This is a genomic window from Sphingomonadaceae bacterium OTU29LAMAA1, assembly GCA_024072375.1.
Classification (GTDB): domain Bacteria; phylum Pseudomonadota; class Alphaproteobacteria; order Sphingomonadales; family Sphingomonadaceae; genus Sphingomonas.
In genome coordinates, this window is the sequence record CP099617.1 from 2082263 (window position 1) to 2194180 (window position 111918).

Sequence of the window (111918 nt, forward strand, 5' to 3'; positions counted from 1 at the left end):
GGACACCTGACGCCGTGAAATGCTGGTCACCGCGAAATTGCAGCAATTCGGGCAGCTCGCGGTTGGTGACGAGCGCACGCACCGCCAGTTCATCGATATGGTCGAGTCGGGTCGCATCGCCGGGCGCGGTGAGGCTAATCCACGTCTCCGTACCCGTGTACTCGCCACGCCGCCGCAGCCGCTGTTCGCGCGTCGACAGCCGTCGCGGTCGAAGCTGCGTCGTATAGAACAGTGCCTCGCTCCAATCGTACAGCAACGCGCCATAGGCATAGAGCGGCGCCACCGTCCGCGCATCGGTATTGTGCGCGGAGTAAGCCTGCACATCGAGCAGCCGGAACACCTCGAAATCGAGCGGCCGCGCGCGATCGGGGATGACATGATGCTCGTGTTCGAACTTGGACACGCGGACGCGGCCGAGTTGCTTCTCGAACAGGTTGATCGCCGGCGTCGCGAACAGCCGCAGGTTTGCTGGCTCCAGCGCCTTGTGCAGCACCGGTGCCGACCGGTCGAACAGCAACACGACGTCGCACGCCTGCGGACTGTCGCGAAACGCGCGGTCGAGCCCCGGCAGGTCGACGAACAGGAAGCGTTCGGGGCAGGCGAAATATTCGCTGAGCAGGCGATAGCCGCGAAACGAGCGCAGTTCCGCCGGCAGCAGCGCCTGATCGTCGTGGAAGCCGACCTGCTGCGGCAACGACAGCTTCTTCCAGCCTTCGGTCCCCGCCGCCGCATCCGCCGACCGCGCGATCACGGCCAGCGTCTCGCCGATCACCTGACGGTACAGTTCGGCCGGCACCGCCTCCGACCCGGCCAAATATATCGGCAGCGATTGCGGCAGTACCTGCGGCAGCGCCGCGCCGCCGGTCGCCTCGAACCGGATGCGCAAACCAGCTTCGGCACGCACGTTGGCCGCACTGGCGAACGAGGCAACGGCCGCGCGGCTGGCGAGATATTCGACCTGCGTGATCTTGAGCGGCCAGAGCGTGACGTCATGCCCGGTACGGAATTCGACCGGCACCCCCTCCTGCTCGGTTGCGATCGCCATCAGCGGTGTCGATCGCGGCACCTGATGCCCCTTGATCAGGATCGGCTCGCCCTCCTTTGGCTCGAACCCGACGACGCACATCGACGGCGTCGGCGCCAGATAATGCGGCTGCACCGCATGCAGCAGATGCTGGGTGAATTCGGGATATTGATCCGCGATCTTGAGCTGCACGCGCGCGCCGAGGTAGGCGACGCCCTCCAGCAACCGCTCGACATAGGGATCCGGGTCGGTCGGCGTCTTGAGACCCAGCCGCCCCGCCACCGCCTCATGCTCCTCGCCGAATGCACGTGCCTCTTCGCGCAGATAAGCGAGTTCGTCGTTGTAGAAGCGCAACAGGCGCGGATCGATGCCGGAACTCACGACAGGATCATTCGCGCACGTTCACAGTGGCGGTTTCCGCCTCAACCTCGGTACGGAATTTCACCGGCATGGTTTGCGCCGCCGACGTGATGTCGCCTTGGATCATGAACGTCAACGCGTGCGGATCGTCGTCGTCGTCGATCGGATCGACGGTCAGCCCCTCGCGCGACAGCCGCGGTTCGAACACGCGCACCGCGCGCCGAATCTCGCGCGCGCGCGCCAGCACCGCGCGCCGGTTGAGCGTCCGTCCGGCCAGATCGGTCAAACCGTAGTTGAGCACCGAGTCACGGACATGCGGATACGCCTCCAGATCGACGAGCGATTCCAGATTGGTCGTGTTGAGCAGCCAGGCGAGGTCGCGACGGATCGTCGCGCGCAACGCGGTTTCGTTGAACCGCTCCAGCCGCGGCACGGAATAATAACGGAATTTCTCGCGGCTGATCTCCGGCGCCTCGTCGCTCATATCGCGCAATCCAGAAATCTCGAGATCGGCGACCAGCTTGTCGTACAGGGTCGGGGTCAGGCGTTGTTTGACGGCCATGACGTCAGTCGAAACGCAGCGAACGGACCGACAGCAGCCCGCGATCCTCGCCGTCCGAGGTCGCCCACAGCCGCTGGCCGGAGCCTGTGCCGTCGTCCTGCCAGCTCGTCGCGCGGGCGAGTCGCTCCGCCGGATCGGTGGAGATGCCGGGGTAACGCGCCGGCAACAGCGCGGCGATCCGCGGCCCGGCCTTCAACGTGATCTCGACGGGATACCAGATCAGATCGCGCAGGTCGCGCGGCCCTTCACTGGTCAGTTCAGCGATCGCATCGAACGGCAGCAGGCCATAGCGCCCGCCGATGATCGCCTCGATCGTCGGGCCGAAGCGTTGGTCGGCATCGGCGATCCAGTCGAAGCGGACGCCGTCTATCTCTCCGGGTGTGTCGGGGGCCGCGTCGAACGCGGCCTCGCGCAACGCATCGGCATCCTCGCTGCGCCCCTGTGCGGTGGCCTCGATCGCCTCGGCGATCGGCCATGCCCAATCGGAAGCCGCGTCGGAGCCACCATGAATATCGGCGCGCAACGTGCCGGCGAACACCGCCTCGCGCTGCCGCTCGGCATCGACCGCCTGACCGTAGACGACCGACAGCATCTGCGCCTCGGGTGACAATTGCGCCAATGTCGCGAGTTGTGCCCTCGCCTTGTCCCATTCGCTCGCGACGCCAAGAAGCTGAAACAGGAACAGCCGGGTCGGCACGTCGCCCGGTTTGCTCCGAACCACCTCAACGAGTGCGCGTCGCGCACCGTCGAGGTCGCCCGATTGGATAAGGTCGTCCGCCCGTTGCATATACCGCTCCTGCGGACGACCTGAGGGGATCAACCCGCTTCGTTCTGGCGGATGTCGTAGTAAGCGGTGACGATGCCGCCGTCCTTGCCACCCTGCGCGTTCTGCGCCTGATAGTCGAAGGTCACCTTCGCGCAGTTGAACGTCACCGACTCCATAATCGAATCACCACCGGACGAGCCGTTGTTGTGAATGTCGGAGACGATGATATCTTCCAGCTTGATCTTGTAATAAGTCAGTGGCGCCGAGCCATCACCAGCCTTCTGCGAATAGATGATCGCTTCCTTGATGTGCTTGCCGGAGGCGCAGGCCTTGAACAGCAGCGGCGATGCCTTGTCGACTTCCTTCTGGATGCGGATGTCGGAGATTTCGGCCTTGCCTGAGCCACCGCCGGCACCGCCCGTATGGAATGATCCATGCTGAACCGCACCGAAGTCGAACGAGATGATATCAATCTCGCCCTGATGGTTCTTCTTGTTCGATTCGCCTTGGATGCTATCGATTTTGAGGAAAAGATCGACTGCCATGAGTTTCTCCTGTTTCCGTTACTTCTGGGGGGGTAGGACGGCGGATCAGCCCGACGTCTTCGGTAATCGCGAGACCATGCTGAGCGCCACGTCCATGCCTTCCAGCTGATAGTGCGGCACGAACATGAACTTGCCCTTGTAGTAACCCGGGTTCTCCTCGTCAGGGATCACCTCGATCTTGGCCTGCTTCAACGGCAGGCGCGCCTTGGTTTCCTCGTTCGATGTCGTCGGTGACCCGTCGACATATTGGAGGACCCAATTGTTGAGGTCGCGTTCGAGCTGTTCCGACTCTCGTGAGCCGCCCACCCAGTCGCGGACCATGCATTTCAGATAATGCGCGAAGCGGCAGCTCGCAAAGATGTACGGCAGGCGTGCCGACAGGTTCGCGTTCGCAGTCGCTTCCTTCTTGTCGTAATTCGCCGGGCGATGCACCGTCTGCGCGCCGATGAAGGTGGCCTGATCGGTGTTCTTGCGATGCACCAGCGCCATCAGACCGGCCGTCGACAGCTCCGCCTCGCGCCGGTCGCTGATGGCGATCTCCGTTGGGCATTTGAGGTCGATGCCGCCCTCATCCGTCGGGAAGGTCGCGGTCGGTAGCTCCTCGACCGTACCACCCGATTCTACGCCGCGGATGCGAGTCGTCCAGCCATAGGTATTGAACGCCTCGGTGATGCGCGTGCCCATTGCATAGGCGGCGTTGAGCCACAGATGCTGGTCGTGCTCGCCGCCGGTATCCTCTTCGAAATCGAATTCGTCGACCGGCTCCGTCTTCGCGCCGTACAGCGGTCGGCCGAGGAAGCGCGGCAGCGCCAGCGCGAGGTAGCGGCTGTCCTCCGACTGGCGGAACGACCGCCATGCGGCATAATCGGTGGCGTCGAACAATTTGCCCAGATCGCGCGGGTTCGACAGCTCGGTCCAGCTCTCCATGCCGAGCAGCGATGGCCCCGCCGCGGCGATGAAGGGCGCGTGGCTGGCGGCACCGATCCGCGACAGGCCGCGCATGACCTCAAGGTCGGGGGCGCTGTGATCGAAGTAATAATCGCAGACGAACGCGCCATAGGGCTGGCCGCCGAGCTGGCCGAACTCGCTTTCGTACACCTTCTTGAATAGCGGGCTCTGGTCCCACGCAGCGTCGCGGTACTGGCGGAACATCCGCCGGCACTCCTCTTTGGACATGTTCATCACGCGGATTTTCATGTCCTTGCCCGTCGCGGTGTTCATGACGAGGTAGTTGAGCCCCCGCCATGCTGATTCAAGCTGCTGGAATTCCGGGTGATGGATGATCTGGTTGATCTGTTCCGTCAGCTTGCGATCGATCGCCGCGCGCATCGCATCCACCGTCGCGAACACGTCACCGCCGATGATCTTGGCGTCGCCCAGCGCCTGCTGCGCCAGCGTCTGCACGGCCTGCTCGATGCGGCTCTTGCGCTCGTCGTTCGCCGGGCGAAACTCCTTCTGCAGCAGCGCCTGGAAATCGGTAAGCTCGCCGTCGGTCGCCTGAGCCGTGTCGTTCGTCTGCCTGAGCGCGTCTTGCGCCATGTAACCGCTCCGATCCGTTATCGTGGGAAAGGCCCCTGTCGGGCCGCCGCTATCGCTCAGTCGCCGTTCTGATCGGCCGCGGACGCATCCGTGGGCTTGCGAGCTGCGGAAATCGCCTGAAGCAGCGCCGGATCCTGCAGCACCTTGTCGAGCAGGTCCTGCGCACCGTGCTTGCCATCCATATAAGACAGCAAATCCTCCAGCTGGGTGCGCGCCTCAAGAAGCTTCGAAAGCGGTTCGATCTTGCGCGCGATCTCGCCCGGCGAGAAGTCGTTCATTGAGTTGAACGTCATATCGACCGCGATCTTTCCGTCGCCGGCAAGCGTGTTATCGACGGCGAACGCGACCCGCGGCGCCACCGCCTCCATACGCTGGTCGAAATTGTCCATATCGACGTCGATGAACTCACGCGATTCCGCCGCCTTCTTGTCCTTCAGGCTCTTGCCCGACAGATCCGAGATGACACCCATCACGAACGGCAGTTCGACTTTCTGGCGCGCGCCATAGGTCTCCACCTCATATTCAATATGAACGCGGGGCTTCCTGTTTTCGCGAATGAACCGCTGACCGCTCTTGATCGCCATGTGTTCCGATCCCTGTTCTCTGCCTCTGCGGGCCTGTGCAGCTAAATGCGCAAGCCTGGGGAATTGCTCCACGATATCGATTCACATCATATCCGATGATCCCATCACGTCCACGCGCGCGCGCAGCACCGACGTCGCTTCGCCGACGCTGCCCGGGGCGATGTCCTCCAAGATCGACACGAAATCCATCGTGATCCAGCCCTTGATCCGCGCCAGTGCGACGGGGATCGGACTGGATGGTTCGACCCGGCAATAATATTCGATCACCGCATCGAGCGACCGCGCGACATCCTCACGCGACTGGATGCGCCCCGGCACGCCAACGCCCCCGGGGGCTAACGGCGCCGCTTCCTCCGCCGGAGCGACCGGTGCAGACTCGGCGCTCTGCCGGACGAAGGGTGTGATCGCGTGCACGATCGCCTCAATCGCCTCATAGGTCGGGCGGAAATTGGTCCCTGTCTGGCCGACCAGCCCGGCCTGCTCCGACAGCACCGTATCGGCGCGCTGCAACGCCGCCTCGATCCGACGGAAGCGGTCGGTGACCTCCGCCACCTGCTCGACCGGCGTATCGGCCAGCGCGGCGCGGAACTGGCCATAGCCTTCGGCCGCGGCGCCCTCGTCGAGGTAGCGCGCGAAGTCAGCACCGGTAAATCTGCCGAGGCGCGGATGCACGACCAGCGGCACGCGGCGCAGCGGCGCCAGGAATTCGCCGATCCGCACCAGCGATTCGCACGCGCCCTTGCGTCCCTCGACGCCATATTCCTCCAACGTCGGGTGCGCGGTGTCCCAGAAATTTTCGAACAGCCCGGCGAGCAGACCGGCCCCCGCCTCCACGACGGCAAGATCCCCAGCGCGTGCGCCAGCCCGCATCAGATAGACGGCGAGCCAGACGTCGCGGGTTTGTCGCGCCTGCGCCTCGATCATCGCGATCGCGCGGTCCCAGTCGGCGTCGTCGGACGGACATTCGAACGCCTGCTCGATCACCTGCCGGCCGGGATCGTACGACAAATCCGGCCCGGCGGGCGCGTCCGGTGCAACCGGCGTCAGGAACGTTGTGAGATCCATGTCAAAATCCCGACGCGAGTGTCAGGAAATCAACTCCGCCTCGACGCGGCGATTAGCCGGATCGCTTTTGGCCCGACCCGGCAGCGGTACGCTGGCCCCGTAACCGCGGGTTTGCAAACGACTGCCCTCGACACCCAAGACGATGAGATAATCCGCTACCGCACGGGCACGCGCCGCCGATAGCGGCGTGTTGACGCGTGCGCCACCGCGCAGGTCGGTATGCCCCTCGATCAGGAAGCGCTTGTCCTTCAATTCGGGCAGTAGCAGCGACCGCGCGAAGACCTGCGCCGCGCGAGTCCCTTCGGCAGACAATTGCGCAGAATTCAGCTCGAACCCGATCATCAGGTCGGCACGTGGGCGACGTGCGGTGGCATAATCAACCGCCGGGGTCGCCGCCGCACCAGCATAGGCCGGGCGACGCTGCGCCAGACCACGCCGCGAGCGCGCCGCGCTGCGTGCAGTTGCCTGACGCGACGGCGCGTTTGCCGCATCGCCCGCCGCGGACGGCCGCGCGAGGCGGAAGCCCTTCGTGTCAGGCGCATCCCGCGTCGCGACCGGCTGGATCGCGCCATCGCCGCATTTGCCTGCGAACGTGCAGAGATATTGTTCTACGCTGGGCTTGGAAGCGGACGACGCCGCATCCTGCGCATGGCCAGCGGCAGCGCAAGAAAGGATCGCCAGTGAAACTGTCAGCATCCGCAACGACATGTCGTACTCCCGTGCATGCACCCGGTGCTGATTGGTCTTAGGACGAGCCCGGATACGAAGCAACCCGTATGGCAGCACTACATGCGCAATACCGTACCAACCCTATGATCGGAACGTCATTCGGTCTGAAAAGGACGGAATACGTCGCGGACGACTTTTTCTTAACCATGACAATGTCGTGACGGAGACGGGAAACCTCGCCGGGCGGTACGGACGCAAGGGTAAAGCATTGTACGCTCTGCCAGGTGCCGGTAGGATCGGTGCCGTCGCGCGGTTCGGCGCAAGTGGCGGGAGTGCTTGGTGGCAGACACGACGCAGCGCCTGACGCAGATGGCGATCGACGTTGGCGACGAGCAGGTCGTCCTCGAACGGATTCAAAGTCACGAGAGTATCGGGATGCCGTTTGCGGTGCGGGCTGACATCATTTCACCACTGGAAATCGACCTTCAGCCTCATCTCGGAAAACCGGCCTCGCTCAGTGTGTTGGAGGATGGCGAATTACTCCGCCACTTTCACGGGCTGGTCACCGCGGGCGAATATACGAAGGAATCGCAGGCCGGGCATCATTACCGTCTGTCGATCCAGCCGTGGACCTTCTACCTCGACCAGAACCGTCAGATGGCGATCTATCAGGACAAGACGGTCGTGCAGATCATCAAGCAGGTGATCGAGGGCGCCGGCATCCAGGACGTCGACTATACCCGGCTGGTCCTGCCCCGCGTGCCGCGCGGCTACACGGTGCAATATCGCGAGAGCGACTTCGCCTTCATCTCGCGACTGATGGAAGAGGAAGGCATCTATTACTTCTTCCGCCACGACGCCGATCGCCACGTCATGGTGCTGTGCGAAGGCCCCGCGTCGCACCAGCCGGGCAAGCCCGCGCTGCTGAAATACAATGCCAACAGCGTTTCGGTCTTCACCACCGATTCGAAGTCGCGCTTCGGATCGCAGGGCGATTTCCTGCAAACCTGGGTGGAACGCGTCGCCTCCACCGGCGAAGCCCGCGTCACCACCCGCGATTTCGACTTCGAATCGCCCGACCAGCCGCTGACCGCGGAAGCCGCAAGCGAAGGCGCGCATCCACGCGACGACCGCGAGATCTTCGTCTACCCGGGCCGCTACACGCGCGAGAAGACGGGGCGCGGCGATCAGGAGAGCACCGGACGCGAACGGGGCCAGGCGCTGCTCGACGCGCAGCGCGCCGGTCGCCGCACCTTTTCCGGCACCTCGCAGTCCGCGGGCCTCACCACCGGTTATCGCGTCGACGTCACCGATCACCCGGCCGGGCGAATGAACGCATCCTATCTCATCACCGGCACCCACCATTCGATCGCGGCGGAAAGCTATCGTTCGGGCCAGCAGGACGACGAAGACGCCTTCAACGTCAAGTTCGACGCGATCCCCGCCGACACCGTCTTCCGTCCCCGCCCCGCGACGCCGCGTCCGCGCGTGCAGGGGCTGGAGTCGGCGATCGTCACCGGTCCGCCGGGCGAGACGATCTATACGGACGAATACGGCCGGGTGAAGGTCCGCTTCCACTGGGACCGCGCCGATACCCCGGGCGAGCGAGCGACCTGCTGGATCCGCGTGTCGCAGACCGGCGGCCTCGGCAACGTCATCCTGCCGCGCGTCGGCCACGAGGTGCTGGTCGATTTCCTCGACGGCGATCCCGACCGCCCGCTGATCGTCGGCCGCGTGTTCAACAAGGCACACATGCCGGTCTACGACCTGCCGGCCAACAAGACGCGTGCGGTGTGGCGCACCCTGACCTACGGCGCGTCCGGCAGCTACCCGCAGGCCGAAGCGCTCGACAGTGGCGCCAACCGCACCTCGAACGAGATCCGGTTCGAGGACAAGGGCGGGCAGGAAGAGATGTTCATCCACGCCGAGCGGGACATGAACAGCCGCGTCCGCTTCGACGAGAGCCGCCACGTCGGCCATAACCAGCAGCGTCGCGTCGGCCTCGATCGCAGCACCAACATCGGCCAGGACGACACGAAGACGATCGGCCGCGACCGCACGACGCACGTGATCGGCAAGGACGGCCTGCTCGTCGACGGTACGCTCAACATCGAATCGAAGACATCGATCACGCTGCGGGTCGGCAGTTCCGTCGTCGTGATCGGCCCGACCGGGATCGTCATCCAGTCGCCGCACGTGGAGGTGCAGGCGGGCGCCGAGGCGATCATCAACGCCGGTGCGCAGACGCGGATCAACGGGTCGGCGACGCTGTTGCTCAACGGCGGCACGACGCAGATCAACCCGGACGGCCTCGGCGCCGGCGCCTTCGGCAGCAGCATGGCGCTCGGCCCCGCCGCGGGCGAAGGCTGACCGGATGACCGATGCATGGACGGCAGTGCGGCTGACCGAGGCGCGGCAGGTCGCTGCGCTGATGGGGGTCGACCGCGACGACCAGCCGGCGCACGATGTCCCGGCCCGCCAGCATTTCGACGCCCTGCGCAGCAGCGGGCAACGGTCGGCCGCACTCGACTATCTGGGTCACGCCCTTCCCCGGCTCGAGGCGATCGCCTGGGCCGCGCGCATCGTCGGCGATGCCGCCGCGGCGGAACCACCACCGTCGCGCGCACGCCACGCGCTGGACGTGGCGTTGCGCTGGCTGGAGGAGCCGAGCGAGGCGCATCGTCGCGCGGCCGGTGAGGCTGCGGAGGCTATCAGCCGCCCCGTCGCCGAACGGCTGCTGGCCTCGGCCATATTCTATTCGGGCGGGTCGATCGCTGCCGTGGGCGCGGCGCCGATCGTGCCGCCGGAACACGTCGCCGCACGCTATGCCGTCGGTGCGATCCGTGCGGTTGCGCACCGCGGCGGCGACTCCGCCGCGGCGATCGAGCGCGCCTTGACGCTGGGCGAGCGAATCGCGGAGCGCGGCCTGACGGCGCTCGACCGATGACGCTTACCCTCGCCATCGAAGGGGGCCGACGCCTCGACAACGGATCGCCGTCCGAACTCGTCCTGCACCGCCGGGGCGCGATCGTCGGCCGGGCGACAACCTGCGACTGGGCGCTGCCCGATCCCACCCGCCATGTCTCGTCACGGCATTTCGAGGTGCGGTTCGATGGCGGGGACTATGTCCTGATCGATTGCAGCACCAACGGCACGATGCTCGCCGGCACCGGCGAACGGCTCGGCGCGCCGCACCGGATCGCCGACGGCGACCGCTTTCAGGTTGGCGGCTATGTCATCGCCGCCCGGCTGACGGGTGCCGCCCAGCCCCCCGCCGAGCCATCCGCCGCCGCAGCTCCGGTCTGGCGGGGATGGGACGACGGCCTGCCCGCCCCCTCTCCCGCGCCGGCGACGAGCGGGTGGGATGCGCCACCGCCGCAGGCACCCGGCGGATCGGCGTCGGCGGGCTGGGTGCCGCAGGTCGGTCCATCGCTTGCCCGCCCCGACGGGCATCGCGCCGCCGCCGGCTGGGAGGGTAGCGATCGGGACGGGCGGCCGGCGCAATCCGTGGCGGCGCCGCGTGGCGGCGGCTGGCGCCCCGATGCCGCTGCGGCGCTGCCGCCGGTCGCCTCCGCCTGGGAAGCGGCGACCCCGCCCCCGCCGCCCGCGTCGGCATGGTCGAGTGCGGCCCCGGCGCAGCCCGCTGCGGTGTCGCCGGACGACCTGTGGGGGCGTATCGCCGAGGGCAATGTCGTCGACTGGGCGCGCGGCGGCTTCGGCCAGCCGGTCGAGCCGGCGCGAGATCCGCTCGGGCTTTCGCCACCACCGGGCAGCGCGGCGCTGCCGGTCGAGCGTCCGCCAGTCCCCCAACCCGCACCGGCGCCCCTTATTGCCAACGGTGCGGCAGATGCGTTCGCGCGGGCGGCGGGACTCGATCCGGCGCAATCGGAAGGCGAACAATGGTTGCCACGCGCGGGCAGCCTGTTCCGGCGACTGATCGCCGGGCTGGTGGTGATGGTCGAGGCGCGTGCCCGCGCCAAGGCTCAGCTCGGGGCGGAGGCGACCGCGTTCAGTCCCGGCGGGCACAATCCACTGAAATTCGCACGCACGCCGGACGAGGCAGTGGCGATGCTGCTGGGTCCGCCGCAGGCCGGCTTCATGCCGGCGGAGCAGGCGATCGAAGACGCATTCCAGGATCTTCAGTCACATCAGGTTGCGACGCTGCGGGCGATGCAGGGCGCCCTGCGAACGACGCTGGAGCGTTTCTCTCCCACTGCGATCCGTGCGCGCGCCAATGCCGGGGGCATGATCGAACGGATTCTTCCCGCGGCACGCGATGCCGCCCTTTGGCAAGCATATGAACGTGAGTTCGGCGGGGTCGCGCAAGGCTCCGACGAGGCATTCCTCGATATGTTCGCCAAGGAATTCCGCGAAGCCTATAACGAACAATCCCGCCGGACGCGGCGCTGAACCTGGAGCAGGACGAACCGTGGCCAGCCACACCGATATCGCCGTAACCGCGCTGCGCCCGTCCGGCTGGGTCGACAAGACGATGATCGTCTATGCCGCGCCCGCCGACCCGGCGAAGACGATCGCCCCCAACATGGTCGTCGCCCGCGATGCGCTGGGCGCCAGCGAGACGTTCCGCGAATATTGCAACCGGCAGATCGACGGGTTCCGCGCCACCCTGCCCCACTTTCACCGTGAGGAGGAGGGACCGGGGCAGGTGCATGGCCATGACGCGTTCCAGATCCTGTTCAACTGGACGTCCGGCGCGGGGACGTTGCGGCAGCGCGTGTTTTTCATCTCGGCAGGTCATGGCGTCGTCGTCACCTTCACCGCTACCGCTGCGCTGGATGATTTCGCGGATCAGGAAGGCGTGTTCCAGCAGGGACTGGCAGGTCTGACGATCGGCCGGGTTTCGTAGCGGCAGCCCGGCGTGACCGATCTGCCCGCCGCGCGCGTCGGAGACGCCATCGCGCACAGCAACGCCGGGACCGGCATGCTGCTCGGCGTGCTTGCGGGCGTGGCGGTCGGTGCGGTGCTGGTCGCCGCGACCGTTGCGACGGGCGGGCTGGCGCTGGTCGCCGCCGCCGGTGCCGCGGCGGGCGCGGTATCGGCGGGCGGGCTCGGCGGCATGTACATCGGCGAGGCGTCGATGGGGCCGGCGTGCGGCACATTCGTCACCGGATCGCCCAACGTCTTCGTCAATTCGAAGCCCGCGACCTTCACCGCGGGATCGTTCGCCTCGTGCAGCAAGGACAGCGGCCCGATCCCCCTTGCCACCGGATCGGCATCGGTCATCATCAATTCCGGATATGCCGGTCGCCGGGACGAGACGCTGGGATGCAGCGCGAAATCGGTGCCGATGGTGTCGCCCAACGTCTTCATCGGCGGACCGAGCGCGCAGGACCCGCGCGTCTTCATTCAGCCGGAAGTGCCCGGCTGGGCCGTGACGGCGTTGCAGGTGCTGGGCGTCGCCGGCGCGATCGCCGCCCTGCCCTTCGCGATCGCCACCGTCGGGGTGGCGGCGACGATCGGCGGCGGGCTGCTCGGCTTCGCCGGCGCGCTGGGCGGTGGCGCCGGCGGCCGTGCGCTCGGCGAGGCGCTGGGGCTATCCGAAGCGGGCACGCGCGCGCTGGAAACGGCGGGCGGGTTCCTCGGCGGCATGGTGGGCGGCGCGGCGGGGGTGCGTGGCGGTCAGGCAGCGTCCGCCCGATATCAGGCGGCGGTCGTGGCATCGCGCCGGGCGACGGCACAGTCGTTCTACGCCGAGCAAAACTGGCCCCAGGCACGGATCGACTCGCATCTCAAAGGTATCGACTTCTCGAAACCCGTTCGTGTCGGCTCCATCCCCGCGAATTCGACCATGGGACAATGGCAGGTTCCCAATGGCCCCAAGGGTAATTATTTCGCTCCCGTCAGCGAAACGCCCGGACGATTGGGTATATCACCGGTAGGGCATGATCCCGCCGTCGGTGCCGTATCGAAGGTGCAGACGACCTATACCAACCCTGGTCCCGTTCGCGCCCTGCAGTCGCACGCCGCGAATATCGACGACAACTGGTCCAGTCCCTATGCCACCGCAGTCACTCCGGGCGGCGGCACGCAATACTTCGTTCCGGACCCAGGTTCCTTTCATTGAGGCCATGATGGATAGCTCGTTCGACGCCGCGGTTCAGATTACAGACAATCGTCTGCAAAGTTTTCCCGACAGCCATTTATTCTTGTACGCCCAAAAGGAGCTGAACAGGATCAACTCGTTCTGGGATGATCACAAATATTTCGACATGCCATTTTACGACAGCATAAACATCGGCGTCATGTGCGCGCGCGAGCTGGAAGCGGTAGATCCGAAATATTGCGATATCATCTATAACGCCCTCGAGGATATACGGCTGAAGGCATCCCGGCACGCATAGCGTCGTCCTGACAAGGTGATGCGACAGCTGTCTTCGGGACATCATACAGTCGCTCGTTCGTGATCCCGACACGATCGATCGAACCCCGTCACGCAGACCGCCGGAACAGCGCAGCCAGCGCCTTCCGCGGGTTGACCGGATGAGCAGCGAGGTCGACGCAGGGCGAATGGACGATCCGAGGGCCGTGACACTGTCTTTGCTCGCGTGCCGCGCATCGGGTGCGACGATCTGCCCGAGCGAGGTGGCGCGCGTGATCGCGCCGGACTGGCGCGGCGCGATGCCCGCAGTCCACGCCGCGATCGACGCGCTGGTTGGCGAAGGGCTGGTGCGGCTGAGCTGGAAAGGACGATCGCTGGCGACACGATCGGGACCCTACCGGATCGGCCGTCGCCACGAGGATTGACGCCAGGCCCTCTCCCACGGCCCCCGCCACTGCGCTATCGCATGGCGATGGCGAGGAAGAAGCGCTACCTGACCGCGACGATGGCCGATGGCTATGTGAAGACGATCGGCCCCACCGCGGCGCCGTTCACGCATTATTGGCGCATCGTCGCGCATCTTCACGACGGTAAAACCGAAGTATTCTGGGGCCATGCCACGTCCGTGAAGGATGCTGTCGGCAAGGAGGCACTGACGGCACAGGCGGCGAAACGCCACGGGTGGAAGCGCTTCGATTTCGAAGTCGTCGGGCTTACCGAACATTGACCTCTTGCACGCCACGGGCAGGTTGAAACAGCCGTTCGCTATCCCTTGGCTGCCGCGGCTGCGAGCTCCTCCAAGTCGAGGTCGTGTTCGAGGTCGTGCAGCGTCTCGTCATCGATACAGCCGGTGCGATGCAGGCGGACGAGCTCGGCACGACCGGCGGCGACCGCGTCGATGATGACGTTGAAATGGCTGGCTATCGCCGCGTGGCGCTCCTCCGCGGTGCCGTCGAACGCATCCGCTGCCGTTGCGCGGGTCCGGTAACGTCGCAACAGCTGCGGGTGGATGACGGTGCCATCGGCCGCCACCGCCTCTCGCTCCACGACGGCGAGCTGCGCGCGGAACAGCATCGTCTCGGCGGCGTGCAGGTCGAGCGGCGGTCGCGTGCTGTCATCTTCGGGCGGCTTCAGCCAGCGGATGACCCAGCCGAGCGAGGTGCCCTGCACCAGCACGGTGACGAGGATCACGACGAAGGCGGTGACGAGCATCAGGTCTCGCGCCGGCATCGTCTCGGGCAGCGAGAGCGCGACCGCCAGCGTCACGACGCCGCGCATCCCGGCCCAGCTCATCACCACCGCCGCCCGCGGTCCAAGCGGTTGCTGTCGCGTCCAGCCGATGCGACGAACCGCGGCGACACCGGCATCGACGCCGAAGATCCAGAGGAATCGCGCGACGACGACCGCCATGACGATGAGCAGCACGGGCTGCGCCATCGTGTCCACCACCATGCCGAGCCCGCCGACCCGGTCCAGCAGGCCGCGTAACGACAGGCCGATCAGCAGGAAGACGGCGGCTTCGAGCAGGAACACCAACACCTGCCAGAACGCCAGCGCGCGGATGCGTACGCGCGCGTTGAAGACGACGTGCTGATACCAGCCGCAGGTCAGGCCCGCCGTGACGACCGCGATGACGCCGGAAACGTGCAGCAGCTCGCCCGCGATATAGGCGCTCCAGCAGACCAGCACGGTCGCCGCGATCATCAGCGTATCGTCGCCGAGCCGACGAAGCAGGACCACCCACAACCCGCCGATGGCCGCTCCCACCGCAATACCGCCTGCCACCAGCAGGAAGAAGGTTCCCGTCGCCGCACCCAGATGGAAGCTGCCGGTCAGCACCGCCGCCACCGCAAAGCGGAACAGGACCAGCCCGGCGGCGTCGTTCAACAGGCTTTCACCTTCGAGCAGCGTGGTCAGCCGACGCGGCAGCCTGACCCGCTGCAACACGGCGCGCGCCGATACGGCGTCGGGCGGCGACAGGATTGCACCGAGCGCGACGCAGGCAGCCCAGGGCAATTGGGGCATCAGCAGCCTGGTCACGATCGCCACGACCGCCGTGGTGAAGAAGACCGCGCCGACCGCCAGCGACAGAATGCCGGCCATGTGGCGGCGGAACGGCGCGATGGCGGTGAACCACGCGCCGTCCATCAACAGAGGCGGGAGAAAAAGGACGAGGACCAGTTCCGGATCGATCGCGATACCCTGCACGCCCGGTACGAAGGCCACCGCGCACCCGCCGACGATCAGCGCGGCTGCGGGCGGCAGCGACAGGCGACGGGCCAGATAATGGAGCCCCAGCACCACCAGGAACATGCCGATGATCAGCTCGAAATTTGCTGCTGGATGCACGAAGCCGCCCTTTTCCCGCTCGTCCGACGTGCTGTGCAATCCGTCACCGACATCGTCAACGGAAGGGCCGAGCAAACCGGACGGCCCGGCGCACGTTCCTGCTCCCGACGCCGGATGCCCGGTCATATCCGAAAAAGACCGTTCCTACCGCCGTTCAGGCATCCGCACGTGCTGCCGCAACCTCTCGTTCGGCCTGGACGAAGCCATAGCCCGGAACGATCTCGCCCGAACGATCGACGATCTCGGACCACCGCGAGACGACCTGCTCACCGGCATCGGCAGCATGACCGACGTAGCGACCGTGGGTCAGCGTCACGTTGGCCGTGGCCACATGGCCCGCACCGGCGCACACGACCATCCGCGTCGGCGCATCGTCCGCGACCAGCGCCAGCAGGGCGGGTGAGACGCGATCCGGCGCCAGCATGGTCAGGCTCTCCGCATCGAGGACGCCTTCGGTCATCTGCGTCGCGGCGGTGGGCGCGAGGCAATTGACGCGGATGTCGTATTTCTCGCCCTCGATGGCCAGCGTTTGCATCAGGCCGACCAGCGCCATCTTGGCCGCGCCGTAATTGGCCTGGCCGAAGTTGCCGTACAGGCCGGACGAGGAGGTCGTCATGACGATCCGGCCGAAGCGCTGCGCGCGCATCGCCTCCCACACCGCTTTGGTGCAGATCGCCGCGCCGATCAGGTGAATGTCGACGACGGTACGGAAGTCGGCGATCGTCATCTTGGCGAAGCTCTTGTCGCGCAGGATGCCGGCGTTGTTGACGAGGATATCGACGCGGTCCCAGGCGGCGAGTACGGCTTCGACCATCGCACCGACCGCCGCCTCGTCGGTCACCGATCCGGCGACGGCGGTCGCGGTGCCGCCGTGCGCCGTGATCTCATGAGCGACCCGCTCGGCGGCGTCCGCCGACACATCGTTCACCGCCACCCGCACGCCGCGACCCGCCAAATACAGCGCGTGCGCCCGCCCGAGTCCGCCGCCTGCCCCGGTGATGATCGCGGTCCTGCCTTCCAACGCCAATGTCACTCTCCTGCTTTCGTTGGCTCCCATCATACGGAGCCGGACGCCAAGCACAATATTCATTCATACGTGAGTGTGCATTGACACGCCCGGTGAGGTGCAGCATCCTCCGCGGATAAGCCACGACACAGTGGGAGAGGTGATGACGGTCCTGAGCAGCGTGGCGGCACCCGATCCGCTTGTCGACGCGTATCCTATGCGAAGGCGGTCGCGGCACCCCGGTATCGTGCTGGCGATGCTGACCTTTGTCTACGTCCTCAACTTCCTCGACCGGCAGCTGCTCGGCATCCTCGCCAAGCCGATCCAGGATTCGCTGCATATCACCGATGGCCAATTGGGGCTGATCGGCGGGCTGTATTTCGCGATGTTCTATTGCTTCATCGCAATTCCGGTCAGTTGGCTGGCGGACCGGACCAGCCGGGTCGGCGTGCTGACGCTCGCCTGCGCGATCTGGAGCGCGGCGACGATCGCCTGCGGCATGGCGCGCACCTATCCGCAACTGGTGGTCGCGCGCATGGTGGTCGGGTTCGGCGAGGCGGGCGGCGTGCCGCCGTCCTATGCGCTGATCACCGACACGTTCGCGCCGGGGCGGCGCGGCGTCGCGTTCGGCATCTACAATCTGGGGCCGCCGATCGGTGCGGCGCTGGGCATCGCGCTGGGCGCGACGATCGCGACATTGTTCGACTGGCGCGATGCGTTCGTTGCGATCGGGCTGGTCGGCATCGTCGCGGCGGTCGCGCTGCCGTTCGTGGTGCCGGAGCCGGCGCGCGGGGCGGCCGATCCGGGTGCCGCGACGCGTCTGGACAAGGCACCGTTCTGGGCGACGCTGCGCGCGTTCTTCGCCAATCCCGTCATGACGCTCGCCGCATTCGGCAGCGGTGCCACCCAATTCGTCACCTATGGCCTCGGCAATTTCGCGGTGCTGTTCCTGATCCGCGAAAAGGGCATGACCCTGCCCGAGATCGCGCTGTGGTATGCGCTGGCGATCGTGATCGGGATGGGCGGCGGCATGATCGCGTCGGGGCGGATCATCGACCGGTTCAGCCGCGGATCGCGCCGGGTGTTCGCGATCGCACCCGCGGTGTCGCTGGCGGTGTCGATGCCCTTCTACATCGCGTTCGTCTGGGCACCGACGTGGCCGCTGGCGCTGGCGCTGCTGACCGTCGTGATGTTCTTCAACTATTTCTACCTGTCGTGCTCGGTGACGCTGGTGCAGGAAGAGGCGGCGCCCAACCAGCGCGTGCTGGCGGGCGCGCTGCTGCTGCTGGTGATGAACTTCATCGGCCTGGGCCTCGGCCCGACATGGGTCGGCGCGGCCAGCGACCATTTCGCGGCGGGCGGCGCGACCAACCCGCTGCAACTGGCGCTCTACACCCTCACCCCTTTCTACGTCATCGCGATCGGCCTGTTCCTGTGGCTGGCGCGCACGCTGCACCGTCAGGAGTCCGGAATATGAAGATCATGCTGACCGCGCTGGCGCTGGCGAGCGCCGCGCCGGTGTTCGCGCAAGGACCGGTCGTCACCGCCCCCGCCGGCACCGTGAGCGGCACGACCGACGGAACGCTGCGGGTGTTCAAGGGCATCCCCTATGCCACGCCACCGGTCGGCGCGCTGCGCTGGAAAGCGCCGGTGCCGCAGCCGCGCTGGACCGGCACGCGCGCCGCGACCGGCTTCGGCCCGGCCTGCGTCCAGCCGCAGGCGCCCAATGCGACCGTCTATTCGGGCGTGCCGATGCCGGTGAGCGAGGATTGCCTGACGCTCAACGTCTGGGCTCCCGCCGATGCGAAGAACGCGCCGGTGATGGTGTGGATTCACGGCGGTGCGCTGAACACCGGATCGAGCCGCGAGCCGATGTACGATGGCCGCAAGCTCGCCGAGCGCGGCATCATCGTCGTGTCGATCAACTATCGGCTGGGCGTGCTCGGCTGGCTGGCGCATCCATGGTTGAGCGGCGAGGCGCGCGGGGTGTCGGGCAATTACGGGCTGCTCGACCAGATCGCGGCGCTGCAATGGGTGCGCACCAACATTGCGGCGTTCGGCGGCGATGCGCGCAACGTCACGATCGCGGGCGAATCCGCGGGCGGGTTGAGTGCGCTGTACCTGATGACGTCGCCGGCGGCGCGGGGGCTGTTCGCCAGGGCAATCGCGCAGAGTTCGTACATGATCTCGATGCCAGAACTCAGGAAGCCGGTGTTCGGCATGCCGGCATGGGAGGCGGGAGGCGCGCTGCTGACCGGCGCGCTGAAGACGCCGGACCTTGCCAGTTTGCGGGCGCTGGATGCGCAGACGCTGACCGATATGGCGGCGAAGCTCGGGTTCGCGCCGTTCGGTGTGGTCGATGGCGCGGTGCTGCCGCAGCAGATGGTCGACGCCTTCGATCGGGGGAAGCAGGCGGCGGTGCCGGTCCTCGCCGGCTTCAATCAGGGCGAGATACGGTCGCTGCGCATGCTGGCGCCGAAGCCGCCGGCGGATGCTGCGGCGTATGAGGCGGCGATCCGGGCGAAATACGGCGATCTGTCCGATGCGTTTTTGCGCCAGTATCCGGCGGCGGGTTATGGGGAGAGCATCCTCGCCGCGACCCGCGACGCGCTGTATGGATGGACGGCGGAGCGGCTGGTCCGCAAGCAGGCGGCGCTCGGCAAGCCCGCCTATCTCTACATGTTCGATCACGGTTACCCGGCGATGGATCAGGCGGACCTGCACGCCTTTCACGCCAGCGAACTGCCCTATGTGTTCGGTACGTTGACCGCGACGCCGCCGCGCTGGCCGAAGATCCCGGCGGCGGCGAGCGAGCAGGCGTTGTCGGAGGCGATGCTGGATTACTGGGCGAGCTTCGTGCGCGACGGGCGGCCGGTCGCGAAGGGCGCGGCGCCGTGGGCGGCCTATGATGCGAAGCGCGGCTACATGCATTTCGCGGCGATGCCGGCCGCGAAGCGCGACCTGTTGCCGGGCATGTTCGCGCTCAACGAGCGGGTGATGTGCCGGCGGTGGACGACGGGGACGATCGGGTGGAACTGGAACGTCGGGCTCGCCGCACCGGCGATGCCGCCGGCTGTTGCGGGATGCGAGTAAGGGGGCTTCGTCGCTCCGGCTTCGTTCCGGGGGCCACCATGCGGCACGGGAAAGGCTGGAGCCGCAAGCCCTTCCCCTCGCCGCAGAGTGGACCCCGGAACGAGTCCGGGGTGACGCGGGGCATTTGGCGGGGTTTGGCGGGGCCTTGCCGGTTTTCGCCCGACAGGGGACTTTACCCCTGCCGCGTCTCGCAGGTCGCGATGATGCCCGCCGCCATGAAGCGCGCCATCCGCGCCTTGATCGCGGCGAAATCGTCCGACCGGCACAGGCCGCCCGACAGTTTGTCGATCCGCCCGGTCCGGCCCAGCGACAGCATCAGGCCGCCGGTTACGAAGTGATAGCCCCAGAACAGATCCTCCTCCGCGCACCCCGGAAGCGCCTGCTTGAGGATCTGGATCAGCCGCAGCACGACCGCATCGAAATGCGTGTCCATCAGGTCCGCACCCCATTCGGCGGTGTTGCTCATCTGCGCGCCGAGCATGCCGAAATTGCGCCAGCCGATATCGCCGTTGCCGTACAGGTCGAGGTCGGCGTCGAGATAGGCGTGCAGCGCGCCCTCGACCGTGGGCTTGCCCGCCGCCTCGCGTTCGTAGGCGTCGAGCGTCGCGAGGCGGCGTTCGATCGTCACCGGCGCACGGCGGGCGATGACCGCGTCGAACAGCTCCTTCTTGTCCTTGAAATAATAATGCAGCAGCGACTGGTGGACGCCGACCTGCTGCGCGACCTCCTTCAGTGTCACGCCGTACAGGCCGCGTTGGGCGAACAGCGCCTCCGCCGCGTCGAAGATCTGCTCCATCGTCGCCGCGCGCTGGTCGGCCTTTTTCGTTGGGCGGCGTGTGGGGCGGGTGGTTGCTTCCGTCATGTCGATCCCACCCATGGCCTCAGCCATGCTCGGCCCGCAAGCGCATCTTGTCGATCTTGCCGGTCAACGCCAGCGGCATCGTCGGTACGCGCACGATCGCGTCGGGCAGCCACCAGCTGGCGATCCTGCCGCGGAGCGCGTCGAGCAACGTCTCGTCGGACAGTCCCGCGCCCTGCCGCTCCTCGACGACCAGCACCGGGCGTTCGCCCCAGCGCGGGTGCGCGCGGCCGACGACGGCAACCAGCGCGATCTCCGGCAGCGCGCCGACGATCGCCTCGATCTCGCCGGGGTTGATCCATTCGCCGCCCGATTTGATCAGGTCCTTCGAACGGCCCGTGATCGACAGGTTGCCCGCCGCATCGATCCGCGCGAGGTCGCCGGTGTCGAACCAGCCCTCGGCGTCGGTCGCCGGCTCGTCCTGCCCGAAATAGCGTTCGACCGCGCTCGCGCCCTTCACCCACAACCGCCCCTCGCCCGCGCGCTGGTCGGGCAGCGGCACGCCCGCGGCGTCGGTGAGGCGGAGGTCGACGCCCATCGGCGGGCGGCCGGATTTGGCCGAGACGCGGACGCTGGCGTTGGACGGTGTCACCGTGCCGACCGGCGAGAGTTCGGTCATGCCCCAGCTGGTCTGGATGGTGACGCCCAGCCGCGCCTCCAGTCGGTCCATCAGCGCTTGCGGCACCGACGATCCGCCGAGCAGGACACGTTGAAGCGACGGCACCTCGCCGCCGGTCTGCTCCAGATGATCGACCAGCCCGAGCCACACGGTGGCGACGCCGGCGGCGACGGTCACGCGCTCGTCGTTGATCAGCCGGGCGAGGCTGGCGCCGTCCTGGTTGCGGCCGGGCAGGACCAGCTTGGCGCCCGCCGCCGGACCGGCGAAGGCGAAGCCCCAGCCGTTGGCGTGGAACATCGGCACCGCGACCAGCACCGCGTCGCGGGCGGTGATGCCGACGACATCGGCGGCGAGCAGGTGCGTGGTGTGCAGGTAGTTGGACCGGTGCGTGTAGGTCACGCCCTTCGGCGCGCCGGTGGTGCCGGAGGTGAAGCACAGGCCGGCGGGCGCGTTCTCGTCGAACCCGCCCCAGGGCATCGCCGCGCCGTGCTGGCCGAGCAGGTCTTCCATCCGCCAGATGCGCACGCGCTCCGACGCGGGCGCGGGTTGTGCCGCGCCGGGCTCGTCGAACAGCAGGACGTGCTCGATCCCCGGACAGCGCTCCAGCAAATCCTCGACCAGCGACGCGAGGCCCGGACTGACCGCCAGCACGCGATTGCCCGCCTGATGGATCATCGCGGCGAGATGCGCGGGCGCAAGGCGCGGGTTGAGCGTGTGGCAGACGATCCCCGTTCCCATCGCGCCATACCAGCATTCCATATGCGCCTGGCTGTTCCACGCCAGCGTGGCGAGATTGTCGCCGGCCTTCAGCCCCAGCGCGGCGAAGGCTCCCGACAGGCGGTTGGCCCGTTCACGCAAGGCGGCATAGCCGATCCGTTCGCTGCCGCCATCTCCACCACCGGTCACGACCTCGGTCGCGCCATGCCATCTGGCGGCATGGTCGATGAACTTGTCGAGCGTCAGCGCATAGGGCTGCATCGATCCGGGAGTCATGACGGGTCTTTCGAGGAGGGACCGGGGCAGCATCGGACTGGCGGACGCGGCCGATGAGGGCCGCGCCCGCCCGGCATCAGAACTTCGTGCTGACTCGCACACCATATTGGCGGGGCGCCGCCGCCAGACGGCGGATGCCATTGAGTGCGCCGATATAATGCTGGTCGGTCAGGTTGGTGCTGAAGCCGGCGAGCGACCATGTGCCGTTGTCGAGCGTCAGCTGCGCGTTCACGATATTGCGCGCCTTGAGGAAGTCGCCGAGCTGCGGCGTCTGGAACAGCGTGCCCCACACCGAGCCAATATGCGCGTAGTCGAGGCGCGGGGTCAGCGTGAAGCCGTCGGCGAGCGGGATGGCATATTGCGCACCGGCGCTGAGCGTGAACGTCGGCGCATAGGGCTGGCGACGCCCGCCGAGGTTGATGCAGCCCGATGCCGACGCGGGGCCGGTGACGGGATCGCAGGTGCCCGTCGTGCCCTTGCGCGGATCGCGGGCGAAGAACTCGCCGAGCTCGGACTTGGAGATCGAGGTCGAAAAGTCGAACAGGAACTGTCCGAACGAGCCTTGCGCCGATGCCTCGAAGCCATACAGCTTGGTGGTGTTCGGCACGTTGAAGATCGACGTGAAGTTCGGCGTCGCCGGATCGACGATCAGCACCTGGAACTTGCGATAGCTGTTGTAATAGCCGCCGACCTGCGTGCGCAGGTGGCCGTCGAGCATCGTCCCCTTCCAGCCCAGTTCGTAATCGGTAACCTTTTCCGGCACGAAGCCGCGCGGCGTGGTGCCGAACAAGTTTGCGCCGTTGAGGCCGCCGGCCTTGGTCCCCGTTGCGACGAAGGCATAGAGGAAGTTGTTGGCGTCGACGGTCCAGTTCAACGCCAGCTTGGCATCGACGTTCTTGTCGGCGTTGAAATCATGCTGGACCAGCACCGTCTTGAACGTCGGCAGCGCGCCGAGGAACAGCTCGATCGGGTAATTGACGTCGTTGCGCGAGGTGGTACGCGACCAGCGCCCGCCGAGCGTCACCTGCAATGCGTCGGTCAGCTTGTAGCCGATCTGACCGAAGGCGGCGGTGGCGGTATGCGGGTTGGTCCCCTCGATCCGCAGCGAGCGGACGGCGCCGGTCGCCGCGAGCGAGACATAGCCGTTGCCGACCGGGAATTCGTATTTGTCGAACTGGTAGAAGCCGCCGATCAGCCAGGTGAACCGCCCGGTGTCGGGGGAGATGATGTTCACCTCCTGCGACCAGACATGCTCGTTGGCGAAATCCTGAAAGGTGTTGCTGGCGGCGGCGGTGCCGTCGGCGTCGATCGTCTCCTGCAACGTGCCCTTCTGGAAGGCGCTGATCGACCGGATCATCAGCCCGCTGTCGAAGGTGTAGCTGAGGTTGGCGGAAATCCGGCCGAACTCGTCCTGCCCCGACAGGAAGGTGTTGCTGGACACGGTGAACGGATCGCTGGTGTTGAGGATCGGCGCGGCGGCGCTGCCGAAATAGGCCGGGCTGTTCGGATAGCCGCCGACGTCGATCTTGTTGTAATCGCCCTTGACCAGCAGGCGCAGGTGGCTGTCGGGCTGCCACAACAGGCTGGCGCGGCCGCTGATCGAATTGAGATTGCCGGGGTTGCCCGTCCACGGCCCAGTGACGGTGAAGAAGGTGTCGCGCTTCTCCAGGTTGGTGGCGAGGCGGATCGCCAGCGTGTCGCTCAGCGGCAGGTTGATCGCGCCCTGCGCCTTCACCTGGTTGTAATTGCCGTATTGCGCGGTGGCGAAGCCCTTCACCTTGTCCAGCGTCGGGTTGGTCTCGGTGATGAACACCGCACCACCGGTCGCGTTGCCGCCGGCGAACGTCCCCTGCGGCCCGCGCAGGACCTCGACCGACTGGATGTCGTAATAGGGCTCGCTCTGGAAATAGCCGGGGAATACCGGCACGCCGTCGCGATAGGTGACGACGCCGACGCCGACCGAGCTGCTGATCTCGGACTTGCCGATGCCGCGGATGTTGAAGCTGTTCGCCTGGCCCGAGGTGTTGACGGTGAGCGACGGCGTCGAGAACTGGAGCTGTTCGACGGTGTTGACGCTCTTGCGGATCAAATCCTCGCCGGTCAGCACCGATGCCGCGACGCCGGTGCGCTGCAGGCTGGTCGATCGGCGTTCGGCGGTGATGACGATGTCCGCACCCCGATCGGCGTCGCCCGGGACGGCAGCGGGATCGGTCGCGTCGACCGGGTTCTGCGACGACTGCGGTGCCTTCTGGGCGGCGGTGGCGGGGGCTTCGGCGGGGCCGACCTGGGCATGGGCGGCCGTGGTCATCATGGCGATCACCGACGCCGACAGCAGGAACGTGCGCATCAATCATCCTCTCTGAATGTCGCGCTCTGTGGCGCGTCAATCATCAGATTGGCATCGGTTCGACGCCGCTGTCAACTTTCATTCAATCGCTAGTGAGGGTTTCTTCGATACCACGTCGGTATCGGTAGCCGGGGTTACCTGCCGCGACGGAGAGAATTATGACCTAGGCAATCTGCACCGGCTCAAGATCGCGGAGGTCGGGCATCGCCTGGCGACAGCACGGCACCCAAACGTCCGTATGATAGCGGCGACGCAGTGGATGCACGACATGTGACGGGTCGGACGGCGATCTCCCGTCCGCCCGGATGGAGGACAGCATGGCTTACGTAACGACCGCAGACGGCGTCGAAATCTTCTACAAGGATTGGGGACCGAAGGACGCGCAACCCATCGTCTTCCATCACGGTTGGCCGCTGTCGTCCGACGACTGGGACGCCCAGATGCTGTTCTTCCTCGCCAACGGCTATCGCGTCGTCGCGCACGATCGCCGCGGTCATGGCCGCTCGACGCAGGTCGGCACCGGCCACGACATGGATCATTATGCCGCCGACGCATCGGCCGTGGCGGAGTATCTCGACCTCCGGAACGCGGTCCACATCGGCCATTCCACGGGCGGCGGCGAAGTGGCCCGGTACGTGGCGAAGTTCGGCCAGCCGCAGGGCCGGGTCGCCAAGGCGGTACTGGTCAGTGCCGTGCCGCCGCTGATGGTGAAGAGCGAGGCAAATCCGGACGGTACGCCGATCGCCGTGTTCGACGGCTTCCGGCAGGCGTTGGCCGCCAATCGCGCCCAATTCTTCCTCGATGTGGCGTCCGGCCCCTTCTACGGCTTCAACCGCGACGGTGCGACGGTGTCCGACGGCGTCGTCCGCAACTGGTGGCGTCAGGGCATGATGGGTGGCGCCAATGCACATTACGAGGGCATCAAGGCGTTTTCGGAAACCGACCAGACCGAGGATCTGAAGGCGATCACCGTGCCAACGCTGGTCCTGCAGGGCGATGACGACCAGATCGTCCCCTACAAGGATGCCTCGCTGGTTCAGGCGAAGCTGCTGCCGCATGCGACGCTGAAAGTATATGAAGGCTTCCCGCACGGCATGCTGACCGCCCATGCGGACGTCATCAATCCGGATCTGCTGGCGTTCGTACGCGGCTGATCGTCGCATCAGCCTGATCCGGGGGGCGGACGGGTTCCGCCCCCCTTGTCGTTGCGCCGTGATCCGCAGCCTGAGGCGCTGTCGTCGACACCCACTCGTGATTGCGTTGGCAGGACATCGACAGCCCCGGTCCGCACGAACGGTGCGGACCGGGGCATCGTCGTCACGCTTCAATAGAACCGCGGGATCGGCCCGATCTGCGGCGTCTGGTCCGGCAGGTCGACCTCGATGTCATCGACGTAGCACCATCCCCAGCCTTCGGGCGGGTCGTAGCCCTCGATGATCGGGTGCCGGGTCGCATGGAAATGGGCACGGGCATGGCGATGCGGCGACTGGTCGCAGCAGCCGACGTGACCGCATTCGCGACATAACCGCAGATGCACCCATTCGCTGCCGATTTTCAGGCATTCCTCGCAGCCTCGGGCGCTCGGCGTCACTTCGTGGATGGTGGCCATGTGGGTACAGGTCATCGGGGCGTCTCCTCGCTGGATTGTGCGGCGAACATACTGTGGATCTGGGCGACGACCGCGGCACCTTCGCCGACGGCGGCGGCCACGCGTTTGGTCGAGCCGGCGCGGACATCGCCGATCGCGAACACGCCGGGGCGGCTCGTTTCGAGCGGCAGGGCGCTGCCGCCGGTCACGATGAAGCCTCTGGCGTCCGTCTCGACACACTCCCGGGCCCAGCCGGCATTCGGATCCGCGCCGATGAACAGGAACATGTGCCGCACCTCGCGTCGCGTCAGCGTGCCATCGCGGCGGTCGCGGAACGTCGCGGCGGTCAGGCCGGTCTCACGATCGCCTTCGAGGCCCGCGACCTCGCTGCCGATGTGCATCTCGACGTTCGGCAGCGCGGCGATGCGATCGATCAGATAGCGCGACATGGTGGCCGCGAGTTCGCGACGCACGACGAGGTGGAGCTTGCGGACCTGCGGCGCGAGGAAGACGACGGCCTGCCCGGCGGAATTGCCACCGCCGACCAGCACCACCTCCTCGCCGGCGCACAGCCGTGCCTCGATCGCCGACACCCAGTAGGAAATGCCCGCGCCTTCGAACGCGGCGAGGTTGGGCACGTCGGGCCGGCGGTATCGCGCGCCCGACGCGATGACCACGGCGCGCGCTTTCACGCGACGGTCGTCCGCACAGAGCAGGCTCAGGTCCGGCGCGTCGCAGTCCAGCCGTTCGACCCACACCGGGATCGCGACCTCCGCACCGAACTTCAACGCCTGATTGAACGCACGACCGGCGAGCGCCTGACCGGAGATGCCGGTAGGAAAGCCGAGGTAGTTCTCGATCCGCGCCGATGCGCCGGCCTGCCCGCCCATCGCCCTGGAATCGAGGACAATGACCGACAGCCCTTCCGATGCCGCGTAGACGGCGGTCGCCAGACCGGCCGGTCCGGCGCCGACGATCGCCACGTCGAACAGGCGATCCGGGTCGATATCGGGGACGATGCCCAGGCACGCGGCGAGTTCTTCGACGCCCGGTCGTTTCAGCACCGATCCCGTCGGGCAGACCACCAGCGGCAACTCCTCCGGCAGCACGCCGGTTCGGTCGACCAGCGCCCTCCCCTCCTCGTCCGACCGGACGTCGAGCACCAGATTGGGCAGGCCGCTGCGACCCAGAAAGTCCTGCAACCGCACCATGTCGGGGCTGCCGGGCGTACCGATCAGGATCGTGCCGGCACCGCCCTCTTCGATCAGACTGACGCGGCGCAGGATCAGCGCACGCATGACGATCTCGCCGACGTCCGCCGATCCGACCATCAGCGCGCGCAGGTGCGCGGGGTCGAGCGGCAGCGCTGTGCAACCGTCCGGCCCGGCCCTGCCGGCAGCGATCGACGGGCGCCCCGCCAATTGATTGACCTCACCCGAGAATTGGCCGGCATGGTGGACCGTGACCGTCGCCTCGCGACTCAAGCCATCGCGGCGGACAACTTCGATCGTGCCGCCGAGTACCAGCCAGGCCGGCGCGCCATGATCTCCGATCGCATAGACCGTCTCGCCCGGCGCGAAGTGTCTCTCGGGCCCACTGGCGAACCGGCGCGCCGTCTCGACCTGCGCCGACGTCAGGACGGGAAAGCGCTGGTGCTCACGCGTGTCGATCATGCTCTTCATCCTTCATGTCGGCCGTCGCCGCATCGTTCAGGGAGGAACCATCTTTCGTTTATCGACGCAGCGCCATCATACGCAGGTTTGGCCGGTCCACCTCGATACGTAAACCTGCGTATGATGGCGCGCACCGGCTGCCATCCGCCAGATGACCGCACCGATCACCGCTGGGGCTGGCTGAAATGTGCATGATGATCACGGATGTGTCACCCTCACCGGGCATTGTATCGCAGCGCAGGATGATACCCGACGCCGCGGACGAGGCGAACCACCGTATCGCCAACCAGCTCCAGCTCGTCGCGGCGCTGATCGCGGTCGAGGCGCGGGGTGCCTCGCGGGAGACGATTGCGGCGCTGGAGCGGACGCGCGAGCGCATCGTCGCGATCGGTGCCGTCCACCGCCATCTCCATACAAGCGACGATGGCGCGATCGATCTGGGCGACTATCTCGAGGAACTGGGCGAGCGGCTGTCGCGCAGCTGCGGTCCGGGGCGGCCGGTGACCGTCGATGCCGAGACGGTTCCGGTCACCAGTGCCACTGCGACCATGGTCGGCGTGCTCGCGACCGAACTGGTGACGAACGCCTGCAAGCACGCGTACCGCGCCGGTGAGCCGGGCGGAATCCTGATGACCCTGCATCGTCGTGCGGATGGCCGCTATCGGTTCGCGGTAGAGGATCGGGGGCGTGCGTCCGCCACACCCAGCGCCGGGACGGGCCTCGGCAACCGCCTGATCCATGCCACGGCCGCGAAGCTTGGCGCGACGGTGGCGTGGGAGGACGCGGACCCGGGAACGCGATTCCTGATGGATGTGCGGTTTCGACCGGACGAGGAATAGAGTGGAGTTGCAGTTCCTTGTGCGATCGGCCAGCCTCGTAGCGGGGTGGCGATCCTTCCGATCGCTCCGGGAGGCGGCGATGCGCGGTGACAGGGAAGCGGGGCGGTGGATCGCCGCCGGCCGGATCGGAATGGCCGCGCTGCTCGCCCTCGGCATCTTTGCGCTCGACGTGCTCAGCCCGCTGCAGGGCGCGGTCGCCGTGCTCTACACGATCGTCGTCCTGGTGGTGGCGCGCGAGCAGCGGCGATCGGCGGTCCATCTGGCCGGATCGGTCTGCGCAACGCTGGCGATCGTCGGCTATTGGATCAGCCACGGTGCCGACGGCATCGGTTCGCCGACGATGCGCCTCGCCGTCAGCCTCGTCGCGATCGCAACCACCGCCCTGCTGTGCGCGCGCCAGATCACGGTGGCGGCGGAGCGGCAGCGCGCCGATCAACGCTATGGCATGATCTTCAACGCGACGGGCTTTCCGATCTGGGAATCCGACTGGTCGGCAGCCTATGCGATGCTCAACGCGGGCGAGACGCCGAACCTCGATCTGGTGCAGCGCGCTGCCGGACGGACCCATATCCGCGATGCGAACCAGGAGGTCGCCCGGCTGTTCGGCTATGCGGATCGTTCCGCCCTGATCGGCGGCAACATCATCGCGCACCACACCGCCTCGGCCCAGACGGCGCAGGTCCGCATCTTCGATCGGTTGGCGCGGGGCGACATGCCGGTGGAGGAAGAGGTGCAGTTCCTCACCACGGCGGGCGAGGTGATCGACGTCGTCCTGCGGGTGACGTTGCCGCCCGACCATCAGGGATGGAAGCATGTGCTGGTCACCGCGCTCGACGTGACGCAGCGCAACCGCGCGCAGGCCCGGCTGGCGGAATCGCAGGCGGAACTGACGCACATGGCGCGCGTCACCACGCTCGGGCAGCTTGCCGCATCGATCGCGCATGAGGTGAACCAGCCGCTGTCGGCGATCATCACCTACGCCAAATCGGGGCGGCGGTGGCTCGCCCGCGAGGCACCGGATGCGGCCGAGGTTGCCGACTGCCTCGATCACGTCGCATCGAACGGGCGACGCGCGGCGGACGTGATCGCCCGCATCCGCGATCTCGCGCGCAAGGCCGAACCCGAACAGGATGCGCTCGCGATCGGATCCCTGGTCACCGAAACCGTCGCGATTCTCGACCGCGAACTGGGTGCCAACGCAATAACATTACGAATGACAATTCCGGACGATCTGCCGCAGGTGAGCGGAGATCGCGTGCAATTGCAGCAAGTGCTGATGAACCTGCTGATCAATGCGCAACAGGCGATGGCGAACACGCCCGCGGATCGCCGCACGCTGTACATCGATGGCGTCCGGGATGGCGGCCATGTCGTCGTCGACGTCAGCGACTGTGGTATCGGCCTCGGCGACACTGATCTGGAAAGCCTGTTTCGCCCCTTCTTCACCACCAAGCAGGACGGCATGGGCATGGGCCTGTCGATCTGCCGCTCGATCGTCGAACAACATGGTGGCAGTCTGACCGCGAGGAGCAATGCGAACGGCGGCGCATGCTTCAGCTTCAAACTGCCGATCGCCGACCTTAGCGAGAGGATCGCGGCATGACGCCGGACTGCATCTGCGTCATCGACGACGATCCCGACGTCCGCGGGTCGATCGGCAGCCTGCTGCGCTCGATCGGCTATGACGTCCGCCTCTACGACGGCCCGGCTGCCTTTCTGGCCGCTACGCCGCCAACCGTGCCCGCCTGCCTGATCCTCGACATCCGCCTGGCGGGTGAAAACGGCCTCGACGTACAGGAGCGGCTTGCCGGGCACGGCATCCACATTCCCGTCGTGCTGATCACCGGCCATGGCGATATCCCGATGACCGTGCGGGGCATGCGCGCCGGTGCGATCGACGTCCTGCCCAAACCCTTCGAGGACGAACAGCTGCTGGCGGCGGTGGCCACCGCGCTGGATACCGATCGCGTGCGGCTGGCCGAGGCCGCAGGCATCGCCGGCCTGCAAGCCTGCCATGAGCGGCTTACCCCGCGCGAAAAGGACGTGATGGCGCTTGTCGTGACCGGCCTGATGAACAAGCAGGTCGCCGCACGATTGTCGCTGAGCGAAATCACGGTCAAGATCCATCGCGGCAACATGATGCGCAAGATGGAAGCGCAATCGCTGGCCGATCTGGTGCGCATGGCCGAGCAGCTCGGCGTCCGCGACGCGACGATCCACCGCTTTAATATCTGAGTATGATGGTATCGCGGTGCCGCACGGCCCAACTACGGTGCTGCGGGCGCGTTCGACCCGGGTTCGGAGTATGCTTTGCCCCATTCCCAGCTTGTGGCCATCGTCGACGACGATCCCGGCGTCCGTGGCAGCATCATCAGTCTGCTTCGGTCGGCAGGGCTGACCGGCATCCCGTTCGCCGACGGCGGCGCGCTGCTAGCCAGCCCGCAACTGGAGGCTTTCGCCTGCATCGTCACCGACGTCCATATGGATGGCATGGATGGCCGTGCGTTGCAGCTCGAGCTGAATCGTCGCGGGTGCGCGCATCCGCTGATCGTGATGACCGCTTTCCCCACGGGGGCGACGCGGGAGCAGATGCTGGCGAGCGGCGCCCGTGCCTTTTTGACCAAACCGATCGACCCGGATACCTTGCTGGAAGCGATCGAGGACGCGGTCGACTGACCCGCAACGGCGCGCGTCTTGCCGGAACGCTCAGCGTGCCGGCGCGCGAATACCCGCGGGGAGCATGTAGGCCGGGCAGTAACGATATTCGGCAGCCGGACCGCGCGTCTTGATGGAAAAGGTCAGCGCGTCGCGGATGCTGACGGTCTGGCGTTCGACGAATCGCGATGCCGGACCCGCGCCGGCGTCGATGCACGACTGGCTGACCTCGTAACGGTTGCCGTGGCGGGACAGGACGCGGGCACGGCAGGCGCGGGTGTGGGGCGTGCTGATGCCGCGACCGTCATAGTGTCGGATCGCCGCATTCGGCGCCGATGCGCAGGTGGTCTCCTTCTGTACGTAGATCCCCGGCTTCAACCGATAGACCCCGCCGGGTCTGGGTGACGGATCGACGCTGGCCACGGCGGCAGGGGCCACGGCGATGGCGACCCCGACCAGCGTGCCGATGGCGAGAAGGATGTTCGATAGACGCATGGGTATCGGTCCCTGGTTAATTCCGCGCCGCCCCTAGCGGAGCGAACCTGAACGCGAGGCGCATCGGTCGCGGGTCCAAACCTAGGTATGGCTGTCGGGTCCGGGCTGCAGGCTTACGGTCCGCTGTGCGCCATCGATGCGCGCGCAACTTGCATCACGTCAGCAGGATATACGCCATGAATCCGATGCCGCACGACATTTTCACCGAGCCGACAGACGTTGATCCCGACACGCTGGCGAACCTGGGCCCGCTTCGCCGCCTTGCCGGTCGCTGGCGCGCGCGCAGGGGCGTCGATCTCGCGCCCAAGCCGGACGGGCCGGAGCGCCGTGTCTTTATCGAGAACATCGATTTTCAGGCGATCGATCCGCAGGCGAACGGCCCCCAGCTTTTCTACGGCCTGCGCTATCACCTCCATATCACGACCGAAGAGGAGGACATCACGTTCCACGAACAGGTCGGGTATTGGCTGTGGGAACCGGCGACCGGACTGGTCATGCAGACGTTGGCGATCCCGCGAGGACAGGTCGCGCTCGCATCGGGTCAGGCCACGCCGGATGCGGACGAGATCGTTGTGACCGCGGCACGCGGCCGAACCGAATATGGCATCTGCTCCACCCAATTCCTCGACCAGTCCTTCCGAACCGACAGCTACCGCATCGCCATCACGTTCAACCCCGACGGAACGTGGAGCTACGTCACCGATACCGAACTCATGGTCGAGGGACGGACCGCGCCGTTCGCCCATCAGGATCGCAACACGCTGCATCGCGTCGGCGATGCGCGCCCGAACCCATGGGCCGCGATTCGCGCAAGACGTCGGGCCGGCTGATCGACGCGACCTGAAGCATGGTCCGCGCTGGCGCGCGCGGACCATGCCGCATCTAGCCGAGTGAGGCGCCCAGGCGGCGTCCGTAATCGACGATGGCACGACCCGTTCCCAGCCGCTCCGCTTCGAAGTCGCCGCGCGCCTCTGACGTCCAGCCCCGATTCACCGCATGGGCGAGCGCCATCGCATCGCCCGCTGCCTTCGCCACGCCCATCGCGGTATGCGGACGTGCCACGAACGCCGCATCGCCGATCAGCGCGAGCCGCCCCGCCGCCATGCGCGGCGTTTCCATGTCGAAGATCGCCTGAACGAACGGCTGCGGCTCCGCCGCGAACACATCGGCGAACGGCCAGGGCAACAGCGAACGCGCCGACGTCACCACCTCTCGCGCGGCGTTGGGTCGCACCGTGCCGGGCGGCAGTGAATACGGATGGACGCGGCCATCGACGTTGGTCAGCGTCGCCGCGAGATCGGGCGTGGTGCGATACCAGACGGCATTGTAGCGCCGCTGCCCCGGTGTCAGCTCCCCGTTCGCGCCGGTGACGGTATAGCCGAGCGCCTGACCGCCGGGCATGTGGAAGAAGGCGAAGCGGTCCGACAGCACATCTGCCGCCGACACGGGCAACAGCGCTTCCGGTACGAGCGCCCGCCACGCCACATAGCCCGTGTAGCGCGGGCCGGCATCGTCCGGCAGCATCGATCGCCGAACCGCCGAACCGATGCCATCGGCACCGATGACGAGATCGGCATGGATACGTTCGCCATCGTCCAGTTCCAGCCACGCACCGTCCGCATCCTGGCCGGCAGCGATCGCGCCGCGCCCGAGATGATAGGCCTCGTCCGGGATCTGCATCCGCGTCGCGACATAGAGGTGATCCCATGAAATCTGCATCTGCGGTGGTCCGCCGGCCGAAGCGATCGAGCCGTCGCGCGCGAGTGTGATGCGCTCTCGCGCGACCACGCCCAGCCGGGCAACCTCGTCCCGCCCGATCCTGTGCAGCAGGTCGAACACCTCCTGTTGCGCGACCAGACCAGCACCACGCCCTTCGAGACCGGCTCTCGATCGTTCGTGGACCTGAACGTCGTGGCCCGCCTTGCGCAGCAGCGCAGCGGCGAACAGGCCGGCCATCGATCCGCCGGCGATGACGATCCACATGGCTCAGCCCTTCCGCTTCAGGCCGGCGAGCTGGATCAGCACGCCAGCGGCGGAGAGGATCACACCGAACATCACAACCGCGATCCAGCCGCCGGCGTTCCACGCGACCGTCGCGCCGGCGGATCCCGCTGCACCGCCCAGGAACATCGCACCCATGAAGATCGTGTTCAGCCGGGCTCGCGCCTCGGGGCGAAGCGCGTAGACGATATGCTGGTTGGAGACGAGCGCGCTCTGCACGCCGAAGTCCAGCAGGACGACGCCGACGATCAGGCCCGCGATCGATCCGAGCGCCCCGAACACCGCCCACGACAGCACCGTCAGCGCCGCGCCGAGCAGAATCACGAGATGCGGTCCGCGACGATCGGCGATCCGCCCCGCGACGGGTGCGGCGAGAACGCCGACGGCTCCGACGATACCGAACAGCCCGGCCACGTCCGCACCGAACGAGAAGCGCGGCTCTTGCAGGTGCAATGCCAGGATCGTCCAGAACGCGCTGAAACCGGCGAACAGCAGAGCCTGCGTGATGGCGGCCTTGCGCAGGGCAGCGAACTCGGACCAGAGGCCACCGAGCGAGCGGAGCAGAGAGCCGTAGCTGTGCGTCGTGTCGGGTACGCTGCGCGGCAGCACCGCCGCCATCAGCACACCGGCACCGACCGCCATCGGCACGCCGAGCCAGAACATCTCCCGCCAACCGGCGTGCGTCGCCACATATCCGGCGAGCGTTCGGCTGAGCAGGATACCGCAGAGCAGCCCCGCCATCACCGTGCCCACGGTCGCGCCGCGCCGCTCCGGCGTCGCGAGGTGCGCTGCGAGCGGCACGATCTGCTGGGCGACGGTCGACAGGATTCCGACGAGCAGCGAGGCGAGGATCACCATCGCAGCGCCCGGAGCGACCGCCGCGATCGCCAGCGCGACGGCAAGACCGCCGAACTGAACGACGATCAGGCGCTTGCGCTCGACCAGATCGCCCAGCGGCACCAGCAGGAACAGCCCCGCCGCATAGCCGAGCTGCGTCGCGGTCGGCACGAAGCTGGTGACGGGGCCGGCCAGGTCCTTTTCCATGATCCCCAGCATCGGCTGGTTGTAGTAGATGTTGGCGACCGCGACCCCGGCGGCGGCGGCCATCGAGAAATTCAGACCGGACCGAAGCCGCGGTCTCGGTGCCGTTTCGGCGGCGTGTGCGGTGGACGTCATGCGAAACCTCCTGGGTATGCAGCGATATGCCCCCATCTGGACCTTGTCGCCTCCACGCATAAGTAGCGCTTTGGTACGAGCCGGCTTATCATACGAAGATATGCTGGAGCTCGCAGACCTCGCCGTGCTGATCGAAGCCGTGCAGCACGGCAGTCTGTCAGCGGCCGGCCGGCGGCTGGGGCTGACGCCATTAGTGGCGTCACGCCGGCTGGCGGCACTGGAGGCCGAAGTCGGTGTCCGGCTCGTGCATCGTACGACCCGATCGCTGTCGCTAACACCCGAGGGCGAGGCGTTCCTGCCTCATGCCGAAGCGATCCTGCTGCACGCCGAAGACGCGCGCGCCGCCGTTGCCGGGAGCGATGAAGGCGCGAGCGGGCTGCTGCGGATTGCAGCGTCGGTGCCATTCGGTCGCAAGGTCCTGACGCCGATGATCGGCGGCTTTCTTGCCGCGCATCCACGGGCCAAGGTGGAATTGCTGCTGAGCGATACGGTGGTGGATATCACTGCGCAGGGCGTCGACGTCGCGATCCGCTTCGGTGAATTGCGCGACAGCAATCTGGTTGCGCGCCGGTTGGCTCACAACAAAAGGGGACTTTATGCGTCGCCGGCCTATCTGGTGGAGCGTGGCGCACCGACCAGGGTTTCCGAGTTGCGGCATCATGAGTGCCTCGCCGTGCCCACCGCCACCCGGCAGTGGGTGTTCGAGCGCAAGGGGAAGACCGTTCGTCAGGCCATAAGCGGCCGCTTTGCCGCGGACAGCATGGAGGCCCTGCACGAAGCGAGCCTTCGGGGATTGGGCATCGTCCAGCTGTCGGAATGGAACGTACGTGAAGACGTCGTCGCGGGACGGCTGAAGGAGATCGGATTGAGCGACGGCGCCGTGCCCGATCAGGGCATATGGGCGGTGCTGCCGACCAAACAGCTCATCCCGCGAAAGGTACATCTCTTTCTCGACAGCCTTTCCAACCATCTTTCATGATCTCGGCCGACAGATCTCTCGACGGGATTGATGTAGTTGAGTGACTATTCGCCGGCCGGACCGTGAACCACAGTGGCAGCGACGAGTTTATAGTAACCGTTGCATAACAGTGGCTTAGTCGAACGGAGAAGGCATAGTGGATGCTGGAACTCTCGTGTCCCGCGGCGCGCGCCGGCGGCTGGCCATGCTGGCTCCGGCGCTGCTGCTGGCGGTTGCCGGTTGCGAAACCGCAACACCGTATCAGCCACTGACCCGCGGCGGCAATGCCCCCGGCGGTTATAGCGACAGCCGGATCGCGCCCGATCGCTTTCGCGTCAGCTTCCAGGGCAACAGCATGACCTCTCGCGAGACGGTGGAGACCTATCTGCTCTACCGTGCCGCGCAACTGACCACGCAGCGCGGTTTCGACTGGTTCATCACCGCACAGCGCAACACCGAACGCCGTACCAACACCTATGTCGACCGGCCGTTCGGGCCCGGACGTTTCGGCTATTGGGGGCCGACTTGGCGCTATCGTTCGCGTGCCTTCGGGTGGCGCAGCTGGGATCCGCTGTGGGGCGACCCCTTCTGGGATCGCAGCGTCGATGTCCGCACCGTCGACCGGTACGAAGCGGTGGCCGAGATCGTCGCCGGCCGCGGACCCAAGCCCGCCGATCCCCGCGCGTTCGATGCGCGCGCGGTGCTGGCCACGCTCGGCCCGCAAATCCGCATGCCGCAGGATGGAGAGACACGATGACCAGTGAAGCGCGCAAATTGGATGGCATCGGTCGAACGGTCGCGATCGGCACGGCGGCGGGAATCGCGGCCGGCCTGCTCGCCAATCTCGTCCGCAAGGCCGCGGTGCAGGCACCGACGGTGGCGGCCGGTCGCTGGGACAAGGCGCTGGCGGCGGAACACGCCGCGGCGCTCAAGCTGTTCGACCTGCTGGAAAAGACCGACGATGGAGCGACGGCGCGGCGCACCATCCTGCTGATGCAGCTGAAGCATGCGATCGGCAAACATGCCTTCCAGGAGGAAAACGTCGTCTATCCCAAGATGCGCGACGCTGGGCTGACGGAGGCGGCGGATCACCTCAATCACGAGCACGGCTACGTGAAACAATATTTCTTCGATCTGGGCGAAATGGCGAAGAGCGATCCGGCCTGGCTGCCCAAGCTGAAGGAATTCCGCGCGCTGATCGAAAAGCACATGCACGAGGAGGAGGAGGACCTGTTCCCCCGACTGCGGGAGCAACTGTCCGAAGCGCAGAACAGGCACATCACGGCGGTGATGAACAAGGAGGGGCTGAAGCTCGCCTGACCCGCGCCACCGGTACGCCTGTCAGTGCGACGTGCCCGATCGGGTACTAAATGGCGGAGACGGAGGGATTCGAACCCTCGATACGGTTTCCCGTATGACGCTTTAGCAAAGCGTTGGTTTCAGCCACTCACCCACGTCTCCGGCTGCGGCAGGACCGGGGCTATAGCGGCGGTCTGCGGGGTGATCAACCGGCAACCGGCATATACCGCCGAACGCGAATTCGCGGCGTATTGCCGTTCGTTCATTGCCCGGCAAGCGCGGTGGTGGTTAACCTCGCGCTGCCGGATCGGGCACGGTCCGGGCCCGGTTCGGGCGAAACGGGGGGAATGGACATGCGTGCGATAGTGTTGGGAATGGCGTTGGCGGCGGTGCTGGCCGGAAGCGCGCCGGCGCAGGTGACGACGATCGACCCCAACCGGGCGATAGACGGCGATCTGGCGACGCCTGCGCCATCCCGTTCACGCCCGACGGCGACGCAAGCCGCACCGCGGGCGGCCGTGCCCGCACCGATCCCGACGGAGCGTGCGCCCACACCCGGCTTCGATGCGCCAATGCCGGTCGAGGCGTCACCGGCGCAACAGGAGGCCCGTGCGGAGGCGACCAATCGCGCCGCCGATACCTATCAACGCGAGGATCTGTTGGCCGCAGGCGAAGGCGTGTTCGGCAAGGGCGCGGCCGGACTCGCCGGACTGCTGGAAAAGGTGCTGAAGGATCAGGGCCAGCCCAACGCCTATATCGCCGGGCGCGAGGCGGCGGGCGCGTTCGTGGTCGGCCTGCGCTACGGGTCGGGCGTCATGAGCCATAAGGTCGAGGGGCAGCAGCCGGTCTATTGGACCGGCCCGTCGATCGGCTTCGACGTCGGCGGCGATGCCAACAAGGTCTTCGTGCTGGTCTACAACCTCTACGACACCGAGGAGCTGTTCCACCGCTTCCCGGCGGCGGAGGGCCGATTGTACCTCGTCGGCGGATTCGCCGCGACCTACCTGCGGCGCGGCAATATCGTGCTGATCCCGATCCGCCTGGGCGTCGGGTATCGCGCGGGCGTCAACGTCGGCTATATGAAGATCACGCACAAGGCGAAGTGGATGCCATTCTAGGCTAGCCGGGCTGCTGGCAAAGCCGCAAGGCTCCGCCAGCAGCCCGCTGACGATCCGCGATCGTTACGCCTCGAAGCGCCAGCCCAGCGTCTCACCGGCCAGGAACGGCACCACCGCCGTTGCGCCCTCGCCGATGTGGTCCGGCACATGCACCGCATCGCGGACCAGCGTCACCGTCCCCTCGTTGAGCGGCAATCCGTAAAAGCGCGCACCATGTTCGGCGGCGAAGCCCTCGAACCGGTCGAGCGCGCCGTCCTCGTCGAATACCTTGAGATACGCCTCCAGCGCATGCGGCGCATTGAAGATCCCGGCACAACCGCAGCCGGATTCCTTCGCGCCGACGACATGCGGCGCGCTGTCCGTGCCGAGGAAGAACCGTGGCGATCCCGACGTCGCCGCCCGCCGTACCGCGATCCGGTGCGCCTCGCGCTTCAGCACGGGCAGGCAATAGGCATGCGGACGCAGGCCACCGTCGAACAGCGCGTTGCGGTTGATCAGCAGATGCTGCGGGGTGATCGTCGCGGCGATCGGATGCGCAGCCTCGGCGACGAAGGCGGCGGCTTCCGCAGTGGTGATGTGCTCCAGCACGATCTTCAACGCCGGATAGTCGCGGGTCAGCGGCGTCAGCACGCGATCGACGAACACCGCCTCGCGATCGAAGATGTCGATGGCGCGGTCCGTCACCTCACCATGGATCAGCAGCGGCATGCCGATCCGCTGCAACGTCTCCAGCACTCCGGTCAGCCGCCGGATGTCGGTGACGCCGTGTGCCGAATTCGTCGTGGCATGTGCCGGGTACAGTTTGCATGCGGTGAAGACGCCCGCCGCATGGCCGCGCTCGATCTCCGCCGGGTCGGCGTCGTCGGTCAGGTAGCACGTCATCAAGGGCGTAAATTTCATATCCTCGTCGAGCGCCGCCATGATCCGCGCACGATACGCTTCGGCCGCTGCGACGCTGGTCACCGGCGGCGTCAGGTTCGGCATGACGATGGCCCGCGCGAACTGCCTCGCGGTGTGACGGGCGACGGCGTCCAGCATTGCGCCGTCACGCAGGTGGACGTGCCAGTCGTCGGGACGGCGGATGGTCAGGCGTTCGATCATGTCGCTCTCCTATCGCGGGTAAGGTGCCGCCGCCAGCGCCCAGCCCTTGGAAATCGATGCGGGCGCCCTAGGTGGACGATCATGGAAGCCACCACATTGATCGATCGCGCGCTGATCCGCCTGTCCGGAGAGGATGTCCGCGCCTTCCTCCAGGGGCTGGTCACCAATGATGTCTCCGGCACCCAACCGATATGGGCAGCGCTGTTGACGCCGCAGGGCAAGGCACTGTTCGACTTCATCGTCTGGCCACAGGATGCGGACCTGCTGATCGATTGCGAGGCAGCGCAGGCGGACGCTCTGGTCCGGCGGCTGGGCTTGTACCGGCTGCGGCGAGCGATCACGATCGCTCGAGACGAGGCGCTGGCAGTCCATTGGGCGATCGATGGCGCGGCCGGCGTTCCAGATCCACGGCTGCCCGCGCTGGGACATCGCTGGATCGCGCCGCCGGCGTCGCCTGCGGAGGGATGGCTGGCGCATCGCCTGTCGCTCGGCGTGACGGAGGGCGTGGCGGAACTCGGCAATGGCGAAACGCTCTGGCTGGAATGCAACGCGCGCGAACTGCACGGCGTCAGCTTCACCAAGGGCTGCTACATCGGGCAGGAGAACACCGCACGGATGCACCATCGGGCCAAGGTCAACCGGCGCCTGATCGTCGCGCCGCTGGGCGACGGCGGCGATCGCACCCGTGCGCGCTATCCCGAACTCGGCGTGATGATCGAACATCGCCGCGTCGAGTCACTGGGCGATGCGCTGATCCCCGCGTGGCTCGATGCGGCAATCGCCGACGATCAGCGACCGACGGCGGTATAGGTAAAGCCCGCCGCTTCCACATCCTCGCGCCGATAGACGTTGCGCAGGTCGACGAGCACCGGTGCGGCCACGATCGATCTCAGCTTGTCGAGGTCGAGCGCACGGAACGCGTCCCATTCGGTCACGATCACCACGGCATCTGCGCCGCTCGCTGCCTCGTACGCGTCCTTGCAATAGATGGCATCGGGCATCAGACGCCGTGCCGGCTCCATACCTTCGGGATCATAGGCACGCACCGTGACGCCCGCGTCGGCCAGCGCCTGCGCGATCGCGATCGACGGCGCATCGCGCATGTCGTCGGTGTTCGGCTTGAAGGTCAGGCCCAGCAACGCCACGCTCTTGCCCTTCGGTTCACCATCGGCGGTGCCTGCGGTCAACGCATGCAGGACCTTGCGGCCCATCGCCCGTTTGCGGCTGTCGTTCACCTTCACCACCGCCTCGACGATATGCACCGGGCTTTCGAAATCCTCCGCGGTCTTCAGCAGCGCCAGCGTATCCTTGGGGAAGCACGATCCGCCATAGCCGGGGCCGGCGTGCAGGAACTTCTTGCCGATGCGGTTGTCCAGACCGATGCCGCGGCTGACGTCCTGCACGTTCGCGCCGACCGCCTCGCACAGATCGGATATCTCGTTGATGAAGGTGATCTTGGTCGCGAGAAACGCGTTGGCGGCGTATTTGATCAGCTCGGACGTGCGGCGGCCGGTGAACAGGATCGGTGATTCATTCAGATAGAGCGGACGATAGATGCCGCGCATCACCTTGCGCGCGCCCTCGTCGTCCGTACCGATGACGATCCGGTCGGGCCGCTTGAAATCGCCGATCGCGGCGCCCTCCCGCAGGAATTCGGGATTGGAGACCACCTGTACATCCACATCCGGACGGTGCTCGCGCAGGATCGCCTCGACCTTGTCGCCGGTGCCGACGGGGACCGTGGACTTCGTGACCAGAACGGTCGGTCCGGTCACCGCCGCCGCGATCTCCTCCGTCGCGGCGAACACGTAACTCAGATCGGCATGCCCGTCGCCACGGCGCGACGGCGTGCCGACGGCGATGAAGATGGCGTCCGCACCCGCGACCGATATGGCCAGATCGGTGGTGAAGCTCAGCCGTCCGGCCGCGACATTGGTCGCCACCAGCGCCTCGAGCCCCGGTTCGTAGATCGGCATACGCCCCGCCCTCAGCGCGGCGATCTTGGCCTCGTCCTTGTCGACGCAGATCACGTCGTGGCCGAAATCGGCGAAGCAGGCGCCGGACACCAGACCGACATAGCCCGAACCGATCATCGTGATGCGCATCGAAACCCCTTGGCGGATGGAAGGAACACCGGACGGGCGCTCTCTAGCCGAACAGCCGACGATTGCCAGCGTTCCGATACGTCCGGCATGGGAGATCTACGATCGTCTGCGCGCCCTCGTCATTGCGGCCAGCGCGACGCAACCCAGGCTTGCAGCCCACCGCTAGGGACCTCTCGTCGCGACCTTCTCGCAGCGACGGTCGAAGGAATGTACCCGCAACCGCATCATGTCGGCAGAACGCCTTGAACCTGAGACAACCGGCATCCCGATTTTCCGGGCGACAGTCGACCCCGGTCGGAAGGAAGCGACCACCATCGTCCGACGTCAGCGGTGATCCGCTTCGCCTCCGCAGGCTGGAAGCAAAGATTATGTTTCCGCCAAAGCGCAACCCGGGATCAGGCACATTCACACCGTTCACGAGCTACCGCCGACGCAAAGGCATGGGGAGGCCCGGTCGCCTCAAACATTATCGGCCGGTGGACCCAATTAACGCAGTCGGAATGTCAGCCACGCATCTGCCCTATCCCGCTCTTCCATCGATGCGCGCCCAATTCGCCGCACAAACAAAAGGGGAGGCCGGCTCGCGCCGACCTCCCCGATTGTATTCCCGACGGTGGGACTGGTCTTACTGACCAGCGCCCGGACCGTAGGTGACTTCCACGCGACGGTTCTGCACTTCGCGAACGCCGTCGGCGGTGTCGACGCGCGGACGGCTCTCACCGAACGCTTCGGTCGAGATGACGCTGTCGGGCACGGCGTGCGACGACAGGTAAGCCTTGACCGAGTCAGCACGACGCTGCGAGAGGCCGACGTTGTACGAAGCGGCACCCGACTTATCGGCGTGACCTGCCAGCATGACCTGCGCGTTACCGCAGTTCTGGTACTGGCTGACCGCGTTGTCGAGGATCGAACCGGCTTCCGGCGTGATGTCCGACTTGTCCCATTCGAAGAACACGATGAACGGACCAGGCGAGCAGACCGGCGGCTGAGCGACGGGTTCAGGCGCAGGCACAGGAGCCGGCAACGGAGCGGGTTCGACCGGCGCCGGCGGAGGCGTTGGCGTACCGAAGTTGTACGTCAGGCCGCCCAGGATGCTGTGCGAACGGAAACGACCCTCGAAGGTGCGGTTCGTCACGTCGACCAGCTTGACGTTGTCGGCGTTGAAGAAGCGATACTTCAGCGTCGCGTCGATGTGGTCGGTCAGCGGAGCGCGGACGCCTGCCAGACCCTGCCATGCGAACACGGTGTCCGAATCGTCGACGAAGTTGCCGCGGGTGTTGAGCGCGTAGTTCGCCTTCACGCGAGCGACGCCGACACCGCCGCCGACGAAGCCCTGGATGCCGTCGTCTTCACCGAAGTCGAGCAGGCCGTTCAGCATGAAGCTGAGCGCCGAGGTCTTGCCACCGGCATAATCATAGCTGCCAGCCGGGGTAGCGACGATCGCACCCGCGGTGTTGTAGCGCGGCGTGGTGACGGTCGAGGTGTAGCCATCGACAGTCGCGCTCTTGTAGCCAACTTCGGTCTCGACGCGGAACCCGCCGAAATCGTAACCGATGACGCCATCGACGTCGTAGCCATAGTTGTGATCGACCGATGCGGCATTGGCGGTGGCGCCGATGTCATAATCGATGTCTTCGACGATCATCGCGCCGCCTTCGATGCCAACGTACCACGACTTGTCGCGGGCGAGGGCAGGAGTGGCGAGCGCGGTGGATGCAAGTGCCAGAACGACGGCAAGCTTCCGCATAGAATTCCCCTTTCTTGAGTGTCACTACGGACAGCGCAAACTCACTATCCGAGGGTTGGTTTCCACGCAAGCGCACAAAAGGCGGGACCTGTGGCAAGGATGCCACACATCGGGTCATCCGGCGATCAGCCCGTGTTGTCGCAACGCGCCGAGGATCGCCGTCACTGCGATCCGCGCGACTTCGTCCCCCGCCCCGCCCCCCGCCGGATCGGCGATAGCGGCCTTTTGCGTGCCGACGACGGCCTTTCCGCCGATGACCAGACGCGCGGCCGTCACGTCACCATCCTGCCACACACCTGATCGGTAAGCTACTGTGGTACCAGACGAAATGCTCCACACTTGCAGGCCTTCGACGGGCCGGGCGAACCGCCAGCCGCCCGTGGTCCAGCCCGCCAGCGCTCGACCATGGCCGGTCCAGTCGCCGGTCGGCGTCGTACCGATGATCCAGCATTGGCCAACCGACGGAGCGGCCGGCGGAATATTCAGGCCGACGGCGATCACGGCCGCCTGCATAACCATATCGATCCGCGTCAGCGCCTCGTTATGCGTCAGTTCCTTGCCTGCCTGCCCTGCGGCCAGCAGCGGTATGCCGAATCGTGAGGTCATCTGGTCGTCCATGATCATACTCCGTGATCGAGAGGGAATGTCGCGGCCACCGACGTTGCCAGCGTTCCACGCTGCACGACCGTTATCGTCGCCGGCATCGCCGGGCTCCGGGCGGCAGGGATCAGCAACGACGATTGCCCGACGACATCGAACACCCCGCGCTCGCCGGCCGCATCGTCGATGGAGATGCGATAGGCCTCCGTCTCCTCGGCCAGCGGGACATCGATGCCGTCGCTCCACGACCATCCCGTCCGGCTGCGCCGCGTCCATTCGATCCGCAGCCCACCGCCCGCGGCATTTGCCACGGCCAGATGGACGGGCGACGGCGGGGCAACCGATGCGCCGACGACCTCGACCCCGGCCTCGACCGGTCCGGTCGCATCGCCCACTCCGCTGGCCAGCACCCGGATACGCCGTCCGATCGCGGACGCCGGCAGATCGATCGCAGCGAGCGCCTCGCGTTCGATCAGAACGAATGCATCCCCCACCGCCTGCACGCCGATCGCATGCTCCGTACCGCGCAACCCGCGCCGCAGGTCGGACAGCGCCCATCGTCCGCCGCCCAGCGGTTCGGCCCGCGCGAACTGGATCAATTCGCCGCCGACCAGCGCAAGATTGTCGCCCCGCGCCAAGCTCGTCGCATCGGCATCGGCCAGCATCATGTCCGCACGGTTCAGCGCGACCACCATCCGGCTACGGCGATCCGTCAGCGTCGCGCCCGTCGCCAATGGCGACACCACGATCCGCCCCATCACCGCCGGTGCCGCCGTAGTCCCCGCCCCGGTCCAGCTCGCGCCATCGTCCAGGCTGTACAGCAGCGCCGCCTGTCGCCAGCCGGCGCCGGCACCATTGGCCATCACGCTGATCCTCGGCCCGCCGAGCGGTTCCGCCAGCCCGGGAAGCTCGGCGATGACGAGCATCGTCGCTCCGACCATCAGGTCCGCCGCCGCGACCATCTGCCCGCTGGTCGCGCGCGCCGCGACCGGACCGCTCGTCAGCGGCACCAGCTCCAGCGTCGTCACCATCGCTTCGACCTGTGCCCCGGCCACCCGCCAGCGCCCGTCCTCCCCGGCTATGGCGACGATCGCACCGGGCGCGATGCCCATGTCGGCGATGCCGAGCGCGACCCGCCGCCGCACACGCCCGGCCTCGCCCCTGGCAATCAGCGCCTCCGCAACCGCCTTGGCCGCACCCGCGTCGAGCACCGCGGGCAGCTCGACACGGTCGATCCCCCCTCCCGGTCCCGGTCGCCGGGCCCGCTGCACGCCGATCTGATAGTCGCGCGCGGGGTCATGATGGGCGACCGTCACCTCACGCGCCACGGTATCGACGCCCGCGATCGTCCGCCGCCCGCGCCGGCCGGAATATCCCGCATCCATTCCGTCATCCCGAATCGCGATCGGTACGCCGACATCCGTCCGGTGCACGATCCGCGCGCCGTCGACCTGCCACCAGCCGCCGTCCATCAGCGTCAGCGTATCCAGCACCCCCCGGACGCTCGCCCCCGACGCCGCGAAGCCACCCAGCATCACGCCGCCCACCCCGTCGACGTCCCCCGCCAGTGCCGCCGCGATCGCGCCGCTCGCCACCGGCCCCGCGTCCGCCTCCACCTCGAAGGTCAGCGACGGGATGCGGTTGCCGTAATCCGCCAGCTGCATCCCCTCGAACACCGCATAGGCGATCCCACGATACGCCGGCGTCGCGCCCGTCGCCGACGCGATCAGCGGATCGACCGGCTGATCCTCACCACCCCGATGCAGCCGGAACCCGGTCCGGTTCTTCCAGTCCCCCGCCGCCCCGCGCAGCAATTTGCCCTCCGCCCAGATCCGCCGCACGCCGACGATCCGCCGCGCGGACAACGCCACCGCGAACGACGCCGAGTAATTGTAGCTGTTCGTGCCCGGCTGCCCCTTGCCGCTGCGGCTGGTCGTGCGCGTCTCGATCAGGTCGGTCGACCAGATCACCGTCCCCGCCACCCGCATCGTCCCGAACAGCTTGGGAATCTGCGTGCCATAGCTCGACGTCTGCATCGCCAGCTCGGTCAGCCGCGGCCCCTCGCGCGCCGCGCCGCGAAACAGCCGCCCGTCGATCGCCTGCCCGGCCAGCCCGCCGAGCAGTCCACCGATCGGCCCGCCCAGCACCCGCCCGACCGTCGTCAGCACCAGCGTCGCCATCAGCTTCCTCCCCCATATCGCCAGACCCCGATCGATGGCCAGTCCGACGGCCCCGGCCGCTCGACCACACGCCGCAGCGCCGCATCCGCATGGACGATGCCGCCCACGGTCCGGACCGCCCCGTGCCATTGCCTCATGCCGACATCGAACAGCAGCACGTCGCCCGGTGCCGCATCGTCGACCCGCGCCAGCACCGCGTCGAACCGCTTCGCGATCTCCACGCCGTCGCCGCCGCGCAGCGGATAACCGGTCGGCACAACGCCGTCCCAGCCCGCCGCCCGCAGTGACGCCGCGATGACCCCGATACAGTCCAGCCCGTGTGCGGGGTCGCGCCCGTGCAACCGGAACCGCACACCGATCAGCGCCTGCGCCGCCCCGGCGACCCGCGCGCCCTCATCCACCGGGATAGCGCGTCAGCAGGTCCACCCCCGGCAGATGCGGTTCGCCGCGAAAGTTCGCCGCATTCCCGAACCGCGTCGCGCATGTCGCCAGGCTCTTGTCGCACCCCTCGACCAGCTCCACCAGCGCGCCAGCGACCACCGCAAACGCCGGCACCGTCCGCAACGTCACCATCGCCCCGGCAGACCCCGCGATCGCCTGCTCCAGCCCACCATTCGCGCCGCCGAACCACCGCAACAGCCCGCCCGCATAGCCGTCGGCCACCGGCTCGGCCGCATCCAGCGTCAGCACCCGCCCCGCCACGCCGGTCACCCGCGCAAACCGCCGCCGGCCGGCCAGCGCCACCCGACATCGCCGATCGCCCAGCTCGGCGCGGCACTCCGCCGATGTTTCCTCGACCACCGGCCGCGCCAGCGCCGCGCTCGCTCCGGCCAGTTCGGCGGTGAAGCCGTCCTCGCTCAACTCGACGGCGCCGATCCGCCCCTCGCCCAGCGCCGCCAGCGTCGCGCCCGTTTCCCAATCCGCCGCGAACAGCCGCACGCGGGCGCCATCCCAGCGCCCCGCGATCAGATCCGCCTCGCCGATCGCCGCACCGCTCAGCGCGCCGCCGATATCCATCGTATCCGCCTCCAGTCCCGCCGACCGATGCACCGCCGACGGCGTCATGCCCGGCGCCGCACGATACGCCAGTCCGTCGATCGTCAGGTCGCGGTCGTGCGTGGTCAGCCCGATCGCCACGCCGTCCCGTCGCTCGACGCGCCAGCACAGCACCGCGCATGTCACCGCGCTCACCCGCGCACCTCGATCAGCGGCACCGACGCGGCCTCGCCCGCCAGGAACGTCGCCCGCGTCACCCGAAGCCGATCCTCCGCGAACCGCACCATGACGTCGAAGGTGAAGCTCGCACGCACCACCGCCCCCGCCGGCGGCGCTGCATCCAGCACGATCGTTCCGCCCGCTTCCACTTGAAAGCCCTGCGTTGCGACCCCGTCCACCGCGACACGGACGCTCCCCGTCACCGGCCGGACAATCCGCCGCACCACCCCGTCGTAATGCTTCACCAGCGCAAAACGCCGCCCGATCGCATCGCCCCGCCCCAGCACCTCGTCCACGCCGGTCGCATCGAACGGATCGCGCAGCCGGAAAGCACGTGCTGGCCCCATCCGTGCCCGGAAGAAGCCCAGCAATGTCGCGATATCCGCTTCCGACCGAACGCCGGGGCCGACGTCATACTGCGTCCGCGGCTCCGCCCAGCCGACGTTGCGCTGCTCCGCGCCGCCCGCCGCCGTCAGGATCGCGGTGGAAAAGGTCGGCGCCACCTCCGCCTCGCGCCCCAGCGCGATCGGGAACAGCACGTCGTCGTAATCCTGCACGTCCTCGTCTCCCTCGAAATGGACGAACCCGTCGCGCATCACCTGCGGCAACGCCCACAGGAACACCGCCGCGACCCCGCGCCGTCGCGCCGCCAGCCCCGCCGCCGCGATCAGCGCCCATTGCGCCGCCTGATCGGGCCGCAGGACGAAGCCCGACAGATAATGCTGCCGCGCCCGGGGATAGCCCAGCCGGGCTTCCGCCGCCGCGACGCCGCGCACGGTCGACGCGACGTCGCCCTCCGTCACCCAGTCGTAATCTTCCAGCTGGAGCACGTCGAAGGCGGGATAGGCCCAGCCGACCGGCATATTGGCGCGCTTCAGCTCCGGCGCCTGCCCGTCCAGCACGGTCGGCAGATACGTCAACAGATAGCTTTCGCACGCCGGAAATGTCGTCTTCACCGCCGCAACCAGACTGGCGGTCGACGCCGCCAGCGCTGCGCCCGCCCGATCCATCGTCGCTGTCTGCGCGACGTCCATCGTCATCCGCACGCGCGGGATCGCCACCGGCGCCAGCGCCGCGACCGCCGCCGCATCGTACAGGCACGGCCGCCCGTCGGGCATCGTCCACCACCACGGCTCGCCGACCTGGAACTTCGGTGCCAGCCCCGCCGCGACACCGATGCCCACGAACGCCGCCGCCACCTGCCGCAAATACCCCATCGCGCCGTCGTGGCAGGGCGATAGCAGCGTCGACGGCGGCTCCCACCCGGTCAGCGCCGGCGCGCCATCCGCCGCCCGCTGCTTCCAGTCGTTCCAGCAATGCGCGTCGAACAATTCGTAGCTGAGCGACCAGATGACGTCATAGCCCAGCGCCCGCGCCCTCACTGCAAAGTCGCGATGCCACGCCGCGCAGGCCGTATTCAGCACGCCGCCGCTCAGCCCGACATAGAACCCGCCGTACAGCGCTTCGAGCCGGAAATAATGGCTCATCCCGACGTAATGCGTGATCGCCCCGCGATACCCCAGATGCAGCGCATTGCGCAGCAGCCGCGCCGGCGTCAGATTGTAGCTGTCGTCATAGCCGCTCGCGATCGCGAAGCCGTGCTCCGGCACCACTGCATCGCCGATCGCCAGCACTGCGCCCGGCCCGTCGCAGGCGATCCCGGTCCATTCGACCCAGCCCTCCTGCGCCCCCGCCAGCGCCCCGTCGCTGCCATCGTAATCCGGCGCGACCAGCGACACGAACATCCGGTCGATATTCCCCGCCCACACGGGATCGGCTTCCCCGGGCAACAGGAACCCACCCAACAGGTTCGCGAAATCGATCTCGACGACCGCATCCTCGGTCGTACCTGTCGCATAATTCCACAATCGCACGTACCAGGCCCGCGGTGCGCCAGAGGCATCGCGCCCCTCGATCGTCAGCGTCGGGCCGTTGACCGCATCCAGCGGCTTGATTCCCTGCGACCGCCACCGGAACTTCAACCGGCATTCCCGGAAATCCCGCGAGGTTTCATACCGCAACAGCGCATGATCGAAACGGTCCTCCGCCTCCCAGATCAACCCCGCCAGATCGTCGCGCTTGTAGAACACGGCATCCACCCGCAGCGCATCCGCCGCCGGATTGGTCACCGCCGCCATCATCGGCCGCGGAAAATTGACCGTCCAGAACCGCGGATCGAAGCGCGTCACCACCCCCTCCACCTGCTGCTCGCGCCGCGAACACAGCCAATGCGCCATGACATGTCTCCCGAAACCGAATGCATTCCTCCCTCGACTGGGAGGTGACGCGCAAAAAACGCCGACACCGTGGGCGAAAAACCGGGCGCAAAGCCCACCTCCCCCTCGCGGGCGAGGAACGAGAAAACCCGACAATTCCTCCCTCGCTTCAGCGGGGGAGGGGGACCGCCGGCGCAGCCGGTGGTGGAGGGGGCGCTTCCGCAGGCGACGACGCTCGTAGCTCACGTCCACCTCCGTCATCGCTGGAGCGCCGCCCCCTTGCGGAAAAGGAATGAGGCACACGCCCTACCCCTCCAAAGCAGCCCGGACCGCCCTCGCCACCTGTCTCCCGGAACGCTGCAAAGCCGCCGGAGCCTCCCCCGCTCCCGCCTGCACCGTGATCGACACCCGCACGTCGCGACCGCCAGATCCGCCAGCCTCGACCCGCCCGCTCGACGTCGGCACGAACACCTCCGGCCCCCGCTCCCCCACGACATAGCCGCGCCCCGGCGATACCGGCCCACCCGTCGCCCGCCCCGGCAACCCGACGAGTCCCGCCAGCACGCCCCCCAGCGAACTGCCGCCGGTCACCGCGCCCACCCCGCTCCGCACCGCCGCACGGGCAACCTCGGCCAGCACCCCCAGCGCGACGCCCTTCAGATCCTCGAACCCGAACTTGCCCGCCCGTACCGATCGCAACAAAGCACTCTCGATCGCCCGCCCCGCCCGCTCGGCCCCGGCACCCAGCGACCCTTCCATCGTCGCTCGCATCGCCTCGACCTCGCGCGCGAAGCCCGCCGTGTCGGCCCGTACGCCGACCACCATCCGCTCGACCTCATCCATCCGGAAACGCCTCCCGCATCGCCGCCAGCGTGGCTGCATCGGGCGGCGTCACCGCCCCCTCGCCGCCGCCACTCGCCGCCGTCACCACCGTCGCCAGTTCGGCCGGCGTCGCCCGCCAGAACGCATCCGGGCTCCACCCCAGCACCGCGCCCGCAAACCCCGCTAGCCGCACCGCGCTCTCTGCAAATGCCGTCACCGCCCCGCCAGGATCTGCCCGAGCAGCACCCGCAGCACCGGCGTCAGCTTCGCCAGCCCCAGTTCGATCAGCGCCTCGCCCAGCCGCTCGCGCGTCATCCCCTCCGGCAACTCGCGCAGGCAGTGCCAGAACAGCGCCACCAGTTCGCCCAGCCCCAGCCGCCCCTCCGCCGCCCGCTCGACCAGCGCGAACAGCGGCCCCAGCTCGCCTTCCGCCGCCACCAGCGCCGCGAACGACGGCCGCAGCACCAGATCGCAGCCATCGACCCGCAGCGAACACTCGCCGCGCACCGGGTTCGCCGCGCCGCTCACGCCACCACCACCGGCCCGGAACTCTCCAGGCTCAGCGTGTAGGATCGCTCCCCGTTGAAATCGCCGGCGTAATCCAGCCGCGTCACCAGGAACCGCCCGGTCATGCTGTCGCCGCTCTCGAAGCTCAGCCGGTAATCGTCGAGCACGCCCGACAGCGCGCTCGCCTTCACCCGCACCTCCGCCGCCGATCCGGTGAACACGCCCGCGCCCGACACGCTGACGCTGCGCACCCCCGCGCCCGACAGCAACTGCCGCCAGCCGCCCGAATCCTTGTTGGTCACCACCACCGCTTCGCCGTTGACGCTCAATTGCGTCGTGCGCAGCCCCGCCACCGTCGCGAACGCCGGCACCATAGCGCCGTCGCCCACCTTCAGCAGGAACGCACTGCCCCGTTCCACCGCCATGTCTTGTCTCCCCTAGTTGTTGCGGAACATCCGCACCGCGAACACGCTCGTCGCCGTCCAGCGCTCGCCCTTCGACTGCACCACCGAACCACGCACCAGCCGCACATGAGTCACCCGCCAGCCCTCGCCGAGTTGCGCCGGCAGCGTCGCCATCCGCTCCTCCACCGCTGCGGTCAGCGCCCGCACCCGCTCCGGCGACACGCCACTGTCGACGCACGCCACCGCCACCGAACCGACGCGCCCCAGCACGCCGACCGCATCGCCCGCCGCCAGCCCCGGGTCGTCGACCACTACATAGGGCATCGCCCCCCGCGCCGGCGGCGCGTCGAACACCCGGCCGAGCCCCGCCAGATGCGCCACCACCGCCGCGCGCAGCATCGCGCCCGCGCTCACAGCCGCATCCTCCGATACGGCCGCCACAGCGCCGCCACCGCCGCCGGCGGCTCCGCGCTCCCCTCGCGATGTTCGAACAGATGCGCCGCCAGCAGCACCACGCCCTGCGCCACCGGCTCGGGCAGCGCCGTCCAGTCCGCCGCCAGCCCCGCGGTATAGCTCACCGTCACCCGGCTCGCCCCGCCCGGCGCGGTCACCCGCACCCAGCCGACACCGCCCGCATCGATATCCACCGCATAGGCGCCCACCGGCAGCACGAACGGCTCCCCCGCCGCCGGCAACCCGGTCAGCCCCGCGATCGCGCTCACGGGCATCTGCACCAGCCGCTGCCAGTCCCGCCCGACGCCGATCACATCCTCGCACACCCGCCCGATCAGCCGCTGCCCGCAGAACGCCTCCGCCAGCGCCAGCGCCGACCCCGCCCCGCGCGTCAGCACCGCATCCGGCGCCTCCACGATCCGCAAATACGCCCCCGCCGCAGCCGCCGCCGCAGCGACCACCCCGACCGGCATCGCCGCCCCCGCCATCAGCATTTTCCTTCGATTGAGGCGGTGCCGGCCCGCTCCCCCCTTCCGGCCACCCACAGCATATCCTGAACGGGTGGTCGGGAGAGGGAGCGGGCCGGCACCGCAAAAACGCGCTCTTCCGCGCGTTTTCAAAGACCCATCAGGCGACGGCGAACTTCATCAGCTTGATCGCCTCGCTGTCGGCAACGCACCCGCCGATCCGCCTGGTCGCGTAGAAGCCGACGAACGGCTTGTTGCTGTACGGATCGCGCAGGATCGCCGTCTCGCTGCGTTCGGCGATCAGATACCCCGCCCTGAAGTTGCCGAACGCGATCGCGAGCGCATTCGCCGCGATATCCGGCATGTCCTCCGCCTCGACCACCGGGTAGCCGAGCAGCATCGCCGGCTGCCCGCCCGCCAGGCTGGGCTGCCACAACGGCATGCCGTCGGTCGTCTTGAACTTGCGGATGCGCGCCAGCGTGCTCGCGTTCATCACCCAGCTCGCCCCCTGCCGGTACGGCGCCCGCAGGCTCTGGACCAGATCGACCAGCCGCTCGTCCGGCACGGTGCCGAAGTCGCTCGCCGCCCCGCTCGGCAGATATTGAAGCGTCCCCAGCGCCCGCGCCCCATCCTTCGCGGCAGACGTCGGATTGGTCAGGAACCCCTTCGGCCGGTTGACGCCGGTGCCGCCGACGAACGCCGCGCCTTCCGCCTTGGCGAACTCCGCCGCGATCTCGCCCGCCAGCCAGTCCTCCACATCGAATGCCGCATCGTCCAGCATCGCCTGGCTGGCCGAGGGGTTGGCGTACAATTCCCCCATCGGCGGCACCAGCTCGGCGAACACCGGGCTCGCCGTCTCCGGTCGCGCCGCCGTCTCCGCCGCCCAGCCCGACGGCGTGCCGCCGGTGGTGATCAGCTTGCGATACCCCGCCGACCCCACCTTCACGACATTGGCGATGGCCCGGATCGGCGAGGCACCCTTCAGCACCCGCGCGATCTCCGCATCGATCTCGCGCGGCACCGCAAAGCCGCCCGCATCCCCCGTCACCCCGGTGAACGCCTTCATCTCCAGCGTCGTCCCCGCCCGCACGAAGCCCGCAAAGGCCCCGTCGGTCCGCTCCACACGCGCGCCATCCAGCGCCGGCCGTTCGATCACGTCCACGTCATTCTCCTCGTTGGAAACTTGAAATTTTTTGAAGCGCCGCGGCCTCAGCCGACCCGGTCGATCCGCGCCAGCGGCTGCATCGGCACCGCGACCAGGCTCACCTCGGCCAGCGTCACCCGCACCAGCTCGCGCCGCGCGCCCTGCCGCACCTCGACCGCGCGATAGCCGACCGACAGCCCATCCAGCGCCCGCCGCGCCACCAGCGCCGCCACATCGGGATCGTCGACCTCGCCCTCGACCCGCAACCCACGCGCATCCTCGCCCAGCGTCACGATCCGCCCGACCGCGCGCCCGCCGTGCTGCCACAACAGCGGCACCGGCCCCGCCCCCTGCAAAGGCACCCGCCCGGATCACGTCCCCCGCCCGATCCACCCGGTCGAAGATCGCGGCGTATCCCCCGAATCTCACTTCAACCACCCGCCGAAACCCAGCTTCACCGCCAGTCCGGTCAGCAGCAGTGCCCCCGCCAGCCGCAGGCACCAGCCCGCCGCCGCCTTCCACGCCGACCGCTTCGCATCGCGCCATGCGCTCAGCAGCTCGCGCAGTTCGGCCAGATCCCGCCGCGCCGCCTCGTCCGCCAGACCCAGCCGGGTCAGCGCCCGCGTCGCCGACAATTCCCCCGCCTCCTCCGCCACCGCGCGCATCGTGTTGAGGTCCGCCCCCTCGCGCGCCGCCTGCGCCATCAATTGCGCCAGAACATCGCCCGTCATCGCTCCACCCCCAACATCGCCCGCTTCTCCTCCTCGGTCAGGAAACCGGCCGCGCTCACGCTTGCCCACAACCGCTCGCGATCCTCCGCCAGCGCCGGCACCCGATCGAGATCGACGGACAGCGCCGCCCCCTCGAACCACCCCGCCAGCCCCTGCGCCAATCCGCTCAGGATCGTTCCCGCCAGCGGCAGCACCGTCAGCCGCCACAGCGCCTTGTTCGCCTCGCGATAATTGGCGTAGGTCGCATCGCCGGGCAGGCCGAGCAGCATCGGCGGCACCCCGAACGCCAGCGCGATCTCCCGCGCCGCCCCCGCCTTCAGCCCGACGAAATCCATGTCCGCCGGCGACAGCGACAGCGCCTGCCACCGGAGGCCACCCTCCAGCAGCATCGGCCGCCCGGCATTGCCCGCGCCGGCGAACCCCGCCTCCATCTCGGTCTTCAGCCGTTCGAACTGCTCCGCGCTCAACGCCGCGCCGTCGCCGGGATCGTAGACCAACGCTCCCGAAGGCCGCGCCGCATTGTCGAGCAGCGCCTTGTTCCACTTGCCCGCCGCATTGTGCACCGCGACCGCACCCGACGCCGCGCCCAGGCACCCCATGCCGTAATGATCGTCGACCGGATTGAAGCTGCGGATATGTACCACGTCCGGGCGCGGCCCTTCCGCGTCCAGCCGCACCCGCCGCTCGCCCACCGCATAGCGGTACGCGGTCGGCCACCCGCCGGCATCCACCTCGACGCTCACCCGCTCCGGCCGCAGCGCATAGAGCGCCCCCACGCCCCCCTCCGCATCGCGCAGCACCTGCACATAGGCATTGCCGTGCAACAGCATCTGCGCCGCCACCGTCTCCAGCAGCGCCTGCCCTCCCGACCGCGCCTCGACCAGCGCCGCCAGCTCCGGCGCACTGGCGCCCAGCGGCGCCGACCCGACCCCTTCCGCCACCAGCTTCACCGCCCGCTGCGCGATCGCATTCCCCGCATAGCCATCGCGCACCTGCGCCTCATACGACCGCGGCCACTCCCCCAACGCCACGCCCATTCCCGCACGCGACAAAGCCGGCCGCCCGCCTTCGCGGGGACCCTTCCACCCAAACAACCGCATGATGATGCTCCTGAATATGGTTCGCTCGGCGTCGCTCAGCCGCAGAGAAGGAGAAGAAAGACGAGGGAGATCTGCGCTCGCCCCGATCAATTCTCCCCCACAAGGGGAAGGTGGCGCGCTCGCAAAGAGCGTGACGGACGGGGAGGTAAGCACCGAATGCAGTGCTCGTGGAAACGGCCCCTCCACCATTCGCTACGCGAACGGTCCCCCTCCCCCGCTAAAGCGAGGGAGGACTTGAATGGCCCGCCCCCCCATTCCTCCCCCGCAAGCGGGAGGTGGCGCGCTCGCAAAGAGCGTGACGGAGGGGGAGGTAAGCGACGAACTGCATGGCCCATGCGAACGCCCCGACAGCTACAACCCCCGCACGGCGCCCCCACCCCGCCGCCCCAGACACAATTCCGTCAGCGCCCAGACCAAGGCATCCGCCCGATCCGGCGACCGCCCCGGCCCCTGATATGCACCCCCGGCCACCAGCCCGCACATCTCGTCCTCCAGCGCCGCGAACCGCCCGCAATGCCGCACGCGGCCGCGTTCGTATAACGTCGCCACCGGCTCCGCCCGCGCCACCTTGCCCCGGCTCGCCCGCACCAGCTTCACCGGCAGCGTCACCTCCGCCGCCAGCAACACCGACCGCACCATCGCGCCACCCTGGTTGGCTTCCGCGATCACCCGGTCGGCGCGATGTTGCGCCGCGCAACCCGCCACCGCCCGCGCCCAGCCTTCCGGCGATGCCGCGGACACGCTGGCATCGGCCAGCACATGCGCCATGCCGTCGCCGTCCAGCCCGACCGCGACGATCCCGCAGGCATCGCCGCCCTTGCCCTCGGCCACGGCCCCCGCCGGCGGATCGACGCCGACCACCACCCGCACCAGATCGCGTGGCGCATCCCCCCGGCACCCCTCCAGCATCGCGCGCGACCACAAGGCACCGGCCAGATCCTCGATCATCTCGCCATCCAGTTCCTGCCGCCCCAGCGCCGTGCCGCCATAGCTGTCCTCGATATGCTCGACGAAGGCGTCGGGCAGGAACGGATTGTCGCGCGTCCGCCCGCGCGTCTCGACCAGCCCCTTCGCCCGCAGCACCCGCTTCATCAGGTTGGTCGGTCGCGGCGTCGTCGTCACCAGCACGCGCGGACGCGGCCCCCGCCGCATCCCCATCATCAGATTGTCCCACGCCGCATCGCCGCGCCGCCATTTCGCCAGTTCGTCGCACCACGCCGCATGATGCTCCGGCCCGCGCAACTGGTCCGGCGCGTCCGCCGAATAGACGAACGCCCGCGCCCCGTTGGGCCAGCGGATTTCGCCGCGGCTGACGGTATAGCGCGGTGTCTGGCCGATCTTTGCGACCGCACGCAGGCCGCTCGGCCCCTCGATCATCACCCGGCGCACATCGGCGGCGGTTGCACCGACCAGGGCGATCAGCGCCTCCGGATCGCCCGCGATCGCCGTCACCCACTCGGCGCCCGCACGCGTCTTGCCGAACCCGCGCCCGGCCCGGATCAGCCAGATCCGCCAATCCTCGCCGCTCGGCGCCTGCTGCCCCGGCTGCGCCCAGCCGCCTTCCCAGCGTTCCCCCAGTTCGTTGCGCATCGCCACGGGCAGCGATCGCAGCAATGCGTCGCGCTCCGCTTCGGGCAGGGCGGCGAGCGCCGCCATCACGTCGATCCGCTCGTCCGTCATGCCGCGCCCCCGTCCTGTGTATCGCCGTTCCTCGCCCCCGATCGGGACACTGCGGCCGGTGCCGGTAGCGCCACGTGCCGCCCCGGCACGACGCCGGCCGCGATCGCCGCCGCGCGCTGGTTGCGCGCTGCCAGCACCTTCAACTTGCCGGCGATCACCGCATCGGTCTGCGCGCGCGTCGCCACCGCCTGCGACGGCAAGCGCGGGCCGACGCGCCCGTCGCGCCGCGCCTTGTGCATGGCGAGCAGCTTGACCGCTTCGTCCCATGCGATCGGCTCCGGCGCCAGTCCGTCCACCATGCCGACGGCGCCGCCGCCGCTGCCGCCTGCCAGCACATGGCCGATGATCCGGGTCTCCAGCACCTGATAGGCGATGGCGATCGCCTCGTCCCACGCCTTGCCGAACGCCGCGTTGGTCTTGCGCCGGTAATAGACTTGCGATGGCAGCAGGCCGATCGTCCTCGCCGCCTCGGTGACGTTGCAGCTGCCCGCCAGATGCGTGAAGAACGTCGTGTTCATCGTCGCCGTCCATCGAACCGCCTGGCACGACCGGCGGCGGCCCGCCGTTCCGCACGATATCGCCGGATCGCCCTCAACCTCGTCCGTCATGCGCCCCTCCCCGCTACGCAGGTCGGGCCGGCAACGGATCGGGCGCTCTACCCGACCGTTCCGGCCCGACTCGCAATTCTTCAGCGTTCCTGTTATGTACCTAAACAGTGTGACGCTGTCAAGCATTATGTACCAGATAGGTTATTTTACTGTCGCGTATTGCGTTATCGCGTTGATGCCGACGTGGTTCCGGCTGTCATACATCACGATTGTCGGAGCGGGGCTTGCCCTTGCCTGTCGGGAACGTTAACAACTCTGTCATTCCAACGCTCTCACAGGATCCTGCGTTGCCATGCATCCTGCGTCGGGACCGATCGCCCATGGTCTGATCGGACGCAATCTGGAAGTCGTCGATGTGGACGGCGCCTATGCCGGGCTGCTCGGATTGACGCGCGATCAGATTATCGGTCGGCCTGCGCTCGACTTCACATATCCCGACGATCGGGCCGCCGCGGCGTTGTTCATCGGTCGCGTCTGGCGCGAGACGCAAACGATGTCGGCGACCCAGCGTCATATCCACGCCGACGGGCATGCGATCTGGGTCAACGTCCACATCTCGCGGATCGGCACCGGCAACGATCGACGTCTCGTCGTGACCTGTCGTCCGCTGCCACGCAGCACCGCGCCGTCGACGGTCGAGGCGCAATGGCGGATGGCACGGCTGCTGCTACAGGCGATGGAGGGCGGCAAGCGCGCCTTTGGCGACGCGCTGATCGGCAATCCCGCTACCGAGATCCTGCTGCTCAGCTATGTCGCCGAAGCGGAGGCCGCTACCGCGCAGGCGGGGGACATCGCCCTGAGGATCGGCGTCACATGGCCGCTCACCCGGCGCTGGCTGCTTGCGCTCGCCGACGCCGGCTTTATCGAGACGGAGGTGCCGGGGGCGATCGGCCCGACCACGCCGATCCGCCTGACGCCGCGGGCGCTCGCCCTGATCGAGGCGATCTTCGGTGCGTTGATATCGGTCGTCCGGGATTCGCTGGTTCCGGCCTGACGGCCTCGTTCGACCGGCGACGATGACCGGTCAGCGACCGCGCCGCATACGTATCAGCGCCATGCTCAATCGCCCGATCCAGCCGGGGCGTGCCGGTGTCGGCGCCGGCCGCGTCACCGGCTCGAATTCATGCGGCTCGAACGGCACTCTCGCCAGATCGAGCATCAATCCGGTCACATCCTTGCTCAACGATGCGTGATTCTCGGCATCGTAGGTTGCACGCAACGCCTGACCCACCGGGAACAGCTTCGCACCCTGCCGCCCCTGCAATTCCTCGTCTTCGGCCTTGGACCCGTCCGCCATCGTGACCCTCGTTCGTCCTGCTCAACGAACGGGACGGACCAAGGGTTCATGCGTGCGCCTTCAACGCTCTTCCACGGCAGTCACCGCGTCGCCGCCCGGGCCATCGGCCCCGCCGTAGCAGCGGTCGAGATAATGGTTGGCGATGATGTAATGCGCACGAACGGCCAGCGGATGCGTCGCACGCTGCGCCAGCTCCAGTTCGGTCTCGGCACGCTGGTAAAAATAGCTCTCGTCGTCCACAATCTCAAAACTTCTGCAATCGATACAACAGCATAGCCTCGATACCATGCTCTGCCATCATATGGGTTATACGGTTGGTCAACGCATCGCCGCCCGGCTGGTGCCACTAGCGGCTGGCCAAATCCGCGATTCCCGCCCAGGCCGCGATCTCGGCGTCGGCATGCGCTTCGACGACCAGGTCGCCCGCGCGTTCCGCAGCAATGTCGACGTCGATCGAACCACGCCATTCCCAGGTCGCATTGCCCGACAGGCTGACCATCGCATCGCGCGTCACGCTCGCGCGCACTAGCCCGCCCTTGTTGAACACTGTGATCGGCGTATCATAGGCCAACCGCCCGGTCAGGCAGGCGGCAAAGCTAGACGCCGCCATTGCGCTGCCGCAGCTGTCGGTCAATCCGACGCCGCGCTCGAACGTTCGTACGAAAAGGTCGCGTCCCCGAACCTCGACGAAGGAAACGTTGGCGCGGTTGGGCAGCCAGTGCGGCGCCGCTTCGCACGCTTCCCCGATCGCGACCAGTTCCGCCTCGTCCACCGCCTCGACGAACGTCACCAGATGCGGGTTGGGCATTGCCACTGCGATAAAGCGCCGCTCGCTGACCAGCGGCGGGACCGGCGTCTCGACGATCCGTTCGACGCCCGCGTGCAACGGCCATACCCGCACGTCCAGCCCGGCGGGCCCCGCCGTCTCGCGCACGGTGTAGACGCCAGCCGCAAGATCCGCGTCGCGCTCGACGATGGCGTCCGACGTCTTCAGCCGCACCCGCGCCATATCCAGCCCCAGCGCCTCGAACCCCATCCGGGCGACGCAGCGCAAGCCGTTCAGGCACGTCTCCGCCTGGCTGCCATCCGCATTGTACATCGCCATGGAAAAATCATGATCGTCGGTACCCTGGCCCAACAGCAACAGCCCGTCGCCACCCACCGGGCCGCGCCGGTCCGCCAGCGCACGCGCGACCGCCGCCCAGTCCGCCTCAGCCAGATCGATGCCGCGCGCGTCGATCAGCGGAAAGTCGTTGCCCGACCCATGGCATTTCACGAAGGCGAAGCGCACGTCATCCATCCCGTCATCGGCCTCGCGGGCCGCTTATGTTCTTGTCTACGCCGCCGATACACCCGCCTTGCAGCCAAACGCAATCGCGCCGCCGGGCAATCGCGTCGCCGGTCAGATTAGCCGGTAATGATCCGCCAGCCGGTCGAGTGCCAGCGTCAGCACCAGCCGTCCCGCACGCGCCGGCCAGCCCAGCGCCTTCTCCGCTGCAGGCAACCCTTCGTTGGCGCAGATCACCCGCCACAGCACATCGCCCAATCCGCGTCCGGCTGACGCCATGGCCTCGTCGAAGCGTCGCTTCGCCGCGATCTGCGCCCCGCTCGGGTCCGGTTCGCAGCCGCTGCCGCCGCCGTCCACCCGGGCGGACCAGCGCATCGTCACCCGCGGTCCCATCGCGGCCATCTCGTAGTCGCCGCGCAACCGCTCGCCTGCCTCGAACTGGCGCGCATCAACCAGTCCCCGCGCCTTCAGCCAGCCCAGCGGTGATTCGGCGTCGTTGATGCTCACATTGCGTCCCCGTCCAACCGTCCGCACCATCAATTCTTGCATATGCTAGCCTCCCGAGTCGATCCGGGCTTGCCACAACGTCAGCTTTGTAGGACAGAGAAATAACCGCAGCGGTTAGGGATGCGCCATGATTACCGCGATAAGAGAGGTACGTAGGGCCAAAAATCTGACGCTGGAGGAGGTCGCCCGCCGATGCTCGCCTCCAACAACCGCCCAGACGATCGGACGACTCGAGACCGGCACCCGCACTGTTTCGGTCGGCTGGATCAACCGCATCGCTCTCGCTCTCGAGGTCGCGCCGGCGGATCTCGTCACGCTCCCGGAACGCGCATCGCTACCGGTGGCCGCGACGTTGGATGCGGATGGTGCGCATGCCCCCCGCCAGCCGCAGACGCTCACCCCGCCCCAGCCCGGCGCCGGCAGCATCGCGGTCAGGGTTACCGGCGGCATCGCCGATTATCGCGCCGGCGACGAACTCTGGTGTGACCTGCGCACGCCCGACACCTTCTCGCAGGCACTGAACCGCGACGTGCTCGTTCCTGTCCCACCCGGTCGCTTCCTCTTCGCCCGCCTGATCGGCATCGACGGCGAAACCCTCCTCCTCCTCCCATCGACTCCGGGAGCCCGCCCCACATCGGTGTCATCCCCCCCGTGGCTCGCGCAGGCCGCCAAGCTGATCCGCTCGCTATAGGAGGTCGATTCACGCGAAGACACGAAGAGGTCGCACCGCAGACAATCGTTTACCCCGACCTTGTCCCACCCCCGCTTTAGCTGCACCGCAACATCTGCTAAGAGCGCCCGCATGCTCAACCTCAACGGCATCACCGTGCGCCTCGGCGGCCGCACGATCCTCGACGGCGCATCCGCATCGCTGCCCCCCGGCAGCCGCGTCGGCCTCATCGGTCGCAACGGCGCGGGCAAGTCGACGCTCGTCCGCGTCATCGCCGGCATGCTCGAACCCGACGACGGCACCGCCGACATGCCCCGCGGCGCCCGCCTCGGCTATATCGCGCAGGAAGCGCCCTCCGGCACCGCTACCCCGTTCGACACCGTGCTCGCCGCCGACACCGAACGCGCCGCGCTGATGATCGAATCGGAAACCAGCGAAGACCCCGACCGCCTCGGCGACGTCTACGAACGCCTGATCGCGATCGACGCCTACACCGCGCCGATGCGGGCAGCACAAATTCTGCTCGGCCTCGGCTTCGACGAGGATATGCAGCAGCGCCCGCTCGACAGCTTCTCGGGCGGCTGGAAGATGCGCGTCGCGCTCGCCGCGCTCCTGTTCTCGCAACCCGACTTGCTGCTGCTCGACGAGCCCTCGAACCACCTCGATCTCGAAGCCGTCATGTGGCTCGAGGATTTCCTCGTCGGCTACAAGGCGACGATCGTCGTCGTCAGCCACGAACGCGATTTCCTCAACAACGTGGTGGATCACATCCTCCACCTCCAGAACGGCAAGATCCAGCTCTATCCGGGCGGCTACGACAGCTTCGAGCGCCAGCGCGCCGAGCGCATGGCGCAGCTCGCCGCCGCCAAGGCGAACCAGGATATCCAGCGCGCAAAGCTGCAGGATTACGTCGCCCGCAATTCCGCCCGCGCCTCCACCGCCAAGCAGGCGCAAAGCCGGCAGAAGATGCTGGCCAAGATGCAGCCGATCGCCGAACTCGCCAACGATCCGTCGCTGTCGTTCGACTTCCCCGATCCCACCGAACTGCGCCCGCCGCTCATCACGCTCGACATGGCGTCGGTCGGCTACAGCGAGACGCCGATCCTCAAGCGCCTCAACATGCGCCTCGACCCCGACGATCGCGTCGCGTTGCTCGGCCGCAACGGCAACGGCAAGACCACGCTCGCCCGCCTGCTCGCCGCACAGCTGACGCCGATGGACGGCGAGATGGCCTCGTCGGGCAAGATGAAGGTCGGATATTTCACCCAATATCAGGTCGAGGAACTCGACGCCGACGATACCCCGCTCGAACACATGACCCGGATCATGAAGGGCGCCAGCCCCGCCGCGGTCCGCGCCCAGCTCGGCCGGTTCGGTTTCTCGGGCGACAAGGCGGTCGGCAAGGTCGGCAAGATGTCCGGCGGCGAAAAGGCGCGGCTCGCGCTCGCGCTCATCACCCGCGACGCGCCGCATATGCTGATCCTCGACGAACCGACCAACCACTTGGACGTCGATGCCCGCGAGGCGTTGGTGCAGGCGCTCAACGCCTATACCGGTGCCGTCGTCCTCGTCAGCCACGATCGCCACATGCTCGAAATGACCGCCGACCGCCTCGTGCTGGTCGACAACGGCACCGCCAAGGAATTCGACGGCACGCTCGACGATTACATCGCCTTCGTCCTCGCCGGCGACAAGCAGCCCGAACCCAAGGCCAAGAAGCCCAAGGGCAAACCGATCGACCGGGACGCCGAAAAGCTGCGTCGAAAGACGATCCGCGATACCGAGGCGGAGATCGCTACCCTCACCAGCGACCGCAATGCGATCGACCGCGCGATGTTCGATCCCAAGACGGCCGAAGATCGCTTCGCCAAACTGGCGATGAGCGAGCTGATGAAGCGCCGCGCCGACGTGCAGGACCGGATCGAGACACTGGAAGCGAAATGGCTGGAAGCGACCGAAGCGCTCGAAGCGGCATAAATGCAATCCGGCAACCGCAGGGTTGCCGGATTATGACCATTCGGTAATAAGCAACCGATCGGTTGCCACCATCGGCAACCCGGAGGTTGCCATGACCGCGCCTATTGCCAGACCGATACAGGCAGCGCGTTTGTTCGCCGCGCTCGGCGACCCTACCCGCCTGTCTTTGCTCGTCATTCTTCGCGGCGGAGGCACACGTCCGATTACACGTCTTGCCGCCTCCCTCGGCATGACGCGGCAGGCGGTGACCAAGCATCTACGGACGCTGGAGGAAGCAGGGCTGGTGGAGGTCACCCGCCAGGGCCGCGAGACGCTCTATACATGCCGCCCCCAGGCTTTGGACGACGCCCGCCGGTCGCTTGATGCTATCGCCGGACGATGGGACAGCATCCGGCCCCCGCAGCCATAATGGCCATCCGACGCGCGAACCACCCGGATCGGCCATGATACGCTTGTCGCCGCGCCTGCCGCACGGCAAAGCGTTCCGCATCGCAGCAATATCGAACATCGCGCGTTGCGTTCGTTCCGTTCCCAATCGTGAGGGCCCATGATCGTCGCACCCACTCCCCGTCTCGGCCGCATCGTATCGGAGGTGTGGAAGCCGCTGCTGCTGCTGTTCGTCTGGGACGTGATCGTTACCGTCACCTATTACATCCTGCCGTTCAAGGCGCCTTCGCTGCCGCTGACGCTGTTCGGTTCCGTGCTGGCGCTGTTCCTCGGCTTCCGTGACAATTCCGCCTATGAACGTTGGTGGGAAGGCCGCATCCTGTGGGGCGCGATGATCAATGCCTCACGCAGCCTCAGCCGCGAAGCGCGCAATTTCCTGCCGGTGGACGAGGCGCACGATCTGCGCCGGTCGATCGTGCTACGCCAGATCGCCTATGTGAACGCGCTCCGCTGCCAGTTGCGCAAGCAGCCCGTCGACGAACAGGTGCTCAAATTTCTGTCGCGGGGCGAGGCGGAGCCGGCGTTAGCCCGGACCAACGTCGCCAACGGCCTGCTCGACGGCACCGGCCGCCGCGTCGACGATGCTCGTCGCAAGGGCTGGATCGACACGATTCAGCAGGCGCGGATGGAATCGACGATGGTCGATATCGCCAATGCACAGGGCGGCATGGAGCGGCTGAAGAACACGCCGCTACCCAACCAGTATCGCTTCTTTCCGACGCTGTTCACCCATCTGTTCTGCATCCTGCTGCCGATCGGCCTCGTCGAAACGCTTGGCTTCGCCACTCCGCTGGGGTCGACCGTCGCCGGGCTGATGTTCCTTGCAGTGCTCCAGATCGGTGACGACCTGGTCGATCCGTTCGCCAATACGGTTCACGACGTCCCTTTGACCGCCATGTGCCGGACGATCGAGATCGACCTGCTCCAGTCGATCGGCGACGAAGCGCCCGGTCCGGTCACCCCGATCAAGGGCATCCTGTGGTAGCATCGGAAAGGCGTGAGGCCGGGTGGCGGAAAACCACCGTCCCCGTCCGGCAACGGGGTCAGGCCGCGTCGATGATCCGACCGATGCGCACCAGCAATCCGCTGGGATCGCTCACGGCGAATTCATAGGTACCCCAGGGTTTGACGTGCGGCGCGCCAGGTTCGATGATCAACTCGCGCACCGCGTCGGCCATGGCATCGACGTCGTCGACATACAGGTACAGCCCGAACGGATTGTCCTCGATCGTTTTCGGCCAGCCGGGCGCGAGGGTCAGGTGCAGATGCCAGCCCCTGCCGTCCGTCAGAATGCGGTAATGGCCATGATCGCCGACAACGTCGAATGACAGGCGCCGATAAAACGCCTCGCTCGCGTCAAGATCGCTGCTCGGGACGATGGCGACCGCACGATGATCCATGGCCGGGGTTTCCTCCTGCGAGCAGGCGACATCGCTACATCGGACCGTACACCCCCTGCAAGCAGGCAGTGCCCATCACGCTGCGGCGTTGTCGATGCCCAGTTCGCCGAGCTTGCGATACAGCGTCGATCGCCCGATCCCCAGTCGCCGGGCGACTTCGGTCATCCGTCCGCGGTAATGGCCGATGGCGAGCCGGATCACATCCGCCTCGATATCCTCCAACGGGCGCAGATTGCCGTCAGGACGGAACAGGGTGACGCCGCCACCGGACGCGGTCGCCGATCCGACGACGCCGGTACGACGATCGCCAAGCGCGGCGATCTGCGGGAAGTCCGCCCGCGTCAGCGCCGCGCCCTCGCACAGCACCGCCGCGCGGAAGAGGGCGTTCTGCAACTGTCGCACGTTGCCCGGCCAGTCGTACTGCACCAGCAGCGCCAGCGCATCGTCGGTGATCCCCAGCGGCCGCAATCCCGGTTGCTGTGCGATCCGCGCCAGCAGATGCCGTGACAGCGCCGGTACGTCGCCCAATCGCTCGCGCAGGGGCGGGATCGTGACCTGCACCACGTTGAGCCGGTAATACAGATCCTCGCGGAACCGCCCCGCCTCGACCTCGTCGAGCAACTTCTTGTTGGTCGCGGCGATGACGCGGACGTCGACCTCCCGGGCGTGACGCGCACCGATCGGCTGGATCTCGCCCGATTGCAGCACCCGCAGCAACTTGACCTGCGTCTCTAGCGGCATCTCGCCGATTTCGTCGAGCAGGATAGTGCCACCGTCGGCGTCGGCGAACCGTCCGATCTTTCGCTCGAACGCGCCGGTGAACGCGCCCTTCTCGTGCCCGAACAGCTCGGATTCGACCAGATTGGCCGGGATGGCACCGCAATTGACGGTGACCATCGGCTTCTTGGAGCGGGGCGAAGCCGCATGGATCGCATCGGCAACCACCTCCTTGCCCACGCCGCTCTCGCCCTCGACCAGCACCGCCACGCGCGCGCGCGCCGCTTTTGCCGCGATCGCCAGTGCGGCGCGGAAATCGGGCGACGATCCGACGATCTCGTCGAACGCGAGCAACGCCGGGATCTTCTCGGTCAGCGGCCGCAGTTCACCCGCGGCGGTGCCCGCCACTGCTGCTTCCAGCGCGGCAAGCAGCCGTTCGGGCGCCAGTGGCTTGACCAGAAAGTCGGTCGCCCCCGCCCGCATCGCCGCGACCGCATGCGCCACCGATCCGTTGGCGGTCAGCAACAGGATCGGCAGCGCTGGCCGTCGCTCGCGCAATTCGGCGATCAGAGGTGCCGCATCCGCTTCCGGCGCCCAGTGATCGAGCAGGATCGCGTCCAGTTGCATCCCGTCCTGCGTGCCGAGCTGCGCCAGCGCCATCTCGCCGTCCGCTGCAAAGATCGACCGCCAGCCCGCACGCGCCGCCAGCGCCGATACCAGCCGCCGCTGTGCCGGCTCGTCGTCGATCAGCAAAAGCAAGCGCTGTCCGTTGCGCGTCATAATATTTCCCGTCCCGCTTCGGGGCAGGTGATACAATGCGCCGGTAAAGAGCGACTTAAGCCTGATGCGCTTTTGCTTGCCTTGACGGCGGCGACGCTTTGCGGGCAGTTAATCACCCAAAGGCGGTGCAGGCCGCGGTTAGCAGGGGTTGGGTGATGGCCGGCAACGGTGACATGAAGGCACATGTATCGACGTATTCCAGCGTCATCGGCATGCTGAAATGGGGTACGGTCGGATGTGCGGTGATCGCCGCACTCGTGATCTGGCTGATCGCGTAAGCGCCGCCCGATGAAGATCGCCGTCCTCAAGGAACATGCAGACGGCGAACGGCGCGTTGCCGCGACGCCGGAAACTGCGAAGAAATTCATCGCGCTGGGTGCGGAGGTCGCGATCGAGGCGGGCGCCGGTGACGCGGCGACCTATGCCGATCAGGCGTATCGCGACGCCGGTGCCACCGTCGCGGATCGTGCAACGGTGCTCGCGGACGCCGATATCGTACTCGGCGTGCAGGGCCCCGATCCGGCGGGCCTCGCCGGCGCCAATACCGGCGCCTGGATCGTCGCCGGCCTCAACCCCTTCGGCGATCGTGCCCGCGTCGATGCCTATGCCGCGGCGGGTTACGAAGCGCTGGCGATGGAATTTATGCCGCGCATCACCCGCGCGCAGTCGATGGACATCCTGTCGTCGCAGTCCAACCTCGCCGGCTACAAAGCGGTACTCGACGCCGCGTCCGAATATGGCCGCGCCTTTCCGATGATGATGACTGCGGCAGGCACTGTCTCCGCCGCCAGGGCGTTCGTGATGGGCGTCGGCGTCGCGGGGCTACAGGCGATCGCCACGGCCCGCCGCCTCGGCGCGCAGGTCTCCGCCACGGATGTCCGCTCCGCCACCCGCGAACAGATCCAGTCGCTCGGCGCCAAGCCGATCTTCGTCGAGAACGTGAAGGGGATCGAGGGCGAAGGCAGCGGCGGTTACGCCGGCGAGATGAGCGACGAGTATAAGGCGGCGCAGGCCGAACTGGTCTCGTCGCATATCGCCAAGCAGGATATCGTCATCACGACGGCCCTGATCCCGGGCCGCGCCGCGCCGCGCCTGATCAGCGACGCCCAGGTCGCCAGCATGAAGCCCGGCAGCGTCATCGTCGATCTCGCGGTCGAACAGGGCGGCAACGTCGAGGGCGCAGTGGCTGGTGAAATCGTCGTACGTCACGGCGTCAAGATCGTCGGCCACCGCAACGTCGCCTCCCGCCTTCCCGCGGACGCCTCCGCCTTGTTCAGCCGCAACCTCTACAATTTTTTGTCAACCTTCTGGGACAAGGACACCGGCCGTCCGGTAATCGACGAGGAGATCGGCGACGCCGTCCGACTCACCAGGGCCGGTCAGGTCGTCAACGCCCGGTTGTTGGGGGCGTGATCGGTCCTGTCCTACACGGCCTGAATCGCGTTATACTACCGGCCATGCATGCCGCCATCGCCACGCCCGCTGTGATTGGCCCCGAATCGAAGATCGGGTATGGCAAACATGGGGGTGACGTCGTCGCCCGGATCGACAAGTTTGGGGCTGTCGGTACGCCGGCGATGAGCCGCTGAGGAGCTGAACATGGACTTCGTTGCGATCCTGTCGATCTTCGTGATGGCCTGCTTTGTTGGATATTACGTCGTCTGGTCGGTCACACCGGCGCTGCACACGCCGCTCATGGCGGTGACCAACGCCATCTCGTCGGTCATCATCGTCGGCGCGCTGATCGCCGGCGCGGCGGCGGGCAGCGCCTCCTCGAAATGGCTCGGGCTGCTCGGCGTGGTGCTGGCGAGCATCAACATCTTCGGCGGGTTCGCCGTCACCAGCCGCATGCTGGCGATGTACAAGAAGAAAGACCGGCCGGCGCCCGCGAAGCACTGACGTGCCACGCGGCGACAGCAAGACCGATGATCTGGGGGTAGGATGGAACACGTAACCGCAGGCAGCTCGTTCGCTGCCCTCGCCTATCTGGTCGCCGGGGTATGCTTCATCCTGGCGCTGCGCGGCCTGTCGTCGCCGACATCGAGCCAGCGAGGCAACCGCTTCGGCATGATCGGCATGACCATTGCCGTGGTGACGACGCTGGTGACCCACGTGCCCATGCAGGCGGTGCAATTCGTATTGACCGGGCCGGATGGCGCGGTCCCGGTGGATGGCCCGTTGCTCGCGCGGCTCGACCTCGTCACCATCGTCGAACTCGTCGCCGCAATCGGCATCGGCGCGGTCATCGGCATCGTGACCGCCCGCCGTATCGCGATGACCGACATGCCGCAGCTGGTCGCGGCCTTCCACAGCCTCGTCGGCCTCGCTGCCGTCCTCGTCGCCTGCGCCGCCTATCTCAACCCGGTCGCGTTCGGTATCGCCGACCTCGTCATCCCGATGATCGGCGATCCCTTCGCCAACATCCGTACGGTTAGCCGGATCGAGATGGGCCTCGGCGTGGCGATCGGCGCGATCACCTTCTCGGGCAGCGTCATCGCCTTCCTGAAACTGAACGGCAACATGGGCGGCAAGCCGATCATGCTGCCCGGCCGCCACATCATCAACCTCGGCGTGCTCGCCGCGATCCTGCTGCTGATCGCGTACTTCACGCAGGATCAGAGCCCGTGGATCTTCTGGACGATCACGGTGCTGAGCTTCGCAATCGGCTTCCTGCTCATCATCCCGATCGGCGGCGCGGACATGCCGGTCGTCGTGTCGATGCTCAACAGTTATTCGGGCTGGGCGGCGGCGGCGATGGGCTTCACGCTGCACAATTCGGCGATGATTATCACCGGCGCGCTGGTCGGATCGTCGGGTGCGATCCTCAGCTACATCATGTGCCGTGCGATGAATCGCAGCTTCATCAGCGTCATCGCTGGCGGCTTCGGCGCGTCGAGCGACACCGGCGGCGGCGACGGCACCAAGGTCGACCGCCCCTGGAAGCGCGGATCGGCCGAAGACGCCGCCTTCCTCATGAGCCAGGCCGAACAGGTCGTCATCGTCCCCGGCTACGGCATGGCGGTCGCGCAGGCGCAGCACGCGCTCCGAGAGATGGGCGACAAGCTCAAGGAACACGGCGTCCGCGTGAAATACGCGATCCACCCCGTCGCCGGCCGCATGCCCGGCCACATGAACGTGCTGCTTGCCGAAGCGAATGTACCGTACGACGAGGTATTCGAACTGGAGGATATCAACTCCGAATTCGCGCAGACCGACGTCGCCTTCGTCATCGGTGCCAACGACGTCACCAATCCCGCCGCCAAGACCGACAAGACCTCGCCGATCTACGGTATGCCCGTCCTCGACGTCGAGAAGGCCAAGACGGTGTTGTTCATCAAGCGTTCGATGGGCGGCGTCGGCTATGCCGGGGTCGATAACGACGTGTTCTACATGGACAATACGATGATGCTGCTCGCCGACGCCAAGAAGATGGTCGAAGAGATCGTCAAATCCCTCGACTGATCATCGATCTCTCCATTTTGGAGGTGATAATATCGGACATCACGCCGCCGCCATGCCCGATACCACGAAAATGGAGGTGACTGGGCGCGATACCGTCATCGGTCCGCTTATCGTCGTGGCATGGACCAGCTTATGCCCAGCGGCGTCGCAACGATCGGATGCCGCCCGTACCGAATACAGGGGCCGCCGATGCTGCTGATCGCCGACGGGGATACGGACGCCGGGGACGCCATCACGTTAGCGGGCGGACGGTTGCTCCAGCGGGTCGCTTGGCGGGATGCGGAAATGGCATTGCCCCGGCTGGCCAGCTTTCCGGTCCTCGTCATCGAGGCGGTCGGCGTCGCGCCATCGGTGTTGCAGGCGGTCCTGCCGGCGATCGAAGGACATGTCGCCGCTTCGGCTTCGTCCGCCGTTGTGACGATCGCCGAAGACCAGATCGACGTCGTTACCCGGCACCTCTTGGGGCCACGGATCGAGGTGCTGCACGCTCCGACGCTCGCGGATCGGGTCGCGGCACTCCGCCGGGCCACCACCGTCGCCACGCCGGAACTGCATGAGGGATCGTCAGGCAAGGTATGTGATCAGCGGCCGCCTTTTGATCACGGCGGCCCCGACCGGCACGACGACCGACTGGGCCGGTTGAACGACAATCTGTCGTCGATCGCACGGCTGGCCAACGAACTCAGCCGCGATGCCGTATCTCTGCGCAGCGAGATCGCCGATCGGCGCGGGAACTATGGTGCCGAACCCGAGACGTCTGGCGATGCGGTCCGGCTCGACGAGGTGCAGCGTGCGATCGCCCTGCGGCGGCGGCGCGCGATCTCCTTCAGCACCTTTGCCGGCGAAGCGCTGTTCGAGGATCCCGCCTGGGACATGCTGCTCGATCTCTACGCCCACAAATTGAAGGGCACCGACGTCAGCGTATCCAGCTTGTGCATCGCCGCTGGCGTCGCACCCACCACCGCGCTGCGCTGGATCGCGAAGATGACCGACATGGAATTGTTTATCCGCCACCGCGACCCCGACGACAAACGCCGCGCCTTCATGACGCTTTCGCCCCGCGCCATCGATGCCATGGCCAATTACTTCATCATGGCCCGAAAAATTTGACGCTGCCCGATCCCTCTTGCGCATCCCCGTCGGCTTTGGCAGTGCAGAATCACCCGATCGGGGGCGCTTAGCTCAGCTGGTAGAGCGGCTCGTTTACACCGAGTAGGTCGGCGGTTCGAACCCGTCAGCGCCCACCATTTCCGCTTCCTCCGCTCAGGCCTCCGCCGCGCCGAAGTCGGAACGCTGCCGTCGGGGACCGCCACTGCCGCGCCGGTTGAGCGCCTGCCGCACCCGGTCGAGCAATTCCGACCGGCGATACGGCTTGCTCAGCACATCCGTCGCCCGCTTGCGGGGACCATTGACCACCAGTTCCTCGTTATAGCCAGTGGTCAGCAGCACCGAAACGGTCGGATCGCGCTCGATGACCGCATCGGCCAGCATCAGGCCATTCATGCCGCCGGGCATGACCAGGTCGGTGAACAGCAGGTCGAAGTGATTGTTGAGGTGAACGTCCTCGAACGTCTTCAGGCCCTGTTCGCCACTGCCTGCGGTCGTCACCCGATAACCGGCGCTGATCAGGATCTCGCTCGCCAGTGCCAGCACCTCCTCGTTATCCTCGACGATCAGCACGTGCTCGACATAGCCACTCGGGGGCGTCGGCGCGGCGGGTGTCGGCTCCGGCTGGTCTTCCTGCGCCGCCAGCAGGCTGGCGCGCGCCGTCGGAAAGATCATCTTGACCGCGGTGCCGCGCCCCGGCTCGCTGTCGATCTCCAGCCGCCCGCCGGATTGCCGGACGAAGCCGCTCGCCATGGCCAAGCCCAGCCCGGTGCCCTGCCCGACACCCTTCGTGGTGAAGAACGGTTCGACGGCGCGTTCCAGCACCTCTACCGGCATACCCTCGCCCTCGTCGCGCACTTCGAGCGTGACGTAGTCGCCCGCCGCCAGTTCGCGGGCGTTCTCTTCGTCGAGCCGCAACGGCATCGTCGAGATGGTGACGACGCCGCCCTTCGGCATCGCATCGCGGGCATTGTTGACGATGTTCAGCAGCGCCATTTCGAGCTGATCGGGATCGACGACGACATGCGCCAGACCACGGCGCAGGCTGAGGTGCAAGTCGACCCGCTTGTTGATCGAGCTTTCCATCACGTCGCTGAAATCGGTGATCAGATGGCTGAGATCGACGGGCCTTGGCTCCAGCCGGGTCTTGCGGGCGAAGGCCAGCAGCTGCCGCGTCAGCTTTGCGCCGCGTTCGGCCGCCGACTGCGCCGCGACGACGTAGCGCTTCGCGCGTTCGCTGTCCGTGACCGCTGCCAGTAAATCGAGGTTGCCGTTAACCACCTGCAACAGGTTGTTGAAGTCGTGAGCAAGACCGGCGGTCAGTTGGCCGATCGACTCCATCTTTTGCGCCTGGCGGAAGCTTTGTTCGGTGTTGCGGCGGCGAGTAACATCAAGCTGGCTTGCGAAGAAATACAACAGCTTGCCATTGACGTCGTAGACCGGGCCAATGAACACCGCATTCCAGAACGGCGAACCATCACGCCGATAATTGAGCAGTTCGATGGCGATCGACTGGCGTTCCGCGACGGCATCGCGCAATTCCGCGACAGCGTTGCGGTCGGTCTGCGCGCCCTGGAGGAAGCGACAGTTGCGCCCGAGCACCTCCTCTTCCTCGTAGCCGGTGAGGTCGAGGAACGCCTTGTTGGCGAAGGCGATCGGATTGTCCGGTTCGTTGGGATCGGTCAGGATCATCGGCATTCGCGTCATCTCGATCGCGGCGAAGAACACGCTGCCGCGGTCATCGAGACCTGGCCGGGTGATCGTGCTTTCGCGCCAATGATGCAGGCCGGGGCGGCCGATCGGATCGTCGTGGCCGCTATCTATCGTCCCCTGTGCCGGTACGCCCGTCACCCTCTGCCCATCGTCGTCAGTCATCATGGACGACACGCATGGCGCAGTCGGAAGATCGGGACAAGACGGGGCAAAACGTGAGAATGAAGATTATGTAACATCGGCAAGGGTGAACGCCCCATCGACCGCAGGGTTCACTGACCCGCCTCGTCCCGATATTTGATCTCGAGATAGCGACCGCGGGTGGACAGGTTGTCGAGATCGTTCTGCGCCAGCCGGGCGGTCATATCGGAGATCTCCTGCTCGATCAGTTTCAGGCCGGCGACCAGTTCGGCATCCGGCGTCTTCCCATTGCGTTCGACCCGGCGCAGCGATTCAGGAACGCGGGCGTAATCCTTTACGAAAGCAGGCAATTGCTCGCCGATCAGACGGCGCACCTCATAGGCCTCCTCCTCGCGGCCCTCCAGCCGACCGAGCTGCGGCGACAGCGTTTCCAGACGTATGCCGATCTGATCGACCAACCCACGTGCTGGCGCGGGCAGCGCCGGCCGCTGCGCCTCCAGCCATCGCTCGGTCTTGCTCGGCAGCGCCTTGATATCGACCTCTCGCAGTACCTTCTCGCTCGGCGCACGTGCCGCCGGCGCAATGGCGATCGCGATCGTCACCGCCGCCATCAGCAGCAATACGGCGAGCCCGCCGAACAGGCCGAGCGGAACGACCATACCCGCGATGGCCGCTGCAATCAGGATGATGGCGTTGACCGCACAGATGAACGCCAGCCGCGTGCCGACGCCGACCGCCTTGCGCTTCAGCCGCTTGCCGTGAGCGCGATATTGCGCCCCCACCTGGCCGCGGTAATCCTCACTGATCCGCGCCATCGCGGCGCGTGCACGTTCGATCTGCTGGTCGACTTCGGTCATGCCTCTACACCGACTCCAGACGATATTGGTCGCTCGTCGGCCCCTTCAACGCACCCTGCGCGGCACCTTCGGCGCGGGCGATATAGCCCTTCGACTTCTCCACCTCGCTGCCGAGCGCGGTGACGGTGGTCTTCATCGAATCGAGCGCCTTCAGCTTGAAGGTGTCGATCGCATCCATCGTGTCGTAGATGTTCTGGAAGGCGCGTTGCAGCGTTTCCAGCGGGATCGTCGAGGCCGCCGCCTGTTCGTGGATCGCGGCGGTGTTCGAACGCAGCAGCTTGCCGGTCGAATCGATGATGTTGGCGGTCGTCGTGTTGAGCTGGGTGATCGATTCCAGCACCAGTTTCTGGTTGGCCAGCGCCTGCGCCACGGTCACCGCGGTACGCAGCGCCGACACGGTGGTGGTCGATGCACGATCGACACCCTTCACCAGCTCGACGTTGTTCTTCTTGACCAGATCGAGCGCCAGATAGCCCTGCACCGTCACCGCCATCTGGGTCAGCAGGTCCTGCGTGCGCTGGCGGGTGTAGAACAAAGCCGTCTCGCGGATCGCCTTCGCCTTGGCGGGGTCGGTGTGGTCGAGTTCGTTCGCCTTGTCCTCAAGCTTGGCGTCCATCGCCTTGCTGAGGTGGATCATCTGTTCGAGGCGGCCCATCGCCGACCACAGGTTGGCGCGTTCGGTATCGATCGCGGCATTGTCCATCAGCAGCTCGTCCTTGCCGCTGGCGAGGTTCTTGAGAATCGCGCTGATGTGCGTCTGCGACGACTGATAGCTTTCGAAATAATCGCGCATCTTCGACCCGAACGGGATGATGCCGAATATCTTCTTGGGGCCGGAGAGCGCGCCTTTGCGACCGGGATCGAGGTCCTCGATCACGCGGCGTAACTGGGCGAGGTCGGCGCCGACGCCGCTATCCTTGTCCATCGCCCGGATCGGCCGGTCGAGGAAGCGGTTCGACTGGCCCGCCGCCTCGCGAATTTCCTTGGCGCCCATGCCGGTGATCGCATCGACGCGGCGGCCGAATTCGGGGCTGTTGACGTCCTCTGCGATCAGTTCGGCGACGAAGGTGTCGACTCGCGTTTCGAGCTGCGTCTTCTTGACGTCGTCGATCGGCACGAGGCCGGCGGCGCGTTCGGCAGCCACGGTCGGCACCGGATCGGGCGGCGTCAGCACCAGGTCCGGGTGGGCATTAACAGTGTCCACGGTCGTCGCCATCATCGTCCTCCAGCAGGCTGTCGCCCGGTCGTCGTTGGTAATGTGCCGGTTGGCGCCGCCCCGTTCAAGTGTATCATGTGAATAATACGCGCGCCCGAGTCGCCGCAAACCCTTCGCAGGGGAAAGCCACGGTCCGTATCGTGTGAAGTTGAGGAAGTTGAGAGCTTCACGCGTTTAGCGATCGGCCTCAACTTCGCCCCCGATCGAGGGCGCAGCCCCATCCGGCAAGGGCCGGCGGCATGGCCGCCTTCGTTCGCCGCAGGATAGGAGAATGCAGGCATGCCGGAGGGTCTACAGGAGGCTGTCCACGTAGGACAGAGCGGTGACAGCGGACGAGCGAGATAGTAGATAGGTCGGGAACGGAGACGCTCGCATGAACGACATGGCACGGGTCGAATGGGCCGGCGACGAACAGGTGGTCCGCCTGCCCCCGGGCTATCGCGTTGATGCGGCCGAGGTTCGGGTGACGCGCGACGGCAACCGCATCGTATTGGAAGCAACGGATGGCCGGATCGACTCGGCAACGGGCTTGCCGATGGCCGAACTCGAGCGACTGCTCGACGAAGGCGGGGAAGGTGAAGACGAACCTTGGGACGTCGACGAGATCAAGCGTGAAGTCCTTGCCGAACTGGCCGCCGAAAGGGTGGCGCGCTGAGCCGGGTCGCACGCAGCCGCGCCGCACGGCGGGGTGTAAAGGCCTCGCCATGTAATCTGCCGTAAGTCGCCTGCTCGCGCGGATCGACGACAAGCTTGGATTGCTCGCCGACAATCCCAATCTCGGCGCGATGTGGTTCGACGGCTCACGCGGGCTGCGCAGCTTCACGGTCAGTCCCTACATCCTGTTTTATCGACCGGTCCCCGACGGCATCCGCCTCGTCCGCGTCCTCCACGGCGCCCGCGACACCGGCACGGTCCTCAGGGACGTCTGATCCCGACCCCGCCCCTCTTCCCGCGGCGCAACATTTCGGCTATGGGCGCGCCCAATACCCTATCACATCAGGAATTCCCATGAGCCTCCGCAACGTGGCGATCATCGCGCACGTCGACCACGGCAAGACCACGCTCGTCGACCAGTTGTTCCGCCAGTCCGGCACCTTCCGCGACAACCAGCGCGTCGAAGAGCGTGCGATGGATTCGAACGACCTCGAAAAAGAGCGCGGGATCACCATTCTCGCCAAGCCGACGTCAGTCGACTGGGCGCCCCCCGGTGGTGGCGAGAGCATCCGCATCAACATCGTCGATACGCCCGGCCACGCCGACTTCGGCGGCGAGGTGGAGCGCATCCTCAGCATGGTCGACGGCGTCGTCCTGCTGGTCGATTCGTCGGAAGGCGCGATGCCGCAGACGAAGTTCGTGACCGGCAAGGCGCTGGCGCTCGGCCTGAAGCCGATCGTCGTCGTCAACAAGGTCGACCGTCCCGACGCGCGCATCCAGGAAGTGCTGGACGAGGTGTTCGACCTGTTCGTGTCGCTGGACGCGAACGACGAGCAGCTCGATTTCCCGGTGCTCTACGCGTCGGGCCGCAACGGCTACGCCTCGACCGACATGGACGCGCGCGAAGGCACGCTGATCCCGATGTTCGAGACGATCGTAAAGCATGTGCCGCCCCCCGCAGTGGAAGTCGCGGGGGTGCCGTTCACCTTCCTCGTGACGCTGCTCGACCGCGATCCGTTCCTCGGTCGCATCCTGACCGGTCGCGTCAATTCGGGTACGGTGAAGACCAACCAGGCGATCCACGCGCTCGATAACGACGGCAAGATCATCGAGGCCGGTCGCGCGTCGAAGATCCTGTCGTTCCGCGGCCTCGACCGCGTGCCGGTCGACGAAGCCAAGGCGGGCGACATCATCAGCCTCGCCGGCCTGACCGTCGCGACCGTCGCGAACACGATCGCCGACATCACCGTCACCGAGCCGCTGCACGCGCAGCCGATCGATCCCCCCACGCTGTCGATGCGGTTCGCGGTGAACGATTCGCCGATGGCGGGCCGCGAGGGCACCAAGGTGACGAGCCGCATGATCCGCGAGCGGCTGTTCCGCGAGGCCGAATCGAACGTCGCCGTGAAGGTGACCGAAGCCGCCGACAAGGACAGCTTCGAAGTCGCCGGCCGCGGCGAATTGCAGCTCGGCGTGCTGATCGAGACGATGCGCCGCGAGGGCTTCGAGCTGGGCATCAGCCGCCCGCGCGTGCTGTTCGGCGAGGATGAGGACGGCAAGAAGACCGAGCCGTACGAAACCGTCATCATCGACGTGGATGACGAGCATTCGGGTACGGTCGTCGAGAAGATGAATCTGCGCAAGGCGGAGATGACCGACATGCGGCCGTCGACCGGCGGCAAGACGCGCATCACCTTCTCGGCGCCGTCGCGCGGCATGATCGGTTACCATGGCGAGTTCCTGTCGGACACGCGCGGCACCGGCATCATGAACCGGCTGTTCGAGAAGTACGGCCCCCACAAGGGCAAGATCGAGGGCCGCAAGAACGGCGTGCTGATCTCCAACGGCACCGGTGAGGCTAACAATTATGCGCTGGGTCCGCTCGAGGAGCGTGGTATCCTGTTCGTCGGCCATGGCGAGGCGCTGTACGAGGGCATGATCGTCGGCGAGAACGCCAAGCCGGACGACCTCGAAGTCAATCCGATGAAGACCAAGGCGCTGACCAACTTCCGCGCCAGCGGCGGCAAGGACGATCAGGTGCGCCTGACCCCGCCGAAGCGTGCGACGCTGGAGCAGGCGATCGCGTACATCGACGACGACGAGATGGTCGAAGTGACGCCGAAGTCGATCCGCCTGCGCAAGCGCCACCTCGACCCGAACGAGCGCAAGCGCGCGAGCCGGGCGAAGCAGGCGGCGTAAGCCTCTCTATCCGATGGGAATACGAAACGGGGCGGCCGCGCGAGTGGCCGCCCTTTTTCGTTTAAGCCGCTGCCGGCATAAACCGCATATGAACGCGCCATTCCGGACGGGTTCAGGCCGACCCGTCTAATCCGCTTGCAACACGCTCGGGTCCGTATGCGTTTCCTTCCCAGCGTTGTGATGAGGAGTTCAGCGTCATGAATACGTTGATGAAAAAGGCAGGACTGGGCGTTGCGCTTGCCGCCACCGCCCTGACGGCGGCGGCTCCGGCCGATGCGCAGCGGTATCGCGGTTATCGCCACTACAACCGTGGCGGCGACGCGGCCGCGGGTGCCCTGCTCGGCGGCATCGTCGGTCTTGGTATCGGTGCTGCGATCGCGAGCAACAACCGCGGGCGCTATTATGACCGCGGTTACGACGGCTATTATGATGCCCCGCCGCCCCGCGTGGTCTATCGCAACCGCTATTATGCCCCGCCGCCCCGCGTCGTGGTGCGGGAGCGGTATTACAATTACGCGCCGCGCTACGACTATGGCTACCAAGGCGGTTATGGCTACGGCTACGGCTATTGAGCCGAAGTTGAATTTCGTCGGAGAGGCGGCGCGGGACCCTGGTTCCGCGCCGCTTTTTCGTGGCGGGTGCCGGCCGATGCGGTTAAGCGCGCAGGCATGACCGAAACGCCCCCCGATCGCCTGTCGACCGATCCGTCGAGCCCGTACTTCGACCAGCCTGCGCTGGAGCGCGGCATCGGCATCCGTTTCAAGGGTGTCGAGCGCAAGGACGTCGAGGAATATGACCGTGCCGCGGGATGGATCCGCGTCGCGCTTGGCAAGAAGGTGGACCGGCATGGTCGCCCGCTGACGCTGAAGCTGAACGGCGAGGTCGAGGCGTGGTTCGAACGCCCGGCCGCCGGCGACGACACGGACGCCGCCGAAGCCTAATTTCCCACCAAGGCGCGGTCGCGTAGGCCGCGCCATACCTTCAGCGCCTGCACCGTCGGCGCGACATCGTGGACGCGGAGCAGCTGCACGCCGGCCTCTGCGCCCTTCAGCGCCATCGCCAGCGACCCGCCGAACCTCGCCGCCACCGGTGCCTCGTTATCAAGCGCGCCGATCATCCGCTTGCGACTGGCGCCGAGCATGATCGGACAGCCGAGCCCATGCAGGATCGCGATGCCGTTGATGAGCGCGAGGTTCTCGGCCAGCGATTTGCCGAAGCCGATGCCGGGATCGACGATGATGCGCGATCGTGCGACGCCAGCCGCAGTGACGGCGGCGATCCGCGCCTCCAGCCAGTCGAACACCTCGATCAGCACGTCGCGGTAGTCGGTGCGGGCGTGACCACCCTGCTTTGGATCGGGCGAGTGCATGAGCACGACCGGGCATTGCGCCTTTGCGACCAGCGCCAGCGCGCGGTCGTCCCAAAACAGCGCCGACACATCGTTGACAATGTGCGCGCCCGCCGCCAGCGCCGCCTCCATCACCGCCGCCTTGCGGGTGTCGATCGAGACCGGGGTGCCGCTGCGGGCGAGGCGTTCGACGACGGGGACGATGCGGGCGATCTCGTCGCCTTCCCATACCTGTGCGGCACCGGGGCGGGTCGACTCACCGCCGAGGTCGATCAGGGCGGCGCCGGCGGCGGCCATGTCGACACCGGCGGCTGCGGCGGCTGCAGGATCGTCGGCATGCTTGCCGCCATCGGAGAAACTGTCGGGCGTGACGTTGAGGATGCCGGCGACCAGCGGCTGGTCGAGGCGGAGCGTGCGCTCGCCGAGCTGGAGCGGTGGACGGGGAGCAGTGATGGCGGCGTGGAGCGCAGCGGCGCGGTCCCCCAGCGATCCGACGTCGGCGACCGGGACGGTGCGGCGGGTCCCGTGCTCGATCACCTCATAAGCGGCGAACCATTGCATGCCGCCGGCGAGGCGCGCGACCGTGCCGTCGGGCTGCGTTATGGGAGTATCGACGAACTGGGCTGGGCGAAGGTGGAGCGTCATCGCCGGGGTTCATCCGCCGTCCGATCCAACAAGGCAAGGTGGCTTTCTATTCCCTCTCCCCACGAGGCGCCGCGTAGCGGTGACCGACGGGAAGCGGGCCACGGAGTGGGTGGCTTGCGACGATGCCCCCTCACCACCGGCTGCGCCGGCGGTTCCCCTCCCCCGCTGAAGCGAGGGAGGACTGAGAATTATGGCTGCGTCGCCAGCAGGTAGGTCTGGCGGAGGGTATCGATCGGCTGGAGCTTGCCGCCGGCTTCGTGATGCCAGAAGGTCCAGCCGTTGCAGGCGGGTGCGTTCTGCAACGTCGCGCCGAGTTTGTGGATCGATCCGGTCGCGCCGCAGTCGGACAGCAGGCTGCCGTCGGCGCGGATGGTGACGCGGAAGCGGCGCTTGGCGTCGGTCAGCACCGCGCCGGGCGTCAGATAGCCGTTCTCGACCAGCACGCCGAACGCCACCTTGGGCTGCTGACGCGGGCTCTGCATCGTCGCGAGCGCGGATTCGTCGAGCGGCAGGGCGGCGGCAATGCGTTCCTCCGCCGCCTCGATATAGTCGCCCTCGCGCTCGATGCCGATCCAGTGGCGACCGAGACGCTTGGCGACCGCGCCGGTGGTGCCGGTGCCGAAGAAGGGATCGACCACCACGTCGCCGGGCTTCGTGCAGGCGAGCAGGATGCGGTACAGCAGCGCCTCGGGCTTCTGCGTCGGGTGGACCTTCACCCCGCCCTTCTTCAACCGCTCAGCCCCGCCGCAGATCGGGAATTCCCAGTCCGAGCGCATCTGGAGTTCGTCGTTGAGCGTCTTCATCGAGCGATAGTTGAAGGTGTATTTCGCGCCCTCACCCTTCGACGCCCAGATCAGCGTTTCATGCGCGTTGGTGAAGCGGGTGCCGCGGAAGTTCGGCATCGGATTGGCCTTGCGCCAGACGATGTCGTTGAGAATCCAATAGCCGAGGTCCTGCACCGCCGCACCGACGCGGAAGATGTTGTGGTAGCTGCCGATTACCCAGATCGTGCCGTCATCCTTGAGGATGCGATGCGCCTCCGCCAACCAGGCGCGGGTGAAGGCGTCGTAGGCGGCGAAGGTGTCGAACTTGTCCCAATCGTCGGTGACCGCATCGACGTGGCTGCCGTCGGGACGGAACAGCTCGCCGCCGAGCTGGAGATTATAGGGCGGGTCGGCGAAGACCATGTCGACCGACTTGTCGGGCATCGCGCGCATCGCCGCGATGCAATCGCCGCGGACGATGCTGTCGAGCGGCAACGGCGCCTTCGCCGGCGTCGGCACCGCTGCGCGCGCCGCGATGCGCGGCTGCCTGACCTTGTCGATTACTGGCATGACGTCCCCCTTGCCGCCCTATTCGCGCGAAACAGGGGACTCGCGTCAAGCCTGCAATGGTTAACGCCCGTCGTCGTCACGGCGTCGCGCCGGCGGAACATCCTGAGTCCCGCCCAAGATGTGGGGAACGCGATTCCGGGTGTCCCCCAGCACTGGGGGTGTGACTCAAAAGACTCATCCGGCAAAATGGTGAACATCGAGCGCCAATTGCGGTGAGCCGAATTCGGCATCCGGCGTGATTCGGGCGTAAGCCGCGGCGACGGGAGCGAAACTGCGGCGGTGAATCGGGGTCGGCCCGTGATCGCGCAGTGCCGCAAGGTGGTGCTTGCAGCCATAGCCCTTGTTCGAATGCCAATGGTATTGCGGGTGGGAAGCGGCGTGGTCGAGCATGATCCCGTCGCGAGTGTGCTTGGCGACGATCGAGGCGGCGGCGATCGACAGGCTGTGCGCATCGCCGCTGACGATCGCGGTGGCGGCATAGGACCAGCGTGGCAGGCGGTTACCGTCGACGAGGACATGGCCGGGGTCGCAGCCGAGCTTCGCGACCAGCGCGTCGACCGCGAGCGTCATCGCCTTCATCGTCGCCCAATAGATGTTGAGCGTGTCGATCTCCGCCGGTTCGACGATGCCGATGCCGTACTGCCCACGGGTCTGGATCAGGCCGCAGAGGCGGGCGCGTTCGGGGGCCGACAGCTTCTTGGAATCGTCGATGCCGCGGGGCGTGCCCTTCGCCGGCAGCACCACGGCGGCGGCCACCACCGGGCCGGCGAGCGGACCGCGGCCCGCCTCGTCCACCCCGGCGACGGGGGGCAGGCAGGTTTTTTCGTGCTTCAGTCCGGGCATTCAGCCTTCCAGTTCGTCGAAGGGCGCGACGCCGAGCGCATGTCCCATCGGCCCGTACCCTGCCCCGATGCCGGGCGCCGCCGCAAGCGCCGCCTGCACATAGGCGATGGCCCGCCCCACCGCGTCGGCGAGCGGCATGCCCGCGGCAAGGCCGGTCGCGATCCCGCTGGCGAGCGTGCAGCCGGTGCCGTGGCTGTGGCGGGTTTCGATGCGGGGGTGGGTCCAGATCGTCTCGCCGTCGTCGGTCACTAGGCGATCCTCGACGATGTCGCCCTCTGCGTGGCCGCCCTTCACCAGCACGGCGGCTCCGGTCGCGCGGACCGCCGCCTTCCCGCCGAGTGCGGCGAGTTCGGGCAGATTGGGAGTGACGACGGCGGCACGGCGCATCAGGCGGTCGAAGGCGGCGATCGTATCCGCATCGGCGAGGACGGAGCCGCTTGTGGCAATCATGACCGGGTCGAAGACGATCGGCAGGACGAGCGTGTCGAGCACATCCGCCACGGCATGCGCGGTGGCGGCGGAACCGATCATGCCGATCTTGACTGCGTCGACGCCGAGATCGTCGATGACGCTGCGCATTTGCGCGACGACGATGTCGACGGGGACGGCATGCACCGCCTGCACACCGAGCGTGTTCTGCGCGGTGATCGCGGTGATCGCGGTCATGGCGTGGCCGCCGAGCATGGCGACGGTCTTGATATCCGCCTGGATACCGGCACCGCCGCCCGAGTCGGAACCGGCGATGATGAGGACGCGGGGGATCATGGTTCGTGCCGGAAGTTGCCGAAGTTGACACTACGTGCGGGATGAAAACACGTCCCGCACGGTGCCGTTCGATGGTGGTGGAGGGCGGCGCTTTGGCTGGGGCGCGTCATGGAGGCGGCTATGTCATTTTCAGGGGGTGTAGGACAGCGGGTTTTCGGGTCGGTTGAAGAAGGGTGATTCACGCGGAGACGCGGAGAAGAAGTGAGAGTTTTTGGGGCTGGCTTGCGGGCTGGCGCGCCTTCCCTCCTATCCGTCATGCGGGCGGACGCCGGGACGCATGGATGCGCTGGTGGATGTTGGTGTGCGTTGTCGCTGGCCGTGCGGGTCCATGGGTCCCGCCGTTCGCCGGGATGGCGGGCGGGGAGAGGGTGGCATCCCTCACTAGCGTCGTCGTCTTCGCGCCTTCGCGTGAGCGCGTCTTACTTCTTCTCCGCGCCTCCGCGTCTCCGCGTGAATCACCTTCCTTTTGCGCGCAGAGGCGCGGAGGAAGAGTGAGATGGAGCTGCCCCAAACCATCTCTGCATCCTCTGAACCTTTGCGCGCTAAGTCAGCTTTGGAAGCGGCGCTCGGTGGAGGCCGGGTTCGCCTTGAGCGCCTTGCCGACGCGGGTCGGGCGGTCCATCAGTTCGCCGCCGCAATTGGGGCAATGATCGTCGAGCGCGTCGGCGCATTCGGCGCAGAAGGTGCATTCGTGGCTGCAGATGAATGCACCCGGCGCGTCCGCGGGCAGGTCCGCGCCGCAGCGTTCGCAATCCGGACGCATCTCGAGCATCAGGCAGCAGCCTGGCGGACGGCGTCGCAGATGCGATCGACGAGGGTTTCGACCTGGGCGGCGTCGTCGCCCTCTGCCATCACGCGGATCACTGGCTCGGTACCGGACGGGCGGATGACGAGGCGGCCGGTGCCGGCGAGTTCGGCCTCGGCAGCGGCGATCACCGATTTGACCGAATCGTGCTCCAGCGGCTTGCCGCCGGCGAAACGGACGTTCTTGAGCAATTGCGGCAGCGGTTCGAAGCGGTGGAGCACCTCGCTCGCCGGCGCGCCGGAACGTTTCAGTTCCGCGAGAACCTGGAGCGCGGCGACCAGACCGTCGCCGGTGGTGCCGTAATCCGACAAGATGATGTGCCCGGACTGTTCGCCGCCGACGTTGTAGCCCGACGAACGCATTTTTTCGAGGACGTAGCGATCGCCGACGGAGGTCCGGACGAGGCCGAGACCCTGCGCCGACAGGTGCCGTTCGAGGCCGAGGTTGGACATCACCGTCGCGACAAGACCACCGCCCGACAGGCGGCCGGCGCGCGCCCAGCTGCCGGCGATCGTCGCCATCAACTGGTCGCCGTCGACGACCTTGCCGTGTTCGTCGACGATGATCAGCCGGTCGGCATCGCCGTCCAGAGCGATGCCGATGTCGGCGCCACTGGCGACCACGGTTTCGGACAAGGTTTGCGGGGCGGTTGATCCGACGTCGCGATTGATATTGGTGCCGTTGGGAGTGACGCCGATCGCGATCACGTCGGCGCCGAGTTCCCACAATGCGGACGGCGCGACCTTGTAGGCGGCGCCGTTCGCGCAGTCGATCACCACACGCAGGCCGTCGAGGCGCAGGTTTTCGGGGAAGGTCGCCTTGGCGAAGTGGATGTAGCGGCCTTGCGCATCCTCGATCCGGCGGGCGCGGCCGATCTGCGCCGAGGACGACAACGGCACGTCGCTGTCGATCAGCGATTCGATCGTCATCTCCGCCTCGTCCGACAACTTATAGCCGTCCGGCCCGAACAGCTTCAGCCCGTTGTCGGCGAAGGGATTGTGGCTGGCCGAGATCATCACGCCGATGTCGGCGCGCATCGACTGGGTCAGCATCGCCACCGCCGGGGTCGGCAACGGTCCGACCATCACCACGTCCATGCCGACGCTGGTAAAGCCTGCAACCAATGCCGATTCCAGCATATAACCCGACAGGCGCGTGTCCTTGCCGATCAGCACGCGATGCTTGTGGTCGCCGCGCAGGAAATAGGCCCCCGCCGCCATGCCGACCTTCATCGCCATCGCCGCGGTCATCGCGCCGGCGTTGGTCGCACCCCTGATCCCGTCCGTACCGAAATATTTCCTTGCCATCCCGCCCATTCCGTTCCGCTATGTCGTCCGTTCGTTCCCCGATGCGCCAAGGAACCCGATGTCGCAAGCCACCCGTATCCTCCTCGCGCTCGTCGTCGGTATCGGGCTGGGCATCGCCGCAGTCGCCATCGACAGGGACTGGGCGCTCGCCGCCACCAGCGTCACGCAGCCGATCGGCGAGGCGTGGCTGCATGCATTGCAGATGGTCATCGTCCCGCTGATCGTCGGGCTGCTGGTGACCGGCATCGCGGCGACCGCCGAGGCGGCGAAGGCCGGGCGGATCGCAGGGCGGGCGGTGGCGCTGTTCGTGGTGGTGCTGTGGTGCACGACGCTGATGTCGGCAGCGATCATGCCGCTGCTGCTCGACCTGTGGCCGCTGCCGGAGGCGTGGTCGCAGGCGTTGCGCAGCGCGCTGACCGAAGCGCCGGCGATGGGCAAGGTGCCGACGCTGGCCGATTTCTTCAACACGATCGTGCCGACCAACGTCGTCGCCGCGGCGGCAGGCGATGCGTTCCTGCCGCTGACGGTATTCACGCTCGCCTTCGCCTTCGCGATCACGCGGCTGGAAGACGATGCGCGGCGGCGGCTGACCGACCTGTTCAAGGCGATCACCGATGCGATGCTGGTCATCATCGGCTGGGTGTTGAAGCTGGCGCCGATCGGGATCTTCGTGCTGGCGTACGGGGTCGGCGCTCGGACGGGGGCGGCGGCGTTCGGGGCGCTGGTGCATTATATCGTGCTGGTGTCGTCGATCGGCTTCATCGTGCTGCTGGCGGGCTATCCGGTGGCGCGGTTCGGCGGCGGCGTGCCTTTCCGCAAATTCGCGCGTGCGGTGGCTCCGGCGCAGGCGGTGGCGGTCAGCACGCAATCGTCGCTCGCCTCGCTGCCGGCGATGCTGAAGGGGTCGGCGGAGATCGGCGTCGCCCCGGCGACGGCGGGGATCGTGCTGCCGGTGGCGGTGGCGATCTTTCGTGCGACCAGCCCGGCGATGAATTTGGCGGTGGCGCTGTACGTCGCGCACTGGCTGGGGGTGCCGATCGGGCCGGGGCAGCTGGCCGCGGGCGTGGCGACGGCGGCGATCACGACAATGGGATCGGTGTCGCTGCCGGGTACGATCAGCTTCTTCGCCAGCGTCGCGCCGGTCGCGTTCGCGATGGGGGTGCCGATCGAGGCGCTGGGGCTACTGGTGGCAGTGGAGACGGTGCCGGACCTGTTCCGTACCGTGGGCAATGTCACGATGGACGTCGCGGTGACCAGCGTGGTGGGGCGGCGGGCAGCTTGATTCCTCCCCCCCGAGGGGGAGTTGGCGGCGCGCCAGCGCTGACGGAGGGGAGGTTCGCGACGAGCCTTGTGCCTGCGGAAACGCCCCCTCCACCATTCGCGACGCGAACGGTCCCCTCCCTCGCTGAAGCGAGGGAGGAATAAGGTTCAGCGGGGCCGCTGCTCGTCGCGGGTATCGACGCCCGCCGCTGCAGGTTCGCCGATCGCGGCTTCGCCGGCCAGGGCGTGATCGGGTGCGTCGCCGATCGTATCGAGGTGCATCAGGCGGGTGACGAACGGCGCGAGGATCAGGACCACCACGCCGACGCCCATCGCGAACCAGCCGATACGACCGTAGACCGCCAGCACCTGCGCCGGGCCGGCACCTTCGCCGCCGGTCGCCTGCGCGATCAGGCCGGCGATGAAATTGCCCGCTGCGGTCGAGAGGAACCACGTGCCCATCATCAGCCCGGTCATGCTGGCGACCGATAGCCGCGTCATCGACGACAGGCCGATCGGCGAGAAGCAGAGTTCGCCCATCGAATGCAGCATATAGAGCAGGATGACGAAGATCGCCGGGGTCAGCCCCTCCGCTGGCGCGCCCATGATCAGCGCGAAGAAACCGGCGCCGACGAGGATGAGGCCGATGCCGAACTTGAACGGCGCGGACGGTTCGATGCCCCGCTTCCCCATCGTGGTCCACAATATGCCGAACAGCGGCGCGAGTGTGATGATGAAGAAGGAATTGACCGACTGGAACCACGAGGCCGGCATTGTCCAGCCGAGCACCGTGCGATCGACCGACTGGTCGGTGTAGAGGTTGAGCGACGACCCGGCCTGTTCGAACAGCGCCCAGAACAGCGGCGACAGCGAGATGAGGAACAGCGCGGCGAAGATGCGATGCCGCTCGACCTGCGGCAGCTTCCGGAACGCCGTCATCAGGATATAGCCGATGGTCAGAACCGATCCGACGATCAGCAGCATTCCGACCGCGCCCTGATTGCGCACCAAATACCATGCGACGCCGATCGCGAGGATCGCGGCGGCATAGATCGCCCATTCAATCGACAGGCCAATCGGTGTCTTCGCTTTCAGCGCGGCGGGCACGGGTGGTTCGCCGACATCGTACAGTTCGCGGCGGAACAGCACGAATACGACGAGGCCGAGCGCCATGCCGATCCCGGCCGCGCCGAAGCCGTAGGACCAGCCCATCCGTTCGCCGAGGTAGCCCACCAGCAGCGGGCCGATGAATGCGCCGGTGTTGATGCCCATGTAGAAGATCGAGAAGGCGCCGTCGCGGCGCACGTCGTCGCGGCGGTACAGCTTGCCGACGAGCACCGAGATATTCGCCTTCAGGAACCCGGTGCCGACGATGATGAAGGCGAGCGCGAGGTAGAAACCGTTGAGGGCGCTGCCCTGCACGCCCTGAGGCGCCTCGACCGCGGCGATCAGCAGATGGCCGATGGTGATGAAGACACCGCCCGCCAGTACCGCCTTGCGCGGCCCGAGATAGCGGTCGGATATGTACCCGCCGATGATCGGCGTGATGTAGACCAGCGAGGTATAGGCGCCATAGATCGCGAAGGCGGGCTGTTCGCCGAACAGGAAATGCTTGGTCAGGTAGAAGACCAGGATGGCGCGCATCCCGTAATAGGAAAACCGCTCCCACATCTCCGCGAAGAACAGCATGAACAGCCCGAGCGGGTGTCCGAGGAAGGTGCGGGCATGGGCAGGTACGCCGCCCCCGCTCGCCGATGCACTGGCCATAGGCTCCGATGACTCCAACCGATATCAGGCGCCGTCCCGGTCCGGGCGGCGGATCGCGGCAACGTAACGGCTGGGCGCCCGCTGTAAATATCGGGCGGCACCTCTATGTGTCGGGCATGACCGATCCGATCTTCAACGACACCTCCACGCCGCTGACTCTGCTGGCCACCCGGCGGTCCGGCAAGCCGCGCGATCTGGTCGCGCCGGGCCCCGATCCGGCGCAGCTCGACCAGATGATCGGCATCGCCGCGCGGACGCCCGATCACGGCAAGCTGGCGCCGTGGCGGTTCGTGATCGTCGACGATCGCGATGCCCTGTCGCGGTTGATCGTCGATGCCTATCGTGCGGAACGCCCGCAGGCGGCGCGGGCGGAGATCGACTCGCTCGACCAATTCGCGCGGCAGGCGCCGGCGCTGGTGGTGGTGCTGTCGTCGCCGAGCAGGACGAGCCATATCCCGCTATGGGAACAGGAGATGTCTGCGGGTGCGGCGACGATGAACCTGCTGCATGCTGCGCATGCGATGGGCTTCGCGGGCGGCTGGCTGACCGGGTGGCCGACGTTCTCCACCGCGGTGCGCGATGCGTTCGGCGCGGCGCACGAGAAGATCGTCGGCTTCGTCTTCGTCGGCACGCCCGGGCGGCCGCTGGAGGAACGGCCCCGCCCGGACATGGCACGGATCGTCTCGCACTGGCCCGATGCGGGATGACAATCGGCCTGTTGGGAGTGGACCTTTTCGCCCGTTGCTGTATTAAACCAGCATGACAGCGCTAAGCAACGAGGATAGCCCGGTCTATATCCGGCTGCGGGGAACCATCGCGGCGGGCATCCTGCGCGGGGACTATCGCGCGGGGGATCAGCTTCCCTCGGTCCGGGCGTTCGCCGCCGAGCATGGTGCCAACCCGCTGACGGTGGCGAAGGCCTATCAGAGCTTTCAGGACGACGGCTATGTCGAGGTGCGGCGCGGTGTCGGCATGTTCGTGCTGCCGGGCGCATCGGAGAAACTGCGCGCGGCGGAGCGGGCGAGCTTCGTCGACAATCAGTGGCCGCGGATATTGGGCTATATCGACCTGCTGGGGCTGGATGCCGCCGATCTGCTGGAGCGCGAGCGGGTCTGATTTTCGCGCGCTGTTCGTGGAAGCGCGGATATCCCGGATCTAACCTGTTTTCCGTCATCCTTGCGAAGGCGGAAATCCCTACGCGCCGACCTTTCAGATGGAACAGCGACGGTCGCGGCTATGGATCCCCGCCTGCGCGGCGATGACGATGGGTTGGGGGCGTTACTCTTCGCCTTCGCGCGGACCGACCTTCTTAAAACAGCTCCAGCGCGACCACCTCTTCCGGCGTCAGGTCGATGCCGAACATCAGCGACATGCGCATGCGGTAAACGCGGGGGTCGGTGATCTCGGCGTCCGAACTGTTGTCGCCGGCGCGGCGATGATAGCGGCGGTCGGTAAGGCCGGCCATGCCGTGCGGCAGGACGATGCTGGCAATGGTCAGCTGCGTGAAGCGGCTGCCCGGCGCGGTCGAGGTCCAGTGATTGGACAAAGCCAGATCCGCGTCGAACACTTCGGTTTCGTGGAAGCTGTATTGCGGCATCCAGTCGGCGCCGGTGCCGCGACCGTCGGTGGAGCCGGGATCGCCCTTGCGGCTGAGCATCCAGCCGTGCTGCGCGTGGCGTTCGAGGCGGAACCACGCGCCGTCGGGGGCCTCCGCTTCCCAGCCGTCGACCAGCGCCATCACCGGCGCATAGCTGCCGCCGAAGCCGGCGTCGGCGATCCAGTCGCAGCCACCGATCGTGACGAGGCTGAGCGTATGCGTGAGCGGCGGGGTATCCTCGACACCGAGCCAGACGCGGGCGAGCAGCGGGCGGACCTCGAAGTCAAGCGCGGTCAGCGCGTCCATGAACAGGCGGTTCTGTTCGAAGCAATAGCCGCCGCGCTTGGCGGTGACGAGCTTCGCGAAGACACTGGCGGAATCGATCGCGATGCCGCGGCCAAGGCGTACGTCGAGGTTTTCGAACGGGATCGACAGGCGGTGTTCGCGCTGGAGGCGGCCGAGCCCCTCGGCGTCGGGCGTGACGCGGGCGGGGAGATTGATGCGAGCGAGATAGGCGTCGAGGTCGAACATGCGTGTTCTGTGACGGGCGGGATGGCGGTGTGCAAGGGTTTGGCGGCTCGTAAGGGAGTGCGTAACTTCCTTCCCCTTCCATCATTCGGCTCCTTCCGAACGGTGCCCGACGCCGGGAAGAAATCCAGGGTGCGTGACCTTTGGCGTTCTTCGGTCCTCCCCCGCGAGGGGGAGGTGGCGCGTCCGCAGGGCGTGACGGAGGGGGAGGTGGGCTTCGAACTCCGTTATCAACGACGTCGCTTACCTCCCCCTCCGTCACGGCGTTGCCGTGCCACCTCCCCCTCGCGGGGGAGGACTTGTTAGGTCAGGCGGCGAAGGCTTCTGCGGGAATTGCATATAGAACGTCGGCGCTCGCGGTAGCGGCGGCCTTCAGGCCGAGCGCTTCGGGGACGATCTGGTCGAGATAGAAGCGGACCGCCGCACGTTTCACGATAGCGAAGTCCTCGTCGCCGGTCGCGTGGCGACCTTCGCGTTCCATCAGCCAGCCGCAGACCGCGACCGAGGTCATCGTCAGGAAGGGATAACTGGCGGCGAGCTTGTCGTCGGCGTCGGCGGTGGCGAGGCGGTGGGCGATGGCGTCGATCGCGTCGATCAGCGCGATGAGCGCCGGGTGCTCTGCCTCGGCGCGCATATCGGCAACCAATGCCGCGAAGGCACCGCCGTTATCCAGCGACAGCTTGCGGCCGACGAGGTCGGCGGCCTGAATGCCGTTGGTGCCTTCGTAGATCGGGGTGATGCGGGCATCGCGGAAATATTGCGCGGCGCCGGTTTCCTCGACGTAACCCATGCCGCCGTGCACCTGAATGCCGAGGCTTGCGACTTCGTTGCCGATGTCGGTGCCGTGCGCCTTGGCGAGCGGGGTGACGACTTCAAGCCGGTTCTTTGCCGCAGCGTCGCCCAGCCCCGCGCGATCGACCTGACCGGCGGCGTAATAGACGAGCGCACGGGCTGCCTGCGTCTGCGCCTTCATGCGAAGCAGCATGCGGCGGACGTCCGGGTGGTCGACGATGCGGACCGATTCCTTGTTCGGCGAACCTGCGCGGGCGGACTGGACGCGCTCAAGCGCATAGCCGACCGCCTTCTGCGTCGCGCCTTCGGCGATCTGGACGCCTTGCAGGCCGACGTTCAGGCGGGCGTTGTTCATCATCGTGAACATCGCGCGCATCCCGGCATGTTCGGCACCGATCAGTTCGCCGACGCAATCGTCATGGTCGCCGAAGCTGAGCACGCAGGTCGGCGAGGCGTGCAGGCCCATCTTGTGTTCGATCGACACGACGCGGACGTCGTTGAACTCGCCGGGCGTGCCGTCATCCTTCAAACGGAACTTGGGGACGATGAACAGCGAGATGCCGCGCGTGCCGGCGGGCGCATCCGGCGTGCGCGCGAGGACGAGGTGGACGATGTTGTCGGCCATGTCGTGGTCGCCGAACGAGATGTAGATCTTGGTGCCCTTAATCGACCATTTGCCGTCACCCAGCGGCCTGGCCGTCGAGCGAAGCGCGCCGACGTCGCTGCCGGCCTGCGGTTCGGTGAGGTTCATCGTGCCGGTCCATGCGCCGGTGGCGAGATGCGGAAGATAAAGCGCCTGCTGTTCGGGTGAGCCATGATGCGCGAGCGCCTCGATCGCGCCGACGGTCAGCGTCGGGCAGAGCGCGAAGCCCATGTTGGCAGACCCGAGCGTATCAAGCACCGCGGTCTGGATCGCGAAGGGCAGGCCCTGCCCGCCGAATTCTTCCGGCACGCCGATCGTACCCCAGCCGCCCTCGACGTAATCCTTATACGCTTTTATGAAGCTGGCCGGCATATGGACGCCATCGGGCGACCATTTAGCGCCGACGGTGTCGCCTTCGCGGTTGAGCGGGGCCCATTCGCCGGCCGCGAACTGGCCGACGCCCTCCAGCACCGCATCGATCACGTCGGGGCTGGCGGCGGCGAAGCGATCGGTGGTGGCGAGTTCGTCTATTTTTACGACGTGCTCCAGCACGAAACGCTGGTCGGCCACGGCTGCGGTAAAGGACATCATTCTCTCCCAGGATTACCCGCGATATAGCCCCGGTGGATGGTCGATCCAAACCCGCGCATCTTACCCTACGGCATGGCCGCGATCGACGAGGCGGCCGAGCGAATCGGTCGTGGCGAATGCGTCGCGGTGCCGACCGAGACCGTCTATGGCCTCGCCGCCGATGCCGGGAATGCCGACGCGGTGGCCGGCATCTATGCCGCCAAAGGGCGACCGAGCTTCAACCCGCTGATCGTGCATGTGGCCGATCTGGCGGCCGCGGAGGCGCTGGCGGTGTTCGATGCCGATGCGCGGGCACTGGCGGCGCGATTCTGGCCGGGACCGCTGACGCTGGTGCTGCCGTTGCGGACGGACGCACCGATCGCATCGCTGGTGACGGCGGGACTGGCGACGATAGCGTTGAGGGTGCCGCGTCATCGGGCGATGCAGGCCCTGCTCGCTGCGACGAAGCGCCCGTTGGCCGCTCCATCCGCCAACGCGAGCAACGGGATCAGCCCGACGCGGGCCGCGCATGTCGCGGCAAGCCTGGGCAACCGGGTGCCGCTGATCATCGACGACGGCGGATGCGAAGCCGGGCTGGAATCGACGATCGTCGCAGGCCGGACCATCCTGCGGCCGGGTCCGATCGTGGCCTCGGATCTGCCGTTCGCGGTGCAGGCACACTCTATAGACTCTACGGACGCTGCGATCACCGCGCCGGGGCAGCTGGCGACGCATTATGCGCCGGGCAAACCGCTGCGGCTGGACGCGACCGCGGCGGCGGCCGACGAATGGTTGATCGGCCATGGCCCGGTGACGGGGGACGACATGCTGTCGGCGACCGGAGACCTGCGCGAGGCAGCGGCGCGGCTGTTCGATGCGTTGCATCGCGCCGATGCGAGCGATCGGGCGGCAATCGCGGTCGCCCCGATCCCGCATGCCGGCCTGGGCGAGGCGATCAACGACCGGCTGACGCGCGCGGCGCATCGTTGACAGCCGAAAACCCCGGCGGCTCTGGGGCCGCCGGGGTTCTGGCTTCGCTCGTCCTTGGGGGGAGAGCTCGGTCGGCGCCGACACCCTTGGGGGGGCGGTGCCGGCACCGGAACTGGTCGCTTCTCCGGATTACTGGAGGAGCTTCAGGACGCCCTGCTGGCTCTGGTTGGCCTGAGCGAGCATCGCGGTCGACGCCTGGCTGAGGATCTGCGCCTTGGCGAGGGCCGTGGTTTCCGTCGAGAAATCGGTATCCTCGATGCGGCTGCGGGCGTCCGACAGGTTGGTGACGTTGGTGGTCAGGTTGTTTACGACCGACTGCAGACGGTTCTGACCGGCACCCAGCGTCGCACGGGCGGTGTTGATGTCCTTGATCGCGGCATCGACCTTGCCCAGCGTCGTCGTCGACTTCGTCGTGGTGGAGACGTCGAGCGGCTCCGTGGTGCCGTTCGTGATATTGTCCATGCTGACGAACGCCTTCTGCAGATCGACCGTGTCGGACGCACCGGCGCCGGTCTGGATCGTGACCTTGGCGCTCGACGTGGCGGCCGTACCGGCGACAAAGTCGAACACCGGAACGCCGTTGAACTTGGTGTTGGTCAGGATGTCATTCATCTGCGTGCGCAGCTGCGTAACTTCGGCGTTCAGGTTGGTGCGGTCGTCGGTGCTGTAGGTGCCCGATGCCGACTGCACGGCCAGTTCGCGGACGCGCTGGAGCATGTTGTTCACTTCGCCGAGCGCACCTTCCGCCGTCTGGGCGAGGCTGATGCCGTCGTTGGCGTTGCGGATCGCCTGGTTCATGCCGCGGACCTGGGCGGTCATGTTCGACGAAATCGCCATGCCGGCGGCATCGTCCTTTGCCGAGTTGATGCGCTTGCCGGTCGACAGACGCTCCATCGAGGTCTGCAGCGCCATGTTGGCGGAGGTCGAAGCGTTGCTGGCGCGAAGCGAGGCGATGTTGGTGCCGATAACGGTCATGAGATGTCTCCAATTAGCTGCGGCGCTCCCCGCCGCCCCCAGAGCGGAGGGCCGAGCCGCCAAATGGGATAACGGCCCGGCGCGCGGCGGCTTAAGCGAAAAAGTTGCAGCCGGTCGTTCGACCCGTCCGGCCGATCCAGCCCCCCCTTCCGTACGGGCACATACGGGCGCGTCGCGCGCGCGTGACGCAGGCGGGCCGGCGCCCGGAAATATTTTGCCGGGCGGCAACCGTTTTAACGACGCGTTTACCCTTGTTGCCGCATTGCAGGCTCATCCTTGGGGGATAAACCATGCGTTCGATTTTTCCTTCCGCTGCGGTGTCGCAGCGCAAATACGCGCTCGTGTCGGGGCTTCGCGCCCAGGGCTTCGGCGTCGGTTCGTTCGAAACCGGCCAGCCCGGCCCGGCCGACCTGTTCCTGATCGCCGAGGGCGAGGCGCCGCCCGCCCCTGCCCGCACCGTGATCATCGGCGACGACGGTCGCCACGTCATTCCTTCGCGCGACGGCAACCCGGCGCGAATCGCCTTTGGCCATGAGGACGCGGCGGTCGGCAACGGCTTTGCCCGCGCGCTGGTCGCCGGGCCCGACATGCCGACGGCGGCGGACCCCGAATCGCTGGCGCTGCTGGCGCTGGCCGAGCGCGTGGCGCAGGCGGACATCACCGTCCTGATCAACGGGCCGACCGGCACCGGCAAGGAAGTGCTGGCGCGCGCGATCCACAACAATTCGCCCCGCAAGAACGGCCCGTTCATCGCGATCAACTGCGCCGCGCTGCCCGAGACGATGCTAGAGGCGCTGCTGTTCGGTCACCAGAAGGGTGCATTCACCGGTGCATCGTCGGGCGGCGAAGGCTTTTTCCGGGCAGCCGACGGCGGCACGATCCTGCTGGACGAGATCGCGGAGATGCCGCTCCAGTTGCAGGCCAAGCTGCTGCGCGTGTTGCAGGAGCGCGAGGTGGTGCCGATCGGCGCGTCGGTGCCGCAGAAGATCGACGTCCGCGTCGTCGCCTGCGCCAACCGCGATTTGCAGGGCGAAGTCGCCGCGGGTCGCTTCCGCGCCGATCTGTACTACCGCCTGTCGGTCTTCCCGCTGTCGACCAAGCCGCTCGCCGAGCGTCCGCAGGATATCCCCGCGCTCGCCGCGACGATGATCCTGCGCCATGCCGGTACGCGTGCCGTCGTGCCGTGGCCGACGGTGGACGCGGTCGAGCAGCTGATGCGCCACGACTGGCCGGGCAACGTCCGCGAGCTGGAGAACGTGATCCAGCGCGCGCTGCTGTTCGCCGGCGGCGACACGATCGAGGCGAGCCACATCGTGTTCGACCGGCCGATCAGCTTTACCTTTCACCGCGAATCGGCCCCGGTGACGCAGCTGTTCCCGCAGGCCGCGCCCGCCGAGCCGGCGATGTCGGCCCCGGTGACGTTGGGCAACGTCGTGCAGATGAGCGAATTCCAGGCGATCCGCGAAATGCTGGCCGCTTGCGGCGGCAGCCGGATCGAGACCGCACGGCGGCTGGGCATTTCCGAGCGCACGTTGCGCTATCGCCTCGCCAAGGCACGCGATCAGGGCGACGACCTCGCCCGCCCGCTTAACATGGCGGGTGCGGCATGAGCGGCGTTGCGGGTGTGGGCGGCGCGATGAGCGTCGACCGGGTGATGCAGCTGCGCGCGCAGATCCTGGAGCGCAACCAGGCGCTGAGCCGTGCGAGTGCGACCGAGACCAGTGCCCCCGCCGGGGCTACGAAGCCGACCAGCTTCGCCGATACGCTGCAGGATGCGCTGAAGGACGTCAACGCGACGCAGGGCAAGGCGTCCGCGCTGTCCGAAAGCTACGAACGCGGTGAGACGGTCGATATCGCCAAGGTCATGCTGGCGCGCCAGCAGGCCTCGGTCGGGTTCGAGGCCACGCTGCAAGTCCGCAACAAATTGCTGTCCGCCTACAAGGACATCATGAGCATGCCGGTGTAATCGATGAGCACTGCACTCGCCACCACTTCGCCCTCGGGCCTGCCCGAGAAGTTCGCCAACCCGCTGTTGCAGATCAAGGGCGTGCTCGCGCAGCCCGCCGTCCGCCGCAGCCTGCCGATGGCGATGCTCGTATCGCTCGTCGCTGCCGCCGCGCTCGCCTGGATGAGCCTGTCGACACCGACGCAGAAGACGCTGTTCACCGGGCTGACCGATGCCGACAAGCAGGCGGTCACCAGCGCACTGACGCAGGCGAACATCACCAGCCATATCGACGACGGCACCGGCGCCCTGACGGTCGACGAGGACCAGTTCAGCAAGGCACGCATGCTGCTCGCCGGGCAAGGTTTGCCGAAGCAGGCCCCCGGCGGCTATGCGATCCTCGACCAGTTGCCGATGGGCGTCAGCCGCGCCGTCGAGGGCGAACGGCTGCGGCAGGCGCGCGAGACGGAGCTGGCCCGTTCGATCGAGGATATCGACGCGGTCGCCGAGGCGCGCGTGCATCTCGCCACGCCCGAAGCGTCGGTGTTCGTGCGTGACAATGCCGCGCCGTCGGCGTCGGTGGTCATCAAATTGCAGGGTGGCCGCGCGCTGTCACAGGCCCAGGTGCAGTCGATCATCAATCTGGTCGCATCGTCGGTGCCGGGCATGAAGCCGGAGAGCGTGACGATCGTCGACCAGATGGGCGCGTTGCTGTCCAAGCCGGGTGCCGGCGGCGTCGATGCCGAGGGCGATGCGCGGCTGGAGATGCAGCGCAAGACCGAGGACAAGGTGCGTCAGCAGCTGGTCCAGCTCCTGACGCCACTGGTCGGCGCGGGCAATTTCACCGCCGAGGTGCAGGCCGACATCAACCTCGACGAGACGCAGGCGACGCGCGAAAGCTACGAGAAGCAGGGCGCCTTGCGCGCCGAGACGGGCAACTGGACGGGCAACCAGGCCGGTGGCCCGGCGACGCCCGGCGGTATTCCCGGTGTGCTGTCGAACACGCCGCCGCCCGCCAGCCAGTTGCAGGCACCTCAGGCCGCCAACGGCGCATCGGGCGAACCCGCTCCGGCTGCCGGCAACCCCGCGCCCAATCCCAACAAGCAGAGCGACAGCTTCCAGCGCGCCTACGACCTCGGCAAGGAGGTTTCGGTGACGCGCCAGACGCCGGGTTCGGTCAAGCGCCTGTCCGTCGCCGTGCTGCTGCGCGAACCCGAGAAGGGTCGTCGTACCGCGATGGAAATCGGTCAGGTCACCGATCTGGTGAAGAGCGCGGTCGGTTTCGATCAGGCGCGACAGGATCAGGTGACCGTGATCAGCCGCAAGTTCGCCGACACGGCGGCCGACGCCACCGGCCCGGCTTGGTACGACAACGCCTGGCTGCCGGTGCTCGCCCGCAACGCAACAGCGATCATCATCGCGCTGCTGGTGCTGATGCTCGGCGTTCGTCCGCTCGCCAAGGGGCTGATGAAGAAGCGTGAGGATGCGACGACGCCGGCACTTGCCGGTCCGGCCGGCAGCCCGGCCGCGGACGGCATCACCGTGCATGAATCGGTCAGCCTCGACCGGCTGGAGGCAACGCAGACGGTCGACGACCGGATCGGTGCGGTCCGCGGCTTTACCCGCGACAATCCCGCCCGCGCCGCGCTCGCGATCCGCGACATGATCAAGGCCGACGCCAAGTGAACGCGATCACGCCCGTCGTCGCCGCCGCGCGCAGCTATACCGGCGTCGAACGCGCCGCGGTGCTGATGATGCTGGTCGGCGAGGAGGAAGCTGCGGCCATCCTCCAGAAGCTCGACCCCGAGGAAGTGCGGCAGCTCGGTTCCGCCATGTTCGCGGTCGCGGACGTGTCCGAACAGGAGATGGAGGACGTGCTCGACGATTTCGTCGGCAAGGCGCGCGAGCGTACCGGCATCACTTTCGAACCGCGCCCGCGGATCGAAGCGGTGATGAACCGCGCGCTGGGGCCCGAGAAGGCGGAAAGCGTGCTCGCACGCATCACACCGCCCGAAGCCAATTGCGAGCTCGAGATCCTCGACTGGCTCGAGGCCGGCGAGATCGCGCAGATGATCGAAAAGGAACATCCGCAGATCGCGGCGGTGATGATCGCCAATCTCGATCCCACGGTCGGTGGTCAGGTGCTCGAATTGCTGCCCGATGCGGTGCAGCCCGATATCCTGCACCGCATCGCGCGGCTGGGGCCGATCAACCCCGATGCCGTCGAGACGTTGAAGGCGGTGCTCGCCAGCCGGCGCGGCGGCGGCGGCGGTCGTCCCGGCGCCAATGGCCCGACGCTGGGTGGCACGCGCGAGGCGGCGAAGATCCTGCAGGGCGCGCGCAAGGCGACCGAACAGCGGGTGATGCCGAAGCTGTTCAAGATCGACAAGGACGTCGCCAAGGCGATCGAGGAGGCGATGTTCGTCTTCGACAACCTGCTCGATCTCGACGACAAGAATCTGGGTACGCTGATCCGCAACGTCGATGGCGACATTCTGTCGCGCGCGCTGAAGGGCGTCGACGAGAATGCGCGCAATCGCTTCCTCGGCTGCATGTCGGCGCGCGCCGCCGACGGTATCCGCGACGAGATGGAGGCACGCGGGCCGATGAAGCTCGCCGAAGTGCTGGAAGCGCAAAAGGCGATGATCGGTATCGCGCGCAACCTCGCCAAGGACGGCACCATCGTGATGGGCGCGAGCGACGACGATTATGTCTGAGTTCGTCGCCGGATTTGCCGGACGCCACGACACCGCCGCCCACCTGCTCCAGGCTGCGTTCGCGCCGCCGCAGGGCTTCACGCCGCGCGAGATGTGGGCGACGCTGGAACGCGCGATGGGGGGGGATCGGGATGAACCGCGATCCGGCCCGAAGCATTTCAGCCCCGCCGATCCGGGCGGCGAGAAGCCTACGCAGGGCTGGGACCCGCTCGATGCACAGGTGGAGCCGACCGGCTTCATCGATCCGGTCGAGACGGCGCATGCCGCCGGTTATGCCGAGGGGCTGGCCGCTGCTGCCGCAGCGGCGCGCGAGAGCGGCGACCGCGACCGGGCGCTGCTGACCGAACTGACCGCGGCGCTCGCCAATGGCCATCAGCTGGATCGTGATCGCATCGCCACGCAATTGCGCCAGACCGTGCTGCTGCTCGTCAACAAGCTGGTCGGCGAATGCGGCGTCACCGCCGACGTGCTCAACGGCCGCATCGCAGCCGCCGCCGAGATGCTGGCGGACGCGAGCGAATCGGCCTTGCTGCGGCTCAATCCCGAGGATCTGCCGCTGGTCGAGGCATCGCTGCCGAAGTCGATCTTCGCCGCGGGTGACGCATCGCTGCCGCGCGGCAGCTTCGTGCTGGAAAGCGCATCGACGCTGGTCGAGGACGGGCCGGAATTGTGGCTGGGTCAGCTCGCCGAGGCGATCGACCGCGTGCCGGTGCCGGCGCTGGAGCCGCGCTGATGCTCAACCGCTTCACCGCCGATTATCTGGAGACGCTGGGTGTCGCCGATTTCCGCCCGACGCCAAAGGTGTCGGGGCGCCTGTCCTCGTACGACGGCCTGCTGATGGAAGCGGTCGGCCTGTCGCTACCGGTCGGCACGATCTGCGAAATCGGCGGCCATGGCGATGCGAAGGTCGAGGCGGAGGTGATCGGTTTCCGCAAGGGGCGGACGTTGCTGATGAACCTTGGTGGTCCCGCGGCGCTGTTGCCGCGCGCGCCGGTGCGGCCCGTCGGCCCTCCCGGCGAAGCGGAGGTGGGGGATGCGCTGCTCGGCCGCGTGGTCGATGGCGCGGGCAAGCCGATCGACGGGCTCGGGCCGATCCGCGGCGCGCGGAAATGGCCGCTCGCGGGCAAGCTGCAATCTCCGCTGGACCGGGGCCGTGTGCTCAAGCCGATGGATGTCGGCGTGCGCGCGATCAACGGGCTGCTGACGATCGGCCAGGGCCAGCGTGTCGGCATCATGGCGGGGTCCGGCGTCGGCAAATCGGTGCTGCTCGGCATGATGGTGCGCGCGGCGCAGGCCGATGTGATCGTCATCGGCCTGATCGGTGAACGGTCGCGGGAAGTCGCCGACTTCCTCGAAACCAAGGTCGCGGGCGAGGCGCGCAAGCGTGCCGTCGTCGTCGCCGTTCCCGCCAACCATTCCCCCGTGCTGCGCATCCGCGGCGCGCTGCGTGCCACCGCCATCGCCGAAGCCTTTCGCAACGAAGGCAAGAAGGTGCTGCTGATCATGGACAGCCTGACCCGCGTCGCGCACGCCGGTCGCGAAATCGGGCTGGCGCTGGGCGAGCCGGCATCGGCGCGCGGCTATCCTCCGTCGGCGATCGCGATGCTGCCGAACCTGATCGAGCGTGCCGGCACCGACGTGCGCACCGGCGGATCGATAACCGCGATCTACACCGTGCTCGCGGACGGCGACGACGGCAACGACCCGGTGGTCGATTCGGCGCGCTCGATCCTCGACGGCCATATCGTCCTCAACCGCCATCTGGCGGAGCGCGGCGTCTATCCGGCGATCGACATCGGCCCTTCGGTCAGCCGCGTGATGACCGACATCGCGCATCCCGACCACGTTCACGCCGCGCGCGTGCTGCGCCGACATCTGGCGACGTACGAAGAGAATCGCGATCTCGTGCTGATGGGCGCCTATCGTCCCGGCGCGGATCCCGCGATCGATGCGGCGATCGCCGCGCACCCGGCCGTAATGGAATATATCAAGCAGGGTAGCGACGAGAATGTCTCGCTAGGCGATTCGATCGCCGAACTGACCGGCGTGTTCGGTGCCTGACGCGAAGAAGCTTGCGCGCATCCACCGCGTGCGCACGCTGCAGCTGGGCCTCACCCGCGCCGACGAGGTGCGGGCGCACGAGAAATTCGCGAGCGAGACCAACCTTGCCAGCCGCATCCAGGCGCTGGCGGATGCGGTGTCGCCGACGTCCGATACCGTCGCCAGCGCCGGGTCGCTGGGCGCGCAGGCGCATTTTCGCGAACGGCTCCACCAATCCTCCGCCGCGGCGCAGATGCGGGTCCAGTCGGCCGAGATGTTCGTCAACCGCGCTGCCGAAGCCACCCGATCGGCCAAGCGCGACCAGAGTGCGATCGAGAAGCTGCTCGATCGTGCGCGCCGTGCCGCATTGGTCAAAGAGATGCGCGCGCTGGAAGACACCCCCCCGATTTCTCCACTGAAGGCAAAACGGCACGATCCTTGCTAATGGTCTTGGGACACTTGTGATCCTGACGAGACCTATCGATGATCAACGCCGCCGCAGCCATCGTTCCGACCACTCCCGGCCAGCCGGGCAAGGGTGCGTTGCCGGTTGGCGGCGAGTTGTTCGCGCTGTCGATGTCGACCCTGCCGGAGATGGCCGGCGTGAGTGGCGATGCCCCGGCGAACACGATCCCGCTGGCCGCCGGCGACCCGGTCCGGCAAGCGCTTGCCGCTCCCGGCATGCCGCTGCCGACCGTCGATGCTGCCGCGATCGATCCGGCATTGGCGTGGCTGCCTGCGGTCAATATCGCCGTGCCTGCGCCGATGGAGATCCCGCCTGCGCTGGCGAACGCCGGCACCGATGCGCGACCCGACCGGCCGTTCGTGTTCACCGGCACGCCCGTGCTGAACGGCAGCACGTCCGTCGGCGCGCTGGCGATGGGCAGTACGACGAGACCGGCACCGGCCGTTGCGGTCGCGCCGCCCCTCCCAGACACACCGGCGGTTCGGCCGCTGGCACCTGGGCGGGCAGCGATGCCCGATGCGCCGGCAGGTGACGCAACACCGCAGGCGATCCCGCCTGAGCCGATAGCCGAACCCCTTGCCGCCACGCCCGGGACTTCGCCTGCGACGGCGAAGCCGACGGACACGCCGCAGGCCGCGACGACCACGAACACGCCGCAGGCGGCGACACTGCCGCAAACTTCGCAGGCGGCGACGGGTGACACGTCGGGTCGCCCCTCATCGGACATGCCGGTCGCAGAGCCGCTCGCTCGCGTACCGGCCAGTTCTCCGGCGCCCCGAAAGCGCGCTGCGTCGGCAGATATCGATGCGGCGACGGCTGGCGACCCCGCCAAGCCGCTGCGCCACAAGGGATCGCCGGCAACTGAGACCCTGGCTGCGACACCGGCCGGATCGGAAGCGCCGGCACTTCAGGTCGTGCACGCCACGCTGCCGGCGATCGCATCCGAACCCGATGCTCCCCCAGCGGTGTCCGACGATATCGTCCCTGACAGGGTGGTGACGCGGCGCGACGCGGCGCCGGAAAACCGGCATCACACCATAAGGGCCAGCTCCGGACCAGCGGTTGACGAGCCGGTCGAAGCAGCGGACGAGGAAGCAACAGAGCTTGCTGCACCGCTGCCGGCGGGCCGGGCCGATCAGACGATCACATCGGCGCCGCTACCCACACCGCCAGCCATAGCGCCCGTCGCACAGGCCCCGACGATTCCCGTCCAGCCGGTCGTGCAGACCGTGGTACAGGACGTCGCCGTTGTGCCCAAGGGCGCGGCGCCGGTTTCGTCGCGCCTTCCTGCACGGGAGAACCGGTCGCGACCGGACGACGCTTCGACCCTTCCCGGAACTACGCCAGTGCCGACGTCCGTCGCATCGAACGGTGATTCGGCCACACTCGCCCCACCACCATCGCAGCGGCCGGAAATGCCTGCGCCGGCACGATCGCTGGCCGACATGCAGGTCGGCGACCGGGTTCCGGCATCGGCCGTGGTCCCCGAGCCGGCCCCGGCAAAGTTGGACGCCGTCGATACCCGGCGCGAAATTCCGGCCGCAGCGAGTGCCAGGCGCTCCCCTGCCGCCGCTCCGCCGATGACTATTCTGCAGCCCGCTGCGGTTGCGCCGGTGGCTATCCGGGTGTCAGAAGACGAGGCCACCGATCCGCAGAGGCCGGAATCGTTCGCGCGCGAACGTTCTGCACCGCGCGTTCCCGGTCCCGCGATTCCATCGGCAGCCCCGCTGCCAGCCGATCCCGGCGTGATCGACCCCGCCGGACGCGCGCGCGATCCGGTTGCGAGACCAGTTCGCGCGACGACACGCGACCCTGCCGTCGCATCGGCAGTTCCGCTGCCGGCGACGGCGACGGCGATGGCGACGGGGATGGAGACGGGGGCACCTGCTCCGGATCGCGCAGAACCGACCCCGCGCACGGTCGCTGCCATGCCGGTCGATCAGGTTGCGAACGCCGCGACCGACCCGGCCAGAGGCACGACGCCCGCACCGGCAGGCGTCGCTACGCCAACCGGTCCCGAACGCGCGAAGCCCGATTCGCCGACCCCGGCTGCGCAACCTGCTATCATTGCCGATCCCGCACCGCTGATTGATGTGGCGCGTCCGCCAGCCGGGCAGCAGGCACCGGACGACCGCGTCCCTGCCGCACCGGCTCCCTCCGATCCTTCGCCCGTCACGGTCGACGCCCGCTCGACGACCGTATCCCCGGTTCGCGACTCCGGTGCGGCACCGATGGCCGATACGGCCGGCCCGTCTCGCTCCGTCGATGCGGCACCATCGACGCCCGCTGCCACGTCTGTGCCGACGCCCGTCATCGCCGTCGCGGCGCCGGTAGCGGTTGCCGCCGTATCCCCGGCGTCCGATGTCGCGCCGGAAGCGGTGCCGGCCGGGACCATGACGGCCCCGACCCCTGCCGCTGCCCCGACGCCCCGACCGACGTTCATGCGCGAAGTGTCCGGCACGCCGCGCCAGACCGTGGCGCTTCGTCCACGAACGGCGGCGCCGTCGCAGCCGACGGCAGGCACCACCGCTCCCGCGGCGGAAGTGTTCGGTGCGGCGAAGCATGCCGCGACCGGCGCCGACGAGCGCAAGCGCGTCGCACCGCTCGATCCCGCCGCCACGACGGTCGCCCCGTTGGCCACCGCCGCCCCGACGCATGGCGCTTCACCCGTCGTCGATACGACCCGGCCGACGCTCGACATGCGACAGGATAGCTGGCCGACGCATATGATCGACCGGATCGAGGCGTTGCGCGATGCGGCCAATGCGAACGACACGCGTATCCGCCTCGTCCCCGATGCGCTCGGCGCGATCGATATCTCCGTCCGGATGGTGGGCGATGCGATCCACGTCCGCTTCGCCGCGGACAATGGCACCACCCGCGCCCTGATCGAGGACGCGCAGCCACGGCTGGCGGAGGTCGCGCAGGAGCGTGGATTGCGGATCGGCCAGACGATCGTCGAGCCCGCGCCTGCAACCCAGTCCGGCGCCGGCCAGTCGTCGTCGCAGCCGCAATCCCAGCCCGGCGGTCAATCGCCAGCCGGCAGCGCGCAGCAGCAGACGGCCACGCAGGGCCAGGGTCAGGCCCAGCCGCAAGCCGGGCAGCAGCAGCCCCGGCAGCAACAGCATACCGCCCCGGCCCGCCAGCCGGCACCGGCGCGGGCCCCCTCCACCGATACCGATGCTGGCACCAACGGCCGCATCGCCTGACATTTGCCTGAGGATCACTGACGATGAGCGACAAACCCGAAGCCGACGCGCCCAAGAAGAAGGGCGGCAAGATGAAGATCGTGATCATGGCGCTCGCGCTGGTCGTGCTGGTCGGCGGCGGCGTGGGCGCGGGCGTCTACGCCGCCAGTGCCGGCCTGATCGGCGGCGGCCATGCCGCGGCAGCGGAGGAGCACGGACCCAAGCTGGTGCCCAAATCCGAACAGAAGCGTCCTGCCGAGGGCGGTGAAGGCGGAGGCGAACATGGCGGAGGCGGCGAATCGTCGGGCAGCGGCGGCAAGCACGTGCCGTCGGGCGGTGGCGGCGATCAATATGCCTCCAACTATTACACGATGGACCCGCAGTTCACCTCGAACCTGCAGGATTCGGTTCATGTCATCCAGGTCGGCATCGCGATCTCGACGCCGTACGACGACACGGTCATCGAGAATCTGAAGACCAACGACATCGCCGTACGCTCCGCGGTGCTGCTCACCCTCGGCGATACGCCAGAGGAGCAGGTGTTCACGTCCGCCGGCAAATTGCAGATGCAGCAGCGGCTGGCGAAGGCGATCAACGGAATTTTAGAGCAGAAAGAAGGATTCGGCGGCGTTCGTAACGTCTACTTTACCAATTTCGTTGTTCAGTGAGGTCATGGTTAACGCCGAGGCAACCTCCGAACGACGGACGCGGGATCGCACACCCGCCGCGCATGCGGCGGGGCTGGGCGCGACCAAGCTCAATCCGTTCGGCGATCTGCATACGCTGCAGCATTTGTCCGCGCGTCTCGCGCGGTCGCTGCGTGGCGTGTTCGAGCCGTTGCTGCGACGTGAAGTGCGGGCCTGGGCCGAACCGCTCGTGGTCCAGCGTTTCGGGGATTACCGTTCAGAGAAGGGCGATCTGCTGACCGCATGGTTGCCGATGACGATGTCGCCGCAGGGTGCCAACGCCCTGTGCGTCCTCGATGGCACCTTCGTATTGCAGCTGCTCGACCTGTTTTTCGGCGGCAACGGCGCGACCCCGCTGATGATGCCGACCGAATTCTCGCCGGCGGCGGATGCAATGGTGGCCAAGATCGGCCAGACCATCGCGGGGCCGCTGCGCACCGCGTGGGAACCGCTCGCCCGTATCGATTTTACCCCGACGCATGTCGAATCCAATGCCGCGATGCTGTCGACCGACGCCGACGACGCGATGATCGTCACCCGATTCGGCATCGCTGCGGGCGACGACCGTCCCGTCTTCGTCGACCTGATCTATCCGGTCACCGCGTTGAAGCCGCATGCGCCGACGCTGACCGGCAAGGTGCTCGACAAGCAGGAGGCGGACCCCGCATGGCGCACCTCGCTGACCCGCGCGGCGATGAACGTCCGTTTTCCGATCCGCTCGGTGCTCGCCGAGCCGGTGGTGCCGCTGTCGATGCTGATGAACCTGAAACAGGGCGACGTGATCCCGATCAGCATCGAACCGCAGGTGCCGGTAATGGTCGGAACCGATTGCCTTGGGCGCGGTACCGTCGGCACCTCCAACGGCCATGCCGCCGTCCGCCTGACCTCTCTTGCCCGATTCGACGACGAAGGACCTGACGCATGAACGACATGACCGGCGGCTTCCCGCTAGATGCCGGAGTGGCCGCCAATTTCCGGCTGTTGCAGGATGTCGACGTCAAGCTGACGGTCGAGATCGGCTCGACCTCGCTGACGTTGCGCGAACTGCTGGCGCTGGGCGAATCGAGCGTGATCGAGCTGGATCGCCAGGCGAACGAACTGCTCGACGTGTTCGTCAACGGCACGCTGATCGGCCGCGGCGAAGTTGTGACGGTCGGCGATCGCTTCGGCGTGCGCATGACCGAACTGGTCACGCCCGACAAATCCGCGGCGCGGAACTGAGGCGCGATCATGCTCTGGTCCTATATCCTCAAGCTCGTGATCCTGCTGCCGCTGGTGTGCGGCCTGATGATCGGCTGCCTGTACGCATGGCGGAAGCTGGAAACGCGGATGCCCGGTGGCGGCAAACCGTCCAACCGGCTGATCGCGGTCCGGGAAACGATGATGATCTCTCCCGGCCTGCGCCTTGCGGTGCTCGATTTCGAGGGCAAGCGCCTGCTCGTCTCGGTCGGCCGTGGCGGCGTCAACCTGATCGACAAGGTGGACCAGTGACGCCGACCGTGACGCGGCGGGGCCATGGTCCCGCATTGTTCAGGCCCGTCCGCCGCACGACCGGCGCGACGGCGCGCGGCTACAAATGGGTCTGGGCGATCCTCGCCATCGCGCTGGCGCTGCTCGTCGCGATGCCGGCCTTCGCGCAGGCCGCTCCCGCAGCACCTGCACCGGGCGTCGGCGATGCTGTGGATCGCGCGCTCGGCCAGCTGAGTGCGGGCGCGGCATCCGGCGGGACGCAGAGCGCGCCGCTGTCGCTGTCGCTGCAGGTCCTCATCATCATGGGCCTGTTGACGATCCTGCCGGGCATCCTGCTGATGATGACCAGCTTCACCCGGATCGTGATCGTGCTGGCCGTGCTGCGCCAGGCGATGGGCCTGCAACAGACACCGCCCAACCAGGTGCTGATCGGCCTCGCGCTGTTCCTGTCGCTGTTCATCATGGCGCCGACGATCAGCCAGATGAACACGCAGGCGATCCAGCCCTATGCCGCCGGGCAGCTGGCCGGCACGCAGATGATCGAGCGCGCCGGAGCGCCGCTCCACGCCTTCATGGTCAAGCAGACGCGGATCAAGGACGTGACCATGTTCGCCGACATGGCGAAGTCGGGCCCGTACACGTCGCCCAACGACATCCCGTTCGCCGTATTGCTGCCCGCCTTCGTCACGTCGGAGCTGAAGACCGCGTTCCAGATCGGGTTCCTGATGTTCCTGCCGTTCATCGTCATCGACCTCGTCGTCGCGACGGTGCTGATGGCGCTCGGCATGGCGATGCTGTCGCCGACGATCATCTCGCTGCCGTTCAAGCTGTTGCTGTTCGTGCTGGTCGATGGCTGGGCGCTGACCATGGGCAGCCTCGCCAATTCGTTCGCGACGTGAGGATCCGCTAGATGGACGCCGATTATTTCCTCACCGTCGCCAACCAGACGATGTGGGTGCTGGCGCTGGCCACCGCTCCGATCCTGATCCCCGCGCTGCTCGCCGGCCTGATCCTCGGCATGATCCAGGCGGCGACGTCGATCAACGAACAGACGCTCAGCTTCGTGCCGAAGTTGCTGGTGGTGGCGTTTTCGATCCTGATCTTCGGCAGCCTGATCCTCGGGTTGCTGACGGATTTCACCGTGGGCATGTTCGAACGCATTCCGGAACTGGTGAAATAGTGTTCGCCAAACCACCCGCGTCACCCCGGACTCGTTGCGGGATCCACTGGTCTGCGGCGGAAGGGCTGGAGGCTCCATGGATGCCACCAGCCTCACGTTGCACCCCGGAACGCGTCCGGGGTGACGAAGGTGGTTTGGCGGGCGTTTGCCCGGCGACGAGCGCTGCGTAGTGTTGGGTTTCGGCTTAGCCATCGAACCCAGACTCTGGGCGCTGATCTTCGTCATGGTGCGGATCGGGGCGGCGTTCGTCGTCGCGCCGGTGTTCGGTGCGGTGTCGATCCCCCTCCCCGTCCGCATCGGCCTGTCCGGCGCGATCGGCATCTTCGTGCTCGCTGTTCATCCGATCGTGCCGCCGGCGCAGATTTTCGCGGTGGCGACCTTCCTCGCGATCTTCGCCGAAGCGCTCGTCGGCGCGGCCATCGGCTTCATCCTCCAGATCGCGTTCGCCGCGCCAATGATCGCATCGGAGATGATCGGCGGATCGATGGGCATCGGCTTTGCCTCGTCGGTCGATCCGCAGAACGGCCGTTCGTCGCCCGCGCTAGGCCAGTTCTTCACCGTCATGCTGACCTTGCTGTTCCTGTCGGTCGACGGGCACCTCGTCCTCGTCGAGTTGCTGGTCAAAAGCTATGAAACGATGCCCCCCGGTACCTGGGTCGCGCCCGACCGGCTGAAACAGATCGCCTTTTTCGGCGGCTATGCCTTTCTCGCCGGCCTGCTGCTCGCGCTGCCGGTCGGCTTCCTGCTGCTCTGCCTCAACCTGATCGTCGGCATGGTCAGCCGCGCCGCACCGGCGCTCAACCTGTTCTCGGTCGGCCTGCCGGCCAGCACGGCCGTCGGCGTGGTCGCGCTCGCCGTCGCCTTTCCGGCGATGGGCGATTACATGCTGGTCATCATACGCGAGGGACTGGCCGCCACCCAAGCGATGGCGGGCGGCTGATGTCGGAATCCGGTGGCGACAAGACAGAAGCACCAACACCCAAGCGCAAGGAAAAGGCGGCGGAGGATGGCAACATCCTCAAGTCGAAGGACCTCGCGACGGCATTGGTGGTCATGGCGGGTGTCGCCTGGCTGATCTTCGCTGGTCCATCGCTGGTCGCGGCGTGCAAGGCGGTGATGGCGGCGAGCTTCCAGTTCGACCGCGGCGACGTCGAGGATTTCTCGCCGTGGCGGCCGTTGCAGGAGGCGGGTACCAAGCTGCTGCCCTCGCTCATCACGCTGTTCGCGGTCAGCGTGATCGCGACGATCGTCAGTTCGGCCGGCCTCGGATCGCTGACGTGGAACAGCAAATTGTTCGCCTTCAAGGGCAACCGCATCAATCCGGCGTCCGGACTGAAGCGGATCATCGGGCCGCAGGGCTGGATCGAGCTCGGCAAGTCGCTGCTGAAGGTCGTGCTGCTGAGTGTGATCGGCGGCTATATGCTGTGGAAGTCGAGCCGCACCACGCTGGGCCTGTCCTCATCTAGCCTGGGCGATGCCGTCGCGGCGCTGGGCGGCACCTTCATCGGCATCATGATCGCGATGGCCGGCGGCCTGCTCGCCATCGCGCTGTTCGACGTGCCGATCCAGATCGTCCAGCTGCTGTCGAAGCTGCGCATGACCAAGCAGGAGGTGCGCGACGAGCATAAGGAGAGCGAAGGCTCGCCCGAGGCGAAGGGCCATCAGCGTGCGATGCAGCGCGCGATGGCGACCGGCGGCGTACGGAAAGCGGTGGCGGAGGCGCATGTGGTGCTCACCAACCCGACGCATTTCGCCGTCGCGTTGCGATACGATCGCGGCAAGGATCAGGTGCCCGTCGTCGTGGCGAAGGGTCGCGGCGCGACCGCGCTGGCGATCCGCGAGGTGGCAGGCGAAAGCCGCATACCGATCCTCGAATATCCGATGCTCGCCCGCGCGGTCTATTACACCAGCCGCGAGGGCCAGGAGGTGCGCGACGACCTGTACGTCGCGATCGCCACCGTGCTCGCCTTCGTCTTCAACCTGAACGCCGCAGCGGGCGGGACCGAACAGCCGCCGATCGACGTGCCGGAGACCGCCCGGTTCGACGAACACGGCATCAAGATCGAACGGAAATCCTCTTAATCTTTGCCGGCAGCGGCCGTTAACAGTGATGAAGCGCGGAGTTCGACGATGGCCACCACGATTGCAACGACGAGCACCCCGACACCCACGGTCTCCACGGCCGCAGGGGTCACCAAAAGCGCCGCGCAAAGCATCCTCACCTCGCTCAACACCGGGTCGGGCGTCGATACCGACACACTGGTCACCCAGCTGGTCCAGGCGCAGTTCGCCGCCAAGACCGCCGCGCTCACCGCCCGCAACACCGCGCTCACCGCGCAGATTTCGGCTGCGAGCACGCTCAAGAGCACCATCGCCAACTTCTCGACCGCATTGGGCACGCTGACCGGCGGCGGTGCGCTCCAGACGCAGCCCGTCAGCTCGAATACCGGCGTCCTGTCCGCCTCGGCGATCAGCGGCGCGAAGGTCGGCAACCTGAATTCGAGCGTGACCGTCAACGCGCTCGCCACCGCGCAGGGCGCGCGGTCCGCCAGCGTCGCGAGCCGGACGACGCCGATCGCCACCGGCAAACTGACGCTGACGCTGGGCACCGCAACCTATAACGCCGCCGGCACCGCGATGACCGGCTTCACCGCCGGCAGCACCGCCGCGGTTTCGATCGACGTGACCAACGGCACCCCCGACGGGATCGCCGCCGCGATCAACGCCGCCAAGACCGGCGTTACCGCCAGCGTCATCACCGACGCCGACGGCAAGGCGGTGCTGTCGCTGAAGGGCGATACGGGGTCGGCGCAGGCCTTCACGTTGAAGGCGGACGATGCGAACAGCGCGCTCAACCAGTTCAACGTCGGCGTCAACACCGGCACGCTGACCGGCACCGCCGCCAATGCCCAGCTGATCGTCGACGGCGTCGCGGTACAGCGCGCGAGCAACACGATCACCGATCTGCTGCCGGGCGTGAAGCTGCAACTGGGTGCCGTATCGACCACCCCCGTGTCGCTGACGACGACGCGCCCGACCAGCGCGCTGAGCCAGGCGGTCGCGGATTTCGTCGAAACCTACAACCAGGTCTACGCCAGTGCCAGGAACGCGACCAATGCGGTCGACGGCGATCTGAAGACGGACAATGCGGCGAAGTCGCTGCTGCGTTCGTTACAGGGGCTGACCACCAAATCGATCGCTTCGGCCAGCACTGCGGGTGCCCCGACGACGCTGGCCCAGCTGGGCATCGCCACCAATCGCGACGGCACGCTGACGGTGAACGCGGACACGCTCAACAAGGCGCTCGCCACCTATCCGGACGAGGTGGAGGCGATGTTCGCGACCACGTCGAGCAACGCGATCGGCCTCAACAGTTCGCTCGCGTCGATCTCTCTCGCCGCCTCCAGCAGCCTCTACGGGCTGGGAGCGTCGACGACGCGCTATACCAAAGCGCAGAGCGACCTGTCGCTGGAACAGGAAAAGATCGCGTCGCAGTCGGAGACGATGACGACCCGGATGACGCAGCAATTTTCGAGCATGAACAGCAAGGTCACCGCCTACAAGGCGACCCAGACCTTTCTCGAGAACCAGATCAAGGCGTGGAACAAAGATAGCTGATGGCTTACGCAACGCTCCTCTCCGGCGACCCCTACGCCACCTATCGCCAGATCGATGTCGTCGGCCGTACCGCCGAGGCGCAGGGGCCGGGTCTCGTGCAATTGCTGTACGAGGAACTGGTGTCCGCGCTGCGTGCAGCGGCCTGGGCGGTCGAGAACAACCAGCTGCGCACCAAGAGCGAGCGCATCACCCGCGCTACCGCGATCCTGTTCGCGCTGGAATCGGGGCTCGACTTCGAACGCGGCGGCGAGGTGTCGAACACGCTCGCGCGGCTTTACGCCGGTATCCGCCGGACGGTGGTCGACGCTTCGGTCGGGATCGATCCGCGCCCGTTCCGCGCGGCGGCCGACAGCCTGAGCGAGATCGCCGAAGCCTGGCGTACCGCGCGGGCGGCCTGAGGATTTC

114 protein-coding genes, 2 tRNA genes and 2 pseudogenes (1 of these 118 running past the window's edge) are annotated in these 111918 nt (G+C 67.2%); 60 read left to right on the top strand and 58 right to left on the bottom strand.

Features of this window, described 5'->3' with window-relative positions; translation table 11 throughout:
* The 8 genes from tssF to NF699_10155 form a co-directional block, all read right to left on the bottom strand.
* Positions 1-1405 carry the 5' portion of a type VI secretion system baseplate subunit TssF gene (gene tssF / locus NF699_10120; protein USU03448.1) on the bottom strand. The gene continues 473 nt to the left of window position 1, outside the view, so 1405 of the gene's 1878 nt are visible here — the first part of the coding sequence; the start codon lies at positions 1403-1405; its stop codon lies beyond the left edge, outside the window.
* A gap of 7 nt (positions 1406-1412) precedes the next feature.
* On the bottom strand, positions 1413-1946 hold the full coding sequence (gene tssE, locus NF699_10125; GenBank protein ID USU03449.1) for a type VI secretion system baseplate subunit TssE: 534 nt from the start codon (positions 1944-1946) through the stop codon (positions 1413-1415).
* Between the two features lie 4 nt (positions 1947-1950).
* Positions 1951-2733, bottom strand: coding sequence for a virulence protein SciE type (locus NF699_10130; protein USU03450.1), 783 nt, complete (start codon positions 2731-2733; stop codon positions 1951-1953).
* A 29-nt stretch (positions 2734-2762) separates the two neighbouring features.
* On the bottom strand, positions 2763-3257 hold the full coding sequence (locus NF699_10135) for a type VI secretion system tube protein Hcp (GenBank protein USU03451.1): 495 nt from the start codon (positions 3255-3257) through the stop codon (positions 2763-2765).
* A 45-nt stretch (positions 3258-3302) separates the two neighbouring features.
* The gene (tssC, locus tag NF699_10140) at positions 3303-4796 is read right to left on the bottom strand and encodes a type VI secretion system contractile sheath large subunit (GenBank protein USU03452.1); all 1494 of its coding nucleotides are present in this window, start codon (positions 4794-4796) and stop codon (positions 3303-3305) included.
* Between the two features lie 56 nt (positions 4797-4852).
* Positions 4853-5380, bottom strand: coding sequence for a type VI secretion system contractile sheath small subunit (tssB, locus tag NF699_10145; GenBank protein USU03453.1), 528 nt, complete (start codon positions 5378-5380; stop codon positions 4853-4855).
* Positions 5381-5461: 81 nt separating this feature from the next.
* A complete protein-coding gene (locus NF699_10150) occupies positions 5462-6445 on the bottom strand; it encodes a type VI secretion system ImpA family N-terminal domain-containing protein (GenBank protein ID USU03454.1) in 984 nt (327 codons plus the stop codon).
* 21 nt (positions 6446-6466) lie between these two features.
* Complete coding sequence (locus tag NF699_10155; protein ID USU03455.1) at positions 6467-7141, bottom strand: OmpA family protein; 675 nt, start codon at positions 7139-7141, stop codon at positions 6467-6469.
* Between the two features lie 312 nt (positions 7142-7453).
* On the opposite strand from NF699_10155, the gene vgrG reads away from it, so the two are divergent.
* The 8 genes from vgrG (at position 7454) to NF699_10195 (ending at position 14181) form a co-directional block, all read left to right on the top strand.
* Positions 7454-9484 (top strand): type VI secretion system tip protein VgrG, encoded by a 2031-nt coding sequence (gene vgrG / locus NF699_10160; protein USU03456.1) that lies wholly within the window; start codon positions 7454-7456, stop codon positions 9482-9484.
* Between the two features lie 4 nt (positions 9485-9488).
* A complete protein-coding gene (locus NF699_10165) occupies positions 9489-10061 on the top strand; it encodes a hypothetical protein (GenBank protein ID USU03457.1) in 573 nt (190 codons plus the stop codon).
* Positions 10058-11524 (top strand): type VI secretion system-associated FHA domain protein TagH, encoded by a 1467-nt coding sequence (gene tagH, locus NF699_10170; GenBank protein ID USU03458.1) that lies wholly within the window; start codon positions 10058-10060, stop codon positions 11522-11524. The genes NF699_10165 and tagH overlap by 4 nt, the downstream gene beginning before the upstream one ends.
* Positions 11525-11543: 19 nt before the next feature.
* Positions 11544-11981: a DUF1795 domain-containing protein gene (locus tag NF699_10175; GenBank protein ID USU03459.1), complete on the top strand. Its 438-nt coding sequence runs from the start codon at positions 11544-11546 to the stop codon at positions 11979-11981.
* Positions 11982-11993: 12 nt separating this feature from the next.
* Positions 11994-13199, top strand: a complete 1206-nt coding sequence (locus tag NF699_10180) for a polymorphic toxin type 46 domain-containing protein (protein ID USU03460.1) — start codon at positions 11994-11996, stop codon at positions 13197-13199.
* A 7-nt stretch (positions 13200-13206) separates the two neighbouring features.
* Positions 13207-13476 (top strand): immunity protein Tsi6 family protein, encoded by a 270-nt coding sequence (locus tag NF699_10185; protein USU03461.1) that lies wholly within the window; start codon positions 13207-13209, stop codon positions 13474-13476.
* Positions 13477-13642: 166 nt separating this feature from the next.
* A complete protein-coding gene (locus NF699_10190) occupies positions 13643-13879 on the top strand; it encodes a DUF3253 domain-containing protein (protein USU07048.1) in 237 nt (78 codons plus the stop codon).
* Between the two features lie 47 nt (positions 13880-13926).
* A complete protein-coding gene (locus NF699_10195) occupies positions 13927-14181 on the top strand; it encodes a hypothetical protein (protein ID USU03462.1) in 255 nt (84 codons plus the stop codon).
* 38 nt (positions 14182-14219) lie between these two features.
* Here NF699_10195 and NF699_10200 read toward each other — a convergent pair whose 3' ends face one another.
* Both NF699_10200 and NF699_10205 read right to left on the bottom strand, forming a co-directional pair.
* The gene (locus NF699_10200) at positions 14220-15803 is read right to left on the bottom strand and encodes a Na+/H+ antiporter (protein USU03463.1); all 1584 of its coding nucleotides are present in this window, start codon (positions 15801-15803) and stop codon (positions 14220-14222) included.
* Positions 15804-15957: 154 nt separating this feature from the next.
* Complete coding sequence (locus NF699_10205) at positions 15958-16836, bottom strand: SDR family NAD(P)-dependent oxidoreductase (GenBank protein ID USU03464.1); 879 nt, start codon at positions 16834-16836, stop codon at positions 15958-15960.
* A gap of 136 nt (positions 16837-16972) precedes the next feature.
* Here NF699_10205 and NF699_10210 point away from each other — a divergent pair, with 136 nt between their 5' ends.
* Positions 16973-18286, top strand: a complete 1314-nt coding sequence (locus tag NF699_10210) for an MFS transporter (GenBank protein ID USU03465.1) — start codon at positions 16973-16975, stop codon at positions 18284-18286.
* Positions 18283-19902: a carboxylesterase family protein gene (locus NF699_10215; GenBank protein USU03466.1), complete on the top strand. Its 1620-nt coding sequence runs from the start codon at positions 18283-18285 to the stop codon at positions 19900-19902. Before NF699_10210 ends, NF699_10215 begins: the two co-directional genes overlap by 4 nt.
* A gap of 172 nt (positions 19903-20074) precedes the next feature.
* Here NF699_10215 and NF699_10220 read toward each other — a convergent pair whose 3' ends face one another.
* The 3 genes from NF699_10220 to NF699_10230 all read right to left on the bottom strand — a co-directional run bounded on the left by NF699_10220 (position 20075) and on the right by NF699_10230 (position 24720).
* On the bottom strand, positions 20075-20764 hold the full coding sequence (locus NF699_10220; protein USU03467.1) for a TetR family transcriptional regulator: 690 nt from the start codon (positions 20762-20764) through the stop codon (positions 20075-20077).
* Positions 20765-20783: 19 nt separating this feature from the next.
* Positions 20784-22373, bottom strand: a complete 1590-nt coding sequence (locus tag NF699_10225) for an AMP-binding protein (GenBank protein USU03468.1) — start codon at positions 22371-22373, stop codon at positions 20784-20786.
* Positions 22374-22449: 76 nt separating this feature from the next.
* Positions 22450-24720: a TonB-dependent receptor plug domain-containing protein gene (locus tag NF699_10230; GenBank protein USU03469.1), complete on the bottom strand. Its 2271-nt coding sequence runs from the start codon at positions 24718-24720 to the stop codon at positions 22450-22452.
* Between the two features lie 317 nt (positions 24721-25037).
* On the opposite strand from NF699_10230, the gene NF699_10235 reads away from it, so the two are divergent.
* Positions 25038-25874 carry an alpha/beta hydrolase gene (locus NF699_10235; protein USU03470.1) on the top strand — a complete coding sequence of 279 codons (837 nt, stop codon included), beginning with the start codon at positions 25038-25040 and terminating at the stop codon, positions 25872-25874.
* 170 nt (positions 25875-26044) lie between these two features.
* On the opposite strand, the gene NF699_10240 is transcribed toward NF699_10235, so the two are convergent.
* Both NF699_10240 and NF699_10245 read right to left on the bottom strand, forming a co-directional pair.
* The gene (locus tag NF699_10240) at positions 26045-26344 is read right to left on the bottom strand and encodes a UBP-type zinc finger domain-containing protein (protein ID USU03471.1); all 300 of its coding nucleotides are present in this window, start codon (positions 26342-26344) and stop codon (positions 26045-26047) included.
* On the bottom strand, positions 26341-27990 hold the full coding sequence (locus tag NF699_10245; GenBank protein ID USU03472.1) for an FAD-dependent oxidoreductase: 1650 nt from the start codon (positions 27988-27990) through the stop codon (positions 26341-26343). Before NF699_10245 ends, NF699_10240 begins: the two co-directional genes overlap by 4 nt.
* A 233-nt stretch (positions 27991-28223) precedes the next feature.
* Here NF699_10245 and NF699_10250 point away from each other — a divergent pair, with 233 nt between their 5' ends.
* From NF699_10250 to NF699_10265, 4 genes are all read left to right on the top strand, one after another.
* Entirely contained in the window at positions 28224-28820 is a 597-nt protein-coding gene (locus NF699_10250) for a sensor histidine kinase (GenBank protein USU03473.1), read from the top strand.
* 79 nt (positions 28821-28899) lie between these two features.
* Positions 28900-30423, top strand: coding sequence for an ATP-binding protein (locus tag NF699_10255; GenBank protein USU03474.1), 1524 nt, complete (start codon positions 28900-28902; stop codon positions 30421-30423).
* Entirely contained in the window at positions 30420-31055 is a 636-nt protein-coding gene (locus NF699_10260) for a response regulator (GenBank protein ID USU03475.1), read from the top strand. The genes NF699_10255 and NF699_10260 overlap by 4 nt, the downstream gene beginning before the upstream one ends.
* A gap of 93 nt (positions 31056-31148) precedes the next feature.
* A complete protein-coding gene (locus tag NF699_10265) occupies positions 31149-31496 on the top strand; it encodes a response regulator (GenBank protein ID USU03476.1) in 348 nt (115 codons plus the stop codon).
* 30 nt (positions 31497-31526) lie between these two features.
* Here the strand turns inward: NF699_10265 and NF699_10270 are convergent, their stop codons facing one another.
* Positions 31527-31970, bottom strand: a complete 444-nt coding sequence (locus tag NF699_10270) for a hypothetical protein (protein ID USU03477.1) — start codon at positions 31968-31970, stop codon at positions 31527-31529.
* 176 nt (positions 31971-32146) lie between these two features.
* Here NF699_10270 and NF699_10275 point away from each other — a divergent pair, with 176 nt between their 5' ends.
* Positions 32147-32800: a heme-binding beta-barrel domain-containing protein gene (locus NF699_10275; GenBank protein USU03478.1), complete on the top strand. Its 654-nt coding sequence runs from the start codon at positions 32147-32149 to the stop codon at positions 32798-32800.
* Positions 32801-32852: 52 nt separating this feature from the next.
* On the opposite strand, the gene NF699_10280 is transcribed toward NF699_10275, so the two are convergent.
* A complete protein-coding gene (locus tag NF699_10280; protein USU03479.1) occupies positions 32853-33953 on the bottom strand; it encodes an FAD-dependent monooxygenase in 1101 nt (366 codons plus the stop codon).
* A 3-nt stretch (positions 33954-33956) separates the two neighbouring features.
* Positions 33957-35147 carry an MFS transporter gene (locus NF699_10285; GenBank protein USU03480.1) on the bottom strand — a complete coding sequence of 397 codons (1191 nt, stop codon included), beginning with the start codon at positions 35145-35147 and terminating at the stop codon, positions 33957-33959.
* A 16-nt stretch (positions 35148-35163) separates the two neighbouring features.
* Between NF699_10285 and NF699_10290 the strand changes: the two genes are divergently transcribed.
* The 3 genes from NF699_10290 to NF699_10300 all read left to right on the top strand — a co-directional run bounded on the left by NF699_10290 (position 35164) and on the right by NF699_10300 (position 37425).
* On the top strand, positions 35164-36126 hold the full coding sequence (locus tag NF699_10290; protein ID USU03481.1) for a LysR family transcriptional regulator: 963 nt from the start codon (positions 35164-35166) through the stop codon (positions 36124-36126).
* Positions 36127-36262: 136 nt separating this feature from the next.
* Positions 36263-36862 carry a hypothetical protein gene (locus NF699_10295; GenBank protein USU03482.1) on the top strand — a complete coding sequence of 200 codons (600 nt, stop codon included), beginning with the start codon at positions 36263-36265 and terminating at the stop codon, positions 36860-36862.
* Entirely contained in the window at positions 36859-37425 is a 567-nt protein-coding gene (locus tag NF699_10300; protein ID USU03483.1) for a hemerythrin domain-containing protein, read from the top strand. Before NF699_10295 ends, NF699_10300 begins: the two co-directional genes overlap by 4 nt.
* Before the next feature lie 51 nt (positions 37426-37476).
* On the opposite strand, the gene NF699_10305 is transcribed toward NF699_10300, so the two are convergent.
* A tRNA-Ser gene (locus NF699_10305) sits at positions 37477-37566 on the bottom strand.
* A 185-nt stretch (positions 37567-37751) separates the two neighbouring features.
* Between NF699_10305 and NF699_10310 the strand changes: the two genes are divergently transcribed.
* A complete protein-coding gene (locus tag NF699_10310) occupies positions 37752-38522 on the top strand; it encodes a DUF1134 domain-containing protein (GenBank protein ID USU03484.1) in 771 nt (256 codons plus the stop codon).
* Positions 38523-38585: 63 nt separating this feature from the next.
* Here the strand turns inward: NF699_10310 and pyrC are convergent, their stop codons facing one another.
* Positions 38586-39623, bottom strand: a complete 1038-nt coding sequence (pyrC, locus tag NF699_10315; GenBank protein USU03485.1) for a dihydroorotase — start codon at positions 39621-39623, stop codon at positions 38586-38588.
* Positions 39624-39704: 81 nt separating this feature from the next.
* On the opposite strand from pyrC, the gene NF699_10320 reads away from it, so the two are divergent.
* Complete coding sequence (locus NF699_10320) at positions 39705-40433, top strand: folate-binding protein (protein ID USU03486.1); 729 nt, start codon at positions 39705-39707, stop codon at positions 40431-40433.
* Here the strand turns inward: NF699_10320 and NF699_10325 are convergent.
* From NF699_10325 to NF699_10415, 19 genes and pseudogenes are all read right to left on the bottom strand, one after another.
* Entirely contained in the window at positions 40412-41728 is a 1317-nt protein-coding gene (locus tag NF699_10325) for a UDP-glucose/GDP-mannose dehydrogenase family protein (GenBank protein ID USU03487.1), read from the bottom strand. The two genes, NF699_10320 and NF699_10325, sit on opposite strands and share 22 nt — an antisense overlap.
* A gap of 625 nt (positions 41729-42353) precedes the next feature.
* Positions 42354-43475: an OmpA family protein gene (locus NF699_10330; GenBank protein ID USU03488.1), complete on the bottom strand. Its 1122-nt coding sequence runs from the start codon at positions 43473-43475 to the stop codon at positions 42354-42356.
* A 114-nt stretch (positions 43476-43589) separates the two neighbouring features.
* Entirely contained in the window at positions 43590-44093 is a 504-nt protein-coding gene (locus NF699_10335; protein USU03489.1) for a DUF2793 domain-containing protein, read from the bottom strand.
* 2 nt (positions 44094-44095) lie between these two features.
* Positions 44096-46255, bottom strand: a complete 2160-nt coding sequence (locus NF699_10340; GenBank protein USU03490.1) for a phage tail protein — start codon at positions 46253-46255, stop codon at positions 44096-44098.
* Positions 46255-46656 carry a peptidoglycan endopeptidase gene (locus NF699_10345; protein USU03491.1) on the bottom strand — a complete coding sequence of 134 codons (402 nt, stop codon included), beginning with the start codon at positions 46654-46656 and terminating at the stop codon, positions 46255-46257. The genes NF699_10340 and NF699_10345 overlap by 1 nt, the downstream gene beginning before the upstream one ends.
* Positions 46649-47446 carry a DUF2163 domain-containing protein gene (locus NF699_10350; protein ID USU03492.1) on the bottom strand — a complete coding sequence of 266 codons (798 nt, stop codon included), beginning with the start codon at positions 47444-47446 and terminating at the stop codon, positions 46649-46651. Before NF699_10350 ends, NF699_10345 begins: the two co-directional genes overlap by 8 nt.
* Positions 47443-49707, bottom strand: a complete 2265-nt coding sequence (locus NF699_10355; protein ID USU03493.1) for a DUF2460 domain-containing protein — start codon at positions 49705-49707, stop codon at positions 47443-47445. The genes NF699_10350 and NF699_10355 overlap by 4 nt, the downstream gene beginning before the upstream one ends.
* 285 nt (positions 49708-49992) lie before the next feature.
* On the bottom strand, positions 49993-50529 hold the full coding sequence (locus tag NF699_10360; GenBank protein ID USU03494.1) for a tail tape measure protein: 537 nt from the start codon (positions 50527-50529) through the stop codon (positions 49993-49995).
* Positions 50522-50725 (bottom strand): phage tail assembly chaperone, encoded by a 204-nt coding sequence (locus tag NF699_10365; GenBank protein USU03495.1) that lies wholly within the window; start codon positions 50723-50725, stop codon positions 50522-50524. Before NF699_10365 ends, NF699_10360 begins: the two co-directional genes overlap by 8 nt.
* Positions 50722-51036 (bottom strand): gene transfer agent family protein, encoded by a 315-nt coding sequence (locus NF699_10370; protein ID USU03496.1) that lies wholly within the window; start codon positions 51034-51036, stop codon positions 50722-50724. The genes NF699_10365 and NF699_10370 overlap by 4 nt, the downstream gene beginning before the upstream one ends.
* Positions 51033-51440 carry a phage major tail protein, TP901-1 family gene (locus tag NF699_10375; GenBank protein USU03497.1) on the bottom strand — a complete coding sequence of 136 codons (408 nt, stop codon included), beginning with the start codon at positions 51438-51440 and terminating at the stop codon, positions 51033-51035. Before NF699_10375 ends, NF699_10370 begins: the two co-directional genes overlap by 4 nt.
* A gap of 12 nt (positions 51441-51452) precedes the next feature.
* The gene (locus NF699_10380; GenBank protein ID USU03498.1) at positions 51453-51833 is read right to left on the bottom strand and encodes a DUF3168 domain-containing protein; all 381 of its coding nucleotides are present in this window, start codon (positions 51831-51833) and stop codon (positions 51453-51455) included.
* Positions 51830-52360 (bottom strand): hypothetical protein, encoded by a 531-nt coding sequence (locus NF699_10385; protein ID USU03499.1) that lies wholly within the window; start codon positions 52358-52360, stop codon positions 51830-51832. Before NF699_10385 ends, NF699_10380 begins: the two co-directional genes overlap by 4 nt.
* A gap of 139 nt (positions 52361-52499) precedes the next feature.
* Positions 52500-53501 (bottom strand): phage major capsid protein, encoded by a 1002-nt coding sequence (locus NF699_10390; GenBank protein ID USU03500.1) that lies wholly within the window; start codon positions 53499-53501, stop codon positions 52500-52502.
* A gap of 47 nt (positions 53502-53548) precedes the next feature.
* Positions 53549-53912 (bottom strand): annotated as a pseudogene (locus NF699_10395) (HK97 family phage prohead protease).
* The gene (locus tag NF699_10400; GenBank protein USU03501.1) at positions 53909-54214 is read right to left on the bottom strand and encodes a DUF6127 family protein; all 306 of its coding nucleotides are present in this window, start codon (positions 54212-54214) and stop codon (positions 53909-53911) included. Before NF699_10400 ends, NF699_10395 begins: the two are co-directional and overlap by 4 nt.
* Positions 54211-55314 carry a phage portal protein gene (locus NF699_10405; GenBank protein ID USU03502.1) on the bottom strand — a complete coding sequence of 368 codons (1104 nt, stop codon included), beginning with the start codon at positions 55312-55314 and terminating at the stop codon, positions 54211-54213. Before NF699_10405 ends, NF699_10400 begins: the two co-directional genes overlap by 4 nt.
* Before the next feature lie 351 nt (positions 55315-55665).
* On the bottom strand, positions 55666-56994 hold the full coding sequence (locus NF699_10410) for a terminase family protein (GenBank protein USU03503.1): 1329 nt from the start codon (positions 56992-56994) through the stop codon (positions 55666-55668).
* Positions 56991-57602 carry a hypothetical protein gene (locus NF699_10415; GenBank protein USU03504.1) on the bottom strand — a complete coding sequence of 204 codons (612 nt, stop codon included), beginning with the start codon at positions 57600-57602 and terminating at the stop codon, positions 56991-56993. Before NF699_10415 ends, NF699_10410 begins: the two co-directional genes overlap by 4 nt.
* Before the next feature lie 292 nt (positions 57603-57894).
* On the opposite strand from NF699_10415, the gene NF699_10420 reads away from it, so the two are divergent.
* Positions 57895-58596, top strand: a complete 702-nt coding sequence (locus NF699_10420; protein ID USU03505.1) for a PAS domain S-box protein — start codon at positions 57895-57897, stop codon at positions 58594-58596.
* A gap of 30 nt (positions 58597-58626) precedes the next feature.
* Here the strand turns inward: NF699_10420 and NF699_10425 are convergent, their stop codons facing one another.
* The 4 genes from NF699_10425 to NF699_10440 all read right to left on the bottom strand — a co-directional run bounded on the left by NF699_10425 (position 58627) and on the right by NF699_10440 (position 60736).
* Positions 58627-58899 (bottom strand): hypothetical protein, encoded by a 273-nt coding sequence (locus tag NF699_10425; GenBank protein ID USU03506.1) that lies wholly within the window; start codon positions 58897-58899, stop codon positions 58627-58629.
* Positions 58900-58959: 60 nt separating this feature from the next.
* Positions 58960-59139 carry a hypothetical protein gene (locus NF699_10430; GenBank protein USU03507.1) on the bottom strand — a complete coding sequence of 60 codons (180 nt, stop codon included), beginning with the start codon at positions 59137-59139 and terminating at the stop codon, positions 58960-58962.
* Positions 59140-59245: 106 nt separating this feature from the next.
* Positions 59246-60190, bottom strand: a complete 945-nt coding sequence (dapF, locus tag NF699_10435; protein USU03508.1) for a diaminopimelate epimerase — start codon at positions 60188-60190, stop codon at positions 59246-59248.
* Between the two features lie 111 nt (positions 60191-60301).
* Positions 60302-60736: a DUF6456 domain-containing protein gene (locus NF699_10440; GenBank protein USU03509.1), complete on the bottom strand. Its 435-nt coding sequence runs from the start codon at positions 60734-60736 to the stop codon at positions 60302-60304.
* Positions 60737-60821: 85 nt separating this feature from the next.
* Here NF699_10440 and NF699_10445 point away from each other — a divergent pair, with 85 nt between their 5' ends.
* The 4 genes from NF699_10445 to NF699_10460 all read left to right on the top strand — a co-directional run bounded on the left by NF699_10445 (position 60822) and on the right by NF699_10460 (position 64773).
* Positions 60822-61385, top strand: a complete 564-nt coding sequence (locus NF699_10445) for a helix-turn-helix domain-containing protein (protein USU03510.1) — start codon at positions 60822-60824, stop codon at positions 61383-61385.
* Positions 61386-61496: 111 nt separating this feature from the next.
* On the top strand, positions 61497-63341 hold the full coding sequence (locus tag NF699_10450; protein ID USU03511.1) for an ATP-binding cassette domain-containing protein: 1845 nt from the start codon (positions 61497-61499) through the stop codon (positions 63339-63341).
* A gap of 91 nt (positions 63342-63432) precedes the next feature.
* Complete coding sequence (locus NF699_10455; GenBank protein USU03512.1) at positions 63433-63750, top strand: metalloregulator ArsR/SmtB family transcription factor; 318 nt, start codon at positions 63433-63435, stop codon at positions 63748-63750.
* Positions 63751-63888: 138 nt separating this feature from the next.
* Complete coding sequence (locus NF699_10460; GenBank protein ID USU03513.1) at positions 63889-64773, top strand: hypothetical protein; 885 nt, start codon at positions 63889-63891, stop codon at positions 64771-64773.
* 58 nt (positions 64774-64831) lie between these two features.
* Here NF699_10460 and NF699_10465 read toward each other — a convergent pair whose 3' ends face one another.
* Both NF699_10465 and NF699_10470 read right to left on the bottom strand, forming a co-directional pair.
* Positions 64832-65188 (bottom strand): glyoxalase, encoded by a 357-nt coding sequence (locus NF699_10465; GenBank protein USU03514.1) that lies wholly within the window; start codon positions 65186-65188, stop codon positions 64832-64834.
* Between the two features lie 75 nt (positions 65189-65263).
* Positions 65264-66685 carry a sigma-54 dependent transcriptional regulator gene (locus NF699_10470; GenBank protein USU03515.1) on the bottom strand — a complete coding sequence of 474 codons (1422 nt, stop codon included), beginning with the start codon at positions 66683-66685 and terminating at the stop codon, positions 65264-65266.
* A 155-nt stretch (positions 66686-66840) separates the two neighbouring features.
* Between NF699_10470 and NF699_10475 the strand changes: the two genes are divergently transcribed.
* The 6 genes from NF699_10475 (at position 66841) to NF699_10500 (ending at position 71394) form a co-directional block, all read left to right on the top strand.
* A complete protein-coding gene (locus NF699_10475; protein USU03516.1) occupies positions 66841-66963 on the top strand; it encodes an aa3-type cytochrome c oxidase subunit IV in 123 nt (40 codons plus the stop codon).
* Positions 66964-66973: 10 nt separating this feature from the next.
* Positions 66974-68098 (top strand): NAD(P) transhydrogenase subunit alpha, encoded by a 1125-nt coding sequence (locus NF699_10480; protein USU03517.1) that lies wholly within the window; start codon positions 66974-66976, stop codon positions 68096-68098.
* A 186-nt stretch (positions 68099-68284) separates the two neighbouring features.
* On the top strand, positions 68285-68584 hold the full coding sequence (locus tag NF699_10485) for an NAD(P) transhydrogenase subunit alpha (GenBank protein ID USU03518.1): 300 nt from the start codon (positions 68285-68287) through the stop codon (positions 68582-68584).
* A gap of 42 nt (positions 68585-68626) precedes the next feature.
* Positions 68627-70147 (top strand): NAD(P)(+) transhydrogenase (Re/Si-specific) subunit beta, encoded by a 1521-nt coding sequence (locus NF699_10490; GenBank protein USU03519.1) that lies wholly within the window; start codon positions 68627-68629, stop codon positions 70145-70147.
* Positions 70148-70267: 120 nt separating this feature from the next.
* Positions 70268-71257 (top strand): MarR family winged helix-turn-helix transcriptional regulator, encoded by a 990-nt coding sequence (locus NF699_10495; protein USU03520.1) that lies wholly within the window; start codon positions 70268-70270, stop codon positions 71255-71257.
* A gap of 61 nt (positions 71258-71318) precedes the next feature.
* Positions 71319-71394 (top strand) — tRNA-Val (locus NF699_10500).
* Between the two features lie 16 nt (positions 71395-71410).
* Here the strand turns inward: NF699_10500 and NF699_10505 are convergent.
* From NF699_10505 to NF699_10515, 3 genes are all read right to left on the bottom strand, one after another.
* The gene (locus NF699_10505) at positions 71411-73129 is read right to left on the bottom strand and encodes a histidine kinase famiy protein (GenBank protein ID USU07049.1); all 1719 of its coding nucleotides are present in this window, start codon (positions 73127-73129) and stop codon (positions 71411-71413) included.
* 110 nt (positions 73130-73239) lie between these two features.
* On the bottom strand, positions 73240-73965 hold the full coding sequence (locus tag NF699_10510; GenBank protein ID USU03521.1) for a hypothetical protein: 726 nt from the start codon (positions 73963-73965) through the stop codon (positions 73240-73242).
* Between the two features lie 4 nt (positions 73966-73969).
* Positions 73970-75181: a toxic anion resistance protein gene (locus tag NF699_10515; GenBank protein ID USU03522.1), complete on the bottom strand. Its 1212-nt coding sequence runs from the start codon at positions 75179-75181 to the stop codon at positions 73970-73972.
* Between the two features lie 373 nt (positions 75182-75554).
* Here NF699_10515 and NF699_10520 point away from each other — a divergent pair, with 373 nt between their 5' ends.
* From NF699_10520 to NF699_10540, 5 genes are all read left to right on the top strand, one after another.
* Positions 75555-75836, top strand: coding sequence for a hypothetical protein (locus NF699_10520; protein USU03523.1), 282 nt, complete (start codon positions 75555-75557; stop codon positions 75834-75836).
* A gap of 100 nt (positions 75837-75936) precedes the next feature.
* Positions 75937-76110 (top strand): type II toxin-antitoxin system RelE/ParE family toxin, encoded by a 174-nt coding sequence (locus tag NF699_10525; GenBank protein USU03524.1) that lies wholly within the window; start codon positions 75937-75939, stop codon positions 76108-76110.
* A 79-nt stretch (positions 76111-76189) separates the two neighbouring features.
* Positions 76190-78034 (top strand): translational GTPase TypA, encoded by a 1845-nt coding sequence (gene typA, locus NF699_10530; protein ID USU03525.1) that lies wholly within the window; start codon positions 76190-76192, stop codon positions 78032-78034.
* A gap of 197 nt (positions 78035-78231) precedes the next feature.
* Positions 78232-78606 (top strand): hypothetical protein, encoded by a 375-nt coding sequence (locus tag NF699_10535; protein USU03526.1) that lies wholly within the window; start codon positions 78232-78234, stop codon positions 78604-78606.
* 96 nt (positions 78607-78702) lie between these two features.
* Positions 78703-78975 carry a DUF3297 family protein gene (locus tag NF699_10540; GenBank protein ID USU03527.1) on the top strand — a complete coding sequence of 91 codons (273 nt, stop codon included), beginning with the start codon at positions 78703-78705 and terminating at the stop codon, positions 78973-78975.
* On the opposite strand, the gene folP is transcribed toward NF699_10540, so the two are convergent.
* From folP to glmM, 6 genes are all read right to left on the bottom strand, one after another.
* Entirely contained in the window at positions 78972-80027 is a 1056-nt protein-coding gene (gene folP, locus NF699_10545; GenBank protein USU03528.1) for a dihydropteroate synthase, read from the bottom strand. The two genes, NF699_10540 and folP, sit on opposite strands and share 4 nt — an antisense overlap.
* Before the next feature lie 188 nt (positions 80028-80215).
* Positions 80216-81244, bottom strand: a complete 1029-nt coding sequence (locus NF699_10550; GenBank protein USU07050.1) for a site-specific DNA-methyltransferase — start codon at positions 81242-81244, stop codon at positions 80216-80218.
* 291 nt (positions 81245-81535) lie between these two features.
* Positions 81536-82204 carry a ribonuclease HII gene (locus NF699_10555; protein USU03529.1) on the bottom strand — a complete coding sequence of 223 codons (669 nt, stop codon included), beginning with the start codon at positions 82202-82204 and terminating at the stop codon, positions 81536-81538.
* Entirely contained in the window at positions 82205-82969 is a 765-nt protein-coding gene (gene thiD / locus NF699_10560; GenBank protein ID USU03530.1) for a bifunctional hydroxymethylpyrimidine kinase/phosphomethylpyrimidine kinase, read from the bottom strand. It lies immediately after the preceding gene.
* 547 nt (positions 82970-83516) lie between these two features.
* On the bottom strand, positions 83517-83741 hold the full coding sequence (locus tag NF699_10565; protein ID USU03531.1) for a DUF1272 domain-containing protein: 225 nt from the start codon (positions 83739-83741) through the stop codon (positions 83517-83519).
* Positions 83741-85081 carry a phosphoglucosamine mutase gene (gene glmM, locus NF699_10570; GenBank protein ID USU03532.1) on the bottom strand — a complete coding sequence of 447 codons (1341 nt, stop codon included), beginning with the start codon at positions 85079-85081 and terminating at the stop codon, positions 83741-83743. Before glmM ends, NF699_10565 begins: the two co-directional genes overlap by 1 nt.
* 58 nt (positions 85082-85139) lie before the next feature.
* Here glmM and NF699_10575 point away from each other — a divergent pair, with 58 nt between their 5' ends.
* Positions 85140-86363, top strand: coding sequence for a dicarboxylate/amino acid:cation symporter (locus NF699_10575; protein USU03533.1), 1224 nt, complete (start codon positions 85140-85142; stop codon positions 86361-86363).
* 146 nt (positions 86364-86509) lie between these two features.
* Here the strand turns inward: NF699_10575 and NF699_10580 are convergent, their stop codons facing one another.
* On the bottom strand, positions 86510-88108 hold the full coding sequence (locus NF699_10580; GenBank protein ID USU03534.1) for a peptide MFS transporter: 1599 nt from the start codon (positions 88106-88108) through the stop codon (positions 86510-86512).
* A 128-nt stretch (positions 88109-88236) separates the two neighbouring features.
* Here NF699_10580 and NF699_10585 point away from each other — a divergent pair, with 128 nt between their 5' ends.
* Positions 88237-88815, top strand: a complete 579-nt coding sequence (locus tag NF699_10585; protein ID USU07051.1) for a nitroreductase — start codon at positions 88237-88239, stop codon at positions 88813-88815.
* 52 nt (positions 88816-88867) lie between these two features.
* The gene (locus NF699_10590; protein ID USU03535.1) at positions 88868-89224 is read left to right on the top strand and encodes a GntR family transcriptional regulator; all 357 of its coding nucleotides are present in this window, start codon (positions 88868-88870) and stop codon (positions 89222-89224) included.
* A 193-nt stretch (positions 89225-89417) separates the two neighbouring features.
* On the opposite strand, the gene NF699_10595 is transcribed toward NF699_10590, so the two are convergent.
* Complete coding sequence (locus NF699_10595; GenBank protein ID USU03536.1) at positions 89418-90236, bottom strand: arylamine N-acetyltransferase; 819 nt, start codon at positions 90234-90236, stop codon at positions 89418-89420.
* Positions 90237-90540: 304 nt separating this feature from the next.
* Positions 90541-92259 carry an acyl-CoA dehydrogenase gene (locus NF699_10600; protein ID USU03537.1) on the bottom strand — a complete coding sequence of 573 codons (1719 nt, stop codon included), beginning with the start codon at positions 92257-92259 and terminating at the stop codon, positions 90541-90543.
* Positions 92260-92295: 36 nt separating this feature from the next.
* Here NF699_10600 and NF699_10605 point away from each other — a divergent pair, with 36 nt between their 5' ends.
* Positions 92296-93228, top strand: coding sequence for an L-threonylcarbamoyladenylate synthase (locus NF699_10605; GenBank protein ID USU03538.1), 933 nt, complete (start codon positions 92296-92298; stop codon positions 93226-93228).
* 129 nt (positions 93229-93357) lie between these two features.
* Here the strand turns inward: NF699_10605 and NF699_10610 are convergent, their stop codons facing one another.
* A complete protein-coding gene (locus NF699_10610; protein ID USU03539.1) occupies positions 93358-94203 on the bottom strand; it encodes a flagellin FliC in 846 nt (281 codons plus the stop codon).
* Between the two features lie 290 nt (positions 94204-94493).
* Here NF699_10610 and NF699_10615 point away from each other — a divergent pair, with 290 nt between their 5' ends.
* The 19 genes and pseudogenes from NF699_10615 to fliS all read left to right on the top strand — a co-directional run bounded on the left by NF699_10615 (position 94494) and on the right by fliS (position 111911).
* Positions 94494-95813 (top strand): sigma 54-interacting transcriptional regulator, encoded by a 1320-nt coding sequence (locus NF699_10615; protein USU03540.1) that lies wholly within the window; start codon positions 94494-94496, stop codon positions 95811-95813.
* Entirely contained in the window at positions 95810-96169 is a 360-nt protein-coding gene (gene fliE, locus NF699_10620) for a flagellar hook-basal body complex protein FliE (protein ID USU03541.1), read from the top strand. The genes NF699_10615 and fliE overlap by 4 nt, the downstream gene beginning before the upstream one ends.
* A gap of 3 nt (positions 96170-96172) precedes the next feature.
* Positions 96173-97834 carry a flagellar M-ring protein FliF gene (fliF, locus tag NF699_10625; GenBank protein ID USU03542.1) on the top strand — a complete coding sequence of 554 codons (1662 nt, stop codon included), beginning with the start codon at positions 96173-96175 and terminating at the stop codon, positions 97832-97834.
* A gap of 65 nt (positions 97835-97899) precedes the next feature.
* Positions 97900-98865, top strand: coding sequence for a flagellar motor switch protein FliG (locus NF699_10630; protein ID USU07052.1), 966 nt, complete (start codon positions 97900-97902; stop codon positions 98863-98865).
* The gene (locus NF699_10635; protein USU03543.1) at positions 98858-99598 is read left to right on the top strand and encodes a flagellar assembly protein FliH; all 741 of its coding nucleotides are present in this window, start codon (positions 98858-98860) and stop codon (positions 99596-99598) included. The genes NF699_10630 and NF699_10635 overlap by 8 nt, the downstream gene beginning before the upstream one ends.
* On the top strand, positions 99598-100926 hold the full coding sequence (locus NF699_10640; GenBank protein ID USU03544.1) for a FliI/YscN family ATPase: 1329 nt from the start codon (positions 99598-99600) through the stop codon (positions 100924-100926). The genes NF699_10635 and NF699_10640 overlap by 1 nt, the downstream gene beginning before the upstream one ends.
* Positions 100919-101350 (top strand): hypothetical protein, encoded by a 432-nt coding sequence (locus NF699_10645; GenBank protein ID USU03545.1) that lies wholly within the window; start codon positions 100919-100921, stop codon positions 101348-101350. Before NF699_10640 ends, NF699_10645 begins: the two co-directional genes overlap by 8 nt.
* Positions 101351-101388: 38 nt before the next feature.
* A complete protein-coding gene (locus NF699_10650) occupies positions 101389-104580 on the top strand; it encodes a flagellar hook-length control protein FliK (GenBank protein ID USU03546.1) in 3192 nt (1063 codons plus the stop codon).
* A gap of 23 nt (positions 104581-104603) precedes the next feature.
* Positions 104604-105227 carry a flagellar basal body-associated FliL family protein gene (locus NF699_10655; protein ID USU03547.1) on the top strand — a complete coding sequence of 208 codons (624 nt, stop codon included), beginning with the start codon at positions 104604-104606 and terminating at the stop codon, positions 105225-105227.
* A 4-nt stretch (positions 105228-105231) separates the two neighbouring features.
* Positions 105232-106170 (top strand): flagellar motor switch protein FliM, encoded by a 939-nt coding sequence (locus NF699_10660; protein ID USU03548.1) that lies wholly within the window; start codon positions 105232-105234, stop codon positions 106168-106170.
* Complete coding sequence (gene fliN / locus NF699_10665) at positions 106167-106466, top strand: flagellar motor switch protein FliN (GenBank protein USU03549.1); 300 nt, start codon at positions 106167-106169, stop codon at positions 106464-106466. The genes NF699_10660 and fliN overlap by 4 nt, the downstream gene beginning before the upstream one ends.
* 9 nt (positions 106467-106475) lie before the next feature.
* The gene (locus NF699_10670) at positions 106476-106736 is read left to right on the top strand and encodes a flagellar biosynthetic protein FliO (protein ID USU03550.1); all 261 of its coding nucleotides are present in this window, start codon (positions 106476-106478) and stop codon (positions 106734-106736) included.
* Positions 106733-107614, top strand: a complete 882-nt coding sequence (gene fliP, locus NF699_10675) for a flagellar type III secretion system pore protein FliP (GenBank protein USU03551.1) — start codon at positions 106733-106735, stop codon at positions 107612-107614. The genes NF699_10670 and fliP overlap by 4 nt, the downstream gene beginning before the upstream one ends.
* 11 nt (positions 107615-107625) lie before the next feature.
* Positions 107626-107895, top strand: a complete 270-nt coding sequence (fliQ, locus tag NF699_10680; GenBank protein ID USU03552.1) for a flagellar biosynthesis protein FliQ — start codon at positions 107626-107628, stop codon at positions 107893-107895.
* Between the two features lie 169 nt (positions 107896-108064).
* Positions 108065-108835, top strand: a complete 771-nt coding sequence (gene fliR / locus NF699_10685) for a flagellar biosynthetic protein FliR (protein USU03553.1) — start codon at positions 108065-108067, stop codon at positions 108833-108835.
* Positions 108835-109977: a flagellar type III secretion system protein FlhB gene (locus NF699_10690; GenBank protein ID USU03554.1), complete on the top strand. Its 1143-nt coding sequence runs from the start codon at positions 108835-108837 to the stop codon at positions 109975-109977. Before fliR ends, NF699_10690 begins: the two co-directional genes overlap by 1 nt.
* A 48-nt stretch (positions 109978-110025) precedes the next feature.
* Positions 110026-110370, top strand: a pseudogene (locus NF699_10695) (hypothetical protein).
* Positions 110371-110673: 303 nt separating this feature from the next.
* Positions 110674-111513 carry a flagellar filament capping protein FliD gene (fliD, locus tag NF699_10700; GenBank protein USU07053.1) on the top strand — a complete coding sequence of 280 codons (840 nt, stop codon included), beginning with the start codon at positions 110674-110676 and terminating at the stop codon, positions 111511-111513.
* Positions 111513-111911: a flagellar export chaperone FliS gene (gene fliS, locus NF699_10705; GenBank protein USU03555.1), complete on the top strand. Its 399-nt coding sequence runs from the start codon at positions 111513-111515 to the stop codon at positions 111909-111911. The genes fliD and fliS overlap by 1 nt, the downstream gene beginning before the upstream one ends.
* Positions 111912-111918 lie beyond the last annotated feature (7 nt).

What these genes read in the sequence shown, in the direction of transcription:
- NF699_10555 (USU03529.1), bottom strand. Translation starts at nt 82,204, where the DNA reads ATGCCCGGACTGAAGCACGAAAAAACCTGCCTGCCCCCCGTCGCCGGG.
- NF699_10660 (USU03548.1), top strand. Translation starts at nt 105,232, where the DNA reads ATGGTTAACGCCGAGGCAACCTCCGAACGACGGACGCGGGATCGCACA.
- thiD (USU03530.1), bottom strand. Translation starts at nt 82,969, where the DNA reads ATGATCCCCCGCGTCCTCATCATCGCCGGTTCCGACTCGGGCGGCGGT.
- NF699_10155 (USU03455.1), bottom strand. Translation starts at nt 7,141, where the DNA reads ATGCTGACAGTTTCACTGGCGATCCTTTCTTGCGCTGCCGCTGGCCAT.
- NF699_10595 (USU03536.1), bottom strand. Translation starts at nt 90,236, where the DNA reads ATGTTCGACCTCGACGCCTATCTCGCTCGCATCAATCTCCCCGCCCGC.
- NF699_10410 (USU03503.1), bottom strand. Translation starts at nt 56,994, where the DNA reads ATGACGGACGAGCGGATCGACGTGATGGCGGCGCTCGCCGCCCTGCCC.
- NF699_10375 (USU03497.1), bottom strand. Translation starts at nt 51,440, where the DNA reads ATGGCGGTGGAACGGGGCAGTGCGTTCCTGCTGAAGGTGGGCGACGGC.
- NF699_10320 (USU03486.1), top strand. Translation starts at nt 39,705, where the DNA reads ATGGAAGCCACCACATTGATCGATCGCGCGCTGATCCGCCTGTCCGGA.
- NF699_10470 (USU03515.1), bottom strand. Translation starts at nt 66,685, where the DNA reads ATGACGCGCAACGGACAGCGCTTGCTTTTGCTGATCGACGACGAGCCG.
- tssC (USU03452.1), bottom strand. Translation starts at nt 4,796, where the DNA reads ATGGCGCAAGACGCGCTCAGGCAGACGAACGACACGGCTCAGGCGACC.
- glmM (USU03532.1), bottom strand. Translation starts at nt 85,081, where the DNA reads ATGGCAAGGAAATATTTCGGTACGGACGGGATCAGGGGTGCGACCAAC.
- NF699_10330 (USU03488.1), bottom strand. Translation starts at nt 43,475, where the DNA reads ATGCGGAAGCTTGCCGTCGTTCTGGCACTTGCATCCACCGCGCTCGCC.
- NF699_10440 (USU03509.1), bottom strand. Translation starts at nt 60,736, where the DNA reads ATGCAAGAATTGATGGTGCGGACGGTTGGACGGGGACGCAATGTGAGC.
- NF699_10615 (USU03540.1), top strand. Translation starts at nt 94,494, where the DNA reads ATGCGTTCGATTTTTCCTTCCGCTGCGGTGTCGCAGCGCAAATACGCG.
- NF699_10135 (USU03451.1), bottom strand. Translation starts at nt 3,257, where the DNA reads ATGGCAGTCGATCTTTTCCTCAAAATCGATAGCATCCAAGGCGAATCG.
- NF699_10165 (USU03457.1), top strand. Translation starts at nt 9,489, where the DNA reads ATGACCGATGCATGGACGGCAGTGCGGCTGACCGAGGCGCGGCAGGTC.
- NF699_10275 (USU03478.1), top strand. Translation starts at nt 32,147, where the DNA reads ATGAATCCGATGCCGCACGACATTTTCACCGAGCCGACAGACGTTGAT.
- NF699_10460 (USU03513.1), top strand. Translation starts at nt 63,889, where the DNA reads ATGATCGTCGCACCCACTCCCCGTCTCGGCCGCATCGTATCGGAGGTG.
- fliQ (USU03552.1), top strand. Translation starts at nt 107,626, where the DNA reads ATGGACGCCGATTATTTCCTCACCGTCGCCAACCAGACGATGTGGGTG.
- NF699_10490 (USU03519.1), top strand. Translation starts at nt 68,627, where the DNA reads ATGGAACACGTAACCGCAGGCAGCTCGTTCGCTGCCCTCGCCTATCTG.
- NF699_10690 (USU03554.1), top strand. Translation starts at nt 108,835, where the DNA reads ATGTCGGAATCCGGTGGCGACAAGACAGAAGCACCAACACCCAAGCGC.
- fliN (USU03549.1), top strand. Translation starts at nt 106,167, where the DNA reads ATGAACGACATGACCGGCGGCTTCCCGCTAGATGCCGGAGTGGCCGCC.
- NF699_10250 (USU03473.1), top strand. Translation starts at nt 28,224, where the DNA reads ATGATACCCGACGCCGCGGACGAGGCGAACCACCGTATCGCCAACCAG.
- NF699_10335 (USU03489.1), bottom strand. Translation starts at nt 44,093, where the DNA reads ATGGACGACCAGATGACCTCACGATTCGGCATACCGCTGCTGGCCGCA.
- NF699_10520 (USU03523.1), top strand. Translation starts at nt 75,555, where the DNA reads ATGAACGACATGGCACGGGTCGAATGGGCCGGCGACGAACAGGTGGTC.
- NF699_10455 (USU03512.1), top strand. Translation starts at nt 63,433, where the DNA reads ATGACCGCGCCTATTGCCAGACCGATACAGGCAGCGCGTTTGTTCGCC.
- NF699_10425 (USU03506.1), bottom strand. Translation starts at nt 58,899, where the DNA reads ATGGCGGACGGGTCCAAGGCCGAAGACGAGGAATTGCAGGGGCGGCAG.
- NF699_10130 (USU03450.1), bottom strand. Translation starts at nt 2,733, where the DNA reads ATGCAACGGGCGGACGACCTTATCCAATCGGGCGACCTCGACGGTGCG.
- NF699_10210 (USU03465.1), top strand. Translation starts at nt 16,973, where the DNA reads ATGACGGTCCTGAGCAGCGTGGCGGCACCCGATCCGCTTGTCGACGCG.
- NF699_10580 (USU03534.1), bottom strand. Translation starts at nt 88,108, where the DNA reads ATGGCCAGTGCATCGGCGAGCGGGGGCGGCGTACCTGCCCATGCCCGC.
- NF699_10600 (USU03537.1), bottom strand. Translation starts at nt 92,259, where the DNA reads ATGATGTCCTTTACCGCAGCCGTGGCCGACCAGCGTTTCGTGCTGGAG.
- NF699_10465 (USU03514.1), bottom strand. Translation starts at nt 65,188, where the DNA reads ATGGATCATCGTGCGGTCGCCATCGTCCCGAGCAGCGATCTTGACGCG.
- NF699_10230 (USU03469.1), bottom strand. Translation starts at nt 24,720, where the DNA reads ATGCGCACGTTCCTGCTGTCGGCGTCGGTGATCGCCATGATGACCACG.
- NF699_10340 (USU03490.1), bottom strand. Translation starts at nt 46,255, where the DNA reads ATGGCGACGCTGGTGCTGACGACGGTCGGGCGGGTGCTGGGCGGGCCG.
- NF699_10360 (USU03494.1), bottom strand. Translation starts at nt 50,529, where the DNA reads ATGGATGAGGTCGAGCGGATGGTGGTCGGCGTACGGGCCGACACGGCG.
- NF699_10640 (USU03544.1), top strand. Translation starts at nt 99,598, where the DNA reads ATGCTCAACCGCTTCACCGCCGATTATCTGGAGACGCTGGGTGTCGCC.
- NF699_10605 (USU03538.1), top strand. Translation starts at nt 92,296, where the DNA reads ATGGTCGATCCAAACCCGCGCATCTTACCCTACGGCATGGCCGCGATC.
- NF699_10385 (USU03499.1), bottom strand. Translation starts at nt 52,360, where the DNA reads ATGGCGGGGGCGGCGATGCCGGTCGGGGTGGTCGCTGCGGCGGCGGCT.
- NF699_10245 (USU03472.1), bottom strand. Translation starts at nt 27,990, where the DNA reads ATGAAGAGCATGATCGACACGCGTGAGCACCAGCGCTTTCCCGTCCTG.
- NF699_10415 (USU03504.1), bottom strand. Translation starts at nt 57,602, where the DNA reads ATGACGGACGAGGTTGAGGGCGATCCGGCGATATCGTGCGGAACGGCG.
- fliS (USU03555.1), top strand. Translation starts at nt 111,513, where the DNA reads ATGGCTTACGCAACGCTCCTCTCCGGCGACCCCTACGCCACCTATCGC.
- NF699_10240 (USU03471.1), bottom strand. Translation starts at nt 26,344, where the DNA reads ATGACCTGTACCCACATGGCCACCATCCACGAAGTGACGCCGAGCGCC.
- tagH (USU03458.1), top strand. Translation starts at nt 10,058, where the DNA reads ATGACGCTTACCCTCGCCATCGAAGGGGGCCGACGCCTCGACAACGGA.
- NF699_10260 (USU03475.1), top strand. Translation starts at nt 30,420, where the DNA reads ATGACGCCGGACTGCATCTGCGTCATCGACGACGATCCCGACGTCCGC.
- NF699_10495 (USU03520.1), top strand. Translation starts at nt 70,268, where the DNA reads ATGGACCAGCTTATGCCCAGCGGCGTCGCAACGATCGGATGCCGCCCG.
- NF699_10550 (USU07050.1), bottom strand. Translation starts at nt 81,244, where the DNA reads ATGCGCGCGATGCCCGACAAGTCGGTCGACATGGTCTTCGCCGACCCG.
- NF699_10670 (USU03550.1), top strand. Translation starts at nt 106,476, where the DNA reads ATGCTCTGGTCCTATATCCTCAAGCTCGTGATCCTGCTGCCGCTGGTG.
- NF699_10635 (USU03543.1), top strand. Translation starts at nt 98,858, where the DNA reads ATGTCTGAGTTCGTCGCCGGATTTGCCGGACGCCACGACACCGCCGCC.
- NF699_10505 (USU07049.1), bottom strand. Translation starts at nt 73,129, where the DNA reads ATGACTGACGACGATGGGCAGAGGGTGACGGGCGTACCGGCACAGGGG.
- NF699_10255 (USU03474.1), top strand. Translation starts at nt 28,900, where the DNA reads ATGCGCGGTGACAGGGAAGCGGGGCGGTGGATCGCCGCCGGCCGGATC.
- NF699_10515 (USU03522.1), bottom strand. Translation starts at nt 75,181, where the DNA reads ATGGCGACGACCGTGGACACTGTTAATGCCCACCCGGACCTGGTGCTG.
- NF699_10215 (USU03466.1), top strand. Translation starts at nt 18,283, where the DNA reads ATGAAGATCATGCTGACCGCGCTGGCGCTGGCGAGCGCCGCGCCGGTG.
- NF699_10445 (USU03510.1), top strand. Translation starts at nt 60,822, where the DNA reads ATGATTACCGCGATAAGAGAGGTACGTAGGGCCAAAAATCTGACGCTG.
- NF699_10280 (USU03479.1), bottom strand. Translation starts at nt 33,953, where the DNA reads ATGTGGATCGTCATCGCCGGCGGATCGATGGCCGGCCTGTTCGCCGCT.
- fliE (USU03541.1), top strand. Translation starts at nt 95,810, where the DNA reads ATGAGCGGCGTTGCGGGTGTGGGCGGCGCGATGAGCGTCGACCGGGTG.
- NF699_10485 (USU03518.1), top strand. Translation starts at nt 68,285, where the DNA reads ATGGACTTCGTTGCGATCCTGTCGATCTTCGTGATGGCCTGCTTTGTT.
- NF699_10185 (USU03461.1), top strand. Translation starts at nt 13,207, where the DNA reads ATGGATAGCTCGTTCGACGCCGCGGTTCAGATTACAGACAATCGTCTG.
- tssE (USU03449.1), bottom strand. Translation starts at nt 1,946, where the DNA reads ATGGCCGTCAAACAACGCCTGACCCCGACCCTGTACGACAAGCTGGTC.
- NF699_10535 (USU03526.1), top strand. Translation starts at nt 78,232, where the DNA reads ATGAATACGTTGATGAAAAAGGCAGGACTGGGCGTTGCGCTTGCCGCC.
- tssB (USU03453.1), bottom strand. Translation starts at nt 5,380, where the DNA reads ATGGCGATCAAGAGCGGTCAGCGGTTCATTCGCGAAAACAGGAAGCCC.
- fliF (USU03542.1), top strand. Translation starts at nt 96,173, where the DNA reads ATGAGCACTGCACTCGCCACCACTTCGCCCTCGGGCCTGCCCGAGAAG.
- NF699_10325 (USU03487.1), bottom strand. Translation starts at nt 41,728, where the DNA reads ATGCGCATCACGATGATCGGTTCGGGCTATGTCGGTCTGGTGTCCGGC.
- NF699_10510 (USU03521.1), bottom strand. Translation starts at nt 73,965, where the DNA reads ATGACCGAAGTCGACCAGCAGATCGAACGTGCACGCGCCGCGATGGCG.
- NF699_10310 (USU03484.1), top strand. Translation starts at nt 37,752, where the DNA reads ATGGACATGCGTGCGATAGTGTTGGGAATGGCGTTGGCGGCGGTGCTG.
- NF699_10480 (USU03517.1), top strand. Translation starts at nt 66,974, where the DNA reads ATGAAGATCGCCGTCCTCAAGGAACATGCAGACGGCGAACGGCGCGTT.
- NF699_10400 (USU03501.1), bottom strand. Translation starts at nt 54,214, where the DNA reads ATGACGGGCGATGTTCTGGCGCAATTGATGGCGCAGGCGGCGCGCGAG.
- NF699_10195 (USU03462.1), top strand. Translation starts at nt 13,927, where the DNA reads ATGGCGAGGAAGAAGCGCTACCTGACCGCGACGATGGCCGATGGCTAT.
- NF699_10450 (USU03511.1), top strand. Translation starts at nt 61,497, where the DNA reads ATGCTCAACCTCAACGGCATCACCGTGCGCCTCGGCGGCCGCACGATC.
- NF699_10590 (USU03535.1), top strand. Translation starts at nt 88,868, where the DNA reads ATGACAGCGCTAAGCAACGAGGATAGCCCGGTCTATATCCGGCTGCGG.
- NF699_10290 (USU03481.1), top strand. Translation starts at nt 35,164, where the DNA reads ATGCAGCGATATGCCCCCATCTGGACCTTGTCGCCTCCACGCATAAGT.
- typA (USU03525.1), top strand. Translation starts at nt 76,190, where the DNA reads ATGAGCCTCCGCAACGTGGCGATCATCGCGCACGTCGACCACGGCAAG.
- NF699_10405 (USU03502.1), bottom strand. Translation starts at nt 55,314, where the DNA reads ATGCGGTTGTTTGGGTGGAAGGGTCCCCGCGAAGGCGGGCGGCCGGCT.
- NF699_10220 (USU03467.1), bottom strand. Translation starts at nt 20,764, where the DNA reads ATGACGGAAGCAACCACCCGCCCCACACGCCGCCCAACGAAAAAGGCC.
- pyrC (USU03485.1), bottom strand. Translation starts at nt 39,623, where the DNA reads ATGATCGAACGCCTGACCATCCGCCGTCCCGACGACTGGCACGTCCAC.
- NF699_10225 (USU03468.1), bottom strand. Translation starts at nt 22,373, where the DNA reads ATGACTCCCGGATCGATGCAGCCCTATGCGCTGACGCTCGACAAGTTC.
- NF699_10355 (USU03493.1), bottom strand. Translation starts at nt 49,707, where the DNA reads ATGGCGCATTGGCTGTGTTCGCGGCGCGAGCAGCAGGTGGAGGGGGTG.
- NF699_10650 (USU03546.1), top strand. Translation starts at nt 101,389, where the DNA reads ATGATCAACGCCGCCGCAGCCATCGTTCCGACCACTCCCGGCCAGCCG.
- NF699_10150 (USU03454.1), bottom strand. Translation starts at nt 6,445, where the DNA reads ATGGATCTCACAACGTTCCTGACGCCGGTTGCACCGGACGCGCCCGCC.
- NF699_10420 (USU03505.1), top strand. Translation starts at nt 57,895, where the DNA reads ATGCATCCTGCGTCGGGACCGATCGCCCATGGTCTGATCGGACGCAAT.
- NF699_10300 (USU03483.1), top strand. Translation starts at nt 36,859, where the DNA reads ATGACCAGTGAAGCGCGCAAATTGGATGGCATCGGTCGAACGGTCGCG.
- NF699_10270 (USU03477.1), bottom strand. Translation starts at nt 31,970, where the DNA reads ATGCGTCTATCGAACATCCTTCTCGCCATCGGCACGCTGGTCGGGGTC.
- NF699_10285 (USU03480.1), bottom strand. Translation starts at nt 35,147, where the DNA reads ATGACGTCCACCGCACACGCCGCCGAAACGGCACCGAGACCGCGGCTT.
- NF699_10630 (USU07052.1), top strand. Translation starts at nt 97,900, where the DNA reads ATGATGCTGGTCGGCGAGGAGGAAGCTGCGGCCATCCTCCAGAAGCTC.
- NF699_10655 (USU03547.1), top strand. Translation starts at nt 104,604, where the DNA reads ATGAGCGACAAACCCGAAGCCGACGCGCCCAAGAAGAAGGGCGGCAAG.
- NF699_10475 (USU03516.1), top strand. Translation starts at nt 66,841, where the DNA reads ATGGCCGGCAACGGTGACATGAAGGCACATGTATCGACGTATTCCAGC.
- NF699_10610 (USU03539.1), bottom strand. Translation starts at nt 94,203, where the DNA reads ATGACCGTTATCGGCACCAACATCGCCTCGCTTCGCGCCAGCAACGCT.
- NF699_10575 (USU03533.1), top strand. Translation starts at nt 85,140, where the DNA reads ATGTCGCAAGCCACCCGTATCCTCCTCGCGCTCGTCGTCGGTATCGGG.
- NF699_10565 (USU03531.1), bottom strand. Translation starts at nt 83,741, where the DNA reads ATGCTCGAGATGCGTCCGGATTGCGAACGCTGCGGCGCGGACCTGCCC.
- NF699_10540 (USU03527.1), top strand. Translation starts at nt 78,703, where the DNA reads ATGACCGAAACGCCCCCCGATCGCCTGTCGACCGATCCGTCGAGCCCG.
- NF699_10235 (USU03470.1), top strand. Translation starts at nt 25,038, where the DNA reads ATGGCTTACGTAACGACCGCAGACGGCGTCGAAATCTTCTACAAGGAT.
- NF699_10190 (USU07048.1), top strand. Translation starts at nt 13,643, where the DNA reads ATGGACGATCCGAGGGCCGTGACACTGTCTTTGCTCGCGTGCCGCGCA.
- folP (USU03528.1), bottom strand. Translation starts at nt 80,027, where the DNA reads ATGACGCTCCACCTTCGCCCAGCCCAGTTCGTCGATACTCCCATAACG.